Raw genomic sequence first — 108569 nt, 5'->3', positions numbered from 1 at the left:
GTTTCCGACTCTATCAGATCTTTTTCCGATCCGATTTCCTCGGTGCTTTCCAGGTTCCCGCTTCCGCGTTTCCCTTTCCGGCGGTTCCGACTTTATCAGAAGTTCCGGGCCGGATTGACCAGCCACTCAATTCCGATTCATCGGGAGGGGCTTCTCGGGAATCAATGTTCCACTGAAGCAGATAGATTCTAACTCCGCCTGGCGGGACTGGATCCACTTCCAGGCAACTGTTCGAATCTACCTCCCCGCTCGCTCCGTGTCAACGGCTCTTGTGGGGCGAAGAGGAGACTAGCAGCTCAGCAGGTGTGCACGCACATCAGGCCGCCGTCGGAACGGCCGCGCTGCGCTCGGCCGCGTCGAGGTCGCCCGTCTCACCGGCGCGGGCGGCACGTCCGCCGAGGACATAGACGTATGCGAGGAAGGCCAGTTCAGCGACGACGCCAATGGTGATGCGTGCCCAGGTGGGGAGGCCTGAAGGGGTGACGAAGCCTTCGATGGCGCCCGAGACGAAGAGGACCAGGGCCAGGCCTATCGCCATGCCGATCGCGGCTCGGCCTTCCTCCGCGAGGGCGATGCGTCGGGTTCGTGGGCCGGGGTCGATGAGGGTCCAGCCGAGGCGCAGGCCGGTGCCGGCGGCCACGAAGACCGCGGTCAGTTCGAGGAGGCCGTGGGGCAGGACCAGGCCGAGGAAGGTGTCCAGGCGTCCTGCCGAGGACATCAGGCCGAAGCCGACACCCAGGTTGAGCATGTTCTGGAAGAGGATCCAGAGGACCGGGAGCCCCAGGAAGACGCCGAGGATCAGGCAGAGGGCAGCGGCCCACGCGTTGTTCGTCCAGACCTGGGCCGCGAAGGAGGCCGCGGGGTGGCTGGAGTAGTACGTCTCGTACTGGCCGCCGGGGCGGGTCAGCTCGCGGAGTTCACTGGGGGCGGCGATGGTGGCCTGTACCTCGGGATGGGTGCCTATCCACCAGCCCAGGAGGGCCGCGACAAGGGTGGAGAGGAGTGCCGTGGGTACCCACCAGTGGCGCGACCGGTAGACCGCGGCCGGGAAGCCGTGGGCGAGGAAGCGGGTGACATCGCGCCAGGAGGCGCGTCGCGTGCCGGTGACCGCGCTGCGCGCGCGTGCCACCAGCTGGCTCAGCCGGCCGGTCAGCTGGGGGTCTGGCGCGCTGGACTGGATCAGGGACAGGTGGGTGGCGGTGCGCTGGTAGAGGGCGACGAGTTCGTCGGCCTCGGCGCCGGTGAGGCGGCGCTGGCGCCCGAGCAAGGCGTCGAGGCGGTCCCACTCGGCTCGGTGGGCGGTGACGAACACGTCGAGGTCCATCTGGTTTTCTGCTCCTCGGCTGTTCGTCGGCGACTCGTCGTAGGTGTCAGCTTGTCGTACTGCGGCGCGATGCGCCCACAGCTTGGCAGACTGGCCATTTCAGGGGCAGGGCAGGGGAAGGACGGACCGCGTGAGTGAGCTGGTGACGGGCGAGGCGGTGGCGCTGGAGTTGCGCCCTGCGAAGCTGCCCAGCAGGGCGCTGGCCGTGCTGCTCGATCTGGCGGTGGCGATGATCGCCTATCTCGTGGTGACCGTCGGGGTCGTGGCCGCCACGGCGTCCATGGACGAGGCCGCGCAGACCGCGCTGTCGATCGCGATGTTCGTGTTGGTGCTGGTCGGCGGGCCGATCGCGGTCGAGACGCTCAGTCATGGGCGCTCGCTGGGCAAGCTGGCGTGCGGGCTTCGGGTGGTGCGCGACGACGGCGGGCCGATCCGCTTCCGGCATGCGCTGGTGCGGGGTCTCATCGCTGTCATCGAGATTCTGATGACGCTCGGTGTCGTCGCCGTCATCGCCTCACTCGTCTCCGCGCGCGGGCGCAGGATCGGTGACGTGTTCGCCGGGACTCTCGTCGTGCGGGAACGGGTGCCACTGGCTCAGACAGGGTTTGTTCCCCCGCCGCCGCCGTGGCTGGCCGGGCGGTTCTCGGGGCTCGATCTGTCCGCGGTTCCCGACGCCCTGTGGCTTGCCATTCGCCAGTACCTGACGCGGATGCGGCAACTCGATCCGCAGGTCGCGTGGAGCATGGCGGAGCGGCTCGCCACGGATCTCGCGGCACGTACGGGCGCTCCGGCTCCGCAGGGTGTGCCGCCGGCGGCGTATCTGGCCGCGGTCCTTCAGGAACGGCAGGCACGTGAGGCGCGGCGTGCCTTCGGGAATGGGTCTGCCGCGGGCGGTCATCGTCCTCCCGTGGCTCGGGAAGCCCAGTGGCAGGCCCCCGTGCCGGCGTCCGGGCCCATCAGCGCACCCCCTGCGCCCGCACCCACACCGTCGCCGACGCCGACGCCCACGTCTCAGGACGCGCCTCCGGCCGATCGCCCCGCTACCGGCTTCGCTCCCCCGGCCTAGCCGACCCGCTCAACCAGCCGCCCCGCTCAACCGAACGTCGACGGCGGCGACTCCAGGTCCTCCAGCTCGATGCCGGGCGCCGCGAGGACTACGTCGCCCGCGATGTGCACGGCGTGCTGTTCGCCCGTGTCCAGGGCTGTGACCTGGTATTCGTCCACGGCCAGGGGGCCGTTGTCAGTGGCGTGTGTTTCGCTGTTCACCAAGGCCCAGGACTGGTCCACGGTGCGGGGGGCGAGGACCGGGTCCGTGAAGGCCACGAGGCGTACGCGGGTTGCGGAGGCGGAGGGGGTGAGGCGCAGGAGGCGAGCGGTGGCGATGAGGAATGCGGGGGACGTTCCGGTGAAGGCATGGGCGCGCACATTGCCTTCCGTGGCGTGAACCCCGGTGGGGTCGGTGCGGACCCAGGTGACGCCGTCGAGGGCGGCGCCGCGGACCTGCCAGCCGCCGGCGTGGAGTTCGAGACGGATGGGGCGGCCGAGTTCGTCCAGGGCGAGGTCGACGGAGCCGCTGTGATCGCCCGCGGGGGTGGTGAGCTGGGCGACGTAGCGCCAGCCGGAAGGGCCGGGGGCGCAGTGGAAGTGCTCTTCTGCGAGGGGGGTGTGATCGTGCGGATCGTGGAGCGAATAGCGGCCGCGGGGCATCGGGGTCCTGGGGCTTGAACGGACGGGCTGGTCCGGCCACGCGTGCCGAAGTGGACGCATGGCCAAGGGCGCCGCGTGGCCGAAGGGCCGGGCGGGCCAAGGGCCGGCGGCCCAAAGGGACAGGCCCCCGACACGGGGGTGCGGGGGCCTGTCTCGGGGTCTGCCGCTGCGCGGCGCGTCAGTGCACGGGTGCGCTCACGCTCGAGTGGCCCGGCTGGGCGGCGGGCACCGCCGCTCAGCCGCGGCCGGCTCGGCTTGGCTCAGTAGCGGTAGTGGTCCGACTTGTACGGGCCCTCGACCTGCACGCCGATGTACGCGGCCTGCTCGGGGCGGAGGGTCGTCAGCTTCACACCGAGCGAGTCGAGGTGGAGGCGGGCGACCTTCTCGTCCAGGTGCTTGGGCAGCGTGTACACGCCGGTCGGGTAGGCGTCCGGCTTGGTGAACAGCTCGATCTGGGCCAGGGTCTGGTCCGCGAAGGAGTTGGACATCACGAAGGACGGGTGACCGGTGGCGTTGCCGAGGTTCAGCAGGCGGCCCTCGGAGAGGACGATGATCACCTTGCCGTCGGGGAAGGTCCAGGTGTGGACCTGCGGCTTGACCTCGTCCTTGACGATGCCCGGGATCTTGGCGAGGCCGGCCATGTCGATCTCGTTGTCGAAGTGGCCGATGTTGCCGACGATCGCCTGGTGCTTCATCTTGGCCATGTCCGAGGCCATGATGATGTCCTTGTTGCCGGTCGTGGTGACGAAGATGTCGGCCTTGTCGATGACCTCGTCGAGGGTCGTGACCTGGTAGCCGTCCATCGCCGCCTGCAGGGCGCAGATCGGGTCGATCTCGGTGATGATCACGCGGGCGCCCTGGCCGCGCAGGGACTCCGCGCAGCCCTTGCCCACGTCGCCGTAGCCGCAGACGACGGCGGTCTTGCCGCCGATCAGGACGTCGGTGGCGCGGTTGATGCCGTCGATGAGCGAGTGGCGGCAGCCGTACTTGTTGTCGAACTTCGACTTGGTGACGGCGTCGTTGACGTTGATCGCCGGGAACAGGAGGTCGCCGTCGCGCTGCATCTCGTACAGGCGGTGGACGCCGGTCGTGGTCTCCTCGGTCACGCCGCGGATCTCGGAGGCCAGCTGGGTCCACTTCTGCGAGCCGTCCGTGATGGTGCGGTGCAGGAGCTCGAGGATGACGCGGTGCTCGTCGGACTCGGCGGTGTCGACCGAGGGGACCTTGCCGGCCTTCTCGTACTCGACGCCCTTGTGGACGAGGAGGGTGGCGTCACCGCCGTCGTCCAGGATCATGTTCGGGCCGCCGGTGGGGGTGTTCGGCCAGGTCAGGGCCTGCTCCGTGCACCACCAGTACTCCTCCAGGGTCTCGCCCTTCCAGGCGAAGACCGGGACGCCCTGCGGGTTGTCGGGCGTGCCGTTCGGGCCGACGGCGATCGCGGCGGCGGCGTGGTCCTGGGTGGAGAAGATGTTGCAGGACGCCCAGCGGACCTCGGCGCCGAGGGCGACCAGGGTCTCGATGAGGACGGCGGTCTGCACGGTCATGTGCAGGGAGCCGGTGACACGGGCGCCGGCCAGCGGCTGCGCCTCGGCGTACTCCTTGCGGATCGCCATCAGGCCGGGCATCTCGTGCTCGGCGAGGGTGATCTCCTTGCGGCCGAAGGCGGCCAGGGAGAGGTCGGCGACCTTGAAGTCCTGTCGGTTCTCGACAGTCGTCATTGCGAGCTGCTCCTCGGGGTTGGGTCGAGGGTGGGTACGGCTGGTCTGCGCGGCGGCGGACACAGGGGTGCCCGAAGAGGACACAGGCATGCCCGCGTGCGCGCAGCGCAGTCCGTCGGAGGCCCTCTCTCCCTCGGCCGGTCCGCATCGGGACCGCCCGACCGCCATCAGCAGCGACGTCTGGCTCTGTCCCAAGCTACACCGGGACGCCCGGCCGTCCCCAGTCCGCCTCCGAACAGATCGAGCCATCCAGGGGCCCGAGGGCGGGGTGCGGGAGCGGCCGTTCAGGGGTGACGGCGGGTCAGGTGAGAGTCGGGTGCGGGAGCGATAACAGGACACCAACGAACGGTTCACAGGTGCCGGCAGACCGGGATGTTCCGGGGTCTTCGCCCCTTTGAGCCTGCGGGGAGGTGGGGCAGGATGCCTGGAGATCGGAACACCTGATCGATCTTGCGGGGCGCCCGGGACGGCGTATCCCGTACAACAAAGGCGTTAGGAGATCGACGTGACCAGTCCGGCCGGCCCTCCCCCCACGGGCAGCGGTGGCGAGCAGAAGCGGTTGAAGCTGCTCGCCGTGACCGCGTGCCCGACCGGCATCGCCCATACGTACATGGCGGCTGAGAAGCTCGCGCAGGCGGCCGAGAGCCGCGGTGTCGAGATGAAGGTGGAGACCCAGGGATCCATCGGGGCTGAAAACGTCCTCGATGACAACGATGTCAACCACGCCGACGGCGTCATCATCGCCGCCGACAAGGACGTGGATCTGAGCCGTTTCGCGGGAAAGCGGGTTCTTTCCGTGGGCGTGGCGGAGGGCATCCGTCACCCCGAGCAGTTGATCGAGCGGGTCATGTCGGCTCCGGTGCACACGGAAGGGGGCGCCCCCACGACCCCCGCGACCGGCGGCGGCAGGGAGCGCAGTGTCGGGTACAAGGCGCTGATGAACGGGGTCAGTTACATGATCCCGTTCGTCGTGGTCGGCGGGCTGCTGATCGCGATCTCGCTCTCGCTGGGCGGGCACGCGGACCCGTCGGGCGGTCTGGTCATCCCGAAGGACTCCTTCTGGATGGACGTGAACAACATCGGGGTCATCGGCTTCACGCTGATGGTGCCGATCCTGTCCGGTTACATCGCGTACGCGATCGGGGATCGGCCCGCTCTCGTGCCGGGCATGATCGGCGGCTGGATCGCCAACACCGGTGAGCTGTACGACTCCAAGGCGGGCGCCGGGTTCATCGGGGCGATCGTGACCGGGTTCCTCGCGGGGTACCTGGTGTTGTGGATCAAGAAGGTCAAGGTCCCGAAGTTCGCCCAGCCGATCATGCCGATCATCGTGATCCCGATCGTGGCGACCACGGCGCTCGGACTCTTCTTCATCTACGTCATCGGCAAGCCGATCTCCTGGGTGTTCGAGAACCTGACCGACTGGCTCAGCGGGATGACCGGCACGAGCGCGATCCTGCTCGGGGCGATTCTCGGGCTCATGATCGCGTTCGACATGGGCGGGCCGGTCAACAAGACGGCGTTCCTGTTCGGCGCCGGGCTCATCGCGACCGGCAACCAGACGGTCATGGGCATGTGCGCGGCCGCGATCCCGGTCATGCCGCTCGGTCAGGGCCTGGCCACGCTGATACGCAAGCGGCTGTACACCGAGCAGGAGCGGGAGACCGGGCCGGCCGCGCTGTTCATGGGCTGCTTCGGCATCTCCGAGGGCGCGATCCCGTTCGCGGCGGCGCGGCCCGCTCAGGTCATCCCCGCCAACATGCTGGGCGGCGCGGTCGCCGGTGCGGTCGCCGGGGTCGCCGGCGTCGAGGACGCGGTGCCGCACGGCGGGCCGATCGTGGCCGTCCTGGGCGCGGTGAGCGGTGTGTCGATGTTCTTCGTGGCCGTGGTGATCGGTTCGGTCGTCACCGCGCTGACGACGGTCGCCCTTGTCGACCTGGGTGAGCGCAAGCGACGCGGGGATGCGGCGGTCGGTGCGGGCGTGGTCGGTCCCGAGGCCGCGCTGGTGGGGGCCGGTGTCGGAGCGACGGGCACCGGGGCCGTCGGGGAGCAGGGGGCCGTAGCTGCCGGAAGGTCGGCGTCCGTGGACACCGCCACGACCGCCGGTACCGGCACGGCCGTCGAAGCCGAGGCCGTCGTACCCAAGCAGGCCGCTCCTGCCGAACCGGGCGAAGACGGAGGAGCCTCGGGCGAGGTCCTTTCCGGTCATCTCACCGGGCGGAGCGTCAAGGTCCGGCTCGACGCCACCGACAAGGAGTCCGCGATCCGTGAGATGGCGGAGCTGCTCGCGCGGACCGGCCGGGTCGCGGACCGGGACGAGTTGGTGGCGACCGCGCTGCGGCGGGAGGAGCAGGGGACGACCGGGCTCGGTGAGGAGATCGCGATTCCGCATGCCAAGACGGACGCGGTGACGGCCCCGGTCGTCGGTTTCGCGCGGTCCGTCGAGGGCGTCGAGTGGGGCTCGCCGGACGGTACGAAGGCGAGGCTGGTGTTCATGATCGCCGTACCGGAGGCGGCCGCGGGCGACGAGCATCTGCGGATTCTGGCGCTGCTGTCGCGGAAGTTGATGGACGCGCGGTTCCGGGAGCGGTTGCTGAGCGCGGCCGACGAATCGGCCGTCCTCGGGGTGCTGCGCGAGGTCGGGTAGTCGCGCGGCCGGGCCCGCGTCCGTGCGTCGGGCGTGGGCCCGCACCGCCCGTTCACAGGCACTCGCTACGCTCTGCCCCCGCGGATGGGCCGCATGGGGAGGAACGCGATGTCGGGCAAGGGGCGGGGACTGGCGATCGCAGCCGTCGTGGTGGGGCTGGTGGGGCTGTTGTTGGGGCTGGGCGGTCTCGCCTATGCACGGCACGCCTTCGGCGGCTCCGTCGTGTCGAGCGAGAGCATGACACCGACGTACGGCCCGGGCGACCGGGTCGTCTACGAGCGGATCGACGCAAGCGAGGTGCGGCGCGGGGATGTCGTGATGTTCTCGGCGCCGGACCGGTACGGGTTCGACGGGCTGGTGATGGAGCGGGTCATCGGCGTGGGCGGTGACCGTGTGGTGTGCTGCACGGGGGCGGGCGCGAAGGCCCGCGTCACCGTGAACGGGAAGCCGCTCGGGGAGCCGTATGTGAAGGGCGGCGACGCGCATGGCGGGTACCCCGCGTCCTACGACGTGCGGGTCCCCGAGGGCCGGCTGTTCCTGATGGGCGACCACCGCGCGAACTCCCGTGACTCGCGGGCCTTCCTCGACGACCACGGCGGGACGCTTCCCGAGTCCGCGATCCGGGGGCGTGTGATCGACGACTACACCATGCCGGCGCTGCTCGGGACGTCGATGATGCTCGGCGTGCTGTTGGTGCTGGTCGGAATCGGTCTGGGGATCGCCGCGACGGTCGTACGGCGCAGGGCGCGGGCCATGGTGCCGCCCCCGCCGCCTTGGGCTGTGCAGGTCTGAGGTCGCTGTCGCGGGCAAAGGCCGAGGGGCCCGCCGGGATTCCGGCGGGCCCCTCTTCACGGGCGGGTGTCAGTGCTCGGTGCCGTGCTGTGCCGGGCCCCCGGGGGACGCCTCGCGGTCGGGGCCCTTGGCTGCCTCGGCCTCGCTGTAGATGTCGGGCTCGAGGTAGATGACGCGGGCGATCGGGACGGCCTCGCGGATGCGGGCCTCGGCGGCGTCGATGGCGGCGGCGACCTCGGCGGCCGTGTCGTCGTGCCGGACGGCGATCTTGGCGGCGACCAGGAGTTCCTCCGGGCCGAGGTGCAGCGTGCGCATGTGGATGACGCGGGTGACCGCGGCGCCGTCGACGACGGCGGCCTCGATCTTCTCGACCTGCTCGACCCCCGCGGACTCACCGAGCAGCAGCGACTTGGTCTCGATGGCCAGGACGACCGCGATCAGGACGAGCAGGACACCGATGCAGATGGTGCCGATGCCGTCCCAGACGCCGTCGCCGGTGAGCAGGGCCAGGCCGACGCCGCCCAGGGCGAGGATCAGACCGACCAGCGCGCCGAGGTCCTCCAGGAGGACGACCGGCAGTTCGGGAGCCTTGGCGTGGCGGACGAACTCCTTCCAGGACTTCCCGCCCCGCAGGACGTTGGACTCCTTGATGGCCGTCCGGAAGGAGAAGGACTCGGCGATGATCGCGAAGACGAGCACGCCCACCGGCCAGTACCAGTGCTCGATCTCGTGCGGGTGCTTGATCTTCTCGTAGCCCTCGTAGAGGGCGAACATGCCGCCGACGGAGAACAGGATGATCGAGACGAGGAAGGCGTAGATGTAGCGCTCGCGGCCGTAGCCGAAGGGGTGCTGCGGGGTCGCCTCGCGCTGGGCCTTCTTGCCGCCGACCAGCAGCAGGGCCTGGTTGCCGGAGTCCGCGAGCGAGTGCACGCCCTCGGCGAGCATCGACGACGAGCCGCTGAACGCGAACGCCACGAACTTCGATGCCGCGATCGCGAGGTTGGCGGCGAGTGCCGCCACGATCGCCTTGGTACCGCCTGACGCGCTCATGTGTCGCGTTGTCCCTTCACCTTCGGAGCCTTCGGAGCCTTCGCGGGCCTTCGCGAGCCTGCGTGGGCCCGCGTGGCCTTCGTCCGTACGCCGTCCGGGCGTCGCCGAGGGAGCGCGCGGCCCCCGTTCGGCTTTGCCCGTCCTTTGCCGGTGGGCCATTGTTGCAGCCCGGTCCGGCAACGGCGCGCCGGGTACGGAGATGCCCTCGGTCAGACGACGACCGTGGCCCGGAAGACCGTACCGGCCCCGGATACCTCGGTCTTCTCGCCCGCCGGGACGAAGACGGAGCGGCCGGGGGTCAGTTCGTGCTCCCCGGCGCGGACGGCGCCCGCGGTGCAGAGCAGGATCTGCGGGGTCGCGCGGGTGAGGTCGTGGGCGGTGGTGCCCTCCGGGAGGACGTACCGGGACAGCCGGAACTCGTCGATCGGGGTCTCGTAGACCTCCTCGCCGTCCGGGGCGGCCTCGGGGCGCAGCACGCCCGCGTCACCCGCCTCGAAGCGGACGATGCGCAGGAGTTCGGGCACGTCGACGTGCTTGGGGGTAAGGCCGCAGCGCAGGACGTTGTCGGAGTTGGCCATGATCTCGACGCCGAGTCCGTTCAGGTAGGCGTGCGGGATGCCGGCGCCGAGGAACAGGGCCTCGCCGGGCTGCAGGCGGACGTAGTTGAGGAGCATCGCGCCGATGACGCCGGGGTCGCCCGGGTAGTGGTGCGCGATGTCCGCGTACGGGGCGTACTCGCCGCCGAGGCGGGAGCAGGCGGCCGCGGCCTCGGCGACGGTGTGGGCCATCTCGTCCGGGTCGGCGCTGAGGATCGCGGTGAGCACCTCGCGCAGGGCCGCTTCCTCGGGGTGGGCGTGCAGCAGGTCGACGTACGGCTTGAGGGAGTCGACGCCGAGGCCGTCCAGCAGGTCGGCGGTCCGCAGGGGGTCGCGGAAGCCGCACAGGCCGTCGAACTCGGTGAGCGCGCAGATCAGTTCGGGCTTGTGGTTGGCGTCCTTGTAGTTGCGGTGGCCGGCGTCCACGGGGATGCGGCGGCGCTCCTCGTCCTCGTAACCCTCCTTCGCCTGCTCCAGGTTGGGGTGGACCTGGAGGGAGAGCGGGGCACCGGCGGCGAGGATCTTGAGGAGGAAGGGCAGGCGGGGGCCGAACTTCGCGACGGCCGCGGCGCCCAGCTCACGCGCCGGGTCCGCCTCGATGACCTCGACGAGCGTGCCGCGCTCGGTGCGCGAGGGTGCGCCCGGGTGCGCGCCCATCCACATCTCCGCCTGCGGTTCGCCGGTCGGCTCGACACCGAGGAGCTTCGCGATCGCGGTGGTGGAACCCCAGGCGTAGGGGCGGATGGTGTTGTCGAGGCGGTCCATGCGGTTGTCTGCCTGCTCTCTGTACATGCGGCGCGGTCTCGTTGCGGAGGACGCGAGTTCGCCTTGCGTACGGCTGCCGGTTCCTCGGGCGTACGGCCGTCAACGCGTCCTGGGACAGATCAGGCCCCCGAGGCGAGCGCCAGGTAAACGGCGGCGAAATCCGTGATGGCGATCAGTTCCGCGAGGGTCTCGAGCTCGTCGCCGGGCTCCGGCTCCAGTTCGCTGATCGGCGTGTCATGGCTGAGGGCCAGGTCGCGGGCGGCGGGCGCGGCGGTGAGGCCGCCGATCGGACGGTCGCGCAGCAGGACCACGCGCGCGTGCAGGGCCGGTGTCTCCTCCACGCGGTCGCGGAAGAAGTCGTCGGGGTCGGCGCTCGCCGCGAGCCGGCCGGCGAGGAGGGCGTTGTGCGAGGCGAGGGCCTCGGGCAGCTCCGCCACCAGGGCGGGGTGGCCGGAGAGTTCGGCGAGCGCGGCGGCGAAACGGCGGCCGGCCGGGCCCGCGGAGACGCCCTCGGTCCAGATCAGCGGGAGCGCGTCGGCGAGTTCGGCGGCGAGGGTCTTGGCGGGGTTGCTGTACGTCGCGATGGCGGGGCCGCAGCGCTCGGCGATGTGGTCGAGGCGGTCGGCGACCTTCTCGACGGCATCGGGCGGGGCGGTGAGCATGCCCGTGCGGTCGAGGAGCGCCAGGAGCGGGGTGAGCAGGGCCCACAGGACGCCGGGGGCGGAGGCGATGAGGGCCTCCTCCTGCTCGTACGGGGCGGTCGCCATCGGTACGAACAGGCCGTGGTTGCCGTGCACGGCTTCGGTGAGCGGGGTGCCGGCGGGGGCCACGGCCACGACCGTGCAGCCGCGGCGGTAGGCCTGCTCGGCGAGCAGGGCCAGGCCGGGCTCGGTGCCGTCGGGGGTGGTGATCAGCAGCAGGTCCACGGAGCCGGCCCAGCCGGGGAGCTCCCAGCGCAGGGCGCCCGCGGCGGGGGCGACGCCGGCCGGGGCCAGTCGGGTGACGGGGCTCGTGGCGCCGGCGAGCGTGCCGAGGAGGTCGGCGACGCAGGTGGCGGCGGCGCCGGGGCCCGCGATGAGGATGGCGCGGGGGCGGCCGTCGGGCTTCAGGTCGTGGACGCCGGCCTCGGTGGCGTGCCGGGCGGCGGTGCGGACGCGGGCGCCGGCTTCGGCCGCGCCTCGGAGCAGGGCACGGCGGTCGGCCTCGGCGAGCGCCTCCGGCGTGTCCAGCAGCGATTCGTCGAGCATGGGCGGCAGCCTCCGATCGCCGGGGCGGGTTGGGACTTGGTTGTGCCGGTGTGCGTGGGGGTGTGCGTGCGGGCCGGGGTCGTTCGATGGGTCCGGTGTGTGCGTGCGGGCCCGGGGTCGCTCGATGGGTCCGCTGTGTGCGTATGGCCCGGGACGTTCGATGCGCTCGGCGTGTGCGTGCGGGCCCGGGTCGCTCGATGCTTCCGTGCCCGGCGCGCGTCGCGTCACGCGGGGCGGCGGGCCTCGTCGACGAGCAGGACCGGGATGCCGTCGCGGACCGGGTACGCCAGGCCGCAGTCCTGGCCCGTGCAGATCAGCTCGGCGTCCTGCTCCTTGAGCGGGGCGTGGCAGGCGGGGCAGGCGAGGATCTCCAGGAGGCCGGCTTCCAGCGGCATGGCGGGTCCCTTCTGGGGCGGGGTTGGGTGGTACGTGCGGGTGTGCGGATGTGCCTGGTCAGCGTACCGCCGGTGGGGGCGGGGTGCCGGGGTTGGGCGGGGGCGGTGCCGGTGGGGGCGGCGGAGCCGGTTTCGCCCCCGCCGCCCCTGCCCGTCCCGTCCTGAAGGGGCTCCGCCCCTTCGACGCCGCTGGGGCTGCCGCCCCGGACCCCGCTTCGGCCCTGAACGGGCCTCGTCCTCAACGCCGGACCGGCTGGGATGCACCGCGGGTGAGGGGCTCAGCCCCGGATGATCCCCAGCGCCTCGTCCCGCACCTTCGCCATCGTCGCCTCGTCCCGTGCCTCCGCGTTCAGGCGGAGCAGTGGCTCCGTGTTGGACGGGCGGACGTTGAACCACCAGTCGGCGGCGGTCACCGTGAGGCCGTCGAGCTCGTCCAGTTCGACGCCCTCCTGGCCCTCGTACGCGGCCTTGATCGCGGCGAGGCGGCCCGTCTGGTCGGCGACTGTGGAGTTGATCTCGCCGGAGCCGGCGTAGCGGTCGTACTGGGCGACCAGACCGGAGAGCGGGCCGTCCTGCCCGCCGAGGGCGGCGAGGACGTGGAGGGCGGCCAGCATGCCCGTGTCGGCGTTCCAGAAGTCCTTGAAGTAGTAGTGGGCGGAGTGCTCGCCGCCGAAGATCGCGCCGGTCCTGGCCATCTCGGCCTTGATGAAGGAGTGGCCGACGCGGGTGCGGACCGGGGTGCCGCCGTTCTCCTTGACGACCTCCGGGACGGACCAGGACGTGATCAGGTTGTGGATGACCGTGCCCTTGCCGCCGTGCTTGGCGAGCTCGCGGGAGGCCACCAGGGCGGTGATGGCGGACGGGGAGACCGGCGCGCCGTGCTCGTCGACGACGAAGCAGCGGTCGGCGTCGCCGTCGAAGGCGATGCCCAGGTCGGCGCCCTCTTCGCGGACCCGCTTCTGGAGGTCGACGATGTTCGCCGGGTCCAGCGGGTTGGCCTCGTGGTTCGGGAAGGTGCCGTCCAGCTCGAAGTACATCGGGACGACGTCCAGCGGGAGGCCGGCGAGTACGGTCGGCACCGTGTGGCCGCCCATGCCGTTGCCCGCGTCGACGACGACCTTCAGGTGGCGGATGGAGGTCAGGTCGACGAGGGAGCGCAGGTGGGCCGCGTAGTCCTCCAGCGTGTCGCGCTGGGTGATGACACCCGTCCGCGCGGCCGGGGCCGGGGCGCCCGACTCCGTCCAGCCCTCGACCAGCTCGCGGATCTCGGCGAGCCCGGTGTCCTGGCCGACCGGGGCCGCGCCCGCGCGGCACATCTTGATGCCGTTGTACTGGGCCGGGTTGTGCGAGGCCGTGAACATCGCGCCGGGCAGGTTCAGCGCGCCCGACGCGTAGTACAGCTGGTCGGTGGAGCACAGGCCGATCTCGGTGACGTCGACGCCCTGGGTCGCCGCGCCGCGCGCGAAGGCGCGGGACAGGCCGGGCGACGAGGGGCGCATGTCGTGACCGATGACGATCGCGCTCGCGCCCGTCACCTGGACGAAGGCTGCCCCGAAGAGCTCGGCCAGCGACTCGTCCCACTGGTCCGGGACGACCCCGCGCACGTCGTACGCCTTCACGAGCTGTGACAGATCAGCGGCCACGGCCAACCCTCCTGAAAGTCCTGTCGGTCACCCCAAACTACCCGCCCGGGCTGACAGTGCGCTGTGCGCCCACCGAGCGGACCCCTAGCCGTAACCGTCAGGACAGCAGCGGAGTCAGGGCAGCATCCAACCGAGCACCGGTGAACTCTGTCCGACCACGATCAGACACATCACCAGCAGCAGCCCGATGCTCCACGGCAGCACCCGCCGCAGCAGGTCCCCCTCCCGGCCCGCGAGCCCCACGGCCGCGCACGCGATCGTGAGGTTCTGCGGCGAGATCATCTTGCCGAGCACACCACCTGAACTGTTGGCGGCGGCCAGGAGTTCCGGCGACAGTCCCGACTCCCTCGCCGCCGTCACCTGCAACGCGCCGAACAGGGCGTTCGCGGACGTGTCCGAGCCGGACACCGCCACGCCGAACCAGCCCAGCACCGGGGAGAGGAAGGCGAGCCCGGCGCCCGCCGCGGCCACGAAGTGGCCGATGGTCGCGGCCTGCCCGGACAGGTTCATGACGTACGCGAGCGCCAGCACGGACGTCACGGTCAGGATGGCGAACCTCAACTCGTGCACGGTGGCGGCCCACTCCTTGACGGCCACGCGCGCGTGCACCCCCAGAACGGCCGCCGTGCACATCCCGGCGAGCAGCACGAGCGTCCCGCCGGTGGAGACGACGGGCCAGCTGAAGACATTGCCGCCGACCGGCTCCCCGTCCGGGCCGGCGACGTTCAGGAAGGGCCAGTCGTACGTCTATGTCGCCTCGGCCAGCCAGTCCTTGACGACCGGGATCTGCGCGAGGGAGAAGATCACGACGATCAACGCGTACGGCGCATAGGCCCGCACGACCTCCCCGCGCGGGTCGTCCTCGTCCAACTCCTCGCTGCGCGCGCCGGTCAGCACGGACGCGCGTACGGCCTCGGCGGCGGGCACGCGCGCGTGCGGTACGGCGACCAGGGCGCCCGCGCCGGCCAAGGCGGCCCCGATGTCGGCGAGTTGCGCGGAGACGTAGTTGGAGGCGGCGAACTGGGCGACGGCGAAGGCGACTCCGCACGCCACGGCGGGTACCCAGGTCTCGCGCAGCCCGCGTCGGCCGTCCACGAGCGCGACGAGCACGAGCGGCACGACGAGGGCCAGCAGGGGCGTCTGACGCCCCACCACGGAGGCCACGTCGTCCAGGGGCAGCCCGGTGACCTGGGCGAGGGTCACCACCGGCGTTCCCATCGCCCCGAAGGCCACGGGCGCGGTGTTGGCGACCAGCGCGACGACGGCCGCACGCACGGGGTCGAAGCCGAGGGCGACGAGCATGACCGAACAGATCGCGACGGGCGCCCCGAACCCGGCGAGGGCCTCCAGCAGCGCCCCGAAACAGAAGGCGACGACGAGCGCCTGGATGCGGGGATCGTCGGAGAGCCGCCCGAACGAGCGCCGGAGGATGTCGAAGTGCCGGGTCCGGACGGTCATCCGGTACACCCACAGGGCGTTGACGACGATCCACAGGATGGGGAAGAGCCCGAATACGGCTCCCTGGGCGGCGCCGGAGAGCGTCTGCCCGAGCGGCATGCCGTACGCGAGCCATGCGACCAGCACGGCGCCCGCCAGCCCGGTGAGCCCCGCGAGGTGGGCCTTCATCCGGACCCCGCCCAGCAGGACGAGGACGATCACCAGGGGCAGCGCCGCCACGAGGGCGGAGAGCCCCAGCGAGCCGGCGACGGGCTCCAGTTCCTGGACGTACACGGGCACCTCCCGGATTCCGCCATGCGGAAAGCGATTTCTCGTTCCGGCATACGGAATGGTCGTGTCCGCGACAAGCGCGCGTCAACACTTGCGCACCACTCAACGAAAGGGGCACAGAAGAACCGACGCGGACAGAAGAACCGACGCGCACACAAGAACCGCGGAGCGCACAGGAAGTGCGGAGTGAACCGCGGAAGAGCCGACCGTCAGTTGTCGGGCGAGCGAAGCACCCTCAGATGACCCCGCCGCGCGACCTCCATCGGGTCGGCGCCACGGCTCCCGCCTCCGCCGGCCTCCGCCGCCCGCTCCTGCGGACGGGCCGCCTCGCGCACGGCATTGGCAAGCGCTTCCAGGTCATCGCCGCTGGGACGGGCCGGAGCCGAGCCGTCCAGCAGTCGTACGACCTCCCACCCACGAGGGGCGGTCAGGCGCTCCGAGTGCTCGGCGCACAGGTCGTAGCAGTGGGGTTCGGCGTAGGTGGCGAGCGGGCCGAGGACCGCGGTCGAGTCGGCGTAGACGTACGTCAGCGTCGCTACGGCGGGACGGCCGCAAGCGGTGCGCGAACAGCGACGTACAGGGCTCACGACGTTGGACGGTACCGCACTCTTGAGCGGGCCGCGACGACTCTCCCCCAGGTCACTCCACCGTGTCGTGCTGTGAAGCACCCCACACACCTCTCCCGCCCCACCCTTCTGACCTGCCCAAAAGCCACGTACCGAGATCTCGGGCGCGTTCAGAACCGGTCACCACTTACCACAAAACCCATCAATATCCTCGACTTGGACAGTGTCGGGGAGATACGGAAACGAGCCCAAGCTTGGCTGGAATGGTCATCTGCTGACATGCCGTACGGGCGGACCGCGAGCGCCCCCGCCACCCCACGGCGATCGGACACGCACCGGCCGTGAGGACTACCCTTCATCAGTGATGGACACCCCTGTACCGCCCCGTGCCGCCGGACCCGGGCCTCGCCGCCGTGATCGCCACGGCCGTGGCATGCGCGGCCCGATCGCACCTCCCCAGGTCCCGCTCGCGGCCAGCCGCGCCGACGCCTTCGCCGACCTGGTCCAGGACTCGGTGGAACGCCTCGAACGCCGCTGGCCCCAGCTGACCGACATCGATTTCCTGGTCCTGGAGGTCCCGCGCCTCGACGGACGCACCTGGAACGACGAGGCGGTCCCCCTGGGCGGCACGATCGCCGCCCGCGAGGGCCGCCGGGCGCGCGTGGTCATCTACCGCCGCCCGGTCGAGATCCGCACCAAGGGCCGCGACGAGCGTGCCGCGCTCGTCCATGAAGTGGTCGTGGAACAGGTGGCGGAGCTTCTGGGGCTGACCCCGGAGACGGTGGATCCTCGCTACGGCGAGGACTGACGCCTCATCCGCCGGCGCCTGCGCCCGCGGACGCAGGGCCTCACCGCTGCAGCACCGACAGGTCCTCGTCGGCCTCGGGCACGGCCACCATCCCCCGGTCGTCCGGCAGCGTCTGCACGGTGAACCCGGGCACCCCGCCCTCGGTCACGGCGAGCGTCCGGGACGCGTACACCGGCCCGCCCGAGACCGTCTCGACGGTCAGCGCGTACGTCCCCTTCAGCCCGCTCGGCACCGGCACCTCCACCTCCTGCGTGGTGCCGGACTTGACCGTGTACGTCTTCGACGCCGCCGTGCCTGCGTCGCTCCCCGCCGAGGCCGTCACCTTGACCTCCGCCGTGCCGAACGGCGCCGTCACGGACAGCGTCGTGCCCTTCGCCCGGTTGTCCACCGCGGTCGCGCGCTTCCCCACGGGCCGTACCGCCGGAACGAACGCCGTCTCCTGCTTGGCGCCCTTCCCGCGGACCACCCGCAGGGCGGCGACCACGGGCACTGACCGATCCGTGGGCGTCAGCACCAGCGACCCGGCCTCGCCCCGCATCACGTCACCCAGATCCACCGCACTGGTCATCCCCGCCTTGACGTGCAACGTCTCATTCCCGGCGGGCGTGATCAGCCCGGACGGCGAAGCCAGCCGCACCTTCAGATCCGCGTCCGCGTCCCCGGGCGCGAACGCGACCAGCCGCACGGCCGTGGCGTCCTTCGGGACGCCGGGCAGCACCAGGCTCCCCGCGGGGTCGGCGGAAGCCGCGAGCCAGTCCCCGCCGAGCTTGTCGTCCAGCGCCTGCACCGACGCGCCCACGCGACCGCTGCGCACACTCACGTGCACGGTCACGTTGTCCTGCTTCTCGCCGGTGAGCGTGGACAGAAGGACCGGCTCACCGGAGTGCGGCTGAACCGTGATCCCCTCCCCCACCGTGGTCTCCAGCGCGCCGTCCTTGCCGTACAGCTCGATGTCGACGACGGCGGCGGAGTCGTCGGGGTTCGTCAGATGCACGTAGTCCGTGCGGTCGGGGGCCGTGCTGGCGCCCGGAAACCAGAACTCGGTGTCCGGCGCGGTGCAGTTGACTCCCTGCAGCCCGCGCCCGGTTCCGGCCGCGACCTCTGTCGTCTCCTGCACGGTCCACCCGGGCGCGAACTTCCCGTCGGCGGTCCCGACGAGCGCCGGCGAGTCCGCGCCGGAGGCGTCCTCGCTCACCGGCTTGCCCGGCTCCTTGGCCTCCAGAACAGGCTTGTCGGCCTTGCCCTTCGCAGCGGGCTTGCCCGCCTTGTCCCCCGCGGACAGCAGCTCCGCCTTCCCCCCGCTCGCCGTGCCCTTGGTGACCGGCGTGAACGAGGTGTACGTCGTCTCGGCGAGGTCGGAGATGCTCGGCGCCGGGCACACCAGGCTCGACCGCTCCACCGGCAGCTCGGCCGCGGCCTTGGCGGTGTTCGTCCCGGACGCGTCCGGCGAGGTGAGCGCCGCGAACCCGGTGACGGCCGCGAGGGCACCGACGCCGGCGATCAGGGACAGGGTGGTGCGGTTCACTGCTGGCTCCCGTCGGAACGCTCACTGCCGTGCTGATGCTGCTGCGCCGGGTCGTACGCGGGGTCGTACCCCTGCTGCTGGTACGTCTGGTCGTACGCGGGGTCGTACGCCCCCGCCTGCGGCTGCTGCCCGTACGCGTAGGGGTCGTACTGACCGCCCTGATACGGATCCGCCTGGTACCCCTGGTCGTAGGCGCCGCCCGCCGGATACTGCTGGCCGCCGTAGCCGCTGTTGTAGTCGGCACCCGCGTAGCTGGGCGTGTCCCAGTCGCCGTAGGGCGCCTGCTGCGGAATCGGCGGTGCGGCCGGCTCCTCGTCGGGCGCGGGCGGCGGCGTCGGGAACTCCCCGTCCTGACCGCCCTCTTCGGCCTCGGCCTGGGCGCGCAGTCGGCGGGCCCGGCGGCCCTCTCCGGCCATGGCCTCGGCCGGCACGTCCGGCTCCTCCGGGAGGTCGTCGTCGACGTCACGGCGACGTCCCGGCAGGGCCATCACCACCAGCACGACGGCGAGGAAGCCCTGGGCCCACAGCCAGGCGGTGTGACCGATCGGTTCGTCGTAGGTGACGTCCAGCCTGCCGCCGTCGGTGGGAAGCTCGAAGCCCTGGGCCCAGCCGTCGACGGTGGTCGCGGTGAGCGGCTTGCCGTCCAGGGTGGCGGTCCAGCCGTCGTCGGCACTGTCGGCGAGCCGCAGAACCCGCCCGTCGGAGCCGCCGGGGATCGTGGTGTGGATCTCGACGGGTCCGGCGGCGACCGGCTCGGGCTCACCGGTACCGGCGCCTGAGTCGGCCCCGGCCACGATGGCCGCGCGCGAGACCTGCCGGTCGATCCGCCACAGCGCGCTGCCGTTCTGCTCGCTGAGCCGCGACAGGCCCGGCGTGGCGTCCAGCACGCGCGTGACCTCGCGCGGCGCGCCCTTGTGGACGAGGACATAGCGCACCGCGAAGGCGCCCAGCTGGTCGGCCTGGTCGGCGCCCGAACCGGCGACGAGGTTCGCGACGATCTTGTCCAGCTTGGCGTTCTCCCCGTCGGCCACGGCCAGTTCGGCATCGCCGAGGCGGGCGCCGGAGCCGCGCACCAGCATGTAGCCGACGTGGGCCGCGGAGTCGCTGTCGAGGACGAGGGTGCGGGCCTGGTCGCGGGTGTTGCTCTCCTCGGCGACGAACGCGGGCACCTGGACGGGGTCGCGTCGCTCCAGCGGTCCGTCGGCGCCGCGGATCATCCAGCCGGCGGCGACGAGCAGCGGGCCGGCAGCCGCGGTGAACGCGATAAGCGCGGCGACCGGCTGGCGCCAGCCGAAGCTCTGCTCGGCGACCCGTGAGCGTGCCCCGTCGGCGCCGAGCAGGGCGGCGGCGAGGAGGGCGATGCCGTAGACGAGGGTCGCGGGTCCTGCCCAGGTGGAGCTGTTGGACAGGACCGCGAAGACGAAGCCCAGCAGGGCGACCGCCCAGGCCGTGCGGACCCCCAGCTGGCGCTCGGAGCGCAGCAGGGCGGCCAGCGCGGCCAGCACGATGCCGATGAGCATCAGCCCGCTGACGGTGCCGGGGCCGCCGGGGCTGGCGCCGAGCAGGTCCAGGGCGGAAGCCGCCGAGGAGCCGTACTCCAGGCCGGCCTCGCGGAAGAAGCCGAACGGAAGCAGCGACAGCGACCAGGGCGCCAGCACCAGCAGGGGTGCGCCGAGCTGGGCCAGGAAACGCAGTCCGTACGCCGTGATGTCGGTGCGCCGCACGACCAGCAGACCGATGCCGAGGATCAGCGCGATCGGCCAGATGATCGGGGTGAAGGCGGTGGCGATCGTCAGCAGCAGTGCGTACGCCCAGGTCGCGCGCCAACTGCCGCGCGCCCCGGAGCCGTTCGCCAGGCCGCTTGCCGCGATGGCCGCGCGGGCGATGAGCGGCAGCAGGACGGCGAGGACGGCGGTGCCGATGCGGCCGCCGGCGAGGGCGCCGGTGGCCGCGGGCAGGAAGGCGTAGACGACGGCCGCCCACGCGCGCAGGAGGCGCGACTCGATGAGCGGGCGGGAGGCGAAGTAGGCGGTGAATCCGGCCAGCGGCACCGAGCACACCAGCAGGATCGTGACCGCGAACCCGGTCGAGCCGAGCAGCGTGGAGGCGAGCATCGCCACGAGCGCGAGGTACGGCGGCGCCGCGGGGGTGCCTCCGGCGCCCACCGGGTGCCAGGCGTCCAGGTAACGGGCCCACAGCTCGCCGGACTCGGCCGGGGCGGGCAGCAGCGAGCCGCCCGCGAGCGCCCCGGCGCCCAGGAGGTCGCGGCAGGCGATCAGCGAGACGAACAGCAGCACCAGGAAGAGCATCGGGCCGGGGTTGCGGGCGATGCGCTTGAGGCGGGCGAACTGTTCGATCTCCAGGAAGTCCGCGTCGTCGCCGCCGGGTCCGGACTCGATGGCGCTGCCGTGGCGTCCCGCGCCGGCGGCCACCTCGGGGTCGGAGCTGCCGACGAGGCTGCCCGCGACCTGTTCGACGGTGGCCCGCACGGTCGCGCCGGGCGGCGGGAACAGCGCCCGCAGCTCGCCCTTGTCGATGACGGGACTGCCGCGCCTGCGCCGCCCCGCGATGATCCGCTCGGGGCGCAGCAGGGTGCCCACGAGGCCGCGGATCTCGTCGAGGGCCTGGCCGGGGACCTTGCCCACGAGGTAGGCGAGCGTGCGCAGTACGGTGCCGAACACCAGGCGCAGCAGCACCCAGGGCAGCACGGCCGTACGGGTGTTGACGAGCAGGGTGTAGACGGCGCCGGCCTTGTCGACCTTGTGCGGGGAGGCGGCGGTGCGGCCCACGCAGTCGACGGTGCGGCGCTCGCGGGAGGACGCCTCGGCGTGGCGTACGACCGCCTCGGGGGCGACGAGGACGCGGTGGCCGGCGGCGGTGGCGCGCCAGCACAGGTCGACGTCGTCCCGCATGAGGGGCAGCCGCCGGTCGAAGCCGCCGAGTTCCTCGAAGACGTCGCGCCGGATGAGCATGCCTGCGGTGGACACGGACAGCACGGACCGCACGTGGTCGTGCTGGCCCTGGTCCTGTTCGCGGCGGTCGAGTCCGGTCCAGCGGCGGCCGGAGTTGGCGATGGTGACGCCCACTTCGAGGAGCTGGCGGCGGTCGTACCAGCCGCGCAGCTTGGGGCCCACGACGGCGACGTCGTCGCGCCCCAGCTCGTGCTCGTTCTCCACGACGCGCAGCAGCTGGGCGAGGGCGTCGGGTTCGGGGGCGCAGTCGTCGTGCAGGAGCCACAGCCACTGCACCGGCTCCCCGTGGGGGAGTTCGGGCATGTCGTAGGCGTCGTCGCGCCAGCTGCGCGTGACCGGGTCCCAGCCGCTCGGCCGCTTCAGATACGTCAGCTCGTCCGGGGTGAGGACGGGCGCGGTGCGGCTGGCCTCCTCGACGGCCTGGCCGAATCCGGTGCGCCGGGCGAGGTGCAGGACGCGGTCGGCGCCGAGGGCGTCGGTGACCAGCTGCGCGGAGTGGTCCGCGCTGCCGGTGTCGGCCGCGACGGCGAGCTGGACGGGGCGCTCCTGGCCGAGCAGCCCGGCGAGCACGTCGGGCAGCCAGCGGGCGCCGTCGTGGGAGACGAGGACCGCCGTCACCACATGACGCGGAAACTCAGGTGTGGCAGCGGAGTCGTGATGGGCTGCCGTGTGGCTGTGCACGGACATCGAGGTACGGGCCCCGGTTCGATGGACTGCGGTGGACGCCTGTGCCCCTGGGGGACAGCGGGGCGTCTCGGACGAGCGACCACACTATCGGCTGGGCATCACGGCGGCCCGCCGCCTGTGGATAACCCACCTGCGACGGGCCGTTCGAGACCTGTTCGAGACGTATGTACCTGCGACTACAGCTGTACGTGCGGATACGGCGGCGTGCGGCCGACGCCGCGGTCAGATGGCCGCCTTCTTCAGGCGGCGGCGCTCACGCTCGGACAGGCCGCCCCAGATGCCGAAGCGCTCGTCGTTGGCGAGGGCGTACTCGAGGCACTCGGAGCGGACTTCACAGGCGAGGCAGACCTTCTTGGCCTCGCGGGTGGAGCCGCCCTTCTCGGGGAAGAAGGACTCGGGGTCGGTCTGGGCGCACAGCGCGCGCTCCTGCCAGCCGAGTTCCTCGTCCGCGTCGTCGACCAGCAGTTGCTGCACCAGCTCGGTCATGTGCGCCCCTCGTCTGTCTTTCGCGTCCCCGTGATGTAGCCGTTACCGATTCCGGCTGAACGACACGAGTGAAATTACAAGTGTGCTGCTCCGGGCGAGTCAAGCCGAGATCTGCTATTGAGCCCCTTATTCACTCTGCGGAACCAAGGCCTAGCGGAAAGTGTTCAAATCGGCCTAAACCTTGACAAGCGGACGGGACCCGGGAGGGCCGCCGACCCCGCGCAGAGCCTGTACGGAAAAGGACGCCCAGAAGTTCGATCTCGTTGCACACACGTGCGGAAGCGAACTGGATCACAGTCGGATCACAGGATCACAACGACCGCCCGTGCGCCGGTTGTGCGCCATGTGTCCCGGCAACCCCATGCACAAACCTTTCACCTCGGAGATGAACCGGATGAGGTGAAACATGTCCCACATAACGGGCGTCGAGTTGACAGTGCGAGGTGCAAACCGCTGTCCTTGTGGGCATGCTCGCGAACTCGGCACTCACCTCGACCCGCACCGCCGGGTCCCACGGTGCTGCCCGCGCTCGCTGTAGCTGTTGTTGCTGTCCCAGCTGTTGAGCCACACCCGCTCCAGCTGTAGGCCGAGTCACCCGTTCCTCGGCTCTCGTTCCCTCTGACCTTCTTTTCACTGAGGAACCACCACCCCATGAACAGCGACAGCGACCTCCAGATCGCCGGCGACATCCTCGAAGTCCCGCACCTCCTCCAGGCACCGCGCGAGCACCCGGCCACCGTCGCCGAGTTCGTCGGCCTGGCCCGCTCCATCGCCGCCGACCGGTCCCAGTGGGAGCACCTCGTCCGGTACGACGCCACCACGCGCTGGTACCACCGGCTGCGCACCGGCCCCGGCTACGAAGTGTGGCTGCTGTCCTGGGTGCCCGGTCAGGGCAGCGGGCTGCACGACCACGGCCGGTCCTCCGGCGTGATGACCGTCCTGGACGGCACGCTCACCGAGCACACGGAGCGCGGCAGGCGCGCGTTGGCGACGGGAGCGCAGCGGGTGTTCGCGCCCGGGTACGCCCACGAAGTGGTGAACGACGCGCTGGAACCGGCGGTGAGCCTGCACGTGTACTACCCGGGCCTGACCGAGATGCCGATGCACACCGCCCCCGCCTGCGAGGCGCGTGCCGTGACTGCGTGACGCGTTGTCGTACCCGCCTGCAAGACTTGGGCCCATGCGCATTGTGGTTCTGGCAGGCGGCATCGGTGGTGCCCGGTTCCTGCGCGGTCTGAAGCAGGCCGTGCCGGACGCGGACATCACGGTCATCGGCAACACCGGGGACGACATCCACCTCTTCGGGCTGAAGGTCTGCCCGGACCTCGACACGGTGATGTACACGCTCGGCGGCGGTATCAACGAGGAACAGGGCTGGGGCCGGTCCGACGAGACCTTCCACCTCAAGGAGGAGCTCGCGGCCTACGGCGTCGGGCCGGAGTGGTTCGGGCTCGGCGACCGGGACTTCGCCACGCACATCGTGCGGACGCAGATGATCGGCGCCGGATATCCGCTGAGCGCGGTGACGGAGGCGCTGTGCGACCGGTGGAAGCCGGGCGTCCGTCTGATCCCCATGACCGACGACCGCGTCGAGACGCATGTCGCGGTCGAGGTGGACGGCGAGCGCAAGGCCGTCCACTTCCAGGAGTACTGGGTGCGGCTGCGGGCCCAGGTGCCGGCCGAGGCGATCGTGCCGGTCGGGGCCGAGCAGGCCAAGCCGGCGCCGGGCGTCCTGGAGGCGATCGCCGAGGCGGACGTCATCCTCTTCCCGCCGTCCAACCCGGTCGTCTCGGTCGGCACGATCCTCGCCGTGCCCGGCATCCGCGAGGCCATCGCCGACGCGGGCGTGCCGGTCGTGGGCCTGTCCCCCATCGTCGGGGACGCGCCCGTGCGCGGGATGGCCGACAAGGTGCTCGCGGCGGTCGGCGTGGAGTCGACGGCGGCGGCCGTCGCCGAGCACTACGGCTCGGGGCTCCTCGACGGCTGGCTCGTCGACACCGTCGACGCGGGCTCCGTCGAGCAGGTCGAGGCGGCGGGCATCCGCTGCCGGGCCGTACCGCTGATGATGACCGACCTCGACACCACCGCGCAGATGGCCCGTGAGGCGCTGACGCTGGCGGAGGAGGTGCGGGTGTCGTGAGCGGGATGTCTGCCGACGGCTACCGCGTCTGGGCCCTCCCCGGGATCCCCGAGGTCCAGCAGGGCGACGACCTGGCGAAGCTGATCGCCGCCGCCGAGCCGGGCCTGGTCGACGGGGACGTGCTCCTCGTGACCTCGAAGATCGTGTCCAAGGCGGAGGGGCGGATCGTCGAGGCGGCCGACCGGGAGTCCGCGATCGACGCGGAGACGGTACGGGTCGTGGCCCGGCGCGGCGCCCTGCGCATCGTCGAGAACCGGCAGGGCCTGGTCATGGCCGCCGCCGGGGTCGACGCCTCCAACACCCCCGCCGGGACCGTGCTGTTGCTGCCCGAGGACCCGGACGCGTCCGCGCGGGCGATCCGGGACGGACTGCGCGACGCCCTGGGCGTCGACGTCGGCGTCGTCGTCACCGACACCTTCGGACGCCCCTGGCGCGCCGGGCTCACGGACGTCGCGATCGGCGCGGCCGGCATCCGCGTGCTGGACGATCTGCGCGGGGGCACGGACGCGCACGGCAACCCGCTCAGCGCGACCGTCGTGGCGACGGCGGACGAGCTCGCCGCCGCCGGTGACCTGGTGAAGGGCAAGGCCGCCGGTCTGCCGGTCGCCGTGGTGCGCGGGCTGGCGCACTCGGTGACCGACGACCACGGGGAGGGGGCGCGGGCCCTGGTCCGGGGCGCGCGTGACGACATGTTCCGGCTGGGCACGTCGGAGGCGGTCCGGGAGGCGGTGACCCAGCGCCGTACGGTACGGGCGTTCACGGACGAGCCCGTCGACTCCGGGTCCGTACGAAGAGCCGTCGCGGCGGCGGTCACGGCGCCGGCGCCGCACCACACGACGCCGTGGCGGTTCGTCCTGCTGGAGTCCGCCGAGTCGCGGACGCGGCTGCTCGACGCGATGCGGGACGCCTGGATCGCCGATCTGCGGCGGGACGGCAAGAGCGAGGAGTCCGTCGCCAAGCGCGTCCGGCGCGGGGACGTGCTGCGCAACGCGCCGTATCTGGTGGTGCCCTGTCTGGTCATGGACGGGTCGCACACCTACGGCGACGCGCGGCGGGACGGCGCCGAGCGGGAGATGTTCGTCGTCGCCACCGGCGCCGGGGTGCAGAACTTCCTGGTCGCGCTGGCCGGGGAGCGGCTGGGCTCGGCGTGGGTGTCGTCGACGATGTTCTGCCGGGAGGTGGTCCGCGAGGTGCTCGGGCTGCCGGATGACTGGGATCCGATGGGGGCGGTGGCGGTGGGCCATCCCGCGGAGGAGCCGCGGCCCCGGCCGCAGCGGGATGCGGGGGCTTTCATCGAGGTGCGCTGACGCGCCCCGCTGAGCGCATACGCTCGTAGAGCCCCTTCCGTATCCAGAGGACCCCATCCGTGGCAGGACGTTTCGCTCAGCGCCCCACGCGTACGACCGTGCGCGGTGGCCACGTCGGGGTGCCCGCGGGGATACCGCGGCAGGTGCCGGCTCCCGCGAGGGTGCGTACCTGGGTGCCGGACGGGCCGCTCGATCTCGGGCTGGTGCTGGGGCCCTTGCGGCGCGGGCCGGGGGATCCGACGTTCCGGGCGATGCCGGACGGGTCCGTGTGGCGGGCCACCCGGACGCCGGCCGGTCCCGGGACGCTGCGGGTCAGTGCGCGCGGTGCGCGGGTCCGGGGCGAGGCGTGGGGGCCGGGGGCGGAGTGGCTGCTCGACGGGTTGCCCGAACTGCTCGGGGCCGCGGACGACCCGTCCGCGTTCGTACCTCGGCACCGGCTGCTGGCGCTCTCCCAACACCGGCGGCCGGGGCTGCGGCTGACGCGGACCGGGCTGGTGATGGAGTCGCTGATTCCGTCGGTTCTCGAGCAGAAGGTCACGACCGACGAGGCGTACCGGGCGTGGCGGTTGCTGGTCCGGAAGTACGGCGAGCCGGCGCCGGGGCCCGCGCCGGCGCGGATGTGCGTGATGCCGGACGCACGGACCTGGTCGCTGATTCCGTCGTGGGAGTGGCATCGGGCCGGGGTCGACAACAAGCGGGCGTCGACGATTCTGCGGGCGGTGCGGGTCGCCGCGCGGATGGAGGAGGCGGTGCGGATGCCGCCGGCTCAGGCGCAGGCGCGGTTGGAGGTCCTGCCGGGGATCGGACCGTGGACGTCCGCGGAGGTCGTGCAGCGCAGTCATGGGGCGCCGGACGCGGTGACCGTGGGGGATCTGCATCTGCCGGGGATCGTGGGGTTCGCGCTGGCCGGGGACCGGGACGCGGACGACGCCTTGATGCTGGAGCTGCTGGAGCCGTACGCGGGGCAGCGGCATCGGGCGGCCCGGTTGATCCTGCTCAGCGGGCGGGTGCCGGCGCGTCGGGCGCCGAAGATGCCGCGGGTGGACATCGGGCGGCTGTGAGTCCCCCGGGCTCTTCGAGCCGGGGGGACCAAGGGACGGGCTGACCGACTCAGCCCGTCCGGCGTCGCGAAGGGACCGTCCTCACAGATCGGGTGAGAACCGCACCGCCCCCGCCGGTATCCGCGCGTCGCACCAGACCCGCACACCGTCGCGCAGTTCGTTGTCCGCGCCGATCACGGCGCCGTCACCGATGACCGTGCCGGTGAGGACCGAGCGTTCGCCGACGCGGGCGCGGGTGCCGATGAGGGAGTCGGTGATGACCGCGCCGGGCTCGATGACCGCGCCCGGCAGGATCGTGCTGCCGAAGACGCGCGCGCCCTCGGCCACGAACGCGCCCTCGCCCACCACGGTGCCCCCGGTCAGCTTGGCGTCGGCCGCCACCCGGGCCGTGGGGAGGATCAGCCGGTCGCCGCAGCGGCCGGGCACGGCCGGGGACGGCGCGCGGCCCAGGACCAGGTCCGCCGAGCCCCGGACGAAGGCCGCCGGCGTGCCCAGGTCGAGCCAGTAGGTCGAGTCGACCATGCCCTGGAGGTGCGCCCCGGCCGACAGGAGGTCGGGGAAGGTCTCGCGCTCCACCGAGACCGGCCGGCCCGCCGGGATCGTGTCGATGACCGAGCGCCTGAAGACGTACGCCCCCGCGTTGATCTGGTCGGTGACGATCTCCTCGGGAGTCTGGGGCTTCTCCAGGAACGCCGTGACTCGGCCCGTGTCGTCGGTGGGGACCAGGCCGTACGCCCTCGGGTCCGTCACCTTGGTGAGGTGGAGGGAGACGTCCGCTCCCGTCGTCTCGTGCGTGCGGACCAGGGCGCCGATGTCCAGGCCTGTCAGGATGTCGCCGTTGAAGATCAGGACCGGGTCGTCGGGTGCGGACCGCAGCCGCGACGCCACGTTGCGGATCGCGCCGCCCGTGCCGAGCGGCTCCTCCTCCGTCACGTACTCCAGATGGAGACCCAGCGCCGAGCCGTCGCCGAAGTACGGCTCGAAGACCTCGGCCAGGTACGAGGTCGCCAGGACGATGTGGTCCACCCCCGCCGCTCTCGCTCTCGCCAACTGGTGCGTGAGGAACGGCACCCCGGCCGCCGGGACCATGGGCTTCGGTGTGTGCACGGTGAGCGGACGCAGCCGAGTGCCCTTGCCGCCGACCAGGAGGATCGCTTCTGTCACCTGTCGTCTCTGCTTCCTGCCGGGACCGGCCGAACTGTCTTTCGGCCGGCCAGTGTATGCAGACCGTTGTGCGGCGCCCTCGACGGCAGTGCGGTACCGGTAGTCCTACCCATTCCGCCCCTTCTCCCCCCGATGGCGGGAATGCGACCCGCACACCCCATGGGTAGTCCCCCCTGACCCGATGGGTCCCAGACTTCCCCCAATGGCTCCCCCGTCTCAGCGGCCCTGGTAACGGGCCGCCGAGGCGCGGGCGGTGCCGAGCCTCTTGTAGAGCTGCCGGCCGGGGCACTCCGTGGAGAAGCCGTCCCGGTGACCGGAGATCGCATTCAGTCGTACGTTCTTTCCCTTTCGGTAGAGATTGCCACCGCCCGACTTCAGATATGTCTTTCCGCGCGGATTGACGCCGTAGAGCCCCAACTTCCAGGCCGTGAGCCGGGCCAGGGCCTTCAGCGCCCTCTTCGTCGGCTTGGTGGAGCTGTAGCTGCCGAGGACGGCGATCCCCATGCTGTCGGAGTTGAAACCGAGGGTGTGCGCACCGAGGACGGGCTTCGCCACGCCCCCGGCGCGCCCCTCGTAGATGTTTCCGCACCGGTCGATGACGAAGTTGTAGCCGAGGTCGCGCCAGCGCATGCTCTTGACGTGGTAGCGGTAGATACCGCGAATGAGCGAGGGCGCCTGCGTGCACCAGTACTTGCCGCCGGACGCCGTGTGGTGCACGAAGGCGGCCTTCACCTTCTTGGTGTAGGCGAACTGCTTCTCCCGCAGGCGCTCGTCGGCCCCCCAGCCGCGCCGCGTGACGATGCGCGGCCGCGGCCCGATGTACGGCTTCGCCTGCTGCGCCTCGGTCAACTCACTGCCCCGCAGGGCCAGCAGCTCCCGCTCGGTCTCGGCGCGCCCGAGCTCGGGGATCTCGGTGGCGCCCAGGGGCGCGAGTTCGGCGTTGGCCGCGGAGGCGGCGAGGGCCTCGGCGGTCCCGGCGCCGGCGGCCGAGGTGGTCTCGGGGTTCAGTGAGCCCGGCCGGGGGCCGGGGTCGTTGGGGGCGGGCTCGCCGGGGTCGACGAGTTCGAGTTGGAGGCCGGGAGGCAGCGGGGTGACGGCCGTGGGGTCGACCGCCGAGTCGTCACCGTTCTCGTCGGGCCGGGGCCCCGCGGCCTCCGGCGTGACCCGCACCTCCACGCCGTCCGACTCCCCCACCCACAGCGGTGCGGTGGCGCCCCGCACGTGCCCGGAGGCGCGTTCGGCGGTGTCGGGGTCGGGGGCGTGTTCGGCGTTGTGGGTCTCGACGTCCTGCCAGCCGGACCAGGTGCCCGTGTCGACGGAGCGGGTGCGGACCTGGACGCGGCCGTGGAGTTCGGTGCCGGGGTCGTCCCAGACGACGCCGACGAGGGAGAAGAGCGATACGTCCCGTCGGGGCAGCCCCTGTTGGACGGGGGCCGGGGTGCCGGCGGCTCGGTCGTGGGGGAGGACGGTGAGGGGCAGCGACTGGGTGCTGCCGGGGAGGTCCGGCTCGGCGCCCGCATACCGTCGGGCCGGTGCGGCCACCGCCCCTGCGCTCATGGCGGCTTCCGCTCCGAGCGCCGGCCCGGCGGGCGCCGCGGCGGCGGGTGGGGTGAGCGGGAGGACGAGAGCGGCCGCGCACGTGACACCGATTGAGGAAGCAAGGAATCCACGCATGCTCCTGATGTTGGACATAGTCATACAAACTTGTCCATTGCGGATCTGACGGTACGTCGGCCGGGAGTTACCCCGAACAGGTGGGCGCCGAAGCCCCCACAGGGAGGTGCGCGCACACGCCTGCGCGTAACCTTGCGCGGGTGAACGCCACCGATCGCACCCCTGCCGACCTGCTGCGTTCCGCGCTCGCCGCGGATCCCGGACGCCCCCTGGTGACCTTCTACGACGACGCCACCGGCGAACGCGTCGAATTGTCCGTGGCCACCTTCGCCAATTGGGTGGCCAAGACCGCGAATCTGCTCCAGGGCGACCTCGGGGCCGGCCCGGGCGACCGGGTCACGCTGCTGCTGCCCGCGCACTGGCAGACGGCGGTGTGGCTGCTCGCGTGCTCGTCGGTCGGGGCCGTCGCGGACGTGGGCGGGGATCCGGCGGCGGCCGACGTGGTCGTGAGCGGTCCACAGGACCTGGAGGCCGCGCGGGCTTGCCGGGGCGAGCGGGTCGCCCTTGCGCTCCGTCCGCTGGGGGGCCGCTTTCCGCAGCCGCCGGCCGGCTTCGCCGACTACGCGGTGGAAGTCCCGAGCCAGGGCGACCGTTTCGCCCCGTTCGCCCCGGTCGACCCGGAGGAGCCGGCGCTGATCGTGGCCGGGCGCGAGTTCAGCGCCGCCGAGCTGGTCGAGCGCGCCAGGGCGGAGGCGCCGGCGCTCGGTCTGACGGGACCCGGCTCCCGGATCCTGTCCGCCCTGCCGTACGACACCTGGGAGGGCCTCAACGCCGGTCTGTACGGAGCGCTGGCGACGGGCGGTTCGGTGGTGCTGTGCCGGAACCTGGAGGCGCTGGGTGAGGAGTCGCTGGCGAAGCGGATTGATGCGGAGCGGGTGACGGCTACTGCGCGGTAGCCTCCGGCATCTCGCGCTGATCAGGTGCCCGGTGCTGCCAGGCCGGTCTGGGGGCTGCCGCCCCCAGGCCCCCGCTTCGGCCCCGAAGGGGCCTCGTCCTCAAACGCCGGACGGGCTGACTATGCAACCGTCACCCATTCGGCCCCCCACCACCCACCCCCCACCCCTCATCCGGGCCATGGTCGTAACAGCAGCCCACACCACACGCAGCAGTACGCCATGAGGGGTGGACCCAGCCGTGACCGACACCGCACGTGCGCGCCGGGGGGCGTCGGCCAGCGACAGGCGGATGCGGCGATGGGCCAGGCGAGGAGTCATCGGGGTCGGTGTCCTGGTCGTCGCCGCCGGCGGTGTCGCCTGGGCCGTGTACGCCAAGCTCGACTCCAACATCACGCCGGACGAGGCCGCCGCCGCGGAGCTCGCCCGGTACGAGAAGGAGCGCCCCACCTCCCTCGTGCGCGGCGCCCAGAACATCCTCGTCATCGGCTCGGACTCCCGCGCCGGCACCGGGAACCGCCGCTACGGCAAGGACTCCGGCACCGAGCGCTCCGACACCGCGATCCTGCTGCACCTCTCCGCCGGCCGCCGCAGCGCCACCGCCGTGTCGATACCCCGTGACCTCATGGTCGACGTCCCCGGCTGCCGCCGCCGCGACGGCAGGCGCAGCGAGCCGATGTTCGCGATGTTCAACTACGCCTTCCAGGTCGGCGGCTCGGCCTGCACGGTCCGCACCGTGGAACGGCTGACGGACATCCGTATGGATCACCACATGGTCATCGACTTCCACGGCTTCAAGGAGATGGTCGACGCCCTCGACGGCGTGCAGATCTGTCTCACGAAGCCCATCGACGACAAGGCCGCGAAACTGCGGCTCCCGGCCGGAAAGGTCACCCTCAACGGCGAGCAGGCCCTCGGCTACGTCCGCGCCCGCAAATCCCTCGGCAACGGCAGCGACACCGACCGCATGGACCGCCAGCAGCGCTTCCTCGCCGCACTCGTGCACAAGGTGCAGAGCAACGACGTGCTGCTCAACCCGGTCAGGCTCTATCCGGTCCTGGACGCCGCCACGTCGTCCCTCACCACCGACCCCGCGCTGGCCAGCTTGCGTGGTTTGTACGAACTCGCGCGAGGGGTGCGCGACATCCCCACCGAACGCGTGCAATTCCTTACGGTCCCGAGAGAGTCGTACGTCCACAACGCCAATCGCGACCAGCTCGTGGAGCCCGAGGCGAAGCGGCTCTTCCAGCGGCTGCGCACCGACACCCCGGTGGAAGTTACGGATTCGCCCGAAATGCGGCACGGTCCCGGCCTCGGCGACCCCACTCCCCCGGCACCCACTTTTCGCGGCAGCACGGCCGCCGAGAACCCCTGTGGGTAAAGCGCTCACCAAGTCGACGAACCCCAGTTCAAAGAAATGAGGCGGATTGCCCAGTTGTAGGGACGTGGAATTTGTCACCGTCGTCGCTTGACGCTGAACTGGGCGGATAGTGTGAGCGATCCGGTGCTCCCTGCCGTAGTTAGGCTTGCGCACTGTTTGACCGAGAGAGACCCGAGCGCCTTGGGGGGAAGGCGCCGCGTGGCCCCGACGGAGGATTCAGACAACCGTGGACGCGCAAGGCCGTGGGCGGGCGGACGACATCGACCCCGCAGACCAGTGGGTACTCAATCCGAACACCGGTGAATACGAACTGCGACTGGGTAATTCCACTCCGCAGTCACCAGTTCCAGGCCCCCGCAGAGCCGCTTCCCGCGCCGGCGCCGCCGCGCGTTCGGCCGGTACCGCCACCAAGGGTGCCGGCGGCGCGGGTACGGGTACCGGCGCGGGAGCGGCACGCGGCAGAACCGCCGCTCCGGGGCGGGAGACCCGCCAGGCGCCGGGCCGTGAGGTCCCGCCGCAGCGCAGGCGCCGGGGAGCTCCGGAGGAGCCGCCGCCCGGCCGGCGCGGCCGGCGGCCGGTGAAGAAGAAGGGCAAGGCGAAGAAGGCCGTGCTCTGGACCGGCGGAATCATGGCGTTCGTCGTGGTCGCCGCCGCGGCCGGCGCGTACCTCTACATCGAGCACCTCAACGACAACATCCAGTCCGTCTCCGACGACGGCGCGAGCACCGGTGGCTTCAGCAAGGACAAGGCCATCAACATCCTGCTCATCGGCACGGACAAGCGCACGGGCGCGGGCAACGAGAAGTACGGCGACTCGGGCAGCGCCGGGCACGCGGACACCACGATCCTGCTGCACGTCTCCAAGGACCGCTCGAACGCGACGGCGCTCAGCATCCCGCGCGACCTGATCGTCGACATCCCGGACTGCCCGACCACGCTGGAGGACGGCTCCCAGAAGGTCATTCCGGGCGAGACCGGCGTCCGCTTCAACACCAGCCTGGGCCAGGAAGACCGTACGCCCAGCTGCACCGCGCGTACCGTCACCGAGCTGACCGGGATCAAGCCGGACAACTTCATGGTGGCCGACTTCAACGCGGTCAAGACGCTGACCACGGCGGTCGGCGGTGTCGAGGTGTGCCTGGCCAAGGACATCGACGACCCCGACTCCAAGCTCGACCTCACCAAGGGCAAGCACACGATCGAGGGCGAGGACGCGCTGGCCTTCGTGCGCACCCGGCACTCGGTCGGCTTCGGCGGTGACCTGAGCCGGATCGGGCTCCAGCAGCAGTTCCTCAGCGCGCTGATGCGCAAGCTGAAGTCCAACGACACACTCAGCAGCCCCAGCAAGATGATCAAGCTGGCCGAGGCGGGCACGAAGGCGCTGACCGTCGACTCCCAACTGGACTCCATCGACAAGCTCAAGGACCTCGGTCTGGAGCTGGGCAAGCTCAACACGAAGAACCTGACCTTCACGACCGTGCCGGTGATCGACAACCCGGCGGAGAAGGTGAAGACGACCGTCGTCCTCAACGAGTCGACGGCCCCGCAGGTCTTCCAGGCGATCCAGAACGACGTCTCCTTCACCGAGGTCAAGCAGCAGAAGCAGAAGGAGGCCGCCGCCGTGGCCGCCCGCCTGAAGGGCACCAAGGCGGACGCCGCCGATGTGCGGGTGCAGGTCATGAACGGCGGGGCGCCGGCCGGCAGTGCCCAGGAGACCCTCACCTGGCTGCAGACCGAGGAGAACGTCACCAAGTCCGAGAACGCGGGCAACGCCCCGGCGACGCTGGCGAAGACGACCCTGGAGTACGGCCCCGACCAGGCGGACCAGGCACGCCGGCTCGCCGAGATCATGGGGTTGTCCGGGTCGGCCCTGAAGCCCGGCAAGAGCGTGACCAACTCGCAGGGCCTGCCCACGATGACGCTGACCCTGGGCAAGGACTTCAAGGGCGCGGGCGTCTCGCTCACCGCTCCGACGAAGGCGCCCGACGTGGAGAAGTCCACGGCGGACAAGGTCGAGTGCGCGAAGTAACCGGCCGGTAGCGGTCCAACGGACCCGCCCCGCAGCCCACTTGGGCGGGGCGGGCCCATGGGCATCCACCGTACGAAACCGCGGTACACGGCCGCGGCGGGACGCCGCCGGAGGGAATCTGGCGCGCGGAACGCAACTGTCGCCGTCGCTCGTTGGTCTGACACACGACACGGGTGTGTCAGCCGGCGTTGGTCTGGCGCACCGGCGGCCGTACCCGGCGTGGATTTTGCCGACGCGTGGCCAACCCGGCTCGGGCCCACAGAGGTCTGACAGGTGGCGGACCGGTGTCGGACAGGGTGGCCTGACATGGTTCGCTCCGCATCGGACAGGGAGGTCCGACCCGCGGAGCGCGGCCTTGTCGGGCAAAGGGTGGGGAAGGGCGGAGCGTTGGCGCAGAGCAGTGTGCGAGGGGAGGCCCCCGCGGTGGACGACACCATGTCGCTCACCCCACGGGCCGACCAGGACACGCCGGCCGACCAGGGCGGCCGGCACGGTGGCGGGGGTTCCAAGGGCGGCCGGGGGGCCGACGGCAGACCCCGCAGACGGCGGGTGCTGCGCTGGTCGGCGACGGTTCTGGCGGTGGTGATACTGGGCACCGCGGGTGCCGGCTATCTCTACTACCAGCACCTCAACGGCAATCTGAAGAAGGACGACCTCAACATCGGCGACGCCAAGGACCGCGCCGCCGAGAGCGAGGCGAACGCGGCCGGACAGACGCCGCTGAACATCCTGCTGATCGGCTCGGACGCGCGCGACACCGAGGAGAACCAGAAACTCGGCGGCGCCAAGGAGACGTTCGGCGGAACACCGCTCGCCGACGTCCAGATGTTGCTGCACGTCTCCGCGGACCGCACCAACATGTCGGTCATCAGCATGCCCCGCGACACGCTGGTGGACATCCCGAAGTGCACGGACCCGGACAGCGGGGACGTCTACGACGCCCGTACGCGCGCGATGACGAACCAGTCGCTGGGCCGCGGCGGTCCGGGGTGCACGGTGGCCACCTGGGAGAAGCTGACCGACATCCACATCGACCACTTCATGATGATCGACTTCTCGGGTGTGGTGTCGATGGCGGACGCGATCGGCGGTGTCCCGGTCTGCGTCGACAAGAACATCCACTCCAAGGACAGCGAGGGCCACGGCTCCGGGCTGAAGCTGGAGAAGGGCACGACGTACGTCAAGGGGGAGCAGGCCCTGCAGTGGCTGCGCACGCGGTACGGCTTCGAGGACGGCAGCGACCTGGCCCGCGCCAAGGCGCAGCACCAGTACATGAACTCGATGGTCCGTGAGCTGCGCAAGAGCGCCAAGCTGAGCAACCCGGGCAAGCTGCGCGCCCTCGCCGAGGCCGCCACCAACGCGCTCACCGTCGACCCGGGCCTCGGCACGGTCACGAACCTGTACGACCTGGCGGGCGAGCTCAAGAAGGTGCCGACCTCACGCATCACCATGACGACGATGCCGAACCGGTACGTCGGTTCGCGCGTCGAGCCCACCGATGACGCGACGAAGCTGTTCCGGCTGGTGCGTGAGGACATCGCCCTCGACGGCAAGGGCAAGAAGAAGGCCACCGAGGAGACGGCGTCCACCGACCCGGCCGCGGCGGACGGCGAGATCGCCGTCCAGGTGCAGAACGGCACCCGCACCGACACCTACGCCCCGGCGCCGGGCCGCGCGACCACGGTCGCCGGGCTGCTCGCCGAGAAGGGCTTCACACAAGCCGTGGCGGACTCCTCGACGACGCCGACCGCGGACACCACCGTGGTCCGTTACCCGAGCGCCGAGCTCCAGGGCGACGCCGAGCGGGTCGCCAAGGTCCTCGGCATCCCGGCCGACGCCGTGGAGAAGTCCACGGACGTCTCCGGCGTGACCCTGGTCGTCGGAGCCGACTGGCGTGAGGGCACGGCGTACAAGGCCCCGAAGCAGGACGACAAGACGCCGGACACGGCGGACGCGTTGAACGCCTCCGACACCAAGGCGTGCATGAAGGTGAACGACGGCTTCACCTGGTGACGGCCACCGCGCCCGGCGGCGGGCTCAGTTGGCGCTGAGCACCGCCGGCCGGCGCGAGGCGATCACCTTGCGCGCCAGCGAACGCGGGCTGGTCAGGAAGCCGTAGCCCCAGGACATGTGCATGGTCGCGAGGGCGACGGGGATCTGCAGGCGTGCCTTCAGCGGCAGGCCCTTGCCGGCCGGGACCGAGCCCGCGGCGATCGCCGCGAGGTAGCCGCCGGGGACCACGAGGGCCCATGGGGTGACCAGGGCGCCCAGCACCAGGCCCGCGGCGATCGCGCAGACCGCCGTCGGCGGGGCGAGGTAGCGCAGGTTGATGGAGCCGGCGTGGTAGCGGGCGACGACGTGGCGCCAGCGGCCGTAGTCCTTGTACTGCTTGGCCAGGGCCTTCACCGAAGGCCGCGGGCGGTACGACACCTTCAGCTCCGGGGAGAACCAGATCAGTCCGCCCGCCTCGCGGATGCGGAAGTTCAGCTCCCAGTCCTGCGCCCGGATGAACTCCTCGTTGTAGCCGCCCTGCTGCTCCAGCGCCTCACGGCGGAACACCCCGAGGTACACGGTCTCGGCGGCCTGGGCCGCGCCGCCGGTGTGGAAGGCGGCGTTGCCGACGCCGATCTTCGAGGTCATCGCGGCCGCGACGGCGTGCTCCCAGTCGTTCTCACCCTCGGCGTGCATGATGCCGCCGACGTTCTGCGCGCCGGTCTCCTCCAGGAGCCGTACGGCGGTGGCGATGTAGTTCGGGGAGAGCATGCCGTGCCCGTCGACGCGGACGACGATCGGGTGGCGGGAGGCCTTGATCGCGGCGTTGAGGGCGGCCGGGGTGCGACCGGTCGGGTTCGGGACGGTGTGCACGCGGGGGTCTTCCCGTACGAGCTCGGCGGCGATCTCGTCCGTGCGGTCCGTGGACGGACCGAGGGCGATCACCACCTCCATCTCGCCGGCGTACTCCTGCGCGAGGATCGCTTGGACGGCTCCGCGCAGATGCCGCTCCTCATTGAGGACGGGCATGATGACGGACACGGCGGGGAGCTGCGGGTCGGGATTGGCGTTCATAGGGGGCTCACGTTACCGCGAACGGGGGACACCGGTGCGCCCCGCCGGGGGCGCTGCCCCGGGCAGCAGATCGTATGGGCCTACGGTGCTCACGGATCCCACGTACGGCCCCCAGGGCAAGCCCCAGCGGAGGTATCGCCCCATGCCCACGCCCCGCCGCTCCCCCGCCCCCGCGCAGCGACGTCCGCAGCCGTCCCGCGGCAGCGAGCGGCCGGTCGCTCCAGCGCGGCGCAAGCGGCCGCGCTGGGCCATGCGGGCGGTGACGACGCTGTCCGTCGTGGTCCTCGCCTCCGCGGGGATCGGGCACGCGGTGGTGAGCAGCCTGGACGCGAAGATCGCGCGCGTCGACCCGTTCAAGGACATGAAGAACCGGCCGCAGGCCGGGAACGGGATGAACGTGCTGCTCGTCGGCACGGACGGCCGCGACCGCATCAGCGAGGAGGAGCGGCGCAAGTACCGGCTGGGCGGAGCGCCCTGTCACTGCACCGACACGATCATGATCGTGCACATCTCGGCGGACCGGGAGCGGGCGAGCGTGGTGAGCCTGCCGCGCGACTCGTACGCCGAGGTGCCCTCCGAGGACGGCCGCAAGGCGCATCGGATCAAGATCAACGCGGCGTACGCGGAGGGCGGTCCGAACCTCACCGTGCGCACGGTCGAGCACATGACCCACGTCAAGATCGACCACTATCTGGAGGTCGACTTCACCAGCTTCATGAAGACGGTGGACGTGCTCGGCGGCGTGCGGATCTGCACCGCCAAGCCGCTGAAGGACTCCTACACCGGGCTGGACCTGCCGGCCGGCACGCATCGGCTCAAGGGCGGGCAGGCGCTGCAGTTCGTCCGCGCGCGGCACGTCGACAGCGACTCCGACCTGGGGCGGGTGCAGCGTCAGCAGCGGTTCATGGCGGCGCTGATCGAGCGGGCGACGTCGTCCGGGATCCTGCTGAACCCGATGCGGTTCCGGGACGTGACGCGGGCGGTGCTGGGGTCGGTGCGGGCCGACAAGGGCTTCGGCACGGGTGAGTTGCTGGACCTCGGGCGGGCGATGCGGAACTTCTCCCCGTCGTCGTCGGAGTTCACGACCGTGCCGATCGGGCAGCTCGGGTACGACGTGAAGGGCGTCGGTTCCACGGTGAAATGGGACGAGGAGCGGGCCGCGCGCCTCTTCAGGACCCTGCGCGAGGACAGGCCGCTGTCCGGGAACCGGCCGAGGCACCGGACGGTCCCGGTGGAGGTCGACCCGCGGCAGATCCACGTCCAGGTGGAGAACGGCACGAAGGAGACCGGCCTCGGCAAGCGCGTCGACTCGGCGCTGGCCGGGCTCGGCTTCCGCACGACGGGCCGCCCGCTGGCGGGCGCGGAGCGCTCGCTGGAGCGGACGGTCGTCGCCCACGACCCCGGCTGGGACCGCTCGGCGAGGTCCCTGGCCGCCGCGCTGCCCGGCAGCGAACTACGGCCGGTGAAGGGGCTGGGCCCGACGCTGAAGGTGCTGGTGGGCACCGACTTCCGGCAGGTGCGCAAGGTCCGCGTCGAGGATCCGCTGCAGGGGCATTCCACGGTGGTGCGGGGGGACGAGACGGGATGCTCGTGACGAGCGTTCTGTAACAGGGACGAACTCGCTCACGCGCCCGGCGATCAGTCCTCGAAGCCCTCCGCCGCCCGCTTCTCGCGCAGTTCCTTGATCGCGCGGCGGCGGGCCAGACGGTGGGTCCGGCGGATCTGGGCCTCCTGGTAGCGGCGCTTGTCGCGCTCGGTCTCCGGGACGACCGGGGGCACCCGGCGCGGCTTGCCGTCGGCGTCGACCGCCGCGAAGACCAGGTAGGCCGAGCCGACCTGGGTGGGCGGCGCCGACTCGTTCCAGCGCTCGGCCAGGACCCGTACGCCGACCTCCATCGAGGTCCGGCCGGTCCAGTTGACCTGGGCCTTCACATGGACGAGGTCGCCGACGCGGACCGGTTCGAGGAACGCCATCTCGTCCATGGACGCGGTGACGGCGGGGCCACCGCTGTGCCGCCCGGCCACCGCCCCCGCGGCGTCGTCGACGAGCTTCATGATCACACCGCCGTGCACCGTCCCCAGCAGGTTGGTGTCGTTGTGGGTCATGATGTGGCTGAGCGTGGTGCGGGAGGCGGAAGTCGGCTTGCCCGGGATCTCCGGATTGTCCGACTCCACTGCGGTGACCTGGTCTGTCATGGCGTCCACCTTATGCCGAGCCGGCATTCGCGGACTTTGTGTTGGGTTCGCAACAGCCGTGCCTCTATTTTCCGCCGAACCTTGTAAGACACCTGGCCATGCCCTGCACACTGGGGCGCATGAATGACTGGCCCCAGGGATGGTCCGACAACGACCGCGGCAACCGATACGGACGCGGCAGCGCGAGCGCACAGCCCGAGAGCGCGCGCGTGATGCGGCAGGTCCGCCGCGGTCCGGCGGCGCCACCCGGCCAGGGCTACGGCGGGGTGCCGCAGCAGCCGTCGTACGTCAACGGCCAGGGTCACGGCGGCTACGGCGACGACCGCGGCTACGGCGACGGTTACGACAGCGGCTACAACACCGGCCAGGTCTACGGCGGCGGCTCGGGCGACGGCGGCGGCCGGGGGATGCGCGAGCCGCGGCCCGCGCCGAACTGGCGGCGCCGTATAAAGCTGACGGCGATCACGCTGGTGACGCTGCTGGTCGTGACGTCCGTCGTCACCTACTTCTGGGCCGACTCCAAGCTCAACCGCGACGTCGACCTGTCCAAGGTCATCGACCGGCCGGAGGCGGGCGAGGGCACGAACTACCTGATCGTCGGCTCCGACAGCCGTGCCGGCATGACCGCCGAGCAGAAGAAGGAACTGCACACCGGGTCCGCCGAGGGCAAGCGCACGGACTCGATGATGATCCTGCACGTCGGCAGCAACGGCGACACCCTGATCTCCCTGCCGCGTGACTCCAACGTCACGATCCCGTCGTTCAAGGGCTCCGACTCCGGCAAGCTCTACGAGGGCACCGGCCGGCAGGTGAAGCTGAACGCGGCGTACGCGGAGGACGGGCCCGAACTGCTGGTCCGTACCGTCGAGGCCAACACGAACCTGCGCATCGACCACTACGTCGAGATCGGCTTCGCCGGTTTCGCGAACATCGTGGACGCCGTCGGCGGCGTCGAGATCGACATCCCGAAGGACATCAAGGACTCCAAGTCCGGCGCGGACTTCAAGAAGGGCAAGCAGACCCTGGACGGCCAGGAGGCGCTGGCCTTCGTCCGCACCCGGTACGCGCTGGCCCGCTCCGACCTGGACCGTACGAAGAACCAGCAGAAGTTCCTCTCCGCGCTGGCCAATCAGGTGGCGACGCCGGGCACGGTCCTCAACCCCTTCAAGCTGTACCCGACCATGGGCGCCGGCCTCGACTCCCTGACCGTCGACAAGGACATGAGCCTGTGGGACCTGGCGTCCATGTTCTGGGCGATGAAGGGCGTCAGCGGCGGTGACGGCAAGTCGATGAACATGCCGATCTCGGGCAGCTCCGCGAACGGCAACCTCCAGTGGGACACCGCGGAGGTGAAGAAGCTGGTGGAGCAGCTGAAGAACGACGAGACGGTGACCGTCACGGGCAAGTAGGCAAGGCGCGAACGGCGACAGATCGAGGGCACCCGCACCGGGTGCCCTCGACTGCTGTCAGGCGGCGGTCACATCGTGGCGCCCGCCATCGCGCGGCAGGTCGCGGCACAGCGGCGACACGCCTCGGCGCATCGCATCATCTGGGGATCGTCCGGCATGGACATACACGCCTCGGCGCACATCTCACAGGCCTTGGCGCACATCGCGCACATCTCGGCCGACATGGGCGAGCGGCGCATCATCATGTCCGCGCACATCCGGGTCGTCTCGGCGCAGTCCATGAGCGCGCGCATGATCTGCATCTGAGCCTGGCCGCCCATCTGCATGCAGGAGCTCATGGTCTCCTCGCAGATGGTGTGGCAGGTCATGCACGCGTCGACGCAGTCCTGCATCTCCTTGGTCATGGCAGGCATGGTTCCGGGCTGGGTCATGGCTCCTCCTGGGGGACGCGGGAGCCCGGGTCGGGCCCCGTGCCCTTCCGTCCTACGCCCGCCCACCGCGCCGCGCCATCGGGCGGACGCGAACAATTCCCACCAGAAGCCGCGCACGGCACGATCCCCCACGTTCCACCGGAGGCCCGGCGCAGGCGGCCATACGGGTGAGGGCGCCCGGAACTCCGGACGCCCTCCCTCGTCAAGTCCCGCGGGGTTACGGCAGGTTGCGCGCCATGACGATGCGCTGGACCTGGTTCGTGCCCTCGTAGATCTGCGTGATCTTGGCGTCGCGCATCATGCGCTCGACCGGGTAGTCACGGGTGTAGCCGTAGCCGCCGAGGAGCTGGACGGCGTCCGTGGTGACCTCCATGGCCACGTCCGAGGCGAAGCACTTGGCGGCGGCGCCCTGGTAGGTGAGGTCGGCGTCGCCGCGCTCGGAGGCGGCCGCGGCCTGGTAGGTCAGGGCGCGGGCGGCCGAGATCTTCATGGCCATGTCGGCGAGCATGAACTGGATGCCCTGGAAGTCGGCGATCGGCTTGCCGAACTGCTTGCGCTCCTGGACGTAGCCCTTGGCGTAGTCGAGGGCGCCCTGGGCGATGCCGAGGGCCTGGGCGGCGATCGTGATGCGGGTGTGGTCCAGCGTCTTCATCGCGGTGGCGAAGCCGGTGCCCTCCTCGCCGATCATGCGGTCCGCCGGGATGCGGACGTTGTCCAGGTAGACCTCGCGGGTCGGGGAGCCCTTGATGCCGAGCTTCTTCTCCGGGGCGCCGAAGGAGACGCCCTCGTCGGACTTCTCGACGACGAACGCGGAGATGCCCTTGGAGCGCTTGGTCGGGTCGGTGACCGCCATCACCGTGTAGAACTCGCTCTCGCCGGCGTTGGTGATCCAGCGCTTCACGCCGTTCAGGACGTAGTGGTCGCCGTCGCGGACCGCCTTCGTCTTCATGCCGGCCGCGTCGGAGCCGGCGTCGGGCTCGGAGAGGCAGTACGAGAACATGCCCTCGCCCTTGGCGAGCGGGGACATGTACTTCTTCTTCAGCTCCTCGGAGCCGGAGATGATCACCGGCAGCGAACCCAGCTTGTTCACGGCGGGGATCAGGGAGGAGGAGCCGCAGACGCGGGCCACCTCCTCGATCACGATCACCGTGGCGAGCGCGTCGGCGCCCGCGCCGCCGTACTCCTCGGGCACGTGGACCGCGTGCAGGTCATTGGCGACCAGGGCTTCCAGTGCCTCGCGCGGGAAGCGCGCCTCCTCGTCAACGGCGGCGGCGTAGGGCGCGATCTTCGCCTCGGCCAGGGAGCGAATGGCGTCACGGAGCATGTCGTGCTCCTCGGACGGGCGGTACAGGTCGAAGTCAGCCGATCCGGCCAAGGTCTCTCACGCTCCAAGGACGCTGAGTGGCAAGTGTGATGCTGGTGCTAATTACCGTTAAGTAACTCAAATTTTAGAGGTCGGCCCACGGGAGTGATACGTGAGCTTGGCGACAGCGGGGAAGTTGCCCGTCAGACCCTCCGACTATGCTCGGGCGCGCACGCCCCCGTCCCCTTCCTGGAGTCCCCCATGGCCCTGAAGATCACCGTGATCGGTACCGGCTATCTCGGTGCCACCCACGCCGCGGCCATGGCCGAGCTGGGGTTCGAGGTGCTCGGGCTCGACGTCGTGCCCGAGAAGATCGAGATGCTGGGCCGCGGCCAGGTCCCGATGTTCGAGCCGGGCCTGGAGGATTTGCTGCGCAAGCACGTCGCCGGCATCGAGGGCTCCACCGGGCGGCTGCGCTTCACGATGGACTGGGCGGAGGTCGCCGAGTTCGGCGATGTGCACTTCGTCTGTGTGAACACCCCGCAGAAGCACGGCGAGTACGCGTGCGACATGTCCTACGTCGACTCGGCCGTCGAGTCCCTCGCCAAGCACCTGCGCGGACCCAACCTGGTCGTCGGCAAGTCGACGGTGCCGGTGGGCAGCGCGGACCGGCTCGCGGCCCGCATCCTGGAGCTGGCGCCGGGCGGCGGCGAGGTGGAGCTGGCCTGGAACCCGGAGTTCCTGCGCGAGGGCTTCGCCGTCGACGACACCCTGCACCCGGACCGGATCGTGGTCGGTGTGCGCAGCGAGCGCGCCGAGAAGCTGCTGCGCGAGGTGTACGCGACGCCGATCGCCGACGGCTCCCCCTTCGTCGTCACCGACTTCCCCACCGCCGAGCTGGTGAAGACCTCCGCCAACTCCTTCCTGGCCACCAAGATCTCCTTCATCAACGCGATGGCGGAGGTCTGCGAGGCGGCCGGCGGCGACGTCGCCAAGCTCGCCGAGGCGATCGGGCACGACGACCGGATCGGCAAGAAGTTCCTGCGGGCCGGCATCGGCTTCGGCGGCGGCTGTCTGCCGAAGGACATCCGCGCGTTCATGGCGCGCGCCGGTGAGCTGGGCGCCGACCAGGCGCTGACGTTCCTGCGCGAGATCGACTCGATCAACATGCGCCAGCGCGGGCAGATGGTGGAGCTCGCCCGGCAGGCGCTGGGCGGCGGGCCGTTCCTCGGCAAGCGGGTCGCGGTGCTCGGCGCCACCTTCAAGCCCGACTCGGACGACGTACGGGACTCGCCCGCGCTGAACGTCGCGGGGCAGATCCACCTCCAGGGCGGCCAGGTCACGGTCTACGACCCCAAGGGCATGGGCAACGCCCGCCGTCTCTTCCCGACCCTCGGCTACGCCGACAGCGCGGTCGACGCGGTGCGCGGCGCCGACGTCGTCCTGCATCTGACGGAGTGGCGCGAGTTCCGTGAGCTGGACCCGAAGTCGCTCGGCGAGGTCGCGGCGGCCCGGGTCATCCTGGACGGCCGCAACGCCCTCGACCCGGAGCTGTGGCGCAAGGCGGGCTGGAACTACCGGGCGATGGGGCGGCCGACGGCCTAGGGCTCCGTGGAAGTGCCGTGATGTGCGCCGTCGTTCGGCTGCGGCGCCGTCGTGGCTGGTCGCGCCCACGCGGCGGAGCCGCACATGGACGCGGTCCCGCGCCCCTTCAGGGCGTTGCCGAACCGCAGGTGAATCCGTCTGACCCGCTGCGGCACACCACCGACAGCGCCCGACACGGGTGACGCCGTTTCGGCCGAGGCTCAGTCGGCCGAAACGGCGTCCTTCGCATTCTGCCCCACACCGCCGCATCACGCCGAATGAATCTTCAACGACCTTTCGAAATGGCTCACTTCGCTCGGTAGCGCCGCATCTTCGCACGCGCCCCGCACACCTGCATCGAGCACCAGCGGCCGCGCCCGGCCGGACTGCGGTCGTAGTACGCCCAGTGGCAGTCGCTCGCCTCGCAGGCCTTCAGCCGGTTCCAGGTGCCCTCGACCAGCGCCTGCGCGATGGCCGCCGCCACCCGGGAGGGCAACGGGCCCCCGTCGGCGGGCGCCACGCTCGCCGAGCCGTCGGCGGCGTCGACCACGACCAGCAGCGGACTCGCCGCCAGCAGTGCGCCGAGCGGCGTCACCTCGCGGTGCGGAGCGTGGCCGGCGTGGGCCAGCAGGGCCACGCGCAGGGACTCCCGCAGTTCCCGCGCCCCGGGCACGTCCGCCTCGCCCAGCCCGAAACGCGCCCGGCCCTCCGCCGTGTCCAGCGAGTCGGCCCCCGACTCGATGTCCAGCGTGTTGACCAGGGACTCGACCAGCTCCAGGCCCCCGGGCGCGGGCGATCTCTCACTCATGGCTGCACGCTACCTCCCGAATCCCCTTGCGACGTTACCTCCAATGCGGGACGATGCGGTAACGCGGTTACCTGATGCAGCGAAGTACGGGTAACAAGACTTCGAGGAGGAAGTCATGGCCATCGCCGAACTGGGCGTCGTCGTCCTGGACTGTCCCGACCCCCGCGCCCTCGCCGACTTCTACGCGCGCGTGCTCGGCGGAAGCGTCGAGGGCGAAGGGGACTGGGTGGATCTGAAGGTGCCCGGCGGACCGTCCCTGGCCTTCCAGGCCGCCCCCGGGTTCGTACCGCCGCAGTGGCCCGCGCCCGATCACTCGCAGCAGTTCCACCTCGACCTGACCGTCCCGGACCTGGACGCGGCGGAGGAGGGCGTGCTGGCGCTGGGGGCGAAGCCGCTGGACGCCGAGGACCGCACGCGCGGCTTCCGGGTATACGCGGATCCGGCGGGGCACCCGTTCTGCCTCTGCGCCTGCTGAACACAGCCGACCGGTCAGGAGGACCTCATGGCACCCGTGGCACGCCTGCGCAACGTCGTCATCGACTGCCCCGACGCCCGCGCCCTCGCCCGCTTCTACGCCGAGGTCGGCGGCGGCACCCCGCAGGAGGACGACCCCGACTGGGTCGTGCTCCAGGTGCCGGGCGGGCCACGGCTCGCCTTCCAGCCGGCGCCCGGGTACACGCCGCCGGAGTGGCCGCGGGCCGACCGCAACTCCCAGCAGTTCCACCTGGACTTCGACGCCGGGTCCACGTGGGAGGAGGTCGAGGCGGCTCAGGAGAAGGTGCTGGCGCTGGGGGCGCGGCTGCTGCACGCGGAGGACAAGGAGGACTTCCGGGTGTACGCCGATCCGGCGGGGCACCCGTTCTGCCTCTGCCGGATCGAGCACTCCTGAGCCGGCCGGCTACCCGTCCAGCTCGGCGATCTTCATCGTCGACGGGGCCCTGCGCCGCTGCGCCTCCCGCGCCGTGAAGTCGGCCTCACGCAGGACCCGCTGGACGTTGCCCCAGGTCAGCAGGGCGACGTCCGGTTCCGACCAGCCCCGGCGCAGCAGTTCCGCGACGAGGCGCGGATAGCCGGAGGCGTCGGCGAGGTCCTGAGGATGGGCGGCGCCGGCGTCGTAGGTGCCGGACAGGCCGACGCACTCGGGGCCGGCCACCTCCCGGACGTGGTCGAGGTGGTCGGCGACGTCCCGGACGGACGGGCCGGTCTGCTCGGCGGTGAGCGGCACCATGCACAGGCCTCTGGCCGCGCCCAGTTCGGTGAGCAGGTCGTCGGGGAGGTTGGCCGGGTGCGGGCGCAGGGCGCGGGCGGCGGAGCGGGCGCACAGGACCGGCGCCTTGGAGACGGCGCACGCCCGGCGCACGGTGTCGGCGGAGGCGCCGGAGAGATCGGCCAGCACACCGAGCCGGTTCATCTCGCGCAGCACCTCCTCGCCGAACCGGGTCAGCCCCGCCTCGCTCGCCCAGGACACGCCGGACAGTGTGAGGGCGCGCAGCCCGAGCCCGTGCAGCGAGCGCAGTATGCCGAGCGAGTCACCGAGCGAGGCCGCCCCGGCCGGGCCCGGCAGCACGGCGACCCGGCCGCTGTGCCGGACGTCGGTGACCGGCCCCGGGGTGTCGGCCAGGCGCAGGCCCTCGGAGTGGGCCCGGACGACGGTCTTCACCAGGTCCAACTGCTCCAGCGTGGCGCCGACGGCGCGGTCCCCGGCCAGCCCCTCGGGCAGGTGCAGCGCCCAGAACAGGGCGCCGACATGGCCCTCGCGCATCCGCGGCACATCGGTGTCGACGGCGCTCTCGCCGAGTTCCAGGTCGAACCAGGGCAGCCGGCGCAGCGCCCACGGCAGCCCGCTGTACCCGTCGGCGACGGGGTGGGCCGCGAGGAGGGCATGGGCGCGGGTGAGCAGCTCGGCGTCGAGGTCGGTGAGGCCGTCGTACCGCTTCCCCGCGAACGGTTCGGGCAGGTCGCCGAGTTCGGCGACCTCGGTGCCGCTGTCCAGGTCGTCCTTGAGGTCTGCCATGCCGGCCTCCGTACGTGATCGGCGTCCTGATCAAGCAGTACGGTCACCGTCGCACGGACCTGCCGGGGGTTCCTGGTGGGCGGTGCGTTCGGGCGTAGGTTGCGGCGATCCGCGTGGAACGGCGGCGGAGCGGGTATACGCGCCCGCCGGCGCTCCTCGACCGGCCGGGGCGTGGGGCGGTGCGGCCGGCCGCACCGCCCTCGGCGATCAGCCGTCCAGTTCCTCGATGGTCGCGTTGGACGGACCCCGCGTCGCCTGCAGGCCGCGCGCCACGTCCTCCGCCGCGCCCAGCACCCGTACCGCGTTCTGCCAGGTCAGCTTCGCCAGGTCGGGCTTCGACCAGCCGCGGTCGAGCAGTTCGGCGATCAGGTTCGGGTAGCCGGAGACGTCGCCCAGGCCGTCCGGGGTGAACGCGGTGCCGTCGTAGTCGCCGCCGATGCCGAGGTGGTCGACGCCGACGACCTCACGCATGTGGTCCAGGTGGTCCGCGACCGTGGACACCGTGGCGACCGGGCGCGGGTTGCTCTCCTCGAAGGCGCGGTGCACCTTCATCGCCTCGGCGGTCGTGTCGAGGTGGTGGAAGCCGTGCGCGCGCATGTTCTCGTCCGCCGCGGCCGTCCAGTCGACCGCCGCCTGGAGCACGAACTTCGGCACGAACGTCACCATCGCGACGCCGCCGTTGGCGGCGAGCCGCTCCAGCACGTCGTCCGGGATGTTGCGCGGGTGATCGCACACCGCGCGGGAGGAGGAGTGGGAGAAGATCACCGGGGCGGCGGTGGTGTCCAGCGCGTCGCGCATCGTCGTGGCCGCCACGTGCGAGAGGTCCACGAGCATGCCCTCGCGGTTCATCTCCCGGACCACCTCGCGGCCGAAGGCGGACAGGCCGCCCACGCCGGGCTCGTCCGTCGCCGAGTCGGCCCACGCGATGTTGTCGTTGTGCGTGAGCGTCATGTAGCGGACGCCGAGCGCGTACAGCGCGCGCAGCGTGGCGAGGGAACTCGCGATGGAATGCCCGCCCTCCGCTCCCATCAGGGAGGCGATACGGCCCTCCGCGCGGGCCGCCTCCATGTCCGCCGCCGTCAGCGCCGGACGCAGGTCTGCCGGATACCGTGCGAGCAACTGCCGTACGCAGTCGATCTGTTCGAGGGTGGCGCTGACCGCCTTGTCGCCGGCGTAGTCCGAGCGGACGTACACCGACCAGAACTGCGCGCCGACGCCGCCCTCGCGCAGGCGGGGGATGTCGGTGTGCAGATGGGCGCCCTGGTCGCCGGCGATGTCGCGGGCGTCGAGGTCGTAGCGGACCTGTTCGCGCAGCGCCCAGGGGAGGTCGTTGTGACCGTCGACGACGGGGAACTCACGCAGCAGTTCCCGGGCTGCCTCCAGCGAAGGGGAGGTCATCGGCGTCACTTCCCCGTGCCGAAGCCGAAGCCGCCCGCGCCCTCTACCTTGGCGCGCAGCCGCTTGCCCTTCTCGGTCGCCTGGTCGTTGAGGTCCTGCTGGAAGTCGCGCATCCGCTGGAGCAGGTCCTCGTCGTGGGTGGCGAGGATGCGCGCGGCGAGCAGTCCGGCGTTGCGCGCGCCGGCGACCGAGACGGTGGCCACGGGCACGCCGGCCGGCATCTGCACGATGGAGAGCAGGGAGTCCATGCCGTCGAGGTACTTCAGCGGGACCGGGACACCGATGACCGGGAGCGGCGTGACGGAGGCGAGCATGCCGGGCAGGTGGGCGGCTCCGCCGGCCCCCGCGATGATCACCTTCAGCCCGCGCTCGGCCGCCTGCTCGCCGTACGTGACCATCTCGCGCGGCATGCGGTGCGCGGAGACGACGTCGACCTCGTAGTCGATCTCGAACTCGTCGAGGGCCTGAGCAGCGGCCTCCATGACGGGCCAGTCGGAGTCCGACCCCATGACGATGCCTACAACCGGGCTCATTCGGTGATGGTCCCTCTCAGATAGCCGGCAGCGTGACGGGCGCGCTCCAGCACGTCGTCGAGGTCGTCGCCGTAGGTGTTGACGTGACCGACCTTGCGGCCGGGCTTCACGTCCTTGCCGTACATGTGGATCTTGAGCTGAGGGTCGCGGGCCATGCAGTGCAGGTACGCGGAGTACATGTCCGGGTAGTCGCCGCCGAGGACGTTGACCATCACCGTCCACTTCGCGCGCGGACGCGGGTCGCCGAGCGGGAGGTCGAGGACGGCGCGGACGTGGTTGGCGAACTGCGAGGTGATGGCGCCGTCCTGGCTCCAGTGGCCCGAGTTGTGCGGGCGCATCGCGAGCTCGTTGACGAGGATGCGGCCGTCGCGGGTCTGGAACAGCTCGACCGCGAGATGGCCGACGACGCCGAGTTCCTTGGCGATGGTCAGGGCCATCTCCTCGGCCTTCAGGGCGAGGGCCTGGTCGAGGTCGGGGGCCGGGGCGATGACGGTGTCGCAGACGCCGCCCACCTGCTGCGACTCGACGACGGGGTAGGCCACCGCCTGGCCGTGCGGGGAACGGACGACGTTCGCCGCGAGCTCCCGTACGAAGTCGACCTTCTCCTCGGCGAGGACCGGGACACCGGCGCGGAACGGCGCCGCGGCCTCCTCCACGGAGTCGACGACCCAGACACCCTTGCCGTCGTAGCCGCCGCGGACGGTCTTGAGGACGACCGGGAAGCCGTCCCCCTCCGCCGCGAACGCGGCCACGTCCTGTGGATCGGACACGATGCGGTGCCGGGGGCACGGCACGCCGATCGCGTCGAGCTTCGCGCGCATCACACCCTTGTCCTGGGCGTGCACGAGCGCGTCGGGGCCGGGGCGCACGGGGATGCCGTCCGCCTCCAGGGCCCTGAGGTGCTCGGTGGGCACGTGTTCGTGATCGAAGGTGATCACATCGCACCCGCGGGCGAACTCGCGCAGCGTGTCGAGGTCGCGATAGTCGCCGATGACGACATCGCCTACGACCTGCGCCGCGGAATCCTGCGGGGTGTCACTGAGGAGCTTGAATTTGATGCCCAACGGGATGCCCGCCTCGTGTGTCATACGAGCGAGCTGACCCCCGCCGACCATGCCGACTACCGGGAACGTCACGCCCCTAGGGTATCGGCCACTCGGGGGCGAGCCTCTTACCGGACTTTTCCGGGTCTCTTCCCCGCCCTATGAGCTCGCGCACAGGCATTCGCGAAGGGGGGTGGTTAGCATGGCTGAGTTGACGAAACCGACCGACATATCGACCGACAGGAGCCTTCACGACCATGGGACGTGGTTCCTCGGGGCTTCATGTGGCGCCTCCGGCAGCTCGCAGTGCGGTACGGCAGCGGTTCGATCGGCTGGTGCGTGAGGTCGCCAAGTTCGGTGCGGTGGGGGGAGCGGGTCTCCTCGTCAATCTCCTCGTGTTCAACCTGGTACGGCATGTCACCGACCTTCAGGTGGTCCGGGCCAGCGTCATCGCCACGGTCGTCGCGATCATCTTCAACTACATCGGCTTCCGCTACTTCACCTACCGCGACCGCGACAAGAGCCGCCGCACCAAGGAACTGAGCCTGTTCCTGCTGTTCAGCGCGGTCGGCCTGGTGATCGAGAACGGTGTCCTGTACGCGGCGACGTACGGCTTCGGCTGGGACAGCCCGCTGCAGAGCAACATCTTCAAGTTCCTCGGCATCGGCATCGCGACCCTGTTCCGCTTCTGGTCGTACCGCTCGTGGGTCTTCCGGGCACTGCCCGTGGAGAAGGCGGAAGAGCTGGAGAATCCGGAGAAGGCGGAAAGTCCGGAGAAGCCGGTACCGGCAGCGGAATCGTTCCTGGAGCCGCGGCGCGGCGCGGACGCGGAGAAGCCGCGGGTCCGGCAGCGGGTCGGCTGACCCGCTCCTGCCTGACCGCGGCCCTACCTGACCGTCGGCCCTACCTGACTGTCGGCCCTACCTGACTGTCGGCCCCGACTCCTGCGCCGCCTTCTTCGGTGGGGGCGTGCGGGACAGGAACAGGGCGATGACCGGCGGCTTCGTCTGAAGCATCTCCAGTCGGCCGCCGTCCGCCTCCGCGAGGTCGCGGGCGACCGCGAGGCCGATTCCGGTGGAGTTGCGGCCGCTGATCGCGCGCTCGAAGATGCGGGCGCCGAGGTCGGCCGGGACGCCCGGACCCTCGTCGGTGACCTCGATGACGGCCTGGTTGCCGGTGACGCGGGTGCGCAGCGCGACGGTGCCGCCGCCGTGCATCAGGGAGTTCTCGATCAGGGCCGCCAGCACCTGCGCGACCGCGCCCGGCGTGCCCACCGCCTGCAGGTGCCGCTTGCCCGAGCTCACGATCGCCCGGCCCGCGCTGCGGTATGCCGGGCGCCACTCCGCGAGCTGCTGCTGGATGACCTCGTCGAGGTCGAAGGTGACGGCGGAGCCGGTACGCGGGTCGCGCGAGTTGGTGAGCAGCCGCTCGACGACGTCCGTGAGCCGCTCCACCTGGGTCAGCGCGATCGTGGCCTCCTCCTTCACCGTATCCGGATCGTCGGTGAGGGTGATCTCCTCGAGCCGCATGGAGAGTGCCGTGAGAGGGGTGCGGAGCTGGTGGGAGGCGTCCGCGGCAAGGCGTCGCTCCGCCGTGAGCATGCGCGCGATGCGCTCGGCCGAGGAGTCCAGCACGTCCGCCACCCGGTCCAGCTCCGGGACGCCGTACCGCTTGTGCCGGGGGCGCGGGTCGCCCGAGCCGAGGCGTTCGGCCGTCTCCGCGAGGTCGGTCAGGGGCGAGGCGAGGCGGTTCGCCTGGCGCACCGCCAGCAGGACCGCGGCGATCACCGCGAGCAGGGCCACCGCCGCGATGATCAGCAGCGTACGGCCGACCTCCCGGGTGACCGACGAGCGCGGCTCCTGCACGGTGACCGTCTCGCCCTCCTCGCCGGTCTCGGTGGCGCTGATGACGTCACCGGACGGCTTGCGGCCCACCTCGATGACCGGCTTCTGGGGGATGCGGATCTCGGCGTAGCGGTCCCCCTGGATCTGGTCCCGCAGCACCGCCGCGTCCACGGTCTCGTCGCCGAGCAGCCGGCTGTCCACGATGCTGGCGAGGCGCACGGCCTCGGTGTCCACCCGCTCCTGCGCGGTGTTGGTGATCGTCCGGGTCTCGACGATCACGAGTGACACGCCGAAGACGGCGATCACCACGAGAACCACGGCGAGGGTGGACTGGATCAGTCGGCGGCGCATGTCCTGTTACTTGTCCGTCTGCTCGTCCGTACGACCTGTTTGTCCGTACGGCCTGCTTGTCCGTACGGCCTGCTTGTCCGTACGGCCTGCTTGTCCGTACGGCCTGTCTGTCCGTACGACCTGTCTGTCCGTACGCCCCGAGGGCTCAGCTCTTCTCGAAGCGGAAGCCGACGCCCCGCACCGTCGCGATGTAGCGAGGGTTCGCGGCGTCGTCGCCCAGCTTCTTGCGCAGCCAGGAGATGTGCATGTCGAGCGTCTTGGTCGACGACCACCAGGTCGTGTCCCAGACCTCGCGCATCAGCTGGTCCCGGGTGACCACCCGTCCCGCGTCCCGCACCAGCACCCGCAGCAGGTCGAATTCCTTCGCCGTGAGCTGGAGCTCCTCGTCGCCCATCCACGCCCGGTGCGACTCGACGTCGATCCGCACGCCGTGGGTGGCCGGCGGCTGCTGCGGCTCGGCCGCGCCGCGCCGGAGCAGGGCGCGGACCCGGGCGAGCAGCTCGGCGAGCCGGAACGGCTTGGTGACGTAGTCGTCGGCGCCCGCGTCCAGGCCGACCACGGTGTCCACCTCGTCGGCACGCGCGGTCAGGATGAGGACCGGCACGGTGTGCCCCTCCGCACGCAGCCGGCGGGCGACCTCCAGGCCGTCCATGCCGGGCAGGCCGAGGTCCAGCACGACGAGGTCGATACCGCCCTGCATCCCGGCGTCGAGCGCGGTGGGGCCGTCCTCGCGGACCTCGACCTCGTACCCTTCCCGGCGCAGTGCGCGGGCCAGCGGCTCCGAAATGGACGCGTCGTCCTCGGCGAGCAGTACTCGGGTCATGAGCTGATGGTAGTCCGCCCATGACAAGAGCTGGAGGGTGATCGACCGGCCTGATTCTCACCGGTCTCCGGCGCGTCTCTTACCTTCACCTGCCGTGGTACAGACCTATGGCGCCGGGATGCGATCCTGGAAAGGGCCTTTAAAAGGACCATGGAAAGGGTGCCTGCGGTTCCTCCGACACCTGTGATCCCTGTCTCAAGTCCTTCCATATCCGGCACTGTCCTGACGTATGGTGAATCTACGCCCGTAGCACTGCGGGGACCTTCGGCGCACTTGACGCCGAGGGTCTCTTTTGTGTGCGGACCGGTGCTCACCGGCCCGCATAGAAATGACCTGTGGCCGGGCCTCCGAAGACGGAGGCGTGGATCCCGGCGGTCGCCGTCTCCCGCTTCGTGACCCGAAGCGGACTCCCCTGGGCGTGGGACGGTCGGCCGTTTCCGCCGGTGCCGGCCGCCCCCACCGGGCGCGTGACCTTTCTACGTCGATGCGCGTCCCGACCAGCAAGGAACGACCATGGCGTCCAGCCTGACGAAGGACTCGGCCCGACCCGGAATCCCCGGTTCCGAGCGCACCTTCTTCGGCCACCCCCGCGGACTGGCCACTCTCTTCATGACCGAGATGTGGGAGCGTTTCTCCTACTACGGCATGAGGGCTCTGCTCCCGCTGTACCTCGTCGCTCCGGGCGGCCTGCATCTCAACGCGGGGACCGCGACCGCGATCTACGCGGTGTACGTGTCGCTGGTGTACCTGCTCGCCATGCCCGGCGGCTGGTTCGGCGACCGTGTCTGGGGTCCGCGCAAGACCGTCGCCATCGCGGGCGGCATCATCATGCTCGGCCACCTCACCCTGGCCCTGCCCTCCTCCGGCACCTTCTACGCCGGTCTGGGCCTGGTGGCCATCGGTTCGGGTCTGCTGAAGGCCAACATCTCCACGATGGTCGGCCACCTCTACGACGGACCGGACGACCCGCGCCGCGACGGTGGCTTCACCGTCTTCTACATGGGCATCAACCTCGGCGCCTTCGCTGCCCCGCTGGTCATCGGCACCGTCGGTGAGAGCGTCAACTGGCACCTGGGCTTCGCGCTCGCCGCGCTCGGCATGGCGCTGGGTCTGGTCCAGTTCCTGATCGGCTCGCGCCACCTGGCCGACCGCTCCAGCGTGGTCCCGACGCCGCTGTCCGTCGAGGAGAAGACCTCGACGCTGCGCAAGGCGGCGATCTGGGCCGGTATCGCGGTCGTCTTCTACGCGATCGTCGGCATCTCCGGCTCCTACACGCTGAACTGGATCCTCATCCCGCTGACCCTGCTCGGCGTGATCATCCCGACCCTGGTGCTGGTCCGCATCAAGCGGGACAAGGACCTGGACCGCGCCGAGCAGTCGAAGATGTCCGCGTACATCTGGTTCTTCGTGGCCGCGGCCGTGTTCTGGATGATCTACGACCAGGGCGGCTCGACCCTGTCGATCTTCGCCGACGGGTCGGCCGAGAACAGCGTCTTCGGCTGGGACTTCCCGGTCTCCTGGTACCAGTCGGTCAACCCGGTCCTGATCATGGCGCTGGCCCCGGTCTTCGCCTGGTTCTGGCTCGCGCTGAACCGGCGCGGCAAGGAGCCGAGCACGATCGTGAAGTTCGGCTCGGGTCTGGTCCTGGTCGGCGCGTCCTTCTTCCTCTTCCTCGCCCCGCTGTCGATCGCCGAGGGCGGTCACAAGGCGGCCGCGATGTGGCTGGTGGCGATCTACTTCGTCCAGACCATCGGTGAGCTGCTGCTCTCCCCCGTGGGTCTGTCGGTGACGACGAAGATGGCGCCGGCGAAGTACGCCTCGCAGATGATGGGCGTCTGGTTCCTGGCCGTCACCGCGGGCGACTCCGTCACCGCGCTGCTGTCCAACCCGGCCGTCGGCGGCGTCAACCTCGACAAGCGGGGCTTCGTCGCCCTGGAGGCAGGGCTCGCCGTCCTCGCCGGTGTCGCGGTGTGGATGTACCGCAAGAAGGTCAAGGCGCTCATGGGCGACGTGCGGTAGCGCTGCGCCGGCTGAGCCGAACGGGGCCGTTGCACCTGTGTGGGTGTGACGGCCCCGTCGGTTTTCCTACTGTGCGCGGTTCTCCGCGCCCCTGGAGGGTTCGTCAGCGCGTCCTCCGCCGCGGCATGAACGTGAACACCGCTCCCCCCAGCAACAGCGCCGTCCCCGCCACCAGGCCCAGCGCCTTCAGCGAACCGCTGTCCTCCGCGCCCGTCGCCGCCAGGCCGCCGTCCGTGGACGAGCCGCCCGCGGAGCCTCCCGCCGAGCCGCCGGCCGAGCCGCCGCCGGATGCGCCGCTCGCCTGCTCGGACGTGTCCAGGGTCAGGGAGACCTCGGACTTGGCCGGGGTGCAGGTCGTCGTCGTGCCCAGGGCCTTGATCGTCAGCACGCCCGGCGACAGCGTCGACTCACCGCTCGCGCCCGGCTTGTACGTGCCGGTGAGGTCGGGGATCTCTATCGGCTCGCCCGACTTGATGTCCTCGGAGTTGGTCGGGCCCTCGACATGGACCGTGCCCTTGTCGGCGCCGCCGAGCGCCACCTCCGTCGACGGCTTGACCGAGTCCTTGGGGATGTCGGCCGGGCTGTCCATCACCGACTTCTTGAACCGGACCGTGAGGCCGAAGCTCCCGCCGTCCTTCTTGGCGTTGATCTGGACCGGCGAGGTCGCCTCCTTGTCGCCGATGGGCGTCTTGCACTTGTAGGGGACCTGCACCTCCTTGCCCGTGAAGTCGGTCTGGCCGCCGTCGCCGCCGCCCGTGCCCGAACCACCCGCGTCCCCGCCCGTCTCGCTCTCGCTCGGCGTGGGATCAGGGCTCGACGAGCCGGTCGGCAGCCCGGTCGGCACGCTCGTCGGCAGCGTCGGGACCACCGTCGGCAGCCCTCCGGTCGTACCGCCCGGGCCCCCGCCCCCGCCCGTCACCTTGATGGTCGCCGCCGGCTTCACCGTCTCCTTCGGCGTGCACTTGGTGTCCGTGGAGATCGGCTTGTTGACGTTGATGTTGTACGCGCCCGGCGCGAGCGTCACCTCGCCCGGCGCCGTCAGCTTCAGCTTGCCCTTCATGTCGGACAGCTTCATGTCGGTGTTCTTCGGGATCGGCGGGTTCTCCCGGGGGCCCTGCATGGCGATGTCCGCCGTCTGCGCGCCGGCCGCCTTCAGCGTTCCCGTGGGCTGGACCGTGTTCGCGTCCAGGTCGAGGATGTTCGGGTTCTGGGAGGCCGCCTGGACGAACTTCCAGACGATCTCCACCTCGTCGCCGACCTTCGCCTCGGCCGGCGCGGTGATCTCCACCTTCGTGGTGCCCTGGACCGGGGGCAGCCCGGAGATGGCGGGCGGGATGCACTCGGTCGCGTACGACACCTCGGCCGCCTGCGCGGGAGCCGCGGCCACGCCGAGCAGCACACCCGCGCCGCCGAGCATCAGGGCGGCGCCCGCCGCGGTCGCTCTGCGGGGGCGTACCGGTATGACTCTCCTTGGCTTGCTCACGGGGGTGCCTTCCTCGTGGGGGTCGTGGGACTCGTCGTGCCGTCGTCGTGCGGTGCGGAGAGCCGACCGGCCGTGCCCGTGCCCGGGTCGCTGTCCGGGGTGAACCACGGCAGGGTCGAGGAGGGGGAGGCGGCGTGCCGCGCCTCTTCCCGGGGCCTCAGCCCCGGGAGCCGAAGGGCCGGTTCGGGCAGGCGGATGCCCCGGCGGCGGACCGTCCGGCGTGGCCGTACCCGGTCCACCACCGCCATCCCGACGCGGAACACCGCCGCCGGGACGACCAGGCAGACCAGGATCCAGAACAGCGTCACACCCCAGGGCCGGCCCACGCCCCAGGGCTGTTCGGCCAGCACCTTGCCGCCGTACTTGAGGGAGACGGTGTAGTCGCCGTGCGCTCCGGCGGCGAGTTCCACGGGCAGTTCGATCCGTGCCTTCTCGCCCGGCTGGATCGTGCCGCGCCACCGCTGTTCCTCCCACTGCGGCGCGAACACGCCGTGGGAGGTGCCGACCTGGAAGAGGGGGTTGCGCACGGCGGAGGTGCCGACGTTGCCGACCGTGAACACGAGCGTGCGGGCCGGGGGTGCGCCGAACCAGGTGAGCAGGCCGCCGGAGCCGTCGAGCCGGGTGTCGGTGAGGACCGAGAGGCGGCCGCCCGCCGGATCGGCGGGCAGTGGCTCGACCGCGTGCCCGGCGACCTGGAAGATCGCGTCGGCCTCGGCCTTCGCGCCGGTCACCGTCGCCACGTGCACCACGCACGGGCACGGCACGGGCGGCTCGGCCACCGGCAGCTTCCGGCTGAAGCGGCCCTCGGCGTCCGTCGTCACGGCCCTGCCGTCCGCGTTGGCGCAGGAGTTGGTGCCCCCGGTCACCCCTTTCGACGGTACGGACCGGCCGCAGATCAGGATCATCAGCAGGGCGCGCGGCCGCCAGCCGTCGCCGGTCACGGTGATCGAACCGCCGGTCCCCGCCTGGGACTTGGACAGCTTCACGGCGGGCAGATCGTCGGCCGCCGCCGCGGTCACGGCCGCCGTCGGCGGCAACAGCAGCGTCAGCACGGCCAGCACCGCCCCGATCCTCGCCCTGGCGTTCACGTCCCCGCTCCCGTCAACTCCGGCTGCCTGCCCGCTGGTTCCGCGTCGCCGTCGTCCGCCCCACGACGCCTTGGACGTCGTACGACGAAGAGGGCCCCCATCGCCGCCAGCGCCCCGGCGACGGCCATCACCCCGCCCCACGGCACGAACCGCGCCGCCGCCTCCGCCGTGTCCCTCGCCCCGCCCGCCGCCGTCACCGTCAGCCGGACGTCGACCGCGTCGATGGCGGGCCGGTCGGGCCACGGCTCGGTGAGTTCGGTGCGGCTGCCCGGGGGCAGGTCGACGTCGAGGGGGCGCGGGGCGCGGTCGAGGAGGCGTCCGAAGACTCCGTCGACGCGGACCGCGAGCGTGGGGGCGAGGGTGGTCGTACCCCGGTTGACCAGCTCGTATGTGATTCCTTCGGCGTGCACCCGGACGTGTTCGACCGTCAGCGCGGACAGCTCGGGGCCGGTGACCCGAAGGAGCAGCGGGACGGTTTGCGCGGGGTCGTCGCCGGCACGGGCGACGATCCGGCCGGAGCGGTCGCCGGGAGCCGTGCCCAAAGGGACGGTCACCGTGAACGGGACCTCGGCGCGGGTGCGGGCCGGGATCCGCACCGACCTCTCGGCGAAGGCGATCGGCACGCCGGTGCCGGCCAGCGTGACGGTGAGCGGCTCGCCTCCCGGGTTCGTGACGGACACCGTGTCCTGCTGGACGGTGCCGGGCGCGCCCTCGGCGTAGAAGGACGGTCGCCCGCCGCCGGAGGGCGCGACGGACCAGGCCCCGGCGGCGTTCGCGGTGGGGACGAACGCCGCCGGCAACAGCAGGGACAGGCACAGGGCACGGGCGGCTGACGACATCGGCGGCTCCAGCGGGTCGGTGCGTGACGGTCAGCGGCGGGCCGCCTGCCCCCGGCGCGTCAGCCACAGCGCGCCCGCCGCGCCCGCGAGCAGGACCGTGCCGCCCAGGGTGCCGAGGGCGACGGCCGAGTCCTCGAGGCCGGTCTGCGGAAGCTCGGAGCCGGAGCCGGAGCCGCCCTGGCCGCTGCCGCCGGAGCCGCCCGAGCCGCCCGCCGCCGTCACGTCGAGGGACAGCGACGGCCCGGGGCTGTTGGTGGGCGTGCACGTGGTGGTGGTGCCGAGGGCCTTGATGGTCAGGACGCCCGCGGTGAAGGTGACCTTGCCGGTCTTCTTCGGGGTGTACGTGCCCGTCAAGTCGTTGATCTTGATCGGGGTGTTGGCGGGGATCGCCTCCTGGTTGGCCGGTCCGGTCACGTTCAGGCTGCCGCTGTCGGCCCCGCCCAGCTTGATGGTGGCACTGGGGCTCATCGCGCCCTTGCCGAGCTCGACGGGGCTGGACGAGACGCCCTTCTGCCACGACATGGTGATCTTGTAGCCGCCGCCGCTCTCGACACCCTTGATGTCGATGGGCGAGACGGCGCTCTTGTCGCCGATCGGCGTTTTACAGGCGTAGTTGACGTCGACGACCTCGGCCCGGGCCGCGGGGGCGGCCATCAGCACCGCCGATCCGGCCAGGGCCGCGGCGGTCGCGAGCGCGGCGGTTCGCTTCTGCTTCGACACGGTCCCCTCATTCCTGACGGCACATCAGATCGGCCGTCAAGGTACGCCCGGGGCCTTGAGGAGGGAAGACACGGCGCACGCCGGAGTTGTGACGATCCGGCGTGCGCCCGAAGGGATTCGAGTGGAGATCCGGGCCCTCAGGGTGACCCTGGGTAACACAGGGTCAGGCCGGGCCCAGCACCTCGGGCAGCCCCCACCGCCACAGCACCTCGGGCACGGCCACCGTCCCGTCCGCACGCTGGTGCTGCTCCAGGATCGCGGGCAGCAGCCGGCTGGTGGCGAGCCCCGAGGCATTGAGCGTGTGCACGTGGGCGGCCTTGCCGCCGACGGCCGGGCGGTACCGGATGCCGCCGCGCCGCGCCTGGTAGTCGCGGGCGTTCGAGACCGAGCTGACCTCGGCGTACCCACCCAGGCTGGGCAGCCAGACCTCCACGTCGTAGGTCTTGGCCTGCGCCGGGCTGGTGTCCCCGGCGGCCAGCTTGGTGACCCGGTGGTGCAGGCCGAGCCCGGCGACCAGCTCCTCGGCGCGGGCGAGCAGTTCGAGCTGCGCCGCGTCCGAGTCGGCGGGCCGGGCGAACTGGAACAGCTCCACCTTGTTGAACTGGTGCCCCCGCAGCGTCCCGCGGTCCGCCGTGCGGTGGCTGCCGGCCTCCCTGCGATAACAGGGCGTGTAGGCGACGTACCTCCGGGGCAGCTCCGCCTCGTCGAGCGTCTCGCCGCGGTGGAGGTTCGCCAGGGCGGTCTCGGCGGTGGGCAGCAGGAAGCGGTCGCCCACGCGGTAGACCTCGTCGGCGAACTTCGGGAACTGGCCCGCGGTGTAACCCGCCTCGTACGTCAGCAGGTGCGGCGGCAGCACGAACTCGTAGCCCGCGCGGCGATGGGTGTCCAGGAAGTGGTTGAGCAGCGCCCACTCCAGGGCGGCGCCCTGACCGCGGTAGATCCAGTGGCCGCTGCCGGCCAGGGCGGCGCCCCGCTCGTAGTCGATCAGGCCCAGGTCCTGGGCGAGCCCGACATGGTCGCGGGCCGGGAAGGCGAAGGCGGGCGGCTCCCCCGCGACCCGTACGACCTCGTTGTTCTCCTTGCCGCCGGCCACCACGTCGTCGTCCGGGAGGTTGGGCAGGGCGTCGAGGAACTCCTGGTGCCGGGCGCCGAGCCGGGCGAGCTCCTCCTCCGCCTCGGCGAGCCGGTCGGTCAGGGCCTTGGCCTCGGCCCGCAGCTCGTCCGCGGGAACGTCCGTACGGCGGCGTACGGCGATCTCGGCCGAGATCCGCCGCCGCTCGCCGCGCAGCCGCTCCACGGCCGTGCGAGCCTCGCGGAAAGCGGCGTCCAGCACGAGGAAGCCGGGGATGTCGGGGTCGACGGCGCGCTTGCGCAGGGCGCCCTGGACCTGGTCGGGACGGTTTCGGATGAGGGTGACGTCGAGCATGGTGCGCGCTCCGTCCGGTCGGCCGGAGCGGCGCGTGCCGCCCCGGGGTGATCCCTCGGGGCGTGGGCGAGAGGGTGCTCGCGGTGCCACCACGCCTTCACCGCCGTACGCCGGCCGTGCGGCCGTACGGCGATCTCGTTCGGGCCCGATGACGGGGGCCGGCCGGCGGGGCATTGCCTCCCCGCACTCGGGAGGGGATTCACACCGGGGCGCGAGGCCGCCTTCACAGCGGGTGGCGGCTCTCTCGGCTCGCGGGTCCCGGGCTACTCGTCTCCGTCAGCGCGTTGCGACGAGCGTAGAGCGTCCCTTCGAGCGGCGGAAACGATTTACGCCGGTGCGCCGAGCTCCGCCCACACCGTCTTGCCCGCGACCCCCGGTGTGCGCACGACGCCCCAGTCCAGGCACAGCCGCTGCACGATGAACATGCCGTGGCCGCCGGGGCGCCCCGCGCGGTGCGGGGTGCGGGGAGCCGGCTGGCCGTTGCCCCGGTCGGTGACCTCGACCCGGATCACCTTGTTGTCGCAGGCGATCCACATCTCGTCCGGCCCCTCGGCGTGCAGACACGCGTTGGTGACCAGCTCGGAGACGACGAGGAGCACGTCCTCGGCGGCGGCGCGCTGGTCGGCGGTGGCGGCGGGCAGCCAGCCCCAGGCGTACAGGGCCTGCCGGGCGAAGTCCCGGGCGAGCGGCACCACGCCGCTCTGGCCCTCGAAGGCCAGCCGGCGGACCTGACGGCCCGCGGACGCCCGCACGGCCTCCTCAGCGGCCGTCTCAGCGGTCGCCGCGGCCTCGGGCCCGAGGGGCGGCACAGCGCCCCCGTCGGGCGCTCCGGCCGCCGGCACGCCGCTCTCGGCGCCCCCCGTCCCTGGCACGCCCCCCTCGGACGCCCCGGAAGCGCCGCTGGGCTCAGGGCCGCGGTCGCCCGGCGAGCAAGGCCGGGTGGTGCTCATCAGCGCTTCACCTCACCGATTCACCAGTTCAACATTCACACGATTCACAAATCAGTACGCGGAGTCAGTACGCCGGTACACGTCCTTGCCTGATACGTCGGTCACAGTCCCCCACCCCCGGTGGCCGACATCACAGCCGACAGGTTCAGGATGTCTCCTGCCCGAGCGGGCCGAGGGAACACCCCTGTATTCGGGCCGAATGATGTGACGTCCGATGCGGCACCGGACGCGAGGGGTCAGCCCGAGCCGTCCGGCTCGTCGGCGAGGGCGGACTCGAGCGAGTCATGGACCGTGAAGACCGCCTCGGCCCCCGTGATCTCGAACACCCGAGCGACGACGGGCAGCATGCCCGCGAGATGCACCCCGCCACCGGCGGCCTCCGCCTTCAGTCGCGCTCCGAGCAGCACGTTCAGCCCCGTGGAGTCACAGAACTCGAGCCGCGAGCAGTCGACGACCAGCCGGCTGAAGCCCTTGCCGAGGCAGTCCTCGAGTGGTTCACGCAACAAATCGGCCGTGTGGTGATCCAGCTCACCCGCCGGGGTCACGACGGCACTGCGGCCCTCTTCCCGCACCTCGACCAGAAGTCGGCCAGACTGTGCGCTGCCGACCGTCCCGCGGTCCATGCCGTGTCTCACTCCCGACGTCGTGGCTGCTGACTGACGCTCTCGAACACTACGCCTTTACTACGGCACCTACACACCCGAACATCCACACAGAATCGGACATTTCGGACCAGAGCGCACTTGCGGTGGGCTCGGGAAAGCGGGTAGGGCTAGTAGAGACACGTAACCGACTCGGCCGGCTTGGAGGCGCCGCACACCGCAGTGCACGACAGGCTTCGGCAGCCATATGCCGAGAACGATGGAGGACATCATGTCACCCCGGCTCGACGCATCGCATACCCAGAAGGCGACGTCGGCATCCCAACCGGAACACCTGGATCCCATCGAGAGCAGCAGCGACGTGGTCCCCGAACAGGACTTCGATCAGGACGCGCTCGCCGGGCTTCCGGAGATCCCCCCGTACGACGAGGTGGGGCCGGTGGACGCGCGGGCCCTGTCCAAGACCCTCTTCGAGCGGCTGGAGTCGCTGGAGGAAGGGACCCACGAGTACTCGTACGTCCGCAACACGCTCGTCGAACTCAACCTCGCGCTGGTCAAGTTCGCCGCCTCCCGCTTCCGCTCGCGCAGCGAGCCGATGGAGGACATCATCCAGGTCGGCACCATCGGCCTGATCAAGGCGATCGACCGCTTCGAGCTCAGCCGAGGCGTCGAGTTCCCCACCTTCGCGATGCCTACCATCATCGGCGAGATCAAGCGCTTCTTCCGCGACACGTCGTGGTCGGTGCGGGTGCCGCGCCGCCTTCAGGAACTCCGGCTCGACCTGGCCAAGGCCGGCGACGAGCTGGCACAGAAGCTCGACCGCGCCCCCACGGTGGCGGAGCTGGCCGAGCGTCTGGGCCTGACCAGGGACGAGGTCGTCGAGGGCATGGCGGCGTCGAACGCCTACACCGCCTCCTCGCTGGACGCCCAGCCCGAGGAGGACGACGCCGAGGGCGCGCTGGCCGACCGGATCGGCTACGAGGACCACGGCATCGAGGGCATCGAGTACGTCGAGTCCCTCAAGCCCCTCATCGCCGAACTCCCGCCCCGGGACCGGAAGATCCTCTCCCTGAGGTTCGTCGCGGGCCTGACCCAGTCGGAGATCGGCGAGGAACTCGGCATCTCGCAGATGCATGTGTCGCGACTGCTGTCGCGCACCTTGATCAGGCTCAGAAAGGGCCTGACGGTCGAGGAATGACCGGCATCGCCGAATGACCGGCCGGGGAGCCCCGTCTCCTCCGTGCTGACCTGCACTGTGCCCGGTGCCCCGCCGAATTCGTCGGCCGGGCACCGGGCACAGTGCGTTCGGATCTTTCACCTGCCGCGCACGGGTTACCCACAGAAACCCTTTCCCCATGGCTCCCCTTCCTCCACTATGAGCCGTCATACCCGCCGGTAGGTCAGGACTCCGAGCGGGTCGCACGGCTGCGAGGAGGCAGGCGGATGGCTCGGGCCTACGACGGTGGGGCGGGCGGCGAGGACCGCGAGCGGGGGATCCACGCGGGCGCGTCCGACGCACGGCTCACCGAACTGCTGCGCGCCGACACGGCCACCGCCTACCCGGCCCTGCAGGAGCTGCGCGCCCGCCACCACGCGCACGTCCTCGCCTACGCCCGGCTGTGCACCCCGAACGACTCCATGGCACGGCAGCTGGCGGCCCAGGCCTTCACGCTGGCGGCCCGTCAGACCGCGCGCGGCATCGACCCCGGCGTCCCTTGGCGGCACCAACTGCTGCTGCTGACCGCCCGGACGGCCGGCTCCTGGGCCACGGACGAGCGGGCGGCGGGCCTCGACGCGGGCCTGCTGCTGGTCCTGAACACGGCCGGTCCCACCGGCCCGGTCCCGCCCATGCTCACGGCGTTCCAGTCGCTGCCGCCCCGCACGCAGGGCCTGATCTGGTACGGCGTCGTGGAGCGGGAACCGTCGGAACGGACCGCCGCTCTCCTTGGCGTCACCCGCGAGGACGTGGCCTACGGCACCCGCCCGGCGCTGCACCTGCTGGCCCGGTCCTGCCTGCGCGCCCGCCTGGCCGCCTCCGACGACCCCAGCTGCCCCGACTTCGGCCGGCTCATCGAGGAGTCCGTACGGCCGGACAGCCCCCGCGGCAGCGCCGACCTGCACGCCCACATGGCGCGCTGCCCGCACTGCACCGCGGCGCACGAGGAGCTGTCGGCGCTGCGGGACGCCCCGCGCTCGGTGCTGGCGGAGGGGCTGCTGCCGTGGGGCGGGACGGCGTACGCGGCGGCCGGTGCCTCGGAACGGGAGGCCGAGGGGCGTACGGCGCCGGGGAGTTGGCCACAGGGACGCCGGCCCCTGGATCGCCGCCGGCTGATGCTGGTGTCGGCGGCGCTCGGGGTGGCGTTGCTGCCGCTGATGGCGTTCCTGGTGGCGCAGGGCGGCTCGCCGGCGCAGGATCCGGTGGGTGCGGCGAGCACGCCGGCGAGCGTGCCGCCGGTGGCGGTGACCGTCACGGCCACGGTGCCGGCGACGCCGTCGGCCTCCCCGTCCCCGTCGCCCTCACCCTCCCGCAGCTCCAAGTCCCCGTCCCCCACGCGGACTCCGACCCCGACGAAGACGGCCCGCCCGAAGCCGACGCCCTCCCCCACTCACCCGCCGGCCGCCACCTACGCCCAGGTCGTCAACGTCTCCTCGGGACAGTGCCTGGACGTGGGCGGCGCCTTCTTCAACGGGACCGACGTGATCATGTCCCCCTGCGGCTCGGCCGGCACCCAGCGCTGGCGGGTCGACGCCGAGCGCGGGGTGCTGCAGTCGGCCGCCGATCCCGACTTCTGTCTGGACAGCCGGGGTTCGACGGACCGGGGCGTCGGGGTCTGGACGTGCGACTCGGTGGAGGGCCGCAACGGCCGGAACCTGATGTTCCTGGTGGACGACGACGGCCTGATCCGCCCGGCCATCGCCATCGGCACGGCCGTGACACCGGACGGAGGAGCCGGGGACGGGCTGTCGCTGGAGCCGGTGAGCGGGAGCACGGGGCAGCGCTGGCGGGCGGGCGCCGCCTGATCAGGCCACGCGCACGCCGCTCCGCCAGACCTCGCCGACCAGCGGCACGCCCGGCCGGTAGGCCAGGTGCACATGGCTGGGGGCGTCGAGCAGGAGCAGGTCCGCGCGGGCGCCCGGGGTGAGGCGGCCGATGTCGTCGCGGCGCAGGGCCGCAGCCCCGCCCGCCGTGGCCGACCAGACCGCCTCGTCCGGGGTCATCCCCATGTCCCGTACCGCCAGGGCGATGCAGAAGGGGACGGAGGAGGTGAAGGACGACCCCGGGTTGCAGTCGGTGGAGAGGGCGACGGTGGCGCCCGCGTTCAGCAGGCGGCGGGCGTCCGGCCACTCGGCGCGGGTCGAGAACTCGGCGCCGGGCAGGAGCGTGGCGACCGTGTTTCCCTGCGCCAGGGCGTCGACGTCGTCGTCCGTCAGGTGGGTGCAGTGGTCGGCGCTGGCCGCGTCCAGTTCGACGGCCAGCTGCACGCCGGGGCCGTAGGAGAGCTGGTTTGCGTGGATGCGCGGGTGCAGGCCCTTCGCCTTGCCCGCCGTCAGGATCGCGCGGGCCTGGTCGCCGTCGAAGGCGCCCTTCTCGCAGAAGACGTCGATCCAACGGGCGTACGGGGCGCAGGCGTCGAGCATCTCGCCGGTGACGAGCGCGACGTAGGCGGCCGGGTCCTCGGCGAGGTCCGGCGAGACGATGTGGGCGCCGAGATACGTGACCTCGTCGGTGTGGGCGGCGGCGATGCGCAGGGCGCGGGACTCGTCCTCGACGGTCAGGCCGTAGCCGGACTTGGTCTCGAAGGTCGTCGTGCCCTGCCGGAGGGCCTCGGTGAGGTAACGGGTGAGGTTGGCCTCCAGTTCCTCGTCGCTCGCCGCCCGCGTGGCCGCGACGGTCGTGCGGATGCCGCCCGCGCTGTACTGGCGGCCCGACATCCGGGCGTTGAACTCCTGCGTCCGGTCGCCCGCGAATACGAGGTGGGAGTGGGAGTCCACGAAGCCCGGGATCACCGCCCGGCCGCCCGCGTCGACCCGATTGTCAGTGGCGGGTGCTTTGCTTTGATCACCGGTCCACACGACGCGGTCGCCCTCGATGACGACCGCGGCGTCCTGGACCAGTCCGAGGGGGGAATTGTCACCGAGGGAGGGGTCGTTGGTGACCAGGGCGGCGATGTTGGTGATGAGCGTGCTGGCGGTGCTCGCGGAGTGGGCGGGGCTGTCGGTCGTCGCGTTGCTCATGGCGTCCTTGGTTGCCTGGTCGGCGGTGGGGTCGGGTTCGGGGGCGGAAGAGGGCCGCGCGGGCGCGCGGCCCGGGGTCATCCGCGCAGTGCTTCGACGGCGTCCGCGAGGGCCTTCGGCACATCCGGTACGAGGGTGTGGACCCCGTCCCGCACGACGTGCCGACCTGCCACGACCGTATGCGACACGTCTGCTGCCGACGCGGCGAATACGGCCGTCTCGGCCCCGAGCCGCGGAAGCGGCCCTGCCGTCCTGACCGAGTCGAGCGCGATCGTCGTGAAGTCGGCGCGCGCGCCCGGCTCCAGGGTGCCCGCGTCGTCCCAGCCGAGGGCCGCGTGGCCGTCGGCCGAGGCCGCCCGCAGCAGGGCCGCCGCCGTCCAGTGACCGCGCGTACGGGTGCGCAGGCGCTCGTTGAGCTCCATCGCACGCGCCTCTTCGAGCAGGTCGATCACGGCGTGGCTGTCGGAGCCGAGGGAGAGCGGGGAGCCCTCGTTCTGCAGGGCGACGGCCGGTCCGATGCCGTCCGCGAGGTCCCGCTCGGTGGTCGGGCACATGCAGGTGCCGGTGCCGCTGCCGCCGATGAGGGAGATGTCCTCGGCGGTGAGGTGGGTGTTGTGGACGCCGGTGGTGCGCGGTCCGAGGACGCCGTGCAGGGCGAGCAGCTGGGTCGGGGTGCAGCCGTGGACCTCCAGGCACGCCTCGTTCTCGGCGGTCTGCTCGGACAGGTGCACATGGAGCGGGGCCCGCCGCTCCTCGGCCCACCGCGCCACGGTCTCCAACTGGTCGGCCGGCACGGCCCGTACGGAGTGGACCGCCGCCCCGATCCGTGCGTGATCCCGTTCCTTGAGAAGTGAAGAGCGTTCGGCCCAGGCCTCGGCGTCCCCGTCGGAGAAGCGGAGCTGGTGGGTGCTGGGCGGCTGCCCGAAGCCGGAGGAGAGGTAGGCGGTGTCGAGGAGGGTGATGCGGATTCCGGCATCGGCGGCAGCCGCGATCAGGGCCTCGCCCATCGCGTTGGGGTCGGCGTAGGGGGTGCCGCCCGGCGCGTGGTGGACGTAGTGGAACTCGCCGGCCGAGGTGACGCCCGCCAGCGCCATCTCGGCGTACACCGCGCGGGCGAGCGCGTGGTAGGTCTCCGGGGTCAGCCGGTCGGCGACGGAGTACATGACCTCGCGCCAGGTCCAGAAGGTGCCGGAGCCGACCTGGACGGTGCCGCGCAGGGCGCGGTGGAAGGCGTGGCTGTGCGCGTTGGCCAGGCCGGGGAGGGTGAGACCCCGCAGGATCTCCGCGCCCGGCGGCGGGGTGGGGAGGTCCGTGCGGACGGCGGCGATGCGACCGTCGGACACGTCCAGGGCCACGCCCGGCTCGACGAAGGTGTCGAGCCAGGCGTGCTCCAGCCAGTAGGTCTTCGATGTCACCTGCAGGCCAGCCCTTCCAGTACGTCGGCGAGTGCGATGACTCCGGCCACGCAGTCGTCCTCGGCGGCGAACTCGGACGGGGAGTGCGAGACGCCCGTGGGGTTGCGTACGAACAGCATGGCGGTCGGAATGCTTCCGGACAGGATTCCGGCGTCGTGTCCGGCCCCGGTACCCAGGACGGGGACCGTGATGTCGGTGTCCTTGCCGAGGATGCGGCCCAGTTCGTCGCGCAGGGCGTGGTCGAACTCGACGACGGGCGTGAAGGACTCACGGACGATGTCGAGGTCGATGCCGTGGGCCGCCGCGTACTCCCGGGCGGCCTTCTCGATGCCGCCGACCACGCGGTCGAGGCTCGTCTGGTCCTCGGCCCGGGAGTCGAGCCAGCCGCGCACGAGGGAGGGGATGGCGTTGACGCCGTTCGGCTCGACGGCGATCTTGCCGAAGGTGGCGACGGCTCCGGTGAGTTCGGCCTCGCGCCGGGCGGCGAGCACGGTCTCGGCGTACGTCAGCATGGGGTCGCGCCGGTCCACGAGCCGGGTGGTGCCGGCGTGGTTGGCCTCGCCCCGGAAGTCGAACCGCCACCGGCCGTGCGGCCAGATGGCGCTGGCGATGCCGACGCGGTCGCCGGACAGGTCCAGCGCCCGGCCCTGCTCGACATGCAGCTCGACGAACGCACCGATGCGGGCCAGCCGCTCGGGGTCGGCGCCGATGGTGTCGGGGTCGTAGCCGGCGGCCTCCATGGCCCGGGGCAGGCTGACCCCGTCCCCGTCGGTCAGCTGGTGCGCGTTCTCCACGGTGAGCCGGCCGGCGGTGAGCCGCGACCCGACACAGGCGAGCCCGAACCGGGCGCCCTCCTCGTCGCCGAAGTTGACGATGGCGAGCGGCTTGGCGAAGTCCACGCCCCGGCCGCGCAGTTCGTCGAGCGCGGCGAAGGAGGACACGACCCCGAGGGGGCCGTCGAAGGCGCCCCCGTCGGGCACGGAGTCGAGATGCGACCCGGTGACGACGGCGTCCCCGGCGGCGGGGTCGCCGAGCCAGGCCCACTGGTTGCCGTTCCGGTCGGTCTCGTAGACGAGCCCGCGCGCCTCGGCCTGCTCCTTGAACCAGGCCCGGCAGTCGGAGTCGGCCCCGGTCCACGCGAAGCGGCGGTAGCCGTGGGACTCGGGGTGGCGGCCGATGGGCAGAAGGTCACGCCACATCTCGTGGAAGGAGGCGTGGCCGCCGGCCGCGGCCGGCGACGAGACCTCCCCCACCAGAGCGTTGCCGTGCCCACCCGAACGCTGTGTCACGCGTCGTCACCCTCGCGCATCGGGACGCGGACGCCGCGCTCGTCGGCGACCGACTCCGCGATGTCGTAGCCCGCGTCCACGTGCCGGATGACGCCCATCCCGGGGTCGTTCGTCAGCACCCGGCGGATCTTCTCCCCGCCCAGCTTCGTGCCGTCGGCCACGGTCACCTGGCCCGCGTGGATGGACCGGCCCATGCCGACCCCGCCGCCGTGGTGGATGGACACCCACGACGCACCGGACGCCACGTTCACCATCGCGTTCAGCAGCGGCCAGTCGGCGATCGCGTCGGAGCCGTCGAGCATGGCCTCGGTCTCGCGGTACGGAGAGGCCACGGAACCGCAGTCGAGGTGGTCGCGCCCGATGGCCAGCGGCGCGGCGAGCTCACCGGAGGCGACCATGTCGTTGAAGCGCTCGCCGGCCTTGTCCCGCTCGCCGTAGCCGAGCCAGCAGATGCGCGCGGGCAGGCCCTGGAAGTGGACCCGTTCGCCGGCCATCTTGATCCAGCGGGCGAGGGACTCGTTCTCCGGGAACAGGTCCAGGATCGCCTTGTCGGTCTTGGCGATGTCGGCCGGGTCGCCGGAGAGGGCCGCCCAGCGGAAGGGGCCCTTGCCCTCGCAGAAGAGCGGGCGGATGTAGGCCGGCACGAAGCCGGGGAAGGCGAACGCCCGGTCGTACCCGGCGAGCTGGGCCTCGCCGCGGATCGAGTTGCCGTAGTCGAAGACCTCGGCGCCGGCGTCCATGAAGCCGACCATGGCCTCGACGTGCCTGGCCATCGCCTCGCGGGCCCTGGTGGTGAAGCCCGCCGGGTCCTTGGCGGCGGCGTCGGCCATGTCCTCGAAGGCGACGCCCAGCGGCAGGTAGGCCAGCGGGTCGTGGGCCGAGGTCTGGTCGGTGACGATGTCGATGGGCGCGCCCATCGCGAGGAGCTGCGGGACCAGCTCGGCCGCGTTGCCGAGGACGCCGATGGACAGCGGGCGGCGGGCGTCGCGGGCCTCGGTGGCCAGCTGGAGGGCGTGGTCGAGCGAGTCGGCCTTCACGTCCAGGTAGCGGTGCTCAATGCGGCGCTCGATGGCGCGCGGGTCGCAGTCGACGCAGATCGCGACGCCGTCGTTCATGGTCACGGCGAGCGGCTGGGCGCCGCCCATGCCGCCGAGGCCGGCAGTGAGGGTGATCGTGCCCGCGAGGGTGCCGCCGAACTTCTTGGCGGCGACCGCGGCGAAGGTCTCGTAGGTGCCCTGGAGGATGCCCTGGGTGCCGATGTAGATCCAGGAGCCGGCGGTCATCTGGCCGTACATGGTGAGGCCGAGGGCCTCCAGGCGGCGGAACTCCTCCCAGTTGGCCCAGTCGCCGACGAGGTTGGAGTTGGCGATGAGGACGCGCGGGGCCCACTCGTGGGTCTGCATGACGCCGACGGGGCGGCCGGACTGGACGAGCATCGTCTCGTCCTGCTTCAGGCCCTTGAGCGTGCGCACCATCGCGTCGAAGGAGCGCCAGTCGCGGGCGGCCTTGCCGGTGCCGCCGTAGACGACGAGCTTGTCGGGGTGCTCGGCGACCTCGGGGTCGAGGTTGTTCTGGAGCATCCGCAGGGCGGCTTCCTGCTGCCATCCCAGGGCACTCAGTTCCGTACCGCGCGGCGCTCGGACACCACCAGGGGGCGGCCCGAAGGGCCTCGTTTGAGGGTGGTGGAGGGAGACGGGCGGGCGGGGTCCTGACATGGTCTGCCTCCCAGCGGACTGTGACTGCGAACTGTTGAGGTGGATATTCACATCCTGGCGTCCTGAATAGAACTAGTCAATACATCTGCGCGCCAGCGCGGGCGCATCCCGGGTGTTTGGCTGGATGCATGAGCTCGTACAACGACGCGACGGGGGATGTTGTGGGCAACGAAAGCGAGATTCCGGCCTGGGACGCCGCGCGGGCGGCCCGGCGGGACGAGGCGGTGCGGGCGGCCGTGGAGCAGGGGCTGCTCGGGCCGGGCTCCGCCATCGTCGGGCTGCTCGACGTCACCGGCATCCGGGAGTCGGCGGCGGCGCTGCGGGCGGCGTTCGACGCGGTGGTGGCGCCGGGCACGCCGGTGCTGCACGCCTTCGCGGTGAAGGCGACCCCGCTGGTGCCGGTGCTGCGGCTGCTGCGCGAGGAGGGCATCGGCGCCGAGGTGGCGAGCCCGGGCGAGCTGGCGCTGGCGCAGGCGGCGGGGCTGGGCCCGGAGGCGACGGTCCTGGATTCGCCCGCCAAGACGCCGGCCGAGCTGCGCGAGGCGCTGGCGCTGGGCATCGCCGTGAACGCCGACAACCCGCAGGAGCTGGAGCGCATCGACGCCCTGATGAGGTCGGCCGCGAGCCGCTCCCCGCTCGGGATCCGGGTGAATCCGCAGGTCGGCGGAGGTTCCATCGAGGCGACGTCCACGGCCACGGCGACCTCGAAGTTCGGGGTGGCGCTGCGCGACGAGGGGGCGCGCGAGTGGGTCGTACGGGCCTACCAGGACCGGCCGTGGCTGACCCGGCTGCACGCGCACACCGGCTCGCAGGGCATCCCGCTGCCGCTGATGGCGCAGGGGGTCCGGGAGGCGTACGCGCTCGCCGAGGAGATCAACCGGCGGATCGGGCGGCGACAGATCGACACGCTCGACATCGGCGGCGGACTGCCGGTGAACTTCGCCTCGGACGCCACCAGCCCGACGTATGCGCGGTATGCACGGCTGCTGAGCGAGGCGGTGCCCGGTCTGTTCGACGGGCACTACGGCCTGGTCACCGAGTTCGGGCGCTCCCTGCTCGCCAAGCACGGGACGGTCGTGGCCCGGGTGGAGTACGCCAAGAGCGCGGGCGGGCGGCCGGTGGCGGTCACCCACGCGGGCGTGCAGGTGGCCACCCGGACGGTGTACGCGCCGGGGAGCTGGCCGCTGCGGATCGCCGCGTACGACGGCAAGGGGCGGGCGAAGGAGGGCCCGGCGGTGGTGCAGGACGTGGCCGGGCCGGCCTGCTTCTCGGGCGATCTGCTGGCCGAGGGGGCCACGCTGCCACTGCTGGAGCAGGGGGACTACGCGGCGGCGCTGGACACGGGGGCGTACTACTTCGCGCACCACTACGCGTACAACTCCCTCGCCCGGCCGGGCATTTACGGCTTCGCGCCGGACGACGCCGGGGGCATCGCCTTCGCGACCGTGCGCGAGCCGCAGTCGCTCGACGAGATCGTGGCCGAATCGGGAGGGGCGCACACGGCATCGCTCACCACCTTTCCCACTGCGAAGCGCCGTTGACGAAGGTCAACGAGCAGTAGTACTCCATACGCGATCAAGTCACGTGAAAACGGGCTCAGTCGACCCACCCTAGTCACTCGGCGCATGTTCCACTGGAAAATGCCCGAACGCTCACTCCCCGCACACACGTTGCGTAGTTTGGCCGTCACTCAGCCGAACCCCAGGCGGGAGGGGAGCGACGGTGCCCGGAATCGACGAGTGCTTGCTGGAGACGATGCGGCTGCCCGGTGCCCGGGGCGCCGCGCTGGTCGACTGGACCAGCGGGCTGGCCCTGGGCACCGTGGGCGACCCACCGGGAGGAGATCACGAGACGGCGGCGGCCGAGGCCGCCGAACTGGCGCGGCTGGCCGCCGAGCAGCAGGCGTTCGGGCCCGAGGACGGCTCCGGCGCGGCGGATCCGCCGGTCGAGGACCTGATCCTCAGCAACCGGGACAGCTACCACGTGCTGCGGTTCGTGCCGACGGCCTTCGACAGCAGCGTGTTCCTGTACCTGTGGCTGGCCCGCGCGGACGGCAATCTCGCGCTGGCCCGCATCCGGCTCGGCGAGATGGCCGAACGGCTGGTGCTGGGATGACCGTGGTCGGAACCACCCCGCCGCCGCGTCTGCCGGTCCGGGACCGCACGGGTGCCCGCGAGCAGGCCCAGGGCGGCGTCTCACCGATGCTGACCAGACTCGCGGACGAGCACGCCACCGGCGTACTGGACCGCGAGTTCGGCACGCTCCACCTGGCCGAGGGCCGGGTCGTGCACGCCGAGAGCCCGCTCGCGCCCAGCCTCGGCATGCTCCTCACGGCCCACGGCGCCCTCGACGCCGAGACCTGGCAGGACGTCGAGGACAGCGCCGACGAGGGACGGCTCCTGCGCTACGGCGTCACCCCGGGCGCGCTGGAGCTGGCCCAGGTCAGCGCGCTGTACGACGCCGCGTACTTCGCGCTCGCCCCGAGCAGTACGCCCGGCCGCTTCCGCTACGGCACCCCGCACTGGCTCGCCTCGGTGCATCCGGTGACGGTCGCCGGGCTGGAGCGGGAGACGATGCGCCGCCGCGCCCTGCTGCGGCACATCTGGCCCGACCCGGCGACCGACGGCGCGCGCCTGGTGCGGGCCGACCCGGTCGCGGCACCCGCGGTGCCGTCCCGGCAGGCCGCCGTACTGGAACGGGTGGACGGCGTACGCCGGGCCGCGGACATCGCGCGGGAGCTGGGCCGGCCCGCGTTCCACACGCTGGTGCACATACGGCGGCTGGCGGCGGCGGGGCTGGTGTCCCCGCAGCCACCGCCCGCCCCGGATCCCCCGCCCGACGTCGGCGCCGATCCCTATGTCGCGCTGCTGAAGAGGGTCAGGGATGCGCTGGAGGCCCTTTGACCGCAAACCCTTCGAGGACCGCGAGCCGGCCGGGTTGCCGCGCCCTTCGCCGCGGTCCCGAGCCGAAAGGAGAACCCTGATGGCGGCCGAGGCCTCGATACTCGACGAGTTCCGCCGGCTCAGAGCCCGGGTGCCCCAGCTGACCGGAGCGCTGGCGGCCGGCGTGGACGGTCTCGTCCTCGCCCACGACACCCCCGACGTCGAACCGGACGGCCTCGCCGCGCTGACCGCCGCCGCGCTCGGCGTCGCGGTGCGGGTGTCGGACGCGACCGGCCGCGGCGACTTCCGCGAACTGCTCGTGCGCGGAGTGGACGGCTATGTGGCGACGTACGCGGCGGGCCGTACGGCCGTGCTGACGCTGCTCGCAACAGACCGCGTCAACGTCGGCCGGCTGCATCTGGAGGGCCGTCGCGCGGGAGCCCGGATCGGCGAACTGGTCGACACGGAGGCGACTCCGCCACCCCGGCGCAGCCCCGCCAAGAGCTCGGCCAAGGAGCCCGCCAAACCCATGCCCACCCGCACGAAGACCGCGCGCACCGCACGCACCATCGCCAACACGCGCACCACTACCGAAAGTTGAGAGGAACACACGTCATGGCCAACACCGAGACCACGCTGAAGGAATGCCTCGCCTCCATCGAAGGGGCGACCGGGGTCGCGCTCGTCGACTACACCAGCGGGATGGCACTCGGCACGCTCGGCGGCAGCAAGAGCTTCGACCTCAATGTCGCCGCCGCCGGCAACACCGACGTCGTCCGCGCCAAGATGCGCACGATGGAACACCTCGGCCTCAAGGGCGGCATCGAGGACATCCTGATCACCCTCTCCGACCAGTACCACCTGATCAGGCTGATCGCCGGGCGCGGGGGCAACGGCCTGTTCCTGTACCTGGTGCTCGACGGCAAGCGGGCCAACCTGGCGATGGCCCGGCACCAGCTGAAGAAGATCGAGGAGGATCTGGAGGTCTGATCTAGACGAGCGCCGCGGTGCGGCGGCGGGCCCCGCCGGGGGCCGCGTCGCCCGCGGCGACACCCGTGGTGCGGTAGCCCTTCACGGCCTTGCCCGCCGGGCGGCCGCCCCGGCCGTCGAGCCAGTCGACCCGCACCCACAGCAGGGCGTTCTCGGCCCGCTCCCGCCGGCCGAGCCACGCCGCCTTGAGCCGGAGCCCCGCCCCGCACCCGGCCAGCAGCATCCCGCCGGCCGCCGGGATCGCGAACGCCCCGCCCAGCGCGGCGAGGAACGCGAGCAGCAGCCACCAGCGGTGGCCCCGGCGCCAGTTGCGCACGGCCACCGCGCGGTCCTGGAGCACGTCGTGCTTGCCGGCGCGGGCGGCCGAGCGGATCAGGGCGGCGTACCGCTTGCGGCGCACGCCCGCCACCACGACCGCCGTGACGATGAACAGCGCGGCGCCGGCCAGAACACCGATCCTGCGGCCCGTGAGGCCCGGCACCAGGACGCCGATGCCCGCCGCGATCACCCCGAGCCACCACAGCGGTGCCGATCCGGCCCGTACGACCACGGCCACCCGGGCCAGTCCCTGTCCTCCGCCGCGTGCCACGATGCGCCTCCCGCCTCAGCACTGTCCGTCCGCTGTGCGGGCACGCTAGTCGGTCAACGTGAGACGAGCATTAAAGAAGCGCTCGGCGACTCATTCGACGAACAGTCCCCGGCTCGCCGCATGCGCGTCGAACTCCTCCAGCCGCGCCTGCGCGTCCGGCAGGTCGTCGGCCATCGCCTCCAGCAGGACCCGGCCCAGCAGCATCGGCGCGCAGGCCGTGTCGAAGGCGAGGCCCGTGCCGACCGCGGCGGGCAGCAGCAGGTCGGAGACCTTGGCGACCGGCGCGAAGGCGGAGTCCGCGACCGTCACCACGGTCAGCCCGGCCTCCTTGGCGTAGGCCAGGGTGTCCACGACCTCGCGCGGATGGCGGGGCAGCGCGAAGCACAGCAGGGCGGTGGCGCCGGCCCGTACGGCGGCGTCGATCCGGTCCTGGATCATCGTGCCGCCCTCGTTCAGCAGCCGGACGTCCGGGTGGACCTTGGCGGCGAAGTACGAGAAGCCGTACGCCTGGGAGGCGGCGGCGCGCAGGCCGAGCACCGGCAGCGGGCGGGAGGCCGCCAGCAGGCGTCCGGCCTTCTGCACCGGGCGCGGGTCGGCCAGCACCTCGGCCAGGTGCCGCAGGTTCTCGATCTCGGCCTCGACGGCCTGCTGGTACTCGTTGTAGGAGCTCGCGTCCGGGGTCTGCTCCACCGGCGCGACCTCGCGCAGGTGCCGGCGCAGCGCGGGGTAGCCGTCGAAGCCGAGGGCGACGGCGAAGCGGGTCACGGACGGCTGGCTGACCCCGGCCAGCTCGGCCAGCTCCACGCTGGACAGGAACGGCACGTCGGCGGCCCGCCGCACCATGCTGTGCGCGATGCGCCGCTGGGTCGGGGTGAGCCGGTGCCCCTCGAAGAGCGCCTGAAGTCGCGCGGCGGGGCTGTCCGTCCCGTTCGTGTTCCTGTCCGCGCTCATCCCGCGCTCCCCCTCCAGATCTCCGTGAACCGGTCCAGCAGTGCGGCCGCCGCCGTCACGTCGTCGGTGAGCGGACGGTCGGCCAGGTCGTCGTCGAGCACCGACTCGGCCAGCTCCATCGCCCGGCCCGCCGGCAGCTCAGGGTCGGGCCTGAGGCCGCGCTGGCGCAACGCGCGTACGGCGGCGACGAGTTCGCAGCCGACGACCAGACGGTACGCGCCGCACGCGCGCAGTGTCTGCCGCGCGGCGAGCGAGGCGAAGCTGGCCTGCTCCTCCACGCCCCGGGAGAGTACAGCGTGGCCGAGCGAGGCGGGGGCGGAGAAGGCGCGCAGATCGCCGAGGGCGGCCGCGGCGGCGTACTCCAGGATCATCACGCCGGACGAGGCGGGCTCGTGGTCGGCGAGGAAGGGCTTGAGGCGGGTGTAGGCGGGCTCGTTGAGGGTGGAGAGCCGGGACGTCGACAGCCGCGCCACCTGGGTCAGCGCGAGCCTGAAGTGGTCCAGGGAGAGGGCGAGTTGGGCCTGGTAGAAGCCGCCGTGGTGGTAGGCGGCCATGTCCTCGGGGGAGATGAGGGGGTTCTCGGCGGCCGCGTTGATCTCGACCGCGAGCACCTCCTCCAGGGCGTCGGCGGCGTCGTGCGCGGGGCCGTGGATCTGGGGCAGGCAGCGGAAGCCGTACGGGTCCTGGATCCGGCCGAGCGGCGGGGTGGGCCGGTCCTCGGCACCGATCAGCTCCCGCATCCGGCGCGCGACCTCGGTGCTGCCCCGGTGCGGCCGGGCGGTGTGCACGGGGGCGGCGTACGCCTCGTGGGAGCCGTCGACGGCGAGCAGTGACAGGGCGGCGACGACCTGGGTGGCGGCGACGAGGCCGCGCAGTTCGTGCAGGGCGAGGGCCGCCTGGCCGAGGGTGAGCGCGTTGCTGCTGATGAACGCGAGGGCGTCGTTGTTGTCCAGCGGCTGCGCCTGAGGGGCGCCGGAGCCGCGCCAGGGGTGCTCGCCGGCCAGCGCGAGGCCGGTCTGCGCCAGCGCCGCGAGGTCGCCGGTGCCGACCGAGCCGAACTCGTTGACGACCGGGTGGGCGCCGCTCTCCAGCGCCTCGCACATCGCGGTGATGAGCGTGGGGCGCAGGCCGGCACCCCCCGCGAGCAGCTGGTTGGCCCGGACGGCGAGCATGGCCCGCACCTGCCGGGCGGGCAGCTCCTCACCGATCGCGCCGGCGTGGCTGCGCAGCAGGCGCAGGCCGTGTTCGGCGGCGGCCTCGGTGGGCACGTCCTCGTTCCGGTTGGCGCCCACGCCGGTGGAGCGGCCGTAGACCCGCCCGGTCGCGGCGATGAGACGGGCCGCGTCCCAGGACTCCTCGGCCCGCTTCATCGCCTCGGTCGCGGCCACCGGCCGTGCGGCCCCGTCGGCGAGGCGTACGACGTCCTCGACGCCCAGCCCGATCCCGTCGAGGACGACCAGCCCGGTGTGCCCGGAAGCCACAGCCCTCGGCGCGTCCACGATCCGAGACGACATCAAGCCCAAACACCCCTCAATCCGGACATCCGGTCTCGCCCTTCAGTCATGCGTTACTTCGGATTTACACCAACCCGTTGACAAGTTATTCACCTACCGAGAACTCTGCATGACGTTATACAGCCGGGCAAGGGACATCTCATGATCCAGTTCGACGCGGTCCACAAGCGCTTCCCCAACGGCACGACAGCAGTCCACGATCTCTCCCTGGAGATGCCGGAGGGCGGGGTGACCGTCCTGGTCGGATCCTCCGGTTGCGGCAAGACGACCACCCTGCGGATGATCAACCGGATGGTCGAGCCGACCTCCGGCACCATCCAGGTCGGCGGCAAGGACGTCACCCGCCAGGACGCCGCCGAGCTCCGCCGCTCCATCGGGTACGTCATCCAGCAGGCGGGCCTGTTCCCGCACCGCACGGTGCTCGACAACATCGCCACCGTGCCGCTGCTGCTCGGCTGGAGCCGGCGCAAGGCACGCGTCCGCGCCGCCGAGCTGCTGGAGACCGTCGGTCTCACGGCCGACGCCGGCAAGCGTTACCCGCACCAGCTCTCCGGCGGCCAGCAGCAGCGCGTAGGTGTCGCCCGCGCGCTCGCCGCCGACCCGCCGGTGCTGCTGATGGACGAGCCGTTCGGCGCGGTCGACCCCGTCGTGCGCACTCAGCTCCAGGACGAACTGCTCAGACTCCAGAAGGAGTTGAGCAAGACCATCGTGTTCGTCACCCATGACGTCGACGAGGCCGTACGGCTCGGCGACCAGATCGCGATCTTCCGCACCGGCGGCCACCTCGTCCAGTGCGCCTCCCCCACCGAACTGCTCGCCCGCCCCGCGGACGACTTCGTGGCCGGCTTCCTCGGCGCCGAGCGCGGTCTGAAGCTGCTGTCGCTGAAGACCCTCGCGGACGTCCCGCAGGGCCCGGCGCCGGAGGGCGGCGACTGGACCCTCGTGCTCGACGCGGCGAACAAGCCCCTGCACTGGGCGTCCAAGGACACCGAGATCCCCGTACGGCCGCTGCGGGACGACGACTCCCTGCTGGCGGCCCTCGACGAGTGCGTCGCCTCCCCCATCGGCCTCATAGCCCGCGTGGACTCCCAGGGCGTCCTCACCGGCGTCTCGTCCCGCGACGACATCCACGAGCACGCGGGCCGGGCGCACACGGAAGCCCGGGTGGCCGCATGAGCATCGACTGGTCGTGGATAGGCGACCACACCGACGACCTCACCACGCTGACGGTCTCCCACCTCCAGGCCGCGCTCACCGCCGTCCTCCTCGGCGTCCTGATCTCGCTGCCCCTCGCGGTGATCGCCCACCGGATCCGGGTCCTGCGCGGCTTCCTGCTCGGCTTCTCGAACGTCCTGTTCACGATCCCGTCGATCGCGATCTTCGTGCTGCTGCTGCCGGTCAGCGGCCTCACCCGCACCACGACGGTCATCGGCCTGACGCTCTACACCCTGGTCGTCCTGCTGCGGAACACCGTCGAGGGCCTCGACTCGGTCCCGGTGAAGGTGAAGGAGGCCGCGAAGGCGATGGGCACGCGCCCTCTGCGCACGCTCCTGACCGTCGAACTCCCGCTCGCGCTTCCCGTGATCATGGCGGGCGTCCGGATCGCGACCGTCATGTCCATCTCCCTGGTCTCGGTCGCCACCTACATCGGCGACGGCGGCCTCGGCCAGCTCTTCACCGACGGCTTCCAGCGCAACTTCCCCACCCCGGTGATCGTCGGAGTGGTGCTCACGCTGCTCCTGGCCGTGGTCGCGGACGCGGCCCTGGTCGCCCTGCAGTACGTCCTGACCCCCTGGCGGAGGCGGCGAGCCTGACATGTACGAACTCTTCAAGAACCTCGGCGCATGGCTGGTCAGCGGCGAGCAGTGGGCCGGCTCCGACGGCATCGGGCACCGCCTGGCCGAGCACCTCCAGTACTCGCTGCTCGCCACCCTCATCGCGGCGGCGATCGGTCTCCCCCTCGGCCTGCTGATCGGCCACACCGGCAAGGGCGCCTTCGTCGCGATCAACCTCGCGTCCTTCGGCCGCGCCCTGCCGACCGTCGGCCTGGTCGTGCTGGTCTTCCTGGCCGGCGGGCTGTCCATGCTCCCGGTCTACGTCGCGCTGGTCGCCCTCGCGGTCCCGGCGATCGTCACCAACACCTACGCGGGGATGACGGCAGTCGACCCGGACGTGAAGGACGCGGCGCGCGGCCAGGGCATGCGCGGCCACCAGGTCCTCTTCCAGGTCGAGCTGCCGCTCGCCCTCCCGCTGATCATGACGGGCCTGCGGCTGGCACTGATCCAGGTCGTGGCCACGGCCACCATCGCCGCGTACGTCTCCTTCGGGGGCCTCGGCCGCTACGTCTTCGACGGCCTCGCCCAGCGCGACCTCGTGCAGGTGCTCGGCGGCGCGGTGCTGGTCGCCGTGGTCGCCGTGCTCCTCGACCTGGGCCTGTCCGGCCTCCAGCGCTTCCTCTTCCGCCACCGCACCGCTTAGGACCCTCGATGAACCGACGCAATCTCCTCGGCGGCCTCTTCGCAGCGGCCTCCGTCCCCGCCCTCGCCGCCTGCTCCAGCGGCATCACCTCCCTGGAAGGCGGGGGCTCCGCCGGCTCCGGCGGCGGCTCCAGCAAGGGCGGCATCACCATCGGCACCGCCAACTTCACCGAGAACCAGGTGCTCGGCTACCTGTACGCCGCCGTCCTGGAGGCGGCCGGCGTCAAGGTCAGCGTCCGCCCCAACCTCGGCACCCGCGAGATCCTCATCCCCGCCCTCAAGGGCGGCGACATCGACCTCCTCCCCGAGTACCAGGGCGCCCTGCTGCACTACGTCGCGCCCAAGGCGAAGGCGACGGAGGAGGGCGAGATGCAGAACGCCCTCACCATCGCCCTGCCAGGCGGCCTCCAGGTGCTGCCGTACGGCATGGCCGAGGACTCCGACGCCTTCGTCGTCACCCGCGAGACGGCCGAGAAGTACGGCCTGACCTCGCTCGCCGACCTGAAGAAGCAGAACGGCAAGCTGGTGATCGGCGCGGCGCCCGAGGTGAAGAAGCGGGAGGTCGGCGCCGTGGGCCTGAAGGAGGTCTACGGCGTGGAGTTCAAGGAGTTCAAGTCGCTGGACTCCTCGGGTCCGCTGGTCAAGGGCGCCCTGAAGAAGGGCGACGTGGACGTGGCGAACCTCTTCACCACCGACACCGACATCCAGGCCAACCACTGGGTGGTGCTGACCGACCCCAAGAACCTCATCCCCGGCCAGCACGTCGTGCCGCTCATCGCCGACCGCAAGGCCGACTCCACCGTCCGCAGGGCCCTCGCCGAGCTCGGCAACACCCTGACCACCGAGCAGCTCACCGAGCTGAACCGGCAGGTCGACAAGGACAAGAAGGACCCCGAGGACGTGGCGAACGCGTACGCCCGGGAACACGGCCTGGTGAAGTGAGGGCGCACCCCCTGACGCCCCCCGGGGAACAGGGGGGCTAACCCCAGTGCGGCCGTCTCCCCCGCTGCCTACCTTGTGGGTATGACCGGAATGGACGCGCGGGACACCGAACTCAAGAAGGAACTCAACGCCACCCTGCAGGCACGCAGGGAGCTGGGCGACGAGTACGAGTCCGCGTTGGTCGACTCCTTCATGGAGAAGGTCGACCAGCGCATCGACGGGGCGGTCGAGCGCCGGATGCGCCGGCAGATGGCCGAGCAGCAGATGGTGGTGGCCAGAGGTGCCCGGTCGCCGAGGCCGACGGACTCCTTCGGCGAACGCTTCGGCTTCGGCATCGTCTCGCTGGTGCTGGCGGTCCCGCTGTCCGCGATCGGCGGCGGCGTCGCCCACCTCCCCGGCCTGCTCGTCGCCTGGGTCGGCATCGTCGGCGTCAACGTCGTCCAGGCGGCGCGCACCAACCCCGGCCTGTTCCGGGGCTGGCGCCGCAGGTCCGGCAAGTCCGAGGACCGCTGGGAGGACTGAGCCCCCCGGTGGACCGGGCCGCTCATGCCTGCCGGGTCGGCATCGCCATGATCTGCCGCAGGTTCACATGCCGGGGCCGGCTCGCCGCGTACGCCACCACGTCGGCGAGCTCCTCGGCCGCCAGCGCGCCCACGGCTTCGAGCATGCCGTCGACCAGCCCGGCCACCTCGTCGTTGTCGGTGTGCAGCCGCAGCTCGCTCTCCACGAACCCCGGCTCGATGTTGGTGACCCGTACGTCACGCGGCCCGAACTCGGTGCGCAGGCACTGGGAGAGGTGCGTGACCGCGGCCTTGGTCGCCCCGTACACCGCGTAGTTCGGGAAGGCGAGGTGCGCGCCGACGGACGAGATGTTCACGAGGTCCGCCGTACGGCCCTCCCCGGCCGCGGCCACCAGGTCACCGGTGAACGCCCGGATGACGCGCAGCACCCCGGTCAGATTGGTTTCGATCATCCGCTGCCACTCGTCGAGCCGCCCCGCCTCGAACGGGTTGCCCAGCATGACGCCGGCGTTGTTGACGACGAGGTCGACGGGCCCGTACGCCTCGTGGACGCGCTCCACTGCGGCGGCCACGGACGCGTCGTCGGTGACGTCGGCGACGACGGCCACCGCCGACCCGCCGTCCGCGGTGATCTTCGCGGCGACCTCGTCCAGCCGCTCCCGGCGCCGCGCCAGCAGCGCGACCCGTGCCCCCTGCTCGGCGAGCAGCACGGCGACGGCCTCGCCGATCCCGCTCGCCGCTCCGGTCACGACGGCGGTACGGCCGGTCAGGTTCTCGTACGACATGGGAACTCCTCCACGATGGGTGTTTCGGCTCCACCCACCCTCGGCCGCCGCGCCCGCCCTACCCAGGGATGCGTTGTTCCTGTGTCTGGCAGTACCAGGCTCACGGCCCGCCGCGGGGCTACGCTCGAACCCATGGACGGGGACCTGGGAGATTTCCTGCGCTCGCGCCGCGGCCGGATCCGGCCGGAGGATCTGGGGCTGCCCTCGTACGGGCGGCGCCGGGTGCCCGGACTGCGCCGCGAGGAGGTGGCGCAGCTGGCCGGGGTGAGCGTCGACTACTACGTCCGTCTCGAACAGGGCCGGGGGCAGCACGTGTCCGACGCCGTGCTGGACGCCGTCGCGCGGGTCCTCCAGCTGGACGAGACGGAGCACGCCTATCTGCGCACGGTGGCCCGGCCGCGCCGCCGGGGCGCCCGCCGTCCGGAGGCGGCCCGCGTCCGGACGGGGGTCCAGGCCCTGCTGGACAGCATGGACCGCACGCCGGCCTTCGTCATGAACGCCCGCATGGACGTCCTCGCCTGGAACTCCCTCGCCGACGCGATGAACGGCTACAGCCGTACGGCCCCCGCCGACCGCAACATTCCCCGGCAGGTCTTCCTCGACCCCGGCGCCCACACCGTGTTCCCGGACTGGCCCGACATCGCCGCGCAGGCGGCCGCCCACCTGCGGCTGAGCGCCGGCCACCGCCCGGACGACGCACGGCTGGACGCACTCATCGGCGAACTGTCCGTCAAGAGCCCGGACTTCCGCCGACTGTGGGCGGACCACCAGGTCAAGGCCTGTATGTCCGGCACGAAACGCGTCCGGCACCCGCTCACCGGCCTGCTGTCCCTGCCGTTCGAGACGCTGACGGTCCCGGCGGACCCGGAGCAGACGGTGGTGGTGTACACGCCGGAGCCGGGCTCGGACGCGGCGGAGCAGCTGGCGCTGCTGGGGAGTTGGGCCACGGCCGAGGTGTGACCGGCCGTTGCCGGAAAGAATGTGGCGGGGACCGCCGCACCCCCGTTGCCGGGGGGCGGGACGACGGCGGTCCCCGCAAAGGACGCGGGCCGGGTCAGGGCCAAGCTCACGCGTCCTTGGCGTCCATGGAGGTCCGGGAGCCGCTCCGGAGGTCCTTGGACGTTCGGCGCCGGCCGGGGCGGGGAGCCGCTCCCGCCCTGCCGACACCCACTAATGTGCCGGACCCGTGTTAAGCGGGTGCTGCGTGAACGTGACGCGCTCGTACCAGTTCCGCGTCGGTCCGAGCGGCCCCGGTCACCGCAGGTTCGCCGCGGACACGCCCCGTTCACCGCAGATTCGCCGCTACTTTCCGCCCTTGGCCAGGAAGGCCAGCAGGTCCTGCCGGCTGACCACACCGGTCGGCTTGCCCTCGACCAGCACGATCGCCGCGTCCGCCGCGCCCAGCACGGACATCAGGTCGCCGACCGGCTCACCGGAGCCGACCTGCGGCAGCGGGGCCGACATGTGCTTCTCCAGCGGGTCCTCGAGGGAGGCCCGCTTGGTGAACAGGGCGTCCAGCAGCTCCCGTTCGACGACCGAGCCCACGACCTCGGCGGCCATGACGTCCGGGTGACCGGCGCCCGGCTTCACGATCGGCATCTGCGAGACGCCGTACTCGCGCAGCACCTCGATGGCCTGACCGACCGTCTCGTCCGGGTGCATGTGGACGAGGGACGGGATAGCGCCGTGCTCCTTGTCGTTCAGGACGTCGGCGACGCGCGCGCTCGGGCCCTCGTCCTCCAGGAAGCCGTAGTCGGCCATCCACTCGTCGTTGAAGATCTTGCTGAGGTAGCCGCGGCCGCTGTCGGGCAGCAGCACGACCACGACGTCGTCCGGGCCCAGCCGCTCGGCGACCCGCAGCGCGCCGACGACGGCCATGCCGCACGAGCCGCCGACGAGCAGCCCCTCCTCGCGGGCGAGGCGCCGGGTCATCTGGAAGGAGTCCTTGTCGGACACGGGGACGATCTCGTCGGCGACGGTCCGGTCGTAGGCGGTCGGCCAGAAGTCCTCACCGACGCCCTCGACGAGATACGGCCGCCCGGAGCCGCCCGAGTACACGGAGCCCTCGGGGTCGGCGCCGATGACCTTGACCTTGCCGTCGCTGACGTCCTTCAGGTACCGGCCGGTCCCGGAGATGGTCCCGCCGGTGCCCACGCCCGCCACGAAGTGGGTGATCTTCCCCTCCGTCTGCTCCCACAGCTCGGGGCCGGTGGAGTGGTAGTGGGAGAGCGGGTTGTTGGGGTTGGAGTACTGGTCCGGCTTCCACGCCCCGGGGGTCTCACGGACCAGCCGGTCGGAGACGTTGTAGTAGGAGTCGGGGTGCTCGGGGTCCACGGCGGTCGGGCAGACGACCACCTCGGCCCCGTACGCCCGCAGCACGTTGATCTTGTCCGTGCTCACCTTGTCGGGGCACACGAAGATGCACTTGTACCCCTTCTGCTGGGCCACGATGGCGAGCCCGACACCTGTGTTGCCGCTGGTGGGCTCGACGATCGTGCCGCCGGGCTTGAGCGCGCCGCTCTCCTCCGCGGCCTCGATCATCCGCAGGGCGATGCGGTCCTTCACGGAGCCGCCCGGGTTGAAGTACTCGACCTTGGCCAGGACGGTGGCCTGGATGCCCTTGGTCACGTTGTTGAGCCTCACCAGCGGGGTGTTGCCGACGAGGCTGATCATCGAGTCGTGGAAATGCACCGTTGTCTCCGGATGCTGCAAAAAGGGTGGTCGTAGTGGTTACGCCAGCCTAGGCCCTGTGGCCTGCGCGGGGCCGGTGAAGGTCGTTCACTCGTCGTTGGGATTGGGCGACGGTCCGTGCGGGGCAAGCAGTTGATGTACGGCTACGAGGAGGTGGCGGCAACGCATGACGAGCATGTCGAGGGCGAGGGTGGCCCGGCGGATCGCCGCGGGCGCCGCGTACGGCGGAGGCGGCATCGGTCTGGCCGGCGCGGCGGCCGTCGGCCTGGTGCTGGCCGAGGTGCGGATGGCCCGGCGCCACGTGGGCAACGGCACCACCAACCACGTGCCGAACGCCACAGGCCGCTACGGCCACCTCTACGAGACCCCCGGCGACCCGCCCCTGCGCCTGACGATGCTGGGTGACTCGACGGCCGCGGGCCAGGGGGTGCACCGGGCGGGCCAGACGCCGGGCGCGCTGCTCGCGTCGGGGCTGGCGGCGGTCGCGGAACGGCCGGTGGTGCTGCGCAACGTGGCCCTGCCGGGAGCCCGCTCGGACGACCTGGACCGCCAGGTGGCCCTGGTGCTCGCCGATCCGGCCCTCGTGCCCGACGTGTGCGTGATCATGGTCGGCGCCAACGACGTCACCAACCGGATGCCCCCGACCCGCTCGGTGCGCCACCTCTCCGCGGCGGTACGGCGGCTGCGCACGGCCGGCGCGGAGGTGGTGGTCGGCACCTGCCCCGACCTGGGCACGATCGAACCGGTCCAGCAGCCGTTGCGGTGGCTGGCCCGCCGCGCCTCACGCCAGCTGGCGGCGGCGCAGACGATCGGTGTGGTCGAGCAGGGCGGCCGTACGGTGTCGCTGGGTGACCTGCTGGGCCCGGAGTTCGCCGCGAACCCGCGGGAACTCTTCGGTCCCGACAACTACCACCCCTCGGCGGAGGGCTACGCCACCGCGGCGATGGCGGTGCTGCCGACGGTCTGCGCGACCCTCGGCCTGTGGCCGGCGGACGAGGAGCGCCCCGACGTCACCCGCCGCGAGGCCTTCCTGCCGGTGGCCCGGGCAGCGGCCGAGGCCGCGTCGGAGGCCGGCACGGAGGTGGCGGCAGCGATGCCGACGGGCCCCAAGGGCCCCTGGGCCCTCCTGAAGCGCCGCCGCCGGCGGCGGGTACCGGAGCCGGAGACGGAGCCGGTGACGCCGTCCAGCCCGTGAACGACGCGTGCGGCGGGGGCGAGGAAAGCAAGCGCTTGGAAAGTGCGGTCAGGGTCACACCGCGCTCCCCGTGACCTCGACCATACGTACGGGTAACTTCCCCCACAGCCCTGCCCATCCCCGTAAGCCCCTGGAGCCGTGATGCCCGAAGCCGTCATCGTCTCGACCGCCCGCTCCCCGATCGGCCGCGCCGTCAAGGGCTCCCTCAAGGACCTGCGCCCGGACGACCTCACCGCCACCATCATCCAGGCCGCCCTGGCCAAGGTCCCCGAGCTGGACCCCAGGGACATCGACGACCTGATGCTCGGCTGCGGCCTCCCCGGCGGCGAGCAGGGCCACAACCTCGGCCGCATCGTCGCCGTACAGATGGGCATGGACCACCTCCCCGGCTGCACGATCACCCGCTACTGCTCCTCCTCCCTCCAGACCAGCCGCATGGCCCTGCACGCCATCAAGGCCGGCGAGGGCGACGTCTTCATCTCGGCCGGCGTCGAGACCGTCTCCCGCTACGCCAAGGGCAGCTCCGACGGCCTGCCGGGCACCACCAACCCGCTCTTCGACGAGGCCCAGGCCCGCACCGCCGCCACCGCCGCGTCCGAGGGCTCCACCTGGCACGACCCGCGCGAGGACGGCCTGCTCCCCGACCCCTACATCGCGATGGGGCAGACCGCGGAGAACCTGGCCCGCGCCAAGGGCATCACCCGCCAGGACATGGACGAGTTCGGCGTCCGCTCGCAGAACCTCGCCGAGGAAGCCATCAAGAACGGCTTCTGGGAGCGCGAGATCACCCCGGTGACCCTTCCCGACGGCACCGTCGTCAGCAAGGACGACGGCCCCCGCGCCGGCGTCACCCTGGAGGGCGTGGCCGGCCTGAAGCCCGTCTTCCGCCCCGACGGCCTCGTCACCGCGGGCAACTGCTGCCCGCTCAACGACGGCGCCGCCGCGGTCGTGATCATGTCCGACACCAAGGCCCGCGAGCTCGGCCTCACCCCGCTCGCCCGCATCGTCTCCACCGGCGTCTCGGGCCTGTCCCCCGAGATCATGGGCCTCGGCCCGGTGGAGGCCAGCAAGCAGGCCCTCCAGCGCGCCGGCCTCGGCATCGGCGACATCGACCTGGTCGAGATCAACGAGGCGTTCGCCGCCCAGGTGATCCCCTCCTACCGCGACCTGGGCATCGACATCGACCGCCTGAACGTCAACGGCGGCGCCATCGCCGTCGGACACCCCTTCGGCATGACCGGCGCCCGCATCACCACCACCCTCATCAACTCCCTCCAGTTCCACGACAAGCAGTTCGGCCTGGAGACGATGTGCGTCGGCGGCGGTCAGGGCATGGCGATGGTCATCGAGCGCCTGAGCTGAACCAACGAACCGGAGCCCCTGGGTAGTCGGCGGACGACCCAGCGTGAGCCCTCGGCCCAGAACCTGGGAAACTCCAAGGTTCTGGGCCGTTTTGTGATCCAATCTCCCCCAGGATGTGACCTATCTCCCTCGGTGGAGGGATTTACGCAGCTCAGAGCCGTACACCACTGAACCTCAGGCCCAAAGCCCCGCCCGTTTCGTGACGTTACGCACTGACAGCTGGATAGTCCGCCCTTCAAGCTGATGTAGGAAGTCGGGGGTCGACTTTGAACCGGGAGTACGTCAGTGAGCGCCATGCCGATCGCCTTGCTGCTCACCACGGCCGCCACCGGCGCCGTGGGCGTCGCCGTCCTGCGCACCCTCGTGGTGCTGCGCCGACAGGTCGCGGCCCTGCACACCGAGCTGGCACAGAACAACGCCGCCGCGGCCCGCGGCCTCGTCCCGCCGGCCCGCCTTGCCGCCGACGCCGATGAGATACGCGCGGCCGTGTCCGAGGCCCTCGCCGAGGAACGCGAGCGGGAGCTGGCCGAGGCGCGCGCCTTCTGGGCCGCCCAGGAGGCCCGTGACGCCTCCGACGCGCCCACGCTGCTGGGTCTCTCGGACAGCGAGCTGTTCCTGCCCCGGCAGGCCGATTTCGCGGGTCTGGAGCACCTGGAGCCGGTGACCGAGCCGACCACGGACGCCGACGAGTTCGCCGGCGATTCCCCGGAACTGGCGGCGGCTCGCCGCCGCCACCCCTCCCACCCGGACTTCGTCCCGGTCCAGTCACCGGTGGTCAACGACCACGAACGCACGGTGGCCACCCTGGAGGACCTGGCCGCCTCCGCCATAGAGCTGACCGACGTCCGTCCCGGCCCGCTCGGCACCCTCGACGTCTACGTCTTCGCCGACGGCACCACGCTGTGCATGACCCCGGGGCACCGGGAGACGGCGGAGCGCCTCGCCACGGCCCTGCGCGCGGGCGAGACGCCGGTGCTGCTCGGCGGTTCGGGCATCTCGGGGGCGTACACCCTGACGTTCGCGTGCGGCGAGGAGAACGTCTACATCCTGGCCGACCGGGTCATAGCGTCCCTCTAGGGATCACACCCCGGCCCGCTTCTGCGCCTCCTCGACCAGCAGCACGGCCTCCTCGACCTCCCCCTCGTCCGACAGTACGAGGGCCAAGTCGTGCACGGCGACGGTGACTTGGTCGGCCGCCGCGAACATCCCGGCGTCGGGCATCTCCCGCGGCTCCTGGCCGGGCGCCTCCAGAACCTGCGCCCGACGGGCCAACTCCCTGGCCAACGCCAGCGCCTCCGCGGCGGCGCTTCTCTGCAACCGGCTCTGCGGAGCCGCCCGCAACCGGTCGGCGAAGTGATCTACGGCTCGGACCAAACGCGTCGTGTCAACCACGCCGTGAGCGTACGCGACTGTTGCCAACGGGCGAACGCTCAGGCACCGTGACCTGAAGGACCGGCTTACATCCCCTTTGCGTCCGGAGGCGCCGATGTCCCACGTCCTCTCCGAGGAGACCCACCGCAACATGCTCGCCCGCATCCCCCACTGCACCGGTCGTGAAGTCTCCGACTGGCTCCGCACCGTAGAAGAAGGCCCGGCTCTCGTTCGCTTCGAGGAGAAGGTCAGCTGGCTGCGGCACGAATACGACCTCGCGTACGGCCACGCGAAGGCGATCGTCCACGAGTACGACCTGAGGAGGGCGGCGCGCAAATTCCTCTAGGCGCGCACAGACGACGAAGGGCCCCGGGACGGCCCGGGGCCCTTCGCTGCAAAGCGTCGGAGGTCAGTCGCTGCTGTTGAGGATCGAGATGAGCCTCAGGAACTCCATGTAGATCCACACCAGCGTGAGGGTGAGACCGAAGGCCGCAAGCCAGGCCTCCTCGCGCGGCGCGCCGTAGGCGAGACCGTCCTCGACCTGCTTGAAGTCCAGGGCGAGGAAGCAGGCGCCGAGCAGGATGCCGACGATGCCGAAGACGATGCCGAGCGGGCCGCTGCGGAAGCCGAGGCCGTCACCGCCGCCGAAGACGGCGAACAGCAGGTTGACCGCCATCAGCAGGATGAAGCCGAGCGCGGCCGCCATCACGAAGCCGACGAAGCGGCGGTTGACGCGGATCCAGCCGGCCTTGTACGCCACCAGCACGGCGGCGAAGACCGCCATCGTGCCGAGCACCGCCTGCATGGCCGCGCCGCTGGCGATGTGCTCGTCGACGACGCTGGAGACGACGCCGAGGAAGACACCCTCGAGCGCGGCGTAGGACAGGATCAGCGCGGGCGAGGCCTTGCGCTTGAAGGACTGGACGAGCGCCAGCACCATGCCGACCAGACCGGCGCCGATGGCGATGCCGTAGGACCGGTTGATGTTCTCGGCGTCGACCGGCAGCAGGAACCACGCGAGCGCGGCCGTGACGATCAGGGTGCCGAGCGTGGTGGCGGTGCGCAGGATGACGTCGTCCATCGTCATCCGGCCGGTGGTGGCCGGGGCCTGCGGCGGCGCGCCGTACTGCTGGTCCTGCTGCGCGTAAGGGTTCTGCGCGTACGGGTTGCCGGCCTGCGGCTGGGCGTACGGGTTGCCCTGCGTGCCGACAGCGGCGGCCCCGGCCTGCGGCGCGGTGTTGAAGCCCGCGTAGCCGTTGTCGCGGCTGAACCCCCGTCGCGAGAAGACCGGGTTGCTGCTCCTCATTTCACTCCTCCATGGCCGCCGTGCGCGGCCTTGGCTCAAGAGTAATAGGTAGGCAAAGGATTGACCCTAGTGCTTGGGGAGGATCTTTCCCTCGTCGTGCTGGCCAACACGCTACGCGGCCGGGTGATTCCCAGCCACGAAGGGGTCCATTCATGACCAACCTGCTACGTGGCCGGAACCTGTCGGAGATCACCCGCTCGGCCCGAGCCCTCGTTCACCCGAACGGAAACCCGGTGTAGGCCTCGGCGAGGTCCGTCTCGGCCGCCGTCGACCCGGCGATCCGCTCCAGCCGCGCCAGCTGGAGCCGGTCCTCGAAGGGCGTGGCCTCGGGCGCGCGGTGCAGCAGCGTCGTCATGTCGTAGGAGAACCGCTCGGCTTGCCAGACCCGGCGCAGACAGGTCTCGGAGTAGGCGTCGAGGAGTTCCGCCGACCCGGTCTCCCGCAGGCGGGTCAGCGCCCGCGCGAAGGTGACGACGTCACCAACGGCCAGATTCAGCCCCTTGGCGCCCGTCGGCGGCACGATGTGCGCCGCGTCACCGGCGAGGAAGAGACGGCCGTACCGCATGGGCTCGTGGACGTAGGAGCGCATCGGCGTGACGGACTTCTGGGTGATGGGGCCGCGCTCCAGCCGCCAGTCGTCTGCGGTCTCGAAGCGGCGCTCCAGCTCCGCCCAGATCTCGTCGTCGCTCCACGCCTCGGCGTCCGTGCCCTCGGGCACCTGGAGGTAGAGGCGGGAGACGGACGGGGAGCGCATCGAGAGCAGGGCGAAGCCGCGGTCGTGGCGGGCGTAGACCAGCTCGTCGTGCGAGGGGGCGACGTCGGCGAGGATGCCGAGCCAGCCGAAGGGGTACGTCCGCTCGAAGACCCGGACCAGCTCCGCGGGGATCGCCTTGCGGGACACGCCCCAGAAGCCGTCGCAGCCGACGACGTAGTCGCATTCGAGGACGTCCTCCACGCCCTCGTGGCGGAAGCGCACGCGCGGGCTGTCGGTGTCCGCGCCCTCCACCGCCAGCGCCTCCGCCTCGAACAGCAGCGGGCCGCCCTCCTTGAGCTGGAGGGCGATGAGGTCCTTGCAGACCTCGGTCTGGGCGTAGACCGTCACGGACCGGCCGCCGGTGAGGGCGGGGAAGTCGACGCGGTGGCGCTTGCGGTCGTAGCGCAGCTCGATGCCGTCGTGCCTGAGGCCCTCGCGGTCCATCCGCTCTGCGGCGCCGGCCGCCCGCAGCACGTCCACCGTGCCCTGTTCCAGGATTCCGGCGCGCTGGCGGTGCTCGACGTAGGCGCGGTCGCGGCTCTCGAGGACGACCGAGTCGATGCCGGCGCGGTGGAGCAGCCGCGCGAGGAGGAGGCCGGCGGGGCCCGCTCCGATGATGCCGACGGTGGTGCGCATCGGACGCTTCCCTTCTCGCTGTTCGCATGGCGCTGTTCGCGTGGCGCTGTTCATGGAGCTCTGTTCGTGTGGTGAAGTTTTATTCACCACTTCTGGATGTGAGTCTCCGGCCGTATGCGCCCGCTGTCAACGGTTGCGGTGAACTCTTGAAGGAAGGGGGTGCGTCGGAAGTGCCCAGAGCCGGACTTGAACCGGCACGCCCGCGAAGGGGCAGCGAGGTTTAAGCTCGCCGTGTCTGCATTCCACCATCTGGGCAGGCCATGGGCTCCGCATCGAGGTCCCGAGCCTATCGGGATACATCCCCCGAACAGCGGGCGGTCGGACCGATGTTGTCTTATTTTATTGACGTCTGAGGGTGCATCAGCCCACGGAACACGCCATCCGCACTTGCCAATAGCCTTACGCGCGGCGATGGGCGACGCATGCGGAATGACGGAATTTCACCGTCCGAACAAGGACGCTCCACCTGTTCCCGAAGCGAGCGTCCGTCAGGGGCCCTTGTCATCCTCAGGTATGACGCGACGGCCTCCGATCCATCCGCAGTCTGCCTTCGGAACCGGAACAGGGACGGACTACACGGCGCTCCCCGGCCTGGACGATGGATACGTCCTTCGAACACACCGCCGACCCTTCAGGAGCGTTCTTCTCGTGACCACCGCATCCATCGCCGGCCGGGCCACCACCGTGGCCGCGCGTGCCACGGATCTGTCGAAGATCTACGGACAGGGCGAGACCCAGGTGGTCGCCCTGGACCGGGTCTCCGTCGACTTCCGGCAGGCCGAGTTCACCGCGATCATGGGCCCCTCCGGCTCCGGCAAGTCCACGCTGATGCACTGCGTCGCCGGGCTGGACACCTTCTCCTCCGGCTCGGTCCGCATCGGCGACACCGAGCTGGGCTCCCTGAAGGACAAGCAGCTCACCAAGTTGCGCCGGGACAAGATCGGCTTCATCTTCCAGGCGTTCAACCTGCTGCCGACGCTGACCGCGCTGGAGAACATCACCCTCCCGATGGACATCGCGGGCCGCAAGCCGGACAAGCAGTGGGTCGACTCGGTGATCCGCATGGTCGGTCTCGCCGACCGGCTGAGCCACCGTCCCGCCCAGCTCTCCGGCGGCCAGCAGCAGCGCGTCGCCGTGGCGCGCGCGCTCGCCTCCCGGCCCGAGATCATCTTCGGCGACGAGCCCACCGGAAACCTCGACTCGCGCTCCGGCGCCGAGGTGCTGGGCTTCCTTCGCAACTCCGTGCGGGAGATGGGTCAGACGGTCGTGATGGTGACCCACGACCCGGTGGCCGCGGCCTACGCGGACCGCGTGGTGTTCCTGGCCGACGGCCGGATCGTCGACGAGATGTACCGTCCGACCGCGGACAACGTGCTCGACTTCATGAAGCAGTTCGACGCGAAGGGCCGCACCAGCTGATGTTCCGCACCGCCCTGCGCAACGTACTCGCGCACAAGGCCCGGCTGCTGATGACCGTGCTCGCCGTCATGCTCGGCGTCGCGTTCGTCTCCGGCACCCTGGTCTTCGCCGACACCCTCTCCAACGCCTTCCGCAACCAGTCCGCGAAGAGCTACGACGACGTCGCCGTCTCCGTCACCTCGCACGCCAACCCGGACGACCCCGAGGTGGAGCCCGGCCTCTCCGAGAAGACCCTCGACAAGATCACCGCCGTGGACGGCGTCGCCGCCGCGTACGGCCGCGTCGAGGGCTTCGCCGGGGTCGCCGACCCCGACGGCAAGCTCATCGGCGTCGGCTGGTCCAACAAGGGCTCCAACTTCGCCCCCGGCAAGGACGGCAAGGACTCCGCCTACACGTTCACCGAGGGCTCCGGCCCGGTGAAGGACGATCAGATCGCCCTGGACAAGGACTCCGCGGCCAAGGGCGAGTACAAGGTCGGCGACCGGGTCCGCGTCGCCACCAACGGCCCGGTGAAGGAGTTCACCCTCAGCGGTGTGTTCACCACCGAGGACGGCGCCGTGAACGCCGGCGGCAGCCTCGTCCTCTTCGACACCGCGGTCGCCCAGAAGCAGTACCTCAAGCCGGGCTACTTCGACAGCGCCACCGTCACCGCCGCCCCCGGCGCGGACGACGCGAAGATCCTGGACGCGGTCAAGCCGCTGCTGCCGGACACCGCCGAGGCGCAGACCGGCAAGGCGCTCGCGGACGAGCAGGCGGAGCAGATCGAGCAGGGCATGGGCAACCTCAAGCAGGTCCTGCTCGGGTTCGCCGGCATCGCGCTGTTCGTCGGGGTCTTCCTGATCTCCAACACCTTCACGATGCTGGTCGCCCAGCGCACGAAGGAGATCGCCCTGATGCGGGCGGTCGGTGCCTCGCGCAAGCAGATCACCCGCTCGGTGCTCGCCGAGGCCGCGGTGGTGGGCCTGGTCGCCTCGGTAATCGGCTTCGTCCTCGGCATCGGCCTCGCGGTCGGTCTGCGCTCCGGCATGGCCGCGTTCGACATGAAGATCCCGGGCGGCCCGCTGATCCTGTCCGCCACGCCGGTGATCGCCGCGCTCGCCGTCGGCGTGCTGATCACGATGTTCGCCGCCTGGCTGCCCGGCCGCCGGGCCGCGAAGATCCCGCCGGTGGCGGCCATGAACAGCGTCCACGCGGTGGCCACCACCAAGTCGCTGGTGCTGCGCAACTCCATCGGCACGGCCATCACCGGCCTCGGCGCGGCCGGGATCGTCCTGGGTGCCTCGACCGGCGGTGACGACGGCCGCATGTACATCGGCGGCGGCGCGTTCTTCGCGCTGATCGGCGTGATCATCCTGATCCCGCTGCTGTCCCGGCCCGTGATCGCGCTCGTCCGCCCGCTGCTCGTCGGCCCCTTCGGGGTGGCCGGCAAGCTGGCCGGCCAGAACGCGGTCCGCAACCCGCGCCGCACCGGCGCCACCGCCTCGGCGCTGGCGATCGGCCTGACCCTGGTGACCGGCCTGTCGGTGCTCGGCATCACGGTCGGCACGGCCATCGACAAGATGACCACGGACAACATCAAGGCCGACTACATGGTCTCGATGGCCAACGGCGGCGACCTCGACCAGTCCGCGCTGACGGCGCTGGAGAAGGCCAAGGGCGTCTCCGCGGTCTCGCCGCAGCAGGACGCCTACCTCCAGGTCAAGGACGACTACGTCTCCGCCTCCGCGGTCACCCCGGGCGACATCCAGCGGGTGCTGAACGTCGACGTCGTCAGCGGTGACGTCGACTCGCTCGCCAAGGGGCAGATCGCGGTCGCCGAGAAGACGGCGAAGAGCAAGGGCTGGAAGCCCGGCGACAGCATCCCCTTCACCTTCGCCGACGAGAAGAAGGCCACGCTGACGGTCGGCGCCGTCTACAAGGACAGCGAGTTCCTCTCGCCCGTCCTCGTCGACCGGAAGATCGTGAACGAGCACGAGGCGAAGCCGTACATCCGGCAGATCTTCGTGAAGGTGGACGGCGGCCAGTCCGCGGCGAACGAGAAGGTCCTCATCGACGCGCTGGGCGACAACCCCGCGATCACCGTCATGGACCGGCAGGACATCCGCAACGAGTTCGGCGGCGCCATCAACACCTTGCTGAACATCATGTACGGCCTGCTGGCGATGGCCCTGATCATCGCGGTGCTCGGCGTCGTCAACACCCTCGCGATGTCGGTGTTCGAGCGGCAGCAGGAGATCGGCATGCTGCGGGCGATCGGTCTCGACCGGCGCCGGGTGAAGCGGATGGTCCGGCTGGAGGCCGTGGTCATCTCGGTGTTCGGCGCGGTGGTCGGCATCGGTCTCGGCTCGTTCCTCGGCTGGGCGATCGGCGAGACCTTCGCGGACCAGATCCCGGGCTACGCGCTGGTCCTGCCCTGGGACCGGATCGGGATCTTCCTGGTGCTGGCCGGCCTGGTGGGCGTCCTGGCCGCGATGTGGCCGGCCCGCAACGCCGCGCGGCTGAACATGCTGAACGCGATCAAGGCGGAATAGCCGTACGCGCGCATGGGCCCCGTTCCTGAGAGGGAGCGGGGCCCTGGGCGTCTCAGCCCCAGGTGCGGGAGCGCAGCGCCATCCCCGAGTCACCGGAATCGGGCGTGCGCACCGCCAGCACCTGGTTGACGCCGATGCGGTTGCGCTCGAAGGACACCGCGGAGGCGGCCATGTACAGCCGCCAGACCCGGGCGCGCGCGGCGCTGGTGAGCCCCACGGCACGGCCCCAGTCGGCCTCCAGGTTGGCCACCCAGCGGCGCAGGGTCAGGGCGTAGTGCTCCCGGATCGACTCGACGTCCCGCACCTCGAAGCCGGCGCGCTCCAACTGGCTGACGGTGACCCCGACGGGCTGGAGCTCGCCGTCGGGAAAGACGTAGGCGTCGATGAACTCGTCGACCTCGTACGACGTTTCGTCGCGCTGCGGCCGCCGCCCGATCTGGTGGTTGAGCAGCCGCCCGCCGGGCTTCAGCAGCCGGTGCAGCACATCGGCGTACTCCAGGTAGCGCTCGGCGCCGACGTGCTCGGCCATGCCGATCGAGGAGATGGCGTCGTAGGGCCCGTCGTCGACGTCCCGGTAGTCCTGGACGCGGATCTCGACCTTGTCGGTGAGCCCCTCGTCGGCGACGCGCTTGCGGGCGTACGCCGCCTGTTCCTGGGAGAGGGTGATGCCGACGACGCTCACGCCGAACTCGCGGGCCGCGTGGATGGCCATCGAGCCCCAGCCGCAGCCGACGTCGAGCAGCCGCTGACCGGGCCTCAGGTCGAGCTTGCGGCAGATGAGGTCGAGCTTGTCGCGCTGGGCGGTCTCCAGGGTGCTGTCGGGGGACGGCCAGTAGGCGCAGGAGTACACCATGGACGGGCCGAGGACGATCTCGTAGAAGTCGTTGCCGACGTCGTAGTGGTGGCTGATGGCGCGCCTGTCGGTGCGTCTGGTGTGCAGATGACGCTGCCGGCGCACCTCCTCGGGCGGCGGCGCGGGCGGCAGCGGCAGCCCGCCGATCCTGACGAGGCCGCGCACGGCGGCGCGCACCTCGGGGTCCCGGAGCGCCTGCGCCAGCGTCCGGGCGTCGTCACCCCGCTCCCACACCAGTCCCGCGAGCAGATCGAGGGCCGTGTAGAGGTCCCCCTCGATGTCCAGGTCCCCGGCGACCCAGGCGCGGGCCAGCCCGAGCTCGCCGGGCTTGAACAACAGCCGCCGCACGGCACGGCGGTTGCGTACGACGAGGATCGGCGCGCCGGGCGGACCCGCCTGCGAACCGTCCCAGGCGCGGATGCGCACCGGGAGCGGAACTCCCAGCACCTGTTCGAGAAGGCCGTTCAGCCGCACCGCGGCATCTGCCATGGCGCACACCTCCGTGAGAGGAGATCCCGGAATGTCCAACACCACGTAAACACCAGAAGGGTGCCGCCGCAGTCCCCCACGCGCGTTACAGCTGGGCAAAATGCGTGCAAGAGCCACTCAGTTGGCCGGGTCCCGGTCCCGCGGTCCGCCGTGGTACCGGGAACGCCGAAGGACCTCCCGCACCACGGATGGCGGGAGGTCCTTCGGTTCGTTCAGCGACCGGAGAGGGTCAGGAGGCCTTCGCCTCGGTCTTCTCCGGCTTGGGCGCCGCCGCCGGCATCGGCTTGGCTGCCTCGTAGAACTCCTCGCGCGGGTGCTCCATCGCGCCGAGGGAGACGACCTCGCGCTTGAGGAACATGCCGAGGGTCCAGTCGGCGAAGACGCGGACCTTGCGGTTCCAGGTCGGCATCGCCAGGCCGTGGTAGCCGCGGTGCATGTACCAGGCGAGACGGCCCTTGAGCTTGATCTTCATCTTGCCCATGACGATCATCGCCACGCCCTTGTGGAGGCCGAGGCCCGCCACCGCGCCCTTGTTGGCGTGCGAGTAGTCCTTCTGCGGGAAGCCCCGCATACCGGAGATGACGTTGTCGCCGAGGACGCGCGCCTGACGCAGCGCGTGCTGGGCGTTCGGCGGGCACCAGGCGTTCTCGTTGCCCGCCTTGCGGCCGACGAGGTCCGGGACCTGGGCGTTGTCGCCGGCGGCCCAGATGTAGTCGGTGCCCTTGACCTGGAGGGACGGCTCGCAGTCGACGTGGCCGCGCGGGCCGAGCGGCAGGCCGTAGCGGGCCAGCGCCGGGTTCGGCTTGACGCCGGCGGTCCACACGATGGTGTTGGAGTCGACCTCGAGTCCGTTCTTCAGCACGACGTGCCCGTCGACGCAGGAGTCCATGGAGGTGGAGAGGTAGACCTCGACCCCGCGGGCCTCCAGGTGCTCCTTGCCGTACTGGCCGAGCTTCGGGCCGACCTCGGGCAGGATCTTGTCGGCGGCGTCGACGAGGATGAACCGCATGTCCTCGCGGGACACGTTGGTGTAGTACTTGGCCGCGTCGCGGGCCATGTCCTCGACCTCGCCGATGGTCTCCGCACCCGCGAAGCCACCGCCGATGAAGACGAAGGTGAGCGCCTTGCGGCGGATCTCCTCGTCGTTGGTGGAGTCGGCCTTGTCGAGCTGCTCAAGCACGTGGTTGCGCAGGCCGATGGCCTCCTCGATGCCCTTCATACCGATGCCCTGCTCGGCGAGACCGGGGATCGGGAAGGTGCGGGAGACCGCGCCGAGCGCGATCACCAGGTAGTCGAAGGGCAGCTCGTACGCCTCGCCGACCAGCGGGGCGATCGTGGCGACCTTGCGGTCCTGGTCGATGGTGGTGACCCGGCCGGTGAGGACCTCCGCCTTGGGCAGCACGCGTCGCAGCGGGACGACGACGTGGCGCGGGGAGATGCTGCCGGCGGCGGCTTCGGGGAGGAAGGGCTGGTAGGTCATGTACGACCGGGGGTCGACGACCGTGACGGTCGCCTCGCCGTAGCGCATCTTCTTGAGGATGCGCCGAGCTGCGTACAGGCCTACGTACCCACCGCCTACTACGAGGATCCTGGGACGCTCCGTGGTGCTCATGCCATCGAGTATCCACCTGCCCCAGGGGGGTCGCTCGTGCGCCCCTTCACAAGCTCTTGCATGCCCTGTGCTACCATCCCCGGCCCGCGTGACGCAGCTCATGGTCAAGTCCGGGAACCGGCGTACGGCTGGAGCCGTTGTCAATGCCGCGTGAGCTGCCTCTCCGCCCCGCAGGACCCTCTGTGAGCGGTCCGGAACACGCTCCGTCGATGACCTTCCGAAGCCTCTTTACACCGGCCATCTGAACATGTTCAAGGCCCTGTTCACCCCTCGGAAGGGTCAACCGGTACCGATCAGTGCTCCGACAGGGCCGAATTCCTTGTGAAGAACTTCACGAACTTTGTCGAGCGGGTCGCTCCGAGACGGCCTCACGGGGCTCGAAAGACCCCCTCAGCGGCGCTCATACGCTAACCGCACCGCTCAGCCGATGGCTACCCGTCGGTAGCGAAACGAGACACGAACCACCCCGCGCAGGCGGTCTGAGTCACCGTCACCCGGTCGGCCATTCACCGCGCGAAAATGATCAGACCGGCACATAACGTGCAGCCATGATCACCTCACGGAAGGGCCCCCAGCGGGCCGGCAAGCGAATAGTCTCGGTCGGCGTTGCCCTCGGCATCGCCCTGGCGACGGGGGCGGCCACGGCCGCGTCCGCCGCAGTCATGACGCCCGTCCACGCCCCTGCCAAGGCCAAGGTCGCCCAGGCGAGTCCGGGCCACGGCGAGGACGACGACGGTTGCGTCGGCCTCATCATCCTGCTCTGCGGCTGAAGGCGGACCGCACGGGCATATACGACGGCCCCCGTGCCTCTCCACGAGGCGCCGGGGCCGTCCGCGTCGTCCGGCGCGTGTCAGCCGGTGGTCACCAGGGGATGACGCCGTCGTCGTTGAAGAACGAGCCGGTCGGACCGCCGTCGGGCAGCGTGGCGAGCCGGATCGCGGTGGCCGCGCCCTCTACCGGAGTGCGGCTCCCGAAGTTGCCGTTGAAGTCGGTCGCGACGAGCCCCGGACAGGCGGCGTTGATCAGGATGTTCGTGCCCGCGAACTGCCGGGCGTAGTGCACGGTGACGGCGTTGAGGAACGACTTCGTCGGCGAGTAGGCCGCCATGATCGGACCGACGTCGATGCCGGGGTCCGTCTGCCAGGTCAGGGAGCCGACGGAACTGGAGGCGTTGACGATGCGCGGCGACGGCGAGCGCCGCAGCAGCGGCAGCATCGCGTTGGTCACCCGGAAGACGCCGATGACGTTGGTCTCCACGACCGCGCGGACCACGTCGAGGTCGAGCAGGGTCGGGTCCTGCTCCCACCCCGACCCCGTCGGCGGTCCTGAGATGCCGGCGTTGTTGACCAGGACGTCCAGCCGCCCGGCCTCCCGTTCGAACAGGTCGGCGGCGTCGGTGACGCTCCGGTCGCCGGTCACGTCCAGGGGCACCCCGAAGGCGTCCGCCCCTGCGGCGCGCAGCTTCTCCACAGCCGTGTCGAGGCGGACCCGGTCGCGCGCACCGACACCCACGCGGTATCCGAGCGCGCCCAGCCCGGCCGCGATCTCGTACCCGATTCCCTTGTTCGCGCCAGTCACCAGCGCGACCTTCGTTTCGCTCATGCCGTCGATGCTCGCTCGCGGACGAGCGCCGCATCCAACACCGATACGGTGCTCTGTCATACCCGGTGGGTATCACCGAAGTAGGCTGCGCCCATGGACACCTTGGAGACCCGTGAGCTGAGGTACTTCATGGCCGTCGCGGAGGAGCTGCACTTCGGCCGCGCCGCCGAGCGCCTCGGCATGGCCCAGCCGCCGCTGTCCCGGGCGATCCAGCAGCTCGAACGACGCCTCGGTGTCCGCCTGTTGGAGCGCGACCGCCGCGGCGTGTCCCTGACCGGCGCCGGAGAGGTGCTGCTGCACGAGGGGCGCGTGGCCGTCGACGCGGCCACCGCCGCCGCTCGCCGCACCCGGCGCGCCGGTGGCGCCGACGGTCCGGGCGGCCCCCGGGACCGTCTGGTGCTGGCGGTGAAGGCCGCCGCGTCCCACGAGCTGTTGCAGAAGCTCCTCGCCGCCTACGCGGCCGAGCCCGACGCCGCCGAGATCGAGGTGCTGCCGAGCGGCATGTGCGAGCAGGAGGAGATGCTGCGTGACGGCCGCGCCGACGTGGCGCTCATGCACGCGCCGTACAACTCCCTCGCCGGATTCGACAGCGAGGAACTGATGACCGAGGGCCAGATCGCCGTCCTGCCCGCCGGGCACCCCCTCGCCGCACGGCAGACGCTGTCCCTGGCCGACGTCAAGGACGTCCCCGGTCTGCCGCACGCCCGCTGGCCCCGCCACGGCACCTACGCACCCGGACCGGGCCCCGAGATCCACGACCAGACGCAGCTGGCCCAGCTGATCGCCCTCGGGCGCACCATGGCCGTCTTCCCGGAGTCCGCCCGCGCCTGGCTATGGGCCGAGCACGCCGCGGTACCCCTGACCGACGCGCCCCCCGTCGTCACCCACATCGCGTGGCCCGCGCACAGCCGCTCGCTCGCCCTCGCCGGGCTGATCCGCACGGCCACGCGGCTGTGACGACGTCAGACCCCTTCGGATTCCGATTCTGATTCCGAGGCGCAGCTGAAAGCGATCCCGTCGAGGATGTCGTGCTCGCTGACGACGACCTCCTCGGCGCCGATCCGCTCCATGATCGCCAGCAGCACCAGCGCGCCGGCCGCGATGACGTCGACCCGGCCCGGGTGCATGGAGGGCACGGCCGCGCGCTCGGCGTGGGTGGAGCGCAGCAGCCAGTCGGTGATCTCGCGGACCCTGTCGTGGCTGATCCGCGAGTGGTGGATGCGCGTCGAGTCGTACTCGGGCAGGTCCTGGGCGATCGCCGACACCGTGGTGACCGAACCGGCCAGCCCCACCAGCGTCCTGGCCTCGCGCAGCGGCACCGTCTCCTCGGCGAGGTCGAGGGCCGCCTCGATGTCGGCCCGCATCGCCGCGATCTGCTCCTCGGAGGGCGGGTCGGAGACGACGCCGTCGCGCACGAGATGACGCTCGGTCATCCGCACACAGCCGACGTCCACGGAGCGCGCCGCCCGCACGTGCTCCTCGCCGACGACGAACTCGGTGGACCCGCCGCCGATGTCCACGACCAGGTACGGCCGGTGCAGGTCCGCCCGCCCGGTCAGCTCCTTGGTCGCGCCCGTGAAGGAGAACTCGGCCTCCTGGTCCCCGGTGACGACCTCCGGCTCGACACCCAGGATGTCCATCACCCCGCGTACGAACTCGTCCCGGTTCTCGGCGTCCCGCGAGGCGGACGTGGCCACGAACCGCAGCCGCTCGGCGCCGTGCTCCTTGATGACCGCCGCGTAGTCACGGCAGGCGGCGAAGGTGCGCTCCAGCGCCTCCGGAGCGAGCCGCCCCGTACGGTCGACGCCCTGGCCGAGCCGCACGATGGTCATCCGGCGGTCCAGGTCGACGAGTTCACCGCTGTGCGGGTCGACGTCGGCGACGAGGAGCCGGATGGAGTTCGTACCGCAGTCGATGGCGGCGACGCGGGTCATGGGGTGCCCTTCTGATGTCCGGGACATTTGTGACGTACGGGATAGTTGTGGGGATTTTCAACGCGGGTAGGGGCAGCGGGAGGCGACATCACTCGGCCGCGGCCACGCACGGCCCCTTCGCCCACCACTCCGGCAGCATCGCGATCGCCTCGTCCCCCAGCGGATTGACCCCCGGCCCGGCCGCCAGCGAGTGCGCGACGAGCACGTGCAGGCACTTCACCCGGTCCGGCATCCCACCCGCACTCGGAAACCCGGTCAGCTCCTCGATCTCGTCCCGCCGCCGAATGTAGTCCTCGTGCGCGGAGCGATACGCGGCCGCCAGCTCCGGATCCGTCTCCAGCCGCGCCGACATCTCCTTCATCACCCCGTTCGCCTCCAGCGTGCCGATCGCCGACGAGGCGCGCGGGCACGTCAGGTAGTACAGCGTCGGGAACGGCGTGCCGTCGGGCAGCCGGGGGGCCGTCTCGACCACGTCCGGCTGTCCGCAGGGGCAGCGGTGCGCGATCGCGCGCAGCCCGCGCGGGGGGCGCCCGAGCTGCTGCTTGAAGGCCTCGACGTCCGCGTCGGTGGGCTCGGTGCGCGGGGTGGGCGGCGGGGGCGTTTCCATGCCTGTCTTTCTATCGGTTCGGTTCTCACTGGGTGGCGGCGTCGGCCTTGTCGACCCCGTCCCAGATGTGCGCGTACCAGGGCAGGTCCGCCGCGCTCCGGTCGGTCCGCGACTTCTTGGCCGCGTCCGGGTCGATCACGACGTAACCGGTCTCCCCGGGCATCACATAGTGCAGCCGCTGCCGGATCTGCTGCTCGGCGTACGCGTCGTCCTGCCAGCGCGCCTTGAGGTCGCGCAGCTGCTCGACGCGCCGGGCGGCCTCCTCCTGCTGCCGCTGCGTGTCGGCGATCTCGGCACGCTGGGAGACGTACTGCCTTATCGGGTAGGCCAGCGCCACGACGAGGGAGCAGACCACCAGCGCGAGCAGCGCGGCGCGTCCGGTGAGCCTGGAGCGCCGGGCCTGCCGCTTGGTCTGGGAGCGGTAGACGCGGGCCGCCGTCTGCTCGCCGAGCAACCGGATCCTGGTCGCGGTGGAGAAACGGTCCCGGTCCTTGACGGCCATCGGCTCTCCGCCTCCCCTTTCACGTGCGTACGTCCCCGCACACGGTACGGGACCGAGTACGGGGACGTACGTACGACTGGCTAAGCCTTACCCAGGTGGGGTCAGCGGAGGTCAGCCCTTGAAGCGCGGGAAGGCGCTGCGGCCGGCGTACACCGCGGCGTCGTCGAGGATCTCCTCGATGCGCAGCAGCTGGTTGTACTTGGCGACGCGCTCGGAGCGGGCCGGGGCGCCGGTCTTGATCTGGCCGCAGTTGGTGGCGACGGCCAGGTCGGCGATGGTGACGTCCTCGGTCTCGCCGGAGCGGTGCGACATCATGCACTTGAAGCCGCTGCGCTGGGCGAGCTCGACGGCGTCCAGGGTCTCGGTGAGCGAGCCGATCTGGTTCACCTTGACCAGGAGGGCGTTGGCGGTGCCCTCCTCGATGCCGCGGGCGAGGCGCTCGGGGTTGGTGACGAACAGGTCGTCGCCGACGAGCTGGACCTTGTCGCCGAGCTTGTCGGTGATGACCTTCCAGCCGGCCCAGTCGTCCTCGAACAGCGGGTCCTCGATGGAGACGAGCGGGTAGGCCGCGACGAGCTCCTCGTAGTACTCCGTCATCTCGGCGGCGGAGCGCTCCTTGCCCTCGAAGAGGTACTTGCCGTCCTTGTAGAACTCGGAGGCGGCGACGTCGAGCGCGAGGGCGATCTGCTCGCCGGGGGCGTAACCGGCTTCCTTGATGGCCTCGAGGATGAGGTCGAGGGCCTCACGGTTGGAGCCGAGGTTCGGGGCGAAGCCGCCCTCGTCGCCGAGGCCGGTGGACAGGCCGCGGGCCTTCAGCACCTTCTTGAGGGTGTGGTAGACCTCGGTGCCCCAGCGCAGCGCCTCGGAGAAGGACTCCGCGCCGATCGGGGCGATCATGAACTCCTGGATGTCGACGTTGGAGTCCGCGTGGGATCCGCCGTTGAGGATGTTCATCATCGGGACGGGCAGCAGGTGCGCGTTCGGGCCACCGAGGTAGCGGAACAGCGGCAGGTCGGACGCCTCGGAGGCGGCGTGGGCGACGGCGAGCGAGACGCCGAGGATGGCGTTGGCGCCGAGGGAGCCCTTGTTGTCGGTGGCGTCCAGGTCGAACATGGCCTGGTCGATCAGGCGCTGCTCGGTGGCGTCGTAGCCGACCAGCTCGGGGCCGATCTGCTCGATGACGGCGAGGACGGCCTTCTCGACGCCCTTGCCCTGGTAGCGGTTCGGGTCACCGTCGCGGAGCTCGATGGCCTCGAAGGCGCCCGTGGAGGCGCCGGACGGGACGGCGGCACGACCCGTGCTGCCGTCGTCGAGGCCGACCTCGACCTCGACCGTGGGGTTGCCTCGGGAGTCCAGGATTTCCCGGGCTACGACGACGTCGATGGACGGCACGAGCATCTCCTTCTTCGGATGTGACGCGGGTACGCAGACCGCGGTGGGTGCTGCGAGACGAGCCTAACCGGCTCCAGGCACCAGACCAGCGGTCGACCGCCCCGTGGACAGAACCGAGAGTAAATTGTTTCCGAAAGGAACAAAGACGCGGTACAAAAAACCCCGCCCCGGTGCGTACGGGGGAAGACGCACCGAGGCGGGGAGCGTGGGGACGGGGGTGACCCTCACGACGCCTTCACTATGAGGTCCACGTGGATGAAGGCGCCGTGGTTCAGCTGTCGCCCGTCTGTTACTTCAGGTGCAGCTGCTGACCGGGGTAGATCAGGTTCGCGTCCTCGACGATGTCCTTGTTCAGCTGGAAGAGCTTCTCCCAGCCGCCCTTGACGTTCTTCTCCTCGGCGATCGAGCTGAGGGTGTCACCCTTGGCGACCTTGTACTCGCCGTCGCCCTTCTTGACCTTCTTGCCGGTCGGGGTGGTGACGGTCTTGGCGCTCTTCTTCGCGGCCGGGCGGTCGGCGGAGCGGGAGGCCGACTGCTGCTCGGAGGAGCGGGTGGTGGACTCGGTGCTCTGCGAGGAGGAGCCGGAGTACGCGGCGCTCGACAGGCCGGTGCCGCAGTTCGGCCAGGCACCCTTGCCCTGGCTCGCGAGGACCTTCTCGGCTATCTCGATCTGCTGGGCCTTGCTGGCCTGGTCGGCGGTGGAGGCGTACGCGGTGCCGCCGTACGCGGCCCAGGTGGAGGCGGAGAACTGCAGACCGCCGTAGTAGCCGTTGCCGGTGTTGATCGACCAGTTGCCGCCGGACTCGCACTGGGCGACGGCGTCCCACTCGGAGGCGGTGGCGGCCGAGGCGCTGCCGGCGGCCATCAGCGGGGCGGCGACGGCGGCGGCACCGGTGACGCCGACGACGGCGATGGCGCGAGCGGCCTTGGACGGACGACGGTGCTTGCCCTTGCTGGAAAACAGCATGGATGGATCCCCTCACCGACGCCTGCGAGGTGAGCTGTCGGGTTCGGGCCGGTTGAGTGCCCGGCCGCGCACGTCCGCCTTCCGGCTTCCGTTGCGCGACTTCACCCCGAGCCGGCTCCGGCGGTACGGCCCCGAAGGGCTCAACCGCCGGACCCGGCGCAAACCTTGGGTCCCCCGCTCCTGCCTACGGCGCTTTACGCGACGACTGTTCCCGTACGGCCGCCGGCAGGATTCGGCGTGACGGCTGTCGGGGCTCGCACTGATGGCGAGCGGTCATGACCGTAGACACGCGATTCGCGGAATTTCAAAGACGATCAGGGCTTCTGAGATCTATCTCTCACTACTGTTAAAACGGACATTATATGGCGAAACATGACGCGAACTGGCGCTGTTTTTCGCCCCGTTCGACCGTTATTCGACGGGGACGTCCAGGGTCTGACCGGCGAAGATGTGGTTCGCGTCAGGACCGATGGCCGTTTCGTTCGCCTTGTACAGCGCGCGCCACCCGCCTTCGAGGTCAAGGGAGTCGGCGATGGAGGCGAGGGTGTCACCGGCACGGACGCTGTACGAGGCGTGCCGACCGGTGGACTTGGTGGCACCGTCGACGGCGTCGCTCTCGTCGGCGCTGGGGCCGCGATGACGTCCGGAGCCGGTCGTCGTCGCGTCGTCGATCGACCCGGTGTCCACGAGGCTCCAGGAGCCCGCGTCCTGCTCCGAGTTGTCCTGATTGTCACCCTTGGGCGTCTCTATGGGAGAGCTGTCCGGCGACTGTGAATCCTTCGCGGCGGGTGACTCATCGGACTTCTCGGAGCCTTCGGACGAAGAGGGCGAGGAGGAGGAAGAGGGGGAATTATCGGGCGATCCGGACGAGGTGCCGGGGGTGCCGCTCGACGAGTCCGACGGGTCGCCGGAGGGGGTCGAGCCGTCGGACGAGTCGGATGAACCCGACGAGTTGGAGGAGTCGGATGATCCGGGCGAATCGAGCAAGCCGGATGAACCAGACACCTCGGAGGGTGAGTCCTCCGCCACTCCGGTGTCGAGATCGACCGAGCCGGACTTCGGCGTGAGCCCGTTGAGCACCGCGCAGGTTCCCCAGGGGCTGGTCCCCCGGTCCGCCAGGACGTCCTGCGCCACGGCGATCTGCTGGGAGCGGCTGGCCAGGTCGGGACTGGTCGCGTAGTCGAGGCCGCCGTACTTCTCCCAGTCGTTCTGGGTCAACTGGAGCCCGCCGTAACGCCCGTTGCCGGTGTCCGCGCTCCAGGAGCCGCCGCTCTCACAGTCGGCCACCTTGTCCCACACGTTGCCCTCGGCCGCGCTCGCGCCCGTGGCGCCGAGGAGCGGGATGGCGATGGCGGACCCGGTCACGCCGGCCGCGACGAGGAGAGCCGGAGCCTGACGGGGGCGACGGTGACGACCGTTCCCGGAGAGCATGCGGGGGCCTTTCACGAGACAACAGTGACCAGGGCGCGTAAAACCTGGGCGCCTTGTTGATCCGTGAACGTATAGGCAGACGATCACTTGTCACAAGTTAATGCCGCGTAGATCACGTGAAGATCACAGACATGAGCGCGTGTCACGTTCACGACGGCGGACAGAGTCACCCAACTGGGGTGAACTCCACCGGAAGCGTGCGCAGTCCGCGCATGATCAGACCGCCGCGCCATCTCAACTCCCCCGGATCCACCGCGAGTCGGAGGTCCGGAAGGCGCGTGAGGAGAGTGGCGAGTGCGGTCTGGCCCTCCAGCCGGGCGAGCGGGGCGCCGAGACAGTAGTGGATGCCGTGGCCGTAACCGAGGTGCTGGTTGTCGCGGCGGCCGAGGTCGAGGACGTCCGGGTCGGCGAACCGCTCCGGATCGCGGTCGGCGGCGGCCAGCACGACGAGGACGGGGTCGCCGGCCGCGATGTCCTGCCCGCCGATGGTGAGCGGCTCGGTGGCGAACCGCCAGGTGGCGAGCTCGACGGGGCCGTCGTAGCGCAGGAGTTCCTCCACACCGGTCTCCAGGAGGGCGGTCTCGTGCGCGGCGAGCGAGGACTGGAGGCGGGCGCGCTGCTCGGGGTGGGTGAGCAGCGCGTAGGTGCCGTTGCCGATGAGGTTGACGGTCGTCTCGAAACCGGCGAACAGCAGGATGAAGGCCATCGCCGCGGCCTCGTTCTCGGTGAGGTGCTCACCGTGGTCGGAGGCGCGGATGAGACCCGAGATGAGGTCCTCGCCGGGGTCGGGAGTGGCGGGAAGTGCCTCGCGCTTGCGGTGGATGAGGTCCGCGAGATAGCCGCGCATCTTCTTCACCGACCGCGCGACCCCGCCCCTCGGGCCGCCCCGGTGCCGGATCATCATGCCCGCCCAGTCCCGGAAGTCGTCCTGGTCCTCGCGGGGGACGCCCAGCAGGTCGCAGATGGCGTAGATGGGGAGCGGGAAGGCGAACTCGTGGATCAGGTCGGCACTCCCCTTCTCCGCGAACCCGTCGATGAGTTGGTCGGTGAGCTCCTGCACCCGGCCCTCGAACTCGGCGACCCTGCGGGGCGTGAAGGCCTTCGAGACGAGCCGGCGCAGCCTCGTGTGGTCCGGCGGGTCGATGTTGAGCAGATGCGTCATCAGCTCGGCCTTGCGCTCCCCCGGGATACCGGTCTTGCCCTTGGCGTGCGCGGGCTCGTCGTGGTGGGCCGGGTTCTTGGAGAGCCGGGGGTCGGCGAGGGTCTGCTTGGCGTCGGCGTACCGGGTGACCAGCCAGGCCTCCACCCCGCTGGGCAGCCGTGTCCTGTGCACGGGGGCGTGCTCACGGAGCCAGGCGTAGGCCGGGTAGGGGT

The 108569-nt window shown here is 71.2% G+C and carries 94 protein-coding genes, 1 tRNA gene, 1 pseudogene and 1 riboswitch (1 of these 97 running past the window's edge); of the genes and pseudogenes, 40 read left to right on the top strand and 56 right to left on the bottom strand.

Annotation, left to right across the window (positions count from 1 at the left end; translation table 11 throughout):
- Nucleotides 1-316: 316 nt before the first annotated feature.
- Nucleotides 317-1324 (bottom strand): stage II sporulation protein M, encoded by a 1008-nt coding sequence (locus ACIRD7_RS26580; RefSeq protein WP_403457486.1) that lies wholly within the window; start codon nt 1322-1324, stop codon nt 317-319.
- Nucleotides 1325-1454: 130 nt separating this feature from the next.
- On the opposite strand from ACIRD7_RS26580, the gene ACIRD7_RS26575 reads away from it, so the two are divergent.
- Nucleotides 1455-2390, top strand: coding sequence for an RDD family protein (locus tag ACIRD7_RS26575; protein ID WP_403457485.1), 936 nt, complete (start codon nt 1455-1457; stop codon nt 2388-2390).
- 26 nt (nt 2391-2416) lie between these two features.
- Here ACIRD7_RS26575 and ACIRD7_RS26570 read toward each other — a convergent pair whose 3' ends face one another.
- Entirely contained in the window at nt 2417-3031 is a 615-nt protein-coding gene (locus ACIRD7_RS26570; RefSeq protein ID WP_403457484.1) for a hypothetical protein, read from the bottom strand.
- A 260-nt stretch (nt 3032-3291) separates the two neighbouring features.
- Nucleotides 3292-4749 (bottom strand): adenosylhomocysteinase, encoded by a 1458-nt coding sequence (ahcY, locus tag ACIRD7_RS26565; RefSeq protein ID WP_403457483.1) that lies wholly within the window; start codon nt 4747-4749, stop codon nt 3292-3294.
- A 505-nt stretch (nt 4750-5254) separates the two neighbouring features.
- Between ahcY and ACIRD7_RS26560 the strand changes: the two genes are divergently transcribed.
- Together ACIRD7_RS26560 and lepB are read left to right on the top strand one after the other, a co-directional pair.
- The gene (locus tag ACIRD7_RS26560; protein WP_403457481.1) at nt 5255-7396 is read left to right on the top strand and encodes a fructose-specific PTS transporter subunit EIIC; all 2142 of its coding nucleotides are present in this window, start codon (nt 5255-5257) and stop codon (nt 7394-7396) included.
- Nucleotides 7397-7489: 93 nt separating this feature from the next.
- Nucleotides 7490-8188, top strand: coding sequence for a signal peptidase I (gene lepB, locus ACIRD7_RS26555; RefSeq protein WP_403457480.1), 699 nt, complete (start codon nt 7490-7492; stop codon nt 8186-8188).
- Nucleotides 8189-8257: 69 nt separating this feature from the next.
- Here lepB and ACIRD7_RS26550 read toward each other — a convergent pair whose 3' ends face one another.
- The 7 genes and pseudogenes from ACIRD7_RS26550 to ACIRD7_RS26520 all read right to left on the bottom strand — a co-directional run bounded on the left by ACIRD7_RS26550 (nt 8258) and on the right by ACIRD7_RS26520 (nt 16199).
- Entirely contained in the window at nt 8258-9238 is a 981-nt protein-coding gene (locus tag ACIRD7_RS26550) for a cation diffusion facilitator family transporter (RefSeq protein WP_403457479.1), read from the bottom strand.
- A gap of 209 nt (nt 9239-9447) precedes the next feature.
- Nucleotides 9448-10599 (bottom strand): mannose-6-phosphate isomerase, class I, encoded by a 1152-nt coding sequence (manA, locus tag ACIRD7_RS26545; RefSeq protein ID WP_403457532.1) that lies wholly within the window; start codon nt 10597-10599, stop codon nt 9448-9450.
- Nucleotides 10600-10718: 119 nt separating this feature from the next.
- Nucleotides 10719-11846: an SIS domain-containing protein gene (locus ACIRD7_RS26540; RefSeq protein ID WP_403457477.1), complete on the bottom strand. Its 1128-nt coding sequence runs from the start codon at nt 11844-11846 to the stop codon at nt 10719-10721.
- Between the two features lie 224 nt (nt 11847-12070).
- Nucleotides 12071-12241 carry a Trm112 family protein gene (locus ACIRD7_RS26535; RefSeq protein WP_020940431.1) on the bottom strand — a complete coding sequence of 57 codons (171 nt, stop codon included), beginning with the start codon at nt 12239-12241 and terminating at the stop codon, nt 12071-12073.
- A 278-nt stretch (nt 12242-12519) separates the two neighbouring features.
- Nucleotides 12520-13884, bottom strand: coding sequence for a phosphomannomutase/phosphoglucomutase (locus ACIRD7_RS26530; protein ID WP_403457474.1), 1365 nt, complete (start codon nt 13882-13884; stop codon nt 12520-12522).
- 114 nt (nt 13885-13998) lie between these two features.
- Nucleotides 13999-15615: pseudogene (locus ACIRD7_RS26525) on the bottom strand (L-lactate permease).
- Between the two features lie 206 nt (nt 15616-15821).
- Nucleotides 15822-16199 (bottom strand): DUF3499 domain-containing protein, encoded by a 378-nt coding sequence (locus ACIRD7_RS26520; RefSeq protein ID WP_403457472.1) that lies wholly within the window; start codon nt 16197-16199, stop codon nt 15822-15824.
- Between the two features lie 343 nt (nt 16200-16542).
- On the opposite strand from ACIRD7_RS26520, the gene ACIRD7_RS26515 reads away from it, so the two are divergent.
- Nucleotides 16543-16986: a metallopeptidase family protein gene (locus ACIRD7_RS26515; RefSeq protein WP_403457528.1), complete on the top strand. Its 444-nt coding sequence runs from the start codon at nt 16543-16545 to the stop codon at nt 16984-16986.
- Between the two features lie 40 nt (nt 16987-17026).
- Here the strand turns inward: ACIRD7_RS26515 and ACIRD7_RS26510 are convergent, their stop codons facing one another.
- The 3 genes from ACIRD7_RS26510 to ACIRD7_RS26500 form a co-directional block, all read right to left on the bottom strand.
- Nucleotides 17027-18511 carry a DUF5719 family protein gene (locus ACIRD7_RS26510; RefSeq protein ID WP_403457471.1) on the bottom strand — a complete coding sequence of 495 codons (1485 nt, stop codon included), beginning with the start codon at nt 18509-18511 and terminating at the stop codon, nt 17027-17029.
- On the bottom strand, nt 18508-22170 hold the full coding sequence (locus ACIRD7_RS26505) for a glycosyltransferase (protein WP_403457469.1): 3663 nt from the start codon (nt 22168-22170) through the stop codon (nt 18508-18510). The genes ACIRD7_RS26510 and ACIRD7_RS26505 overlap by 4 nt, the downstream gene beginning before the upstream one ends.
- Before the next feature lie 222 nt (nt 22171-22392).
- Nucleotides 22393-22656, bottom strand: a complete 264-nt coding sequence (locus ACIRD7_RS26500; protein ID WP_010986447.1) for a WhiB family transcriptional regulator — start codon at nt 22654-22656, stop codon at nt 22393-22395.
- A gap of 651 nt (nt 22657-23307) precedes the next feature.
- Here ACIRD7_RS26500 and ACIRD7_RS26495 point away from each other — a divergent pair.
- From ACIRD7_RS26495 to ACIRD7_RS26480, 4 genes are read left to right on the top strand one after another with little or no spacing between them, the layout of a single operon-like run.
- Nucleotides 23308-23802 (top strand): cysteine dioxygenase, encoded by a 495-nt coding sequence (locus tag ACIRD7_RS26495; protein ID WP_403457467.1) that lies wholly within the window; start codon nt 23308-23310, stop codon nt 23800-23802.
- A gap of 34 nt (nt 23803-23836) precedes the next feature.
- Entirely contained in the window at nt 23837-24796 is a 960-nt protein-coding gene (gene cofD / locus ACIRD7_RS26490; protein WP_403457466.1) for a 2-phospho-L-lactate transferase, read from the top strand.
- A gap of 5 nt (nt 24797-24801) precedes the next feature.
- Nucleotides 24802-26103 (top strand): coenzyme F420-0:L-glutamate ligase, encoded by a 1302-nt coding sequence (locus tag ACIRD7_RS26485; RefSeq protein ID WP_403457525.1) that lies wholly within the window; start codon nt 24802-24804, stop codon nt 26101-26103.
- Nucleotides 26104-26162: 59 nt separating this feature from the next.
- Nucleotides 26163-27164, top strand: a complete 1002-nt coding sequence (locus tag ACIRD7_RS26480; protein WP_403457464.1) for a DNA-3-methyladenine glycosylase family protein — start codon at nt 26163-26165, stop codon at nt 27162-27164.
- Nucleotides 27165-27245: 81 nt separating this feature from the next.
- On the opposite strand, the gene ACIRD7_RS26475 is transcribed toward ACIRD7_RS26480, so the two are convergent.
- A complete protein-coding gene (locus ACIRD7_RS26475; RefSeq protein WP_403457463.1) occupies nt 27246-28328 on the bottom strand; it encodes a sugar phosphate nucleotidyltransferase in 1083 nt (360 codons plus the stop codon).
- 216 nt (nt 28329-28544) lie between these two features.
- Entirely contained in the window at nt 28545-30002 is a 1458-nt protein-coding gene (locus ACIRD7_RS26470; RefSeq protein WP_403457462.1) for a peptidoglycan recognition protein, read from the bottom strand.
- 140 nt (nt 30003-30142) lie between these two features.
- On the opposite strand from ACIRD7_RS26470, the gene ACIRD7_RS26465 reads away from it, so the two are divergent.
- The 4 genes from ACIRD7_RS26465 (at nt 30143) to ACIRD7_RS26450 (ending at nt 36318) form a co-directional block, all read left to right on the top strand.
- Nucleotides 30143-30898, top strand: coding sequence for a TIGR03089 family protein (locus ACIRD7_RS26465; protein ID WP_403457461.1), 756 nt, complete (start codon nt 30143-30145; stop codon nt 30896-30898).
- Between the two features lie 289 nt (nt 30899-31187).
- Nucleotides 31188-32276, top strand: coding sequence for an LCP family protein (locus ACIRD7_RS26460; protein ID WP_403457523.1), 1089 nt, complete (start codon nt 31188-31190; stop codon nt 32274-32276).
- 226 nt (nt 32277-32502) lie between these two features.
- Nucleotides 32503-34305, top strand: a complete 1803-nt coding sequence (locus ACIRD7_RS26455) for an LCP family protein (RefSeq protein ID WP_403457460.1) — start codon at nt 32503-32505, stop codon at nt 34303-34305.
- A gap of 435 nt (nt 34306-34740) precedes the next feature.
- Complete coding sequence (locus tag ACIRD7_RS26450; RefSeq protein WP_403457520.1) at nt 34741-36318, top strand: LCP family protein; 1578 nt, start codon at nt 34741-34743, stop codon at nt 36316-36318.
- A gap of 24 nt (nt 36319-36342) precedes the next feature.
- On the opposite strand, the gene ACIRD7_RS26445 is transcribed toward ACIRD7_RS26450, so the two are convergent.
- A complete protein-coding gene (locus ACIRD7_RS26445) occupies nt 36343-37371 on the bottom strand; it encodes a glycosyltransferase family 2 protein (protein WP_403457459.1) in 1029 nt (342 codons plus the stop codon).
- Nucleotides 37372-37513: 142 nt separating this feature from the next.
- On the opposite strand from ACIRD7_RS26445, the gene ACIRD7_RS26440 reads away from it, so the two are divergent.
- The gene (locus tag ACIRD7_RS26440; protein ID WP_403457458.1) at nt 37514-38965 is read left to right on the top strand and encodes an LCP family protein; all 1452 of its coding nucleotides are present in this window, start codon (nt 37514-37516) and stop codon (nt 38963-38965) included.
- Between the two features lie 44 nt (nt 38966-39009).
- Here the strand turns inward: ACIRD7_RS26440 and ACIRD7_RS26435 are convergent, their stop codons facing one another.
- Complete coding sequence (locus ACIRD7_RS26435) at nt 39010-39567, bottom strand: acyl-CoA thioesterase (RefSeq protein ID WP_403457456.1); 558 nt, start codon at nt 39565-39567, stop codon at nt 39010-39012.
- A gap of 119 nt (nt 39568-39686) precedes the next feature.
- Here ACIRD7_RS26435 and ACIRD7_RS26430 point away from each other — a divergent pair, with 119 nt between their 5' ends.
- Complete coding sequence (locus ACIRD7_RS26430) at nt 39687-40976, top strand: LCP family protein (protein WP_403457454.1); 1290 nt, start codon at nt 39687-39689, stop codon at nt 40974-40976.
- A 68-nt stretch (nt 40977-41044) separates the two neighbouring features.
- On the opposite strand, the gene ACIRD7_RS26425 is transcribed toward ACIRD7_RS26430, so the two are convergent.
- Together ACIRD7_RS26425 and ACIRD7_RS26420 are read right to left on the bottom strand one after the other, a co-directional pair.
- Nucleotides 41045-41407 carry a four-helix bundle copper-binding protein gene (locus ACIRD7_RS26425; RefSeq protein WP_403457452.1) on the bottom strand — a complete coding sequence of 121 codons (363 nt, stop codon included), beginning with the start codon at nt 41405-41407 and terminating at the stop codon, nt 41045-41047.
- Between the two features lie 217 nt (nt 41408-41624).
- The gene (locus ACIRD7_RS26420) at nt 41625-42782 is read right to left on the bottom strand and encodes an acyl-CoA dehydrogenase (protein WP_403457451.1); all 1158 of its coding nucleotides are present in this window, start codon (nt 42780-42782) and stop codon (nt 41625-41627) included.
- Between the two features lie 189 nt (nt 42783-42971).
- On the opposite strand from ACIRD7_RS26420, the gene ACIRD7_RS26415 reads away from it, so the two are divergent.
- Nucleotides 42972-44315, top strand: coding sequence for a UDP-glucose dehydrogenase family protein (locus ACIRD7_RS26415; RefSeq protein WP_403457450.1), 1344 nt, complete (start codon nt 42972-42974; stop codon nt 44313-44315).
- A gap of 286 nt (nt 44316-44601) precedes the next feature.
- On the opposite strand, the gene ACIRD7_RS26410 is transcribed toward ACIRD7_RS26415, so the two are convergent.
- Nucleotides 44602-45102, bottom strand: coding sequence for a CGNR zinc finger domain-containing protein (locus ACIRD7_RS26410; RefSeq protein ID WP_403457449.1), 501 nt, complete (start codon nt 45100-45102; stop codon nt 44602-44604).
- A 115-nt stretch (nt 45103-45217) separates the two neighbouring features.
- Here ACIRD7_RS26410 and ACIRD7_RS26405 point away from each other — a divergent pair, with 115 nt between their 5' ends.
- Together ACIRD7_RS26405 and ACIRD7_RS26400 are read left to right on the top strand one after the other, a co-directional pair.
- The gene (locus tag ACIRD7_RS26405) at nt 45218-45577 is read left to right on the top strand and encodes a VOC family protein (RefSeq protein WP_403457448.1); all 360 of its coding nucleotides are present in this window, start codon (nt 45218-45220) and stop codon (nt 45575-45577) included.
- A gap of 27 nt (nt 45578-45604) precedes the next feature.
- Complete coding sequence (locus tag ACIRD7_RS26400) at nt 45605-45991, top strand: VOC family protein (RefSeq protein ID WP_403457447.1); 387 nt, start codon at nt 45605-45607, stop codon at nt 45989-45991.
- A 9-nt stretch (nt 45992-46000) separates the two neighbouring features.
- Here the strand turns inward: ACIRD7_RS26400 and ACIRD7_RS26395 are convergent, their stop codons facing one another.
- The 4 genes from ACIRD7_RS26395 to ACIRD7_RS26380 all read right to left on the bottom strand — a co-directional run bounded on the left by ACIRD7_RS26395 (nt 46001) and on the right by ACIRD7_RS26380 (nt 50183).
- Entirely contained in the window at nt 46001-47116 is a 1116-nt protein-coding gene (locus ACIRD7_RS26395) for a dipeptidase (protein WP_403457445.1), read from the bottom strand.
- A 207-nt stretch (nt 47117-47323) separates the two neighbouring features.
- Nucleotides 47324-48514: a dipeptidase gene (locus tag ACIRD7_RS26390; RefSeq protein ID WP_403457444.1), complete on the bottom strand. Its 1191-nt coding sequence runs from the start codon at nt 48512-48514 to the stop codon at nt 47324-47326.
- Nucleotides 48515-48519: 5 nt separating this feature from the next.
- Entirely contained in the window at nt 48520-49047 is a 528-nt protein-coding gene (purE, locus tag ACIRD7_RS26385) for a 5-(carboxyamino)imidazole ribonucleotide mutase (RefSeq protein WP_403457442.1), read from the bottom strand.
- The gene (locus tag ACIRD7_RS26380) at nt 49044-50183 is read right to left on the bottom strand and encodes a 5-(carboxyamino)imidazole ribonucleotide synthase (RefSeq protein WP_403457440.1); all 1140 of its coding nucleotides are present in this window, start codon (nt 50181-50183) and stop codon (nt 49044-49046) included. Before ACIRD7_RS26380 ends, purE begins: the two co-directional genes overlap by 4 nt.
- Nucleotides 50184-50347: 164 nt before the next feature.
- Here ACIRD7_RS26380 and ACIRD7_RS26375 point away from each other — a divergent pair, with 164 nt between their 5' ends.
- Nucleotides 50348-50953 carry a GtrA family protein gene (locus ACIRD7_RS26375; RefSeq protein ID WP_403457438.1) on the top strand — a complete coding sequence of 202 codons (606 nt, stop codon included), beginning with the start codon at nt 50348-50350 and terminating at the stop codon, nt 50951-50953.
- Nucleotides 50954-51010: 57 nt separating this feature from the next.
- On the opposite strand, the gene ACIRD7_RS26370 is transcribed toward ACIRD7_RS26375, so the two are convergent.
- Nucleotides 51011-52285 (bottom strand): ATP-binding protein, encoded by a 1275-nt coding sequence (locus tag ACIRD7_RS26370; RefSeq protein ID WP_403457435.1) that lies wholly within the window; start codon nt 52283-52285, stop codon nt 51011-51013.
- A 145-nt stretch (nt 52286-52430) separates the two neighbouring features.
- Nucleotides 52431-53108: a response regulator transcription factor gene (locus tag ACIRD7_RS26365; RefSeq protein ID WP_107905766.1), complete on the bottom strand. Its 678-nt coding sequence runs from the start codon at nt 53106-53108 to the stop codon at nt 52431-52433.
- Nucleotides 53109-53621: 513 nt separating this feature from the next.
- Between ACIRD7_RS26365 and ACIRD7_RS26360 the strand changes: the two genes are divergently transcribed.
- Nucleotides 53622-55127, top strand: coding sequence for an oligopeptide:H+ symporter (locus ACIRD7_RS26360; protein WP_403457433.1), 1506 nt, complete (start codon nt 53622-53624; stop codon nt 55125-55127).
- Between the two features lie 103 nt (nt 55128-55230).
- On the opposite strand, the gene ACIRD7_RS26355 is transcribed toward ACIRD7_RS26360, so the two are convergent.
- From ACIRD7_RS26355 to ACIRD7_RS26325, 7 genes are all read right to left on the bottom strand, one after another.
- Entirely contained in the window at nt 55231-56544 is a 1314-nt protein-coding gene (locus tag ACIRD7_RS26355) for a hypothetical protein (RefSeq protein ID WP_403457518.1), read from the bottom strand.
- A gap of 62 nt (nt 56545-56606) precedes the next feature.
- Entirely contained in the window at nt 56607-57698 is a 1092-nt protein-coding gene (locus ACIRD7_RS26350; protein ID WP_403457432.1) for a hypothetical protein, read from the bottom strand.
- Nucleotides 57695-58537: a hypothetical protein gene (locus ACIRD7_RS26345; protein WP_403457430.1), complete on the bottom strand. Its 843-nt coding sequence runs from the start codon at nt 58535-58537 to the stop codon at nt 57695-57697. Before ACIRD7_RS26345 ends, ACIRD7_RS26350 begins: the two co-directional genes overlap by 4 nt.
- Nucleotides 58538-58567: 30 nt before the next feature.
- A complete protein-coding gene (locus ACIRD7_RS26340) occupies nt 58568-59257 on the bottom strand; it encodes an LPXTG cell wall anchor domain-containing protein (RefSeq protein ID WP_403457429.1) in 690 nt (229 codons plus the stop codon).
- Between the two features lie 163 nt (nt 59258-59420).
- Complete coding sequence (serS, locus tag ACIRD7_RS26335; RefSeq protein ID WP_403457428.1) at nt 59421-60683, bottom strand: serine--tRNA ligase; 1263 nt, start codon at nt 60681-60683, stop codon at nt 59421-59423.
- A gap of 326 nt (nt 60684-61009) precedes the next feature.
- A complete protein-coding gene (locus ACIRD7_RS26330) occupies nt 61010-61633 on the bottom strand; it encodes an ATP-binding protein (protein WP_403457425.1) in 624 nt (207 codons plus the stop codon).
- A 236-nt stretch (nt 61634-61869) separates the two neighbouring features.
- Nucleotides 61870-62256, bottom strand: coding sequence for an STAS domain-containing protein (locus ACIRD7_RS26325; RefSeq protein ID WP_403457423.1), 387 nt, complete (start codon nt 62254-62256; stop codon nt 61870-61872).
- A gap of 238 nt (nt 62257-62494) precedes the next feature.
- On the opposite strand from ACIRD7_RS26325, the gene ACIRD7_RS26320 reads away from it, so the two are divergent.
- Both ACIRD7_RS26320 and ACIRD7_RS26315 read left to right on the top strand, forming a co-directional pair.
- On the top strand, nt 62495-63433 hold the full coding sequence (locus tag ACIRD7_RS26320; protein ID WP_403457421.1) for an RNA polymerase sigma factor SigF: 939 nt from the start codon (nt 62495-62497) through the stop codon (nt 63431-63433).
- Between the two features lie 245 nt (nt 63434-63678).
- Nucleotides 63679-65256, top strand: a complete 1578-nt coding sequence (locus ACIRD7_RS26315; protein ID WP_403457419.1) for a ricin-type beta-trefoil lectin domain protein — start codon at nt 63679-63681, stop codon at nt 65254-65256.
- Here ACIRD7_RS26315 and hutI read toward each other — a convergent pair whose 3' ends face one another.
- From hutI to hutU, 4 genes are read right to left on the bottom strand one after another with little or no spacing between them, the layout of a single operon-like run.
- The gene (gene hutI, locus ACIRD7_RS26310) at nt 65257-66552 is read right to left on the bottom strand and encodes an imidazolonepropionase (RefSeq protein WP_403457418.1); all 1296 of its coding nucleotides are present in this window, start codon (nt 66550-66552) and stop codon (nt 65257-65259) included.
- The gene (locus tag ACIRD7_RS26305; protein ID WP_403457416.1) at nt 66549-67886 is read right to left on the bottom strand and encodes a formimidoylglutamate deiminase; all 1338 of its coding nucleotides are present in this window, start codon (nt 67884-67886) and stop codon (nt 66549-66551) included. Before ACIRD7_RS26305 ends, hutI begins: the two co-directional genes overlap by 4 nt.
- The gene (locus ACIRD7_RS26300; protein WP_403457413.1) at nt 67883-69175 is read right to left on the bottom strand and encodes an allantoate amidohydrolase; all 1293 of its coding nucleotides are present in this window, start codon (nt 69173-69175) and stop codon (nt 67883-67885) included. Before ACIRD7_RS26300 ends, ACIRD7_RS26305 begins: the two co-directional genes overlap by 4 nt.
- Nucleotides 69172-70890 carry a urocanate hydratase gene (gene hutU / locus ACIRD7_RS26295; protein WP_403457412.1) on the bottom strand — a complete coding sequence of 573 codons (1719 nt, stop codon included), beginning with the start codon at nt 70888-70890 and terminating at the stop codon, nt 69172-69174. The genes ACIRD7_RS26300 and hutU overlap by 4 nt, the downstream gene beginning before the upstream one ends.
- 128 nt (nt 70891-71018) lie before the next feature.
- Between hutU and ACIRD7_RS26290 the strand changes: the two genes are divergently transcribed.
- From ACIRD7_RS26290 to ACIRD7_RS26270, 5 genes are all read left to right on the top strand, one after another.
- Nucleotides 71019-72431, top strand: coding sequence for a diaminopimelate decarboxylase (locus tag ACIRD7_RS26290; RefSeq protein WP_403457410.1), 1413 nt, complete (start codon nt 71019-71021; stop codon nt 72429-72431).
- Between the two features lie 181 nt (nt 72432-72612).
- The gene (locus tag ACIRD7_RS26285; RefSeq protein ID WP_403457409.1) at nt 72613-73005 is read left to right on the top strand and encodes a hypothetical protein; all 393 of its coding nucleotides are present in this window, start codon (nt 72613-72615) and stop codon (nt 73003-73005) included.
- Nucleotides 73002-73793 carry a transcriptional regulator gene (locus ACIRD7_RS26280; RefSeq protein WP_403457407.1) on the top strand — a complete coding sequence of 264 codons (792 nt, stop codon included), beginning with the start codon at nt 73002-73004 and terminating at the stop codon, nt 73791-73793. Before ACIRD7_RS26285 ends, ACIRD7_RS26280 begins: the two co-directional genes overlap by 4 nt.
- Nucleotides 73794-73872: 79 nt before the next feature.
- Entirely contained in the window at nt 73873-74373 is a 501-nt protein-coding gene (locus tag ACIRD7_RS26275) for a roadblock/LC7 domain-containing protein (RefSeq protein WP_403457406.1), read from the top strand.
- 14 nt (nt 74374-74387) lie between these two features.
- Entirely contained in the window at nt 74388-74762 is a 375-nt protein-coding gene (locus tag ACIRD7_RS26270) for a hypothetical protein (protein ID WP_030965085.1), read from the top strand.
- Between the two features lies 1 nt (nt 74763).
- Here ACIRD7_RS26270 and ACIRD7_RS26265 read toward each other — a convergent pair whose 3' ends face one another.
- From ACIRD7_RS26265 to ACIRD7_RS26255, 3 genes are all read right to left on the bottom strand, one after another.
- On the bottom strand, nt 74764-75351 hold the full coding sequence (locus ACIRD7_RS26265; RefSeq protein ID WP_403457405.1) for a hypothetical protein: 588 nt from the start codon (nt 75349-75351) through the stop codon (nt 74764-74766).
- 90 nt (nt 75352-75441) lie between these two features.
- Nucleotides 75442-76302 carry a MurR/RpiR family transcriptional regulator gene (locus ACIRD7_RS26260; RefSeq protein ID WP_403457404.1) on the bottom strand — a complete coding sequence of 287 codons (861 nt, stop codon included), beginning with the start codon at nt 76300-76302 and terminating at the stop codon, nt 75442-75444.
- Nucleotides 76299-77816 (bottom strand): aromatic amino acid ammonia-lyase, encoded by a 1518-nt coding sequence (locus ACIRD7_RS26255; RefSeq protein ID WP_403457403.1) that lies wholly within the window; start codon nt 77814-77816, stop codon nt 76299-76301. The genes ACIRD7_RS26260 and ACIRD7_RS26255 overlap by 4 nt, the downstream gene beginning before the upstream one ends.
- A gap of 141 nt (nt 77817-77957) precedes the next feature.
- Here ACIRD7_RS26255 and ACIRD7_RS26250 point away from each other — a divergent pair, with 141 nt between their 5' ends.
- The 5 genes from ACIRD7_RS26250 (at nt 77958) to ACIRD7_RS26230 (ending at nt 81757) form a co-directional block, all read left to right on the top strand.
- On the top strand, nt 77958-78992 hold the full coding sequence (locus ACIRD7_RS26250) for an ABC transporter ATP-binding protein (RefSeq protein ID WP_403457402.1): 1035 nt from the start codon (nt 77958-77960) through the stop codon (nt 78990-78992).
- Nucleotides 78989-79630, top strand: coding sequence for an ABC transporter permease (locus ACIRD7_RS26245; protein ID WP_403457401.1), 642 nt, complete (start codon nt 78989-78991; stop codon nt 79628-79630). The genes ACIRD7_RS26250 and ACIRD7_RS26245 overlap by 4 nt, the downstream gene beginning before the upstream one ends.
- A gap of 1 nt (nt 79631) precedes the next feature.
- Nucleotides 79632-80294 carry an ABC transporter permease gene (locus tag ACIRD7_RS26240; RefSeq protein ID WP_403457400.1) on the top strand — a complete coding sequence of 221 codons (663 nt, stop codon included), beginning with the start codon at nt 79632-79634 and terminating at the stop codon, nt 80292-80294.
- A gap of 8 nt (nt 80295-80302) precedes the next feature.
- Nucleotides 80303-81235 carry an ABC transporter substrate-binding protein gene (locus tag ACIRD7_RS26235; protein WP_403457397.1) on the top strand — a complete coding sequence of 311 codons (933 nt, stop codon included), beginning with the start codon at nt 80303-80305 and terminating at the stop codon, nt 81233-81235.
- Nucleotides 81236-81316: 81 nt separating this feature from the next.
- A complete protein-coding gene (locus tag ACIRD7_RS26230) occupies nt 81317-81757 on the top strand; it encodes a hypothetical protein (protein WP_403457395.1) in 441 nt (146 codons plus the stop codon).
- Nucleotides 81758-81779: 22 nt separating this feature from the next.
- On the opposite strand, the gene ACIRD7_RS26225 is transcribed toward ACIRD7_RS26230, so the two are convergent.
- Entirely contained in the window at nt 81780-82541 is a 762-nt protein-coding gene (locus tag ACIRD7_RS26225) for an SDR family oxidoreductase (RefSeq protein WP_403457392.1), read from the bottom strand.
- Between the two features lie 132 nt (nt 82542-82673).
- On the opposite strand from ACIRD7_RS26225, the gene ACIRD7_RS26220 reads away from it, so the two are divergent.
- A complete protein-coding gene (locus tag ACIRD7_RS26220) occupies nt 82674-83501 on the top strand; it encodes a helix-turn-helix transcriptional regulator (RefSeq protein ID WP_403457390.1) in 828 nt (275 codons plus the stop codon).
- Nucleotides 83502-83843: 342 nt separating this feature from the next.
- Here ACIRD7_RS26220 and ACIRD7_RS26215 read toward each other — a convergent pair whose 3' ends face one another.
- A complete protein-coding gene (locus ACIRD7_RS26215) occupies nt 83844-85232 on the bottom strand; it encodes a cystathionine beta-synthase (RefSeq protein ID WP_403457388.1) in 1389 nt (462 codons plus the stop codon).
- A 166-nt stretch (nt 85233-85398) separates the two neighbouring features.
- Here ACIRD7_RS26215 and ACIRD7_RS26210 point away from each other — a divergent pair, with 166 nt between their 5' ends.
- The 3 genes from ACIRD7_RS26210 (at nt 85399) to ACIRD7_RS26200 (ending at nt 88866) form a co-directional block, all read left to right on the top strand.
- A complete protein-coding gene (locus ACIRD7_RS26210; RefSeq protein ID WP_403457386.1) occupies nt 85399-86427 on the top strand; it encodes an SGNH/GDSL hydrolase family protein in 1029 nt (342 codons plus the stop codon).
- A 141-nt stretch (nt 86428-86568) separates the two neighbouring features.
- The gene (locus ACIRD7_RS26205) at nt 86569-87789 is read left to right on the top strand and encodes an acetyl-CoA C-acetyltransferase (protein ID WP_403457385.1); all 1221 of its coding nucleotides are present in this window, start codon (nt 86569-86571) and stop codon (nt 87787-87789) included.
- 294 nt (nt 87790-88083) lie between these two features.
- Nucleotides 88084-88866: a hypothetical protein gene (locus ACIRD7_RS26200; protein WP_403457516.1), complete on the top strand. Its 783-nt coding sequence runs from the start codon at nt 88084-88086 to the stop codon at nt 88864-88866.
- A gap of 3 nt (nt 88867-88869) precedes the next feature.
- On the opposite strand, the gene ACIRD7_RS26195 is transcribed toward ACIRD7_RS26200, so the two are convergent.
- The gene (locus ACIRD7_RS26195; RefSeq protein ID WP_403457382.1) at nt 88870-89181 is read right to left on the bottom strand and encodes a hypothetical protein; all 312 of its coding nucleotides are present in this window, start codon (nt 89179-89181) and stop codon (nt 88870-88872) included.
- Nucleotides 89182-89275: 94 nt separating this feature from the next.
- Here ACIRD7_RS26195 and ACIRD7_RS26190 point away from each other — a divergent pair, with 94 nt between their 5' ends.
- Complete coding sequence (locus tag ACIRD7_RS26190) at nt 89276-89506, top strand: DUF4287 domain-containing protein (protein ID WP_030049879.1); 231 nt, start codon at nt 89276-89278, stop codon at nt 89504-89506.
- A gap of 63 nt (nt 89507-89569) precedes the next feature.
- Here the strand turns inward: ACIRD7_RS26190 and ACIRD7_RS26185 are convergent, their stop codons facing one another.
- From ACIRD7_RS26185 to ACIRD7_RS26175, 3 genes are all read right to left on the bottom strand, one after another.
- Nucleotides 89570-90466 (bottom strand): Bax inhibitor-1/YccA family protein, encoded by an 897-nt coding sequence (locus ACIRD7_RS26185; RefSeq protein ID WP_403457379.1) that lies wholly within the window; start codon nt 90464-90466, stop codon nt 89570-89572.
- Between the two features lie 214 nt (nt 90467-90680).
- Nucleotides 90681-91856 carry a 4-hydroxybenzoate 3-monooxygenase gene (locus ACIRD7_RS26180; protein ID WP_403457377.1) on the bottom strand — a complete coding sequence of 392 codons (1176 nt, stop codon included), beginning with the start codon at nt 91854-91856 and terminating at the stop codon, nt 90681-90683.
- 171 nt (nt 91857-92027) lie between these two features.
- Nucleotides 92028-92111: transfer RNA gene (locus ACIRD7_RS26175), tRNA-Leu, on the bottom strand.
- 393 nt (nt 92112-92504) lie between these two features.
- On the opposite strand from ACIRD7_RS26175, the gene ACIRD7_RS26170 reads away from it, so the two are divergent.
- Both ACIRD7_RS26170 and ACIRD7_RS26165 read left to right on the top strand, forming a co-directional pair.
- Entirely contained in the window at nt 92505-93275 is a 771-nt protein-coding gene (locus ACIRD7_RS26170; RefSeq protein ID WP_403457375.1) for an ABC transporter ATP-binding protein, read from the top strand.
- The gene (locus ACIRD7_RS26165) at nt 93275-95806 is read left to right on the top strand and encodes an ABC transporter permease (RefSeq protein ID WP_403457372.1); all 2532 of its coding nucleotides are present in this window, start codon (nt 93275-93277) and stop codon (nt 95804-95806) included. The genes ACIRD7_RS26170 and ACIRD7_RS26165 overlap by 1 nt, the downstream gene beginning before the upstream one ends.
- Before the next feature lie 52 nt (nt 95807-95858).
- On the opposite strand, the gene ACIRD7_RS26160 is transcribed toward ACIRD7_RS26165, so the two are convergent.
- Complete coding sequence (locus tag ACIRD7_RS26160) at nt 95859-97148, bottom strand: class I SAM-dependent methyltransferase (protein WP_403457370.1); 1290 nt, start codon at nt 97146-97148, stop codon at nt 95859-95861.
- A 229-nt stretch (nt 97149-97377) separates the two neighbouring features.
- Nucleotides 97378-98760 (bottom strand): NAD(P)/FAD-dependent oxidoreductase, encoded by a 1383-nt coding sequence (locus ACIRD7_RS26155; RefSeq protein ID WP_403457368.1) that lies wholly within the window; start codon nt 98758-98760, stop codon nt 97378-97380.
- 548 nt (nt 98761-99308) lie between these two features.
- On the opposite strand from ACIRD7_RS26155, the gene ACIRD7_RS26150 reads away from it, so the two are divergent.
- Nucleotides 99309-99530: a hypothetical protein gene (locus ACIRD7_RS26150; RefSeq protein WP_403457365.1), complete on the top strand. Its 222-nt coding sequence runs from the start codon at nt 99309-99311 to the stop codon at nt 99528-99530.
- Nucleotides 99531-99621: 91 nt separating this feature from the next.
- On the opposite strand, the gene ACIRD7_RS26145 is transcribed toward ACIRD7_RS26150, so the two are convergent.
- The gene (locus ACIRD7_RS26145) at nt 99622-100362 is read right to left on the bottom strand and encodes an SDR family oxidoreductase (RefSeq protein ID WP_403457362.1); all 741 of its coding nucleotides are present in this window, start codon (nt 100360-100362) and stop codon (nt 99622-99624) included.
- Between the two features lie 93 nt (nt 100363-100455).
- Between ACIRD7_RS26145 and ACIRD7_RS26140 the strand changes: the two genes are divergently transcribed.
- Complete coding sequence (locus ACIRD7_RS26140; RefSeq protein ID WP_403457359.1) at nt 100456-101319, top strand: LysR family transcriptional regulator; 864 nt, start codon at nt 100456-100458, stop codon at nt 101317-101319.
- A 5-nt stretch (nt 101320-101324) separates the two neighbouring features.
- On the opposite strand, the gene ACIRD7_RS26135 is transcribed toward ACIRD7_RS26140, so the two are convergent.
- The 7 genes from ACIRD7_RS26135 to ACIRD7_RS26105 all read right to left on the bottom strand — a co-directional run.
- Entirely contained in the window at nt 101325-102296 is a 972-nt protein-coding gene (locus tag ACIRD7_RS26135) for an exopolyphosphatase (protein ID WP_403457357.1), read from the bottom strand.
- 88 nt (nt 102297-102384) lie between these two features.
- Nucleotides 102385-102903 (bottom strand): DUF501 domain-containing protein, encoded by a 519-nt coding sequence (locus tag ACIRD7_RS26130; protein ID WP_403457356.1) that lies wholly within the window; start codon nt 102901-102903, stop codon nt 102385-102387.
- A 25-nt stretch (nt 102904-102928) separates the two neighbouring features.
- Complete coding sequence (locus ACIRD7_RS26125; RefSeq protein ID WP_403457354.1) at nt 102929-103405, bottom strand: septum formation initiator family protein; 477 nt, start codon at nt 103403-103405, stop codon at nt 102929-102931.
- Nucleotides 103406-103516: 111 nt separating this feature from the next.
- Nucleotides 103517-104803 (bottom strand): phosphopyruvate hydratase, encoded by a 1287-nt coding sequence (gene eno / locus ACIRD7_RS26120; RefSeq protein ID WP_403457352.1) that lies wholly within the window; start codon nt 104801-104803, stop codon nt 103517-103519.
- A 283-nt stretch (nt 104804-105086) separates the two neighbouring features.
- Complete coding sequence (locus ACIRD7_RS26115) at nt 105087-105764, bottom strand: transglycosylase family protein (RefSeq protein ID WP_403457350.1); 678 nt, start codon at nt 105762-105764, stop codon at nt 105087-105089.
- Nucleotides 105765-105768: 4 nt separating this feature from the next.
- A riboswitch (cyclic di-AMP (ydaO/yuaA leader) is annotated at nt 105769-105966 on the bottom strand.
- Nucleotides 105967-106175: 209 nt separating this feature from the next.
- A complete protein-coding gene (locus ACIRD7_RS26110) occupies nt 106176-107195 on the bottom strand; it encodes a transglycosylase family protein (RefSeq protein WP_403457515.1) in 1020 nt (339 codons plus the stop codon).
- 166 nt (nt 107196-107361) lie between these two features.
- Nucleotides 107362-108569: the 3' portion of a cytochrome P450 gene (locus ACIRD7_RS26105; RefSeq protein ID WP_403457349.1), read on the bottom strand. 76 nt of this gene lie beyond the right edge of the window; 1208 of the gene's 1284 nt are visible here — the last part of the coding sequence; the start codon falls outside the window, past its right edge; its stop codon occupies nt 107362-107364.

The sequence above is a fragment of the Streptomyces sp. NPDC093568 genome (assembly GCF_044764945.1).
Taxonomy (GTDB): Bacteria; Actinomycetota; Actinomycetes; order Streptomycetales; family Streptomycetaceae; genus Streptomyces.
This window is presented reverse-complemented; position numbering and strand designations above follow the sequence as displayed.

What these genes read in the sequence shown, in the direction of transcription:
- ACIRD7_RS26315 (WP_403457419.1), top strand. Translation starts at nt 63,679, where the DNA reads ATGGCTCGGGCCTACGACGGTGGGGCGGGCGGCGAGGACCGCGAGCGG.
- ACIRD7_RS26225 (WP_403457392.1), bottom strand. Translation starts at nt 82,541, where the DNA reads ATGTCGTACGAGAACCTGACCGGCCGTACCGCCGTCGTGACCGGAGCG.
- lepB (WP_403457480.1), top strand. Translation starts at nt 7,490, where the DNA reads ATGGGGAGGAACGCGATGTCGGGCAAGGGGCGGGGACTGGCGATCGCA.
- manA (WP_403457532.1), bottom strand. Translation starts at nt 10,599, where the DNA reads ATGGACCGCCTCGACAACACCATCCGCCCCTACGCCTGGGGTTCCACC.
- ACIRD7_RS26125 (WP_403457354.1), bottom strand. Translation starts at nt 103,405, where the DNA reads ATGGCCGTCAAGGACCGGGACCGTTTCTCCACCGCGACCAGGATCCGG.
- ACIRD7_RS26205 (WP_403457385.1), top strand. Translation starts at nt 86,569, where the DNA reads ATGCCCGAAGCCGTCATCGTCTCGACCGCCCGCTCCCCGATCGGCCGC.
- ACIRD7_RS26390 (WP_403457444.1), bottom strand. Translation starts at nt 48,514, where the DNA reads ATGACCTCCCCTTCGCTGGAGGCAGCCCGGGAACTGCTGCGTGAGTTC.
- ACIRD7_RS26200 (WP_403457516.1), top strand. Translation starts at nt 88,084, where the DNA reads ATGCCGATCGCCTTGCTGCTCACCACGGCCGCCACCGGCGCCGTGGGC.
- ACIRD7_RS26140 (WP_403457359.1), top strand. Translation starts at nt 100,456, where the DNA reads ATGGACACCTTGGAGACCCGTGAGCTGAGGTACTTCATGGCCGTCGCG.
- ACIRD7_RS26495 (WP_403457467.1), top strand. Translation starts at nt 23,308, where the DNA reads ATGAACAGCGACAGCGACCTCCAGATCGCCGGCGACATCCTCGAAGTC.
- ACIRD7_RS26155 (WP_403457368.1), bottom strand. Translation starts at nt 98,760, where the DNA reads ATGAGCACCACGGAGCGTCCCAGGATCCTCGTAGTAGGCGGTGGGTAC.
- ACIRD7_RS26410 (WP_403457449.1), bottom strand. Translation starts at nt 45,102, where the DNA reads ATGAGTGAGAGATCGCCCGCGCCCGGGGGCCTGGAGCTGGTCGAGTCC.
- ACIRD7_RS26425 (WP_403457452.1), bottom strand. Translation starts at nt 41,407, where the DNA reads ATGACCCAGCCCGGAACCATGCCTGCCATGACCAAGGAGATGCAGGAC.
- hutU (WP_403457412.1), bottom strand. Translation starts at nt 70,890, where the DNA reads ATGTCAGGACCCCGCCCGCCCGTCTCCCTCCACCACCCTCAAACGAGG.
- ACIRD7_RS26280 (WP_403457407.1), top strand. Translation starts at nt 73,002, where the DNA reads ATGACCGTGGTCGGAACCACCCCGCCGCCGCGTCTGCCGGTCCGGGAC.
- ACIRD7_RS26360 (WP_403457433.1), top strand. Translation starts at nt 53,622, where the DNA reads ATGGCGTCCAGCCTGACGAAGGACTCGGCCCGACCCGGAATCCCCGGT.
- ACIRD7_RS26210 (WP_403457386.1), top strand. Translation starts at nt 85,399, where the DNA reads ATGACGAGCATGTCGAGGGCGAGGGTGGCCCGGCGGATCGCCGCGGGC.
- ACIRD7_RS26110 (WP_403457515.1), bottom strand. Translation starts at nt 107,195, where the DNA reads ATGCTCTCCGGGAACGGTCGTCACCGTCGCCCCCGTCAGGCTCCGGCT.
- ACIRD7_RS26160 (WP_403457370.1), bottom strand. Translation starts at nt 97,148, where the DNA reads ATGGCAGATGCCGCGGTGCGGCTGAACGGCCTTCTCGAACAGGTGCTG.
- ACIRD7_RS26450 (WP_403457520.1), top strand. Translation starts at nt 34,741, where the DNA reads ATGTCGCTCACCCCACGGGCCGACCAGGACACGCCGGCCGACCAGGGC.
- ACIRD7_RS26570 (WP_403457484.1), bottom strand. Translation starts at nt 3,031, where the DNA reads ATGCCCCGCGGCCGCTATTCGCTCCACGATCCGCACGATCACACCCCC.
- ACIRD7_RS26430 (WP_403457454.1), top strand. Translation starts at nt 39,687, where the DNA reads ATGAATGACTGGCCCCAGGGATGGTCCGACAACGACCGCGGCAACCGA.
- ACIRD7_RS26270 (WP_030965085.1), top strand. Translation starts at nt 74,388, where the DNA reads ATGGCCAACACCGAGACCACGCTGAAGGAATGCCTCGCCTCCATCGAA.
- ACIRD7_RS26405 (WP_403457448.1), top strand. Translation starts at nt 45,218, where the DNA reads ATGGCCATCGCCGAACTGGGCGTCGTCGTCCTGGACTGTCCCGACCCC.
- ACIRD7_RS26255 (WP_403457403.1), bottom strand. Translation starts at nt 77,816, where the DNA reads ATGTCGTCTCGGATCGTGGACGCGCCGAGGGCTGTGGCTTCCGGGCAC.
- ACIRD7_RS26230 (WP_403457395.1), top strand. Translation starts at nt 81,317, where the DNA reads ATGACCGGAATGGACGCGCGGGACACCGAACTCAAGAAGGAACTCAAC.
- ACIRD7_RS26190 (WP_030049879.1), top strand. Translation starts at nt 89,276, where the DNA reads ATGTCCCACGTCCTCTCCGAGGAGACCCACCGCAACATGCTCGCCCGC.
- ACIRD7_RS26580 (WP_403457486.1), bottom strand. Translation starts at nt 1,324, where the DNA reads ATGGACCTCGACGTGTTCGTCACCGCCCACCGAGCCGAGTGGGACCGC.
- ahcY (WP_403457483.1), bottom strand. Translation starts at nt 4,749, where the DNA reads ATGACGACTGTCGAGAACCGACAGGACTTCAAGGTCGCCGACCTCTCC.
- ACIRD7_RS26325 (WP_403457423.1), bottom strand. Translation starts at nt 62,256, where the DNA reads ATGGACCGCGGGACGGTCGGCAGCGCACAGTCTGGCCGACTTCTGGTC.
- ACIRD7_RS26115 (WP_403457350.1), bottom strand. Translation starts at nt 105,764, where the DNA reads ATGCTGTTTTCCAGCAAGGGCAAGCACCGTCGTCCGTCCAAGGCCGCT.
- ACIRD7_RS26435 (WP_403457456.1), bottom strand. Translation starts at nt 39,567, where the DNA reads ATGACAGACCAGGTCACCGCAGTGGAGTCGGACAATCCGGAGATCCCG.
- ACIRD7_RS26415 (WP_403457450.1), top strand. Translation starts at nt 42,972, where the DNA reads ATGGCCCTGAAGATCACCGTGATCGGTACCGGCTATCTCGGTGCCACC.
- ACIRD7_RS26260 (WP_403457404.1), bottom strand. Translation starts at nt 76,302, where the DNA reads ATGAGCGCGGACAGGAACACGAACGGGACGGACAGCCCCGCCGCGCGA.
- ACIRD7_RS26470 (WP_403457462.1), bottom strand. Translation starts at nt 30,002, where the DNA reads ATGCGTGGATTCCTTGCTTCCTCAATCGGTGTCACGTGCGCGGCCGCT.
- purE (WP_403457442.1), bottom strand. Translation starts at nt 49,047, where the DNA reads ATGAGCCCGGTTGTAGGCATCGTCATGGGGTCGGACTCCGACTGGCCC.
- ACIRD7_RS26355 (WP_403457518.1), bottom strand. Translation starts at nt 56,544, where the DNA reads ATGCTCGGCGGCGCGGGTGTGCTGCTCGGCGTGGCCGCGGCTCCCGCG.
- ACIRD7_RS26345 (WP_403457430.1), bottom strand. Translation starts at nt 58,537, where the DNA reads ATGTCGTCAGCCGCCCGTGCCCTGTGCCTGTCCCTGCTGTTGCCGGCG.
- ACIRD7_RS26540 (WP_403457477.1), bottom strand. Translation starts at nt 11,846, where the DNA reads ATGCTCGACGAATCGCTGCTGGACACGCCGGAGGCGCTCGCCGAGGCC.
- hutI (WP_403457418.1), bottom strand. Translation starts at nt 66,552, where the DNA reads ATGACCCCGGGCCGCGCGCCCGCGCGGCCCTCTTCCGCCCCCGAACCC.
- cofD (WP_403457466.1), top strand. Translation starts at nt 23,837, where the DNA reads ATGCGCATTGTGGTTCTGGCAGGCGGCATCGGTGGTGCCCGGTTCCTG.
- ACIRD7_RS26460 (WP_403457523.1), top strand. Translation starts at nt 31,188, where the DNA reads ATGCGGCGATGGGCCAGGCGAGGAGTCATCGGGGTCGGTGTCCTGGTC.
- ACIRD7_RS26150 (WP_403457365.1), top strand. Translation starts at nt 99,309, where the DNA reads ATGATCACCTCACGGAAGGGCCCCCAGCGGGCCGGCAAGCGAATAGTC.
- ACIRD7_RS26485 (WP_403457525.1), top strand. Translation starts at nt 24,802, where the DNA reads ATGTCTGCCGACGGCTACCGCGTCTGGGCCCTCCCCGGGATCCCCGAG.
- ACIRD7_RS26550 (WP_403457479.1), bottom strand. Translation starts at nt 9,238, where the DNA reads ATGAGCGCGTCAGGCGGTACCAAGGCGATCGTGGCGGCACTCGCCGCC.
- ACIRD7_RS26395 (WP_403457445.1), bottom strand. Translation starts at nt 47,116, where the DNA reads ATGGCAGACCTCAAGGACGACCTGGACAGCGGCACCGAGGTCGCCGAA.
- ACIRD7_RS26245 (WP_403457401.1), top strand. Translation starts at nt 78,989, where the DNA reads ATGAGCATCGACTGGTCGTGGATAGGCGACCACACCGACGACCTCACC.
- ACIRD7_RS26135 (WP_403457357.1), bottom strand. Translation starts at nt 102,296, where the DNA reads ATGACCCGCGTCGCCGCCATCGACTGCGGTACGAACTCCATCCGGCTC.
- ACIRD7_RS26400 (WP_403457447.1), top strand. Translation starts at nt 45,605, where the DNA reads ATGGCACCCGTGGCACGCCTGCGCAACGTCGTCATCGACTGCCCCGAC.
- ACIRD7_RS26320 (WP_403457421.1), top strand. Translation starts at nt 62,495, where the DNA reads ATGGAGGACATCATGTCACCCCGGCTCGACGCATCGCATACCCAGAAG.
- serS (WP_403457428.1), bottom strand. Translation starts at nt 60,683, where the DNA reads ATGCTCGACGTCACCCTCATCCGAAACCGTCCCGACCAGGTCCAGGGC.
- ACIRD7_RS26440 (WP_403457458.1), top strand. Translation starts at nt 37,514, where the DNA reads ATGCCCACGCCCCGCCGCTCCCCCGCCCCCGCGCAGCGACGTCCGCAG.
- ACIRD7_RS26375 (WP_403457438.1), top strand. Translation starts at nt 50,348, where the DNA reads ATGGGACGTGGTTCCTCGGGGCTTCATGTGGCGCCTCCGGCAGCTCGC.
- ACIRD7_RS26445 (WP_403457459.1), bottom strand. Translation starts at nt 37,371, where the DNA reads ATGAACGCCAATCCCGACCCGCAGCTCCCCGCCGTGTCCGTCATCATG.
- ACIRD7_RS26365 (WP_107905766.1), bottom strand. Translation starts at nt 53,108, where the DNA reads ATGACCCGAGTACTGCTCGCCGAGGACGACGCGTCCATTTCGGAGCCG.
- eno (WP_403457352.1), bottom strand. Translation starts at nt 104,803, where the DNA reads ATGCTCGTGCCGTCCATCGACGTCGTCGTAGCCCGGGAAATCCTGGAC.
- ACIRD7_RS26235 (WP_403457397.1), top strand. Translation starts at nt 80,303, where the DNA reads ATGAACCGACGCAATCTCCTCGGCGGCCTCTTCGCAGCGGCCTCCGTC.
- ACIRD7_RS26220 (WP_403457390.1), top strand. Translation starts at nt 82,674, where the DNA reads ATGGACGGGGACCTGGGAGATTTCCTGCGCTCGCGCCGCGGCCGGATC.
- ACIRD7_RS26275 (WP_403457406.1), top strand. Translation starts at nt 73,873, where the DNA reads ATGGCGGCCGAGGCCTCGATACTCGACGAGTTCCGCCGGCTCAGAGCC.
- ACIRD7_RS26185 (WP_403457379.1), bottom strand. Translation starts at nt 90,466, where the DNA reads ATGAGGAGCAGCAACCCGGTCTTCTCGCGACGGGGGTTCAGCCGCGAC.
- ACIRD7_RS26145 (WP_403457362.1), bottom strand. Translation starts at nt 100,362, where the DNA reads ATGAGCGAAACGAAGGTCGCGCTGGTGACTGGCGCGAACAAGGGAATC.
- ACIRD7_RS26370 (WP_403457435.1), bottom strand. Translation starts at nt 52,285, where the DNA reads ATGCGCCGCCGACTGATCCAGTCCACCCTCGCCGTGGTTCTCGTGGTG.
- ACIRD7_RS26500 (WP_010986447.1), bottom strand. Translation starts at nt 22,656, where the DNA reads ATGACCGAGCTGGTGCAGCAACTGCTGGTCGACGACGCGGACGAGGAA.
- ACIRD7_RS26535 (WP_020940431.1), bottom strand. Translation starts at nt 12,241, where the DNA reads ATGCCGCTGGAAGCCGGCCTCCTGGAGATCCTCGCCTGCCCCGCCTGC.
- ACIRD7_RS26515 (WP_403457528.1), top strand. Translation starts at nt 16,543, where the DNA reads ATGGACACCCCTGTACCGCCCCGTGCCGCCGGACCCGGGCCTCGCCGC.
- ACIRD7_RS26290 (WP_403457410.1), top strand. Translation starts at nt 71,019, where the DNA reads ATGAGCTCGTACAACGACGCGACGGGGGATGTTGTGGGCAACGAAAGC.
- ACIRD7_RS26250 (WP_403457402.1), top strand. Translation starts at nt 77,958, where the DNA reads ATGATCCAGTTCGACGCGGTCCACAAGCGCTTCCCCAACGGCACGACA.
- ACIRD7_RS26165 (WP_403457372.1), top strand. Translation starts at nt 93,275, where the DNA reads ATGTTCCGCACCGCCCTGCGCAACGTACTCGCGCACAAGGCCCGGCTG.
- ACIRD7_RS26505 (WP_403457469.1), bottom strand. Translation starts at nt 22,170, where the DNA reads ATGTCCGTGCACAGCCACACGGCAGCCCATCACGACTCCGCTGCCACA.
- ACIRD7_RS26330 (WP_403457425.1), bottom strand. Translation starts at nt 61,633, where the DNA reads ATGAGCACCACCCGGCCTTGCTCGCCGGGCGACCGCGGCCCTGAGCCC.
- ACIRD7_RS26240 (WP_403457400.1), top strand. Translation starts at nt 79,632, where the DNA reads ATGTACGAACTCTTCAAGAACCTCGGCGCATGGCTGGTCAGCGGCGAG.
- ACIRD7_RS26180 (WP_403457377.1), bottom strand. Translation starts at nt 91,856, where the DNA reads ATGCGCACCACCGTCGGCATCATCGGAGCGGGCCCCGCCGGCCTCCTC.
- ACIRD7_RS26130 (WP_403457356.1), bottom strand. Translation starts at nt 102,903, where the DNA reads ATGGAAACGCCCCCGCCGCCCACCCCGCGCACCGAGCCCACCGACGCG.